Genomic DNA, 115,343 nt, shown 5'->3' with positions numbered 1-115,343 from the left:
GTTTTTGTGGAGCAATGCGAAAACTTGACATACTCACTGTCCTAAAGGAGCGGTGATTGTTGACGCGTCAAGCCGTCAGTCCATACTCTTGTTCGACATGATCTAACAATTTTGACTGCAAAGGTGAAAGGTACGGTTTGAGTTGTTTCCCCAATCCTGAACAGAGCCAATCAATGGCAATATCTCGGTTTTCAATTTGATGCAGTCTTCGCAATCTCACGCATAGCTGTCGCATGAACTGGCAGTCTTCATCTAAAAGTTCTAAGGATTTCAGATGTTCTATTGTCACTGTATACTCGGCATCCCAAGTCTCAAGCGTGCAGCTATAGTCTCCAACATGGGTAATGACACCCCAACAACCACTTTTGCCTTTCAGTTCTGGGTTGTCTTTGGGCAGTAGAATACATACTTCCCCAACATGATACGGTAGTGGTACTTTGGTTCTTTCTCGGATTTTGTCCACAATATCTTGAACTTGACGACCAGAAGGAATTTTACCACCACCTTGCTCTACTGCCTGTTGCCAAACCAGTCGTTGTTGTTCTGGATCTAAGGGAACCAAAGGTCTAACTTGGCGTTCGCTCGTTGGTAAGATTTGGGAACCAATGGTTCCCATTTCGTTTGGTATTTTAATTTGGGAACCAATGGTTCCCATTTCGTCTGGTATTTCAATTTGGGAACCATTGGTTCCCATTTCGTCTAGTATTTTAATTTGGGAACCATTGGTTCCCATCAGATTGTCAACTACTGATGAACCAGCTATCAGGTAGTTCACATGACGGTGAGTAAAGCCAAATCGGGAACGACAGTAATTTTCAAAAGTTGTGTGAGTTGAACGGTACAAACGTCTGTCCCGTAGTTCTTTCAATGCTTTAGCAGCTGCGTAAAAAGCTTTTTCAACTTGTCTCTCTAAAAATATGCGATCGCGCCACTCGTCTGTAGTCAGTTCGGAGCTAACAACTATTTCAGTATGGTTGCTTGCAGAATCGTTCTGGGTGGGTAGTAATGTCCCATCAGTAGAGATGTTTGATATCTTACTCATAATTTCTACCCCCTAGTTTCCAAGGAAAATCTCTATATATTTGATACATTATAGCCAACTGTAAATTTATGATTTATATTTAATAATAAACTGATAGTTTATATTTGAGGGTAGTTGAATGGTTGAAAAATTGATGAAAGTTAGAAGAACGATAGATATAGAAATACCCGGTTTGGGAAAGAGAATTAGACAAGCTAGAGAAGCTGATAGACGCTCTTTAGCTGAAATATGCCGTCAAATTCCCATGACAACTATGAATTGGTACAAAATAGAATCCGAAGAAACCAAAGCTTTGCCCATCGAAACTTTACAACGTATTCAAGATGTACTGAAAGTTGATTTTGGTATTAATTTTTATGAATAGCTAAGAATAAATCCTTATGTTTTACAGTTCACCGATTTGCCAAAGCTAATATTTCTACGGTTAAATTTTAAATTTCTACTTAATTTCTAATTAATCAGAGTATATATTACGGCAGTTTTCATGTATTTATAAATTGCCCAAAATAGGGCAACAAAGGAAATCAACACACAAAAAAGCGAATTTTTCTGGTACATCATTCGTCGCATTGAAATTGCAACAATACTTGAATTCGATGTCATAAAATCCGCTAAAAATCAGTTTTTTAAAGAATTATTGCCAAGTTTTACCAATAAATTAGCCACAAACTAGAACTTGTATTAAAGGTTACTTCGATAGGATAGGGTTGTGAAAAAGGACAGACATTTGATGATAACTTGTAGGAAACTTTGAAATTCTGCGTCCATTATTCTTGAAAAAACTCCACTTCTCCACTTCATAATATTTTCAGGGGGCAAAAATTTGACACGTATAATTACACTTTTTAATCAGTCTGGTGGTGTCGGTAAATCGAGTTTAGCCATGAACCTTGCCTACCATTTGCAGGAGCGTAAACATCGCGTACTGTTGATAGATATGGACCCTCAAGGGTCGCTGACAACTTTCATGGGGCTAGATACAACAGCACTAGAGCAAACTGTTTATGACTCCATTTTGCATTCTGTACCATTACCGATTCAAACTCAAGTTCATGGTATAGATTTGACTCCCGCTAATATTAATTTGAGTGCTGCCGAATTAGAATTAGTGGTAGCAGATATGCGAGATATCCGACTCAAAGAAGCTTTAGAACCAATAGTTGATCAATATGATTTTATATTGATAGATTGTCCACCTAGTTTGGGATTACTCAGTTACATCAGCTTGGTAGCGGCTACTCACGTTTTAGTTCCAATTCAAACTCAATACAAGGCATTTTGTGGAACTGAGTTATTGTTAAATACTGTTGCCAGAGTGCGATCGCGTCCTAATCGTCAACTAGCGATCGCTGGGTTTATTCCCACTATGTATGATGGTCGTAATATTCAAGATGCCCGAACTTTAGAAGCTATCCAACAGCAGTTAGCAGCAGTGGGTGTGGTCTATCCAGCTATTCCTCGTTCTACAGCTTTTGCTGACGCATCCGAAGATCATGTCCCTTTGGCAGTCTATAATTCCAAACACCCGGCTGTGCCTATTCTCAAAAAAATTGCACAAGGTTTAGAAAAGTTATGAGTAGTAGGCGAGATCGCCCATATCAACAAATGAAACCCTTGGATATTCTATTTGGGGAGTCTCAAGCTGTAGCTGAGATAGTTGCTGTTGAGTCAATTTGTCTCCCACAGCAGCAGCCAAGGCGTTACTTTGACCCACAGGCAATGCAAGAATTAGTAGAGTCCGTGCGGCAACATGGGATTCTACAACCAATGTTAGTTCGTTCCCGTGCAGATAATAAGTATGAATTGGTAGCTGGAGAAAGACGCTATCGAGCCGCAAAAGTAGTTGGTTTGACTGAAGTGCCAGTTGTAATTCGAGAACTCAGTGATCAAGAAGCCATGCAGCTTTCTTTGATTGAGAACCTTTGTCGTGAGGATTTGAACCCAGTTGAGGAAACTGAAGGTATTTTGCAACTTTTGGCATTACACTTAAATAGCGACATTATAGATGTAACTTCTCTGCTGTATAGAATGAAAAATGCAGCAGACAAGCAAGATGAAGCTAGGCATAACGTTATGCCTAACTCGGAAGCTCAAGTAGTGGAAGAAGTGTTTACGAGTTTAGGGTTAATGACGTGGGAATCTTTTATCAAAAATCGTCTGCCATTATTAAATTTATCGGACGATGTGTTAACGGCACTGCGTGAAGGAAAAATTGCTTACACAAAAGCGAAAGTGATAGCTCGAATTAAAGACGAGACTACACGCCAGGAATTACTAGCAGTGGCAATTGCTGAAAACCTGTCTCTAACTCAAATTCAGTCACGGATTAAAGCTATATTACCTACTTCAGATCCTGATGAACGCAAAGAGCGGATAGAAGGAACAATGCGGCGAGTGAAACAGGCAAAGGTTTGGGAAGACCAGCAAAAGTGGAGTCGTCTGGAAACACTCTTGGCACAAATAGAGGAATTGCTTGTTCAGAAATAATGTTTTGACATCCTCCCCACCTTACTTCGTTGAGGGAGCGGCATTCGGTGGCTTATGGTAACTGAAAAGCCGATAGCAATAAAAACATAGCAGGTATCGTCATAACACTCTTTCATCAAACTGGGTTGAAACTTAGATTTTCTGTTGATCGAAACGATTTAAAATCCTAAATTGCACCTTCTATGATCAAAGAGCGATAACTAACACTTTGTCAGTGTGAACTTAAACGACTGTTAGATCATACTTTTACAAGTTTTCCGGTATGTCTAAATGTAGCGACCTGCAATTATAAATCCCTAAACCTGCAATCATCGTTGTCTCCAGCCAGGATTAAATGCAACTATAATTTCATTTGAACCAGAATTAATTGCAACTGAGCCAGGATTAAATGCAACCAGCCTGCAATCATCCGTTTCGACCAGGATTATTTACAAATAGACTTAACGCTTTACCAGGACTGAGTTTTCAGTATTGACAGAGGTTTGTTAAAAAACTCATTTGAAAATTTGATAGATTAACTTTGAATTCTTTACCGAGTTTTTTAACTAGAAAACCAACGGTTTTAGGTTCTCTAAGCCTTACCAGTGTGGCAGTTAAGAAAACATTCGTTTCTTTTACTTTTATAGTTGCAAATAATCCTGGCTCAAACCGATGATTGCAGGTTAGTTGCATTTAATCCTGGTTTGAAAGTGTCTTGATTGCAGGTTTGAGCATTTATAATTGCAGGTTGCTACATCTAAAGGGAGCGTGTCTTTATATCTGAGATATAAGCGACTCGTGCAGTTTGGCAAGTTCACCTGGTTATGTCAAATTTGCTGACTACCGTTCAATGTAGAAAACTAATTTAAATTTCATCATGAGTACATGGTTTGATACGGCACGACTGGGGATGTTTATTCATTGGGGTCATAGTTCCCAACAGGGACGTGAATTATCTTGGCCTATGGTTGGAGGTGTATTCAGTCTTCCTTTCTGCAAAAATATTCCCGTTGAAGAATATTACCGTACAGTCGATACTTTCAATCCGCAAGATTACAATCCTCAAGAATGGGCATATTTAGCCAAAAATTTAGGAGTAGAGTATGTCGTATTCACTACTAAACATCATGATGGTTTTGCTCTATTCCATAGCCAAGAATCAGATTTTTCTATTGCATCTGCACCTTATAAAAAAGACATTGTTCGTGAATATATTGAAGCTATGCGCTCCGTAGGATTACGAGTTGGGCTTTATTTTTCACTTTCAGACTGGCATCATCCTGATTATCCGGCTTTTACAGAAGCTGATAAACCTTATCGGTTTGAGCAATTGCCTCAACCCACACAGCACCAGTGGGAGCGATATATTGAGTTTATGTTTCATCAAATCCGAGAATTATTGACCAACTACGGTCAAATTGACATCTTCTGGTTGGATGGAAGTTGGGAAAGGACTCCAGAGCAATGGCAAGCTGAAAAATTGGCAAAAATGATTCGTGATTTACAACCCGATATTCTCATTAATGACCGCTTACCAAATTGTGGAGACTTTGCAACTCCTGAGCAATTTATTCCCTCCCAACCTCCGGATCATCTTTGGGAAACCTGTCTGACTATTAATGAAAGTTGGGGATATAACCCAGATGATCATCACTTCAAATCCTCTCGGCAACTGATTCATACATTGTGCGAAGTGGCAGCTAAAGGCGGTAAACTTTTACTGAATATTAGTCCAATGGGCAATGGGCAAATTCCACCTGAGCAGTTAGAGCGTCTAGAAGATATAGCTAAATGGATGTCTCAGCATTCTGAAAGTATACTCGATACAACACCAGGATTAGAACCTTGGCAATTTTATGGTCCTTCTACCTGTAAGGGCGTTCGCGCTTCGCGTGCCGAAGGCGATGCTCCAAAGGAGCCGCCCAAAGGGCATCGCATTTATCTACACCTATTAATGAAACCTTACGAAACAATATCGGTTAGAGGTGTGCCAATCAAACGAGTGAAATCAGTATCTGTTCTTGCTGACGGTACAGCACTTACCTATACAAGTCGTTGTGCAATTATGGATTCCCTCTTCAATTCCGACCCCCTGGGGGAATTAACAATTTGTGTACCTGAATCAGTAATCAATTCTTTCGCTACAGTGATTGCTATTGATATCAATTCCTCTTTAACCTAAAAGGCAGTCCAAGAGTGTCTCAAGGATGCAGAATTTCTTTGAGCCTGCGCTCTTTCCTGGGGAATGAAAAGGTATTGTTAATAATCAGCGATCGCACTTCCATAATTTATGTGATTGGGTGGTAGAGTCCATCTTTGCTGTGACTTAAAGAAGATTTTGGATAGGTTGTCCAACTTTACCTTCCAAAAATGGATGTCCAACTTCTCCTTCTAAAAACGTCCAAAAAATAAATAGTACAAAGGAAAACTCAACTGCTCAAACCCTATGCCTATATGCAATATAACGGTTTTGGTAATAGCGATAGCAACGCTTGTGAGGAATCCGGTTCAAGGGAAAAGTCGCCCAAGACTAGTATTAAAGCGGATCTGTGTCCATTTTCTTTTTCCAAACTTATGATCGCTTGATTAATGTCTTAACGAAGTGATAAGTATTTCAGCTTACAACTTGTCCAAAATCTTCTTAAAGTCACATAATGAATCAGGTTCGCGGAGCGTCCCGATAGCTTGCGTGGCGATGTAGGAGCCATAGGGATAGGACACGTTCGTCGAAGACGTTCCGTTCGTGCAGCGTCTCCGACAGGACAAGGAAAGGAAGAAGGAATAGAAGGGTTGGACAATTAATCCTCGAATTTATGCGTTTATTTTTGGTGAAAATGCAAGGGTTTTAAACATATATTGTCAATAATCTTGCACTTGTTTGCTTATAAAACCCTGTACTTTCTATCAACGCTTTTGCTTTCTTTCAGCAAAACCTACTTATTATATGCTCATAAAATTACTAACTAAAATTCAGTTAGGGTATATAAAGGGGTTTTATAGGGGCTATGTATACCCCAATGAGAAATTTGAGAATTATGGTTATTCCCTTTAGCCCTTAAATATCACCTACATAGGGTATATATAGGTGATACTCAGGGTATCTTTTGCTGAATAAAATTAATTTGAGGTATATGTAGGAGCTATATAGGTTATATATATACCCTAACAAGAAATCAGAAAATAATTGAGATTTTAGCACCTGTATAGGGTATATATAGGTGATACTCAGGGTATCTTTTTACCACCCATTTTTTATATCCCACTTGACCCCCATGCCCAACATTCACGCCTTACAAAAAATTTTTCCAGCAGGATTCGATAACGGTTACGGCAGCTTGAAACTTTTCGTCGATGGATTTGAAGTCGTTCGTATCCCCAGCTATATTTCCACAGCCGAGATGGAAGATGTACCAGGAAGAATCGTCTTCGATGGTGCTGCTTACACCGTGGGAGAATCTGCCTTTCGTACAGGTTATCATTTTGACCGCAACACAGACCACAACGAAAACAAAATTAAAAATGCACTGTTGATGTTATTTGGTGGATTAGCACATCTGCCACATCGTAAAGCTTGGCATTTAAAATTAGTAGTCAGCTTACATGACATAGGACTAGCAGAAAATTTAAAACAAGCACTCAACGGAGAATATCAACCAATCCTGGCAGGCAAAAAATCAGATGTCACCCTAGAAATAATCAAAGTCGTGCCAGAAGGAATGGGTGCATTGTTTGGGCATCAACTTCCACCCAAGCTCACCGTCCTAGATTTTGGGAATGGAACCACACTCTATTCTCGTTACAACCAGGGAAAGCGAGAAGTTCATACCCCCTACCCCGCAGGTGTCGAAGTTCTCATCGAAGATATTGCCGAAAAAATGAAACATCTCAACGGGGGAAAAATCGGCAACGCCTCCCAAATTCGATTTTGTTTGGAAAAGGGACATACCAGATACAGTCGTGACATTGACATCAAAGATATCTACACCAGTTGTTTGAAAGATTGGTATGAAAAATTCTTAAAGAAACCCGTAAGCCTGACACTAGATGCCAAGCACCAGGGGGATGAAATTTGGGCAATTGGTGGAGGCTGCTTGTTACCTGGATTTAAGAAGCTATTGGAGAAGAACGGGTTCAAAATTCTGGACAATCCCGTAGAAGCTAATGCCTATGGATTGCTAGAGATGGCAAAAGCCATGATCAACAAGAATCTGTAGTCCTGCTGAAAAGCCCGCCCCTGGCTTGAGCTTGAAATGAAGCGCGAATTTTGAATCAACCAATTTGAATAGGAACAAAGCCAATGACCCCGGAAAAAGTTCGGATTAAAGATAGCTACCGAGAACGCATATTTGCTGAATCACAGCAACTAGATAAAAGTTACTTAGAGACGCTTTACTTTATCATTGATTGCTATTTTGCTTTCAAAAAGGGTGCATTCCCTATGCAACAACTGGTTACACAAGTTACACATACCCCGACTTTCAACCCGATTGCCACCAACCAAAGCCCACAAGACCAGCCCCTTTCAACTCCATCACCACCGGAAAATCCCAAAGATGCTGATGGCGAAACATTCACACTGGATTTTGATTTGTAACTGTTATGTCTTGGTGCGGCTTCATTTTCGCTATATTTACCTGAAACAGCAAGAAGGCTCACACTGTACCTGTACTCAGGTCAGTGTTGAGACGGCAGTCGCTACAAGTCGGGAAACCCGCCAAAAGTGCTGCCTCATGAATTGCGAGTGAGTCGAGTTGCGTAGTTTGATTGTATCTGAAGTTCACCCTTAGTTACCGCGCCAAGAGTAAAATATCCACTTGGATGATTTTGCTGAGTGTAATTCCATGCCAGGATAAATATTAGAATCTTCTGCTTGCTAGATCCGCTATCTAATAGATTACTGGCAATGGATTTAACTACAAGAATTATAGAAAATTCAGGACTGAGTATACCTATCTTTGATGGGTCGTACAACAACGGCAAGGGCAGATATCTATCTGAACCAGAAATCATCAAAAATTCTCTATTAGCACAAATATTCGAGCCATCAGAATTGCCATCTCTCCTCCTGGTAAAAATTGACAGTAAAAATCCAGACGCAAATCATCTCAAAACCAGAACATTTACAGATGGCATTCAACGTAAATTAGCCTTTAGTTCAGGCGATAATTATTACTTCGCTGATGATACACTGCGGAAAAAAATTAAACGGTTATTTGCCACAGAACCAGATACCGCTTGTCGTTATGGTTCATTATTAGTTAGTAATTGCTATAAAGGCACAGAAACATTTACAAACTTACGAGTCAAAATCGTAGACTTTACAGACCCACAATATGCAGATTACAAAACCGGAGACTGTCACGGCAAGATTTCACCGCGACTAGCCAAACAACTCGGAGGAGAAAGCAACTGTCCATTGCAATTTCGATTTGCATGGATGAAATGTTGGGCTGAAACTGATAACTCGCAATCTCCAAAAACCAGCTTTTTAACCACACAATCTCCAAAAACCAGTTTTTTAGCCAAAGGAACTTTTTTACCAGATGCCAAATTAACAGATGCTGAAGGTTACGATATTGTCATGGATCGTTCCTCGATTAAAGGCATCAAAAAATCTCAACTTCAAGATTTAATCCCTTGTGGTGAATATCAACTTCCCCAAGCAGTAATAGGTAATCGAGGTAATGCTAAAGCCACCAGTTACGATAATAGTTGGCAGTTTACCATTTGGTACTCAGAAGCAGCAGTTCAACAAGATTTAAGTCAACCAACTGAGAAAAAAGCTCAGGAATTGGCACAGTTACAAAGTAATCCCTTGACGTTGGCAAAATACATCATTCAACAATATGATAAACAACAATCACAACAAGAACAAACAGAAGAAACTGTTAATGGAATAGATGATAATACTAACAATCAAGTACAGGAATCTCGCTGGATTTCCCTACTCCGCAGCGATAAATATGGTCAATTAATTGAAACACCCAAATTTCGCAAATTTGCTACTGATTATATAGCCAATCAATGGCGTGATTTAGCCATTAAAAGTGGATACAGTCATAATTCGGGTATGGCCATGCCATGCGACACTTTACCACGAGGGACAATTTGTGTCCCCCATCTACCAGAAGGAGATGTGATTCTTACCCGTTACCCTATTGTCAACTCAGACAATATTCGTCTTTACAATAACGTCCATGATCCAGAATTAAAGAAAACTCGCAACGTAGTTTGGATTCACCCCAAAGACGCTGAGGAATATCACCAAGCTGATTTTGACGGCGACCAATTAATGGTTAGTTCTGCTAATAAACTGCCCAATATTGCCAAAGAAACACTCCGTGCAGGTGAACCAGGACATTTTAAACCAGTTAAACAACGTCCTAAATTGGCATATACGGAAATTACAGATGAAGAAGGCAATTTAAAATACCGTGATTTATCACAAATTGCCGCTGCCAGCAGTCAAAATAAAGTAGGTCTAGTAGCGACAAACATTGGGCGTGTACAGTCCTCAATGCCGCGTGAAGGTGAAAATACGGAACGATTTGTCAGACGACAAAGGAAGCTGCTAAATCGTCTTTTTCAAGCACTACAAGTAGAAGTAGATTCACCCAAAAGTGCCGAAAGATTGGAGGACATCAAAGAAATTGATGGTGTGAACTTATTAGCAGAGTCCAAAAAATGGTCAGAGTCCCATCCCAGTTACTTTTTTGATTTTAAAAAAGATGACCGGCTTTATCGTTCCTTTGCCATGCCAGCAGATGCCCCAGGTGCAATAAATGTTATTGCTAGAGAAGTAGTAAATCCCTTGTGGGAACCAACACGGATTCGCAGTAGAGATAGACATGAATTTCGTTATTTGTTTCCCAAAGAAACCTTATCTGTAGATGCCTTAGAATGGGCAGAAGAATTAAAAACTAGGTTTCAACAATCGAGAGATGAAATTAAAGAACGGGTGGGAGATGATAGGGAAGCATTTAATGAAGAATTGGGCAAACTTTACGATAGTTATCGAGCCGAAATTGATGAATTATTCACCACTTCAGAGGATAGATTTGAGGGTGCAGCAGCACTGTGGCACACCCAACATACCCGTCCAGAATTAGACCGACATCGTAAGGACTGTTTACAGTTGGCAGCACAAATGGAAATTACGTTTTCGTTTGAGCATAATTATGAAATGCCTAGTGCAGCATTACCACAAGATACTTATGTTTTGACTGTTCCGTTTGGGAAAGATGCGATTAAATGGAAGGAATCTTTAGAACAAAAGAAAATTGAATTTGATGCCACTATTCATCCGCAATTACCTGTAATTGAATTTGCTTTCAAAGATTTATCATCTAAAGTAGCGGAAAAATTAGCAGCTAAATTTGGTGACAATATTCACGATTTAGATGAATTGAATATCCCCAAAGATTTGCGAATTATTCCTCCCGCAGATCATAGTTGGGCAATATCACGTCAGGATGCGGGTGTGGGGGCTTTGGCATATAATTTATTTACAGAGGAAGTATGTCAACAGCTTCAGGATTTTCAGTTTGGAGAAATGAAAGTGTTGGGGATTAAATACAATGATTTTGCTGATGAAAATTTTGCTAGTCAGCAATGGAGAAAGCGGAGTGTGACTCTAGAAGTAGGAGTTTTTGAATTACCTGCATCACACCCAGATTTTTATCGTTATAACGGGACATCAATATTACAAATTGATGGTCAGAATTTAGGAACTTTTGCACCTGATAGTCCAAAGTTGCCTGTGGGAACTACATTTACAGCTACGTTAAAACCAGAAGGTTCTAGTATTATCCTCAAAGTGAATGCTGATTCTATACAATTGCCAGATGTGATATTACCAGAATCAGAACCAAAGTTAGATAATGCTGGGGAATTGCGAACTATTCACCGGGAATTTTGGCGGCAGGAAATGTTTGATAATTTGGTAGAAGCAATTGGTATTACTTATGAACAGCGACAAGCTAATCAATCTGAAAGTCAGGAAATTGAGCAATTTAAAATTGGTGGACAGTGGACGGCTTATGTTCAGCGTAGTGGTGATTTTATTGTACGGAATGAGAATAAGCGAACGATTTGTAGAGGGAATATTCACACGGGTGAGGAGATATTTCCGCTTTCAGAAGCAGCAGCAAGTGAGTTAGAGGAGATGATTTTAGAGAGGGAGCGATTATCAGCAAATATATCCTCTGGGAAGACGCTATACTCAACCGAGGCATCATTAAATAATAAACAGAAAATATCAAATAATAGAAACCAGAGTCAAAGTCAGAATATAGAATTGAACTGATAAAGTTAAAAAATTCTAAATTTGGGGCAGGATGTTTATTTAGATAAGAATCAAAATATTGCCTATCATATCTTTTTGGAATGTATCCAAAGGATAATTTATAGTAAAAATACTCTTTGATTTAGTTATTTAATTTACTATTTTTTCAATGTATAAAATAGTGATTGCACCCAACTCACAAAATCGCGTTGCTCCCGTACAAAACGTATTAAATTTAACGATTACAATCTTGTTAACTTTCCGTTACATAGTTATAAATTTCCCCGCCGACTTACTTATACTTTTATTTATTTAACAGTTTGTGCAGTTGGGAATGAACTATCAATCTCAGGACGAGTATTTACACGATATGCCGCTAATTTTGGCAGGGCCACTCTTACGACATACAGAACCTGAATCAGTTACGGTCTGGATTGCGCTCAAACAGGCTTATCAGGTAGAACTCAAGATTTACGACACCACAAATAACGGTACAGTGTTAGGAAATTCTCTATTCCAGGGAAGACGTTCTACCATTGCCCTTGGCAAATCGCTGCATATTGTTGCCGTAACAGCTCGTTCTTTAAATATGTACCGCCTTAGAAGCGATCGCATCTACGCTTACGATCTCCAATTCATTGACCAGACTGACCAAACTCAGCAAACTTTGCAGCAAGTCTTATGTTCCAACCGCTTTCCTCGCATTAACATCAGTTATTTTGCCCACCAAAAACCAACGTTTGTCCTACCACCCAGTAATCTGCAAGATTTGCGAATTGTGCATGGTTCCTGTCGCAAACCCCACGGGCATGGGTTTGATACACTACCCATTCTAGATTGCCTAATTGAGGAAACTGCTAACCAGCCTAGACAACGCCCCCATCAACTGTTTTTGACTGGCGACCAAATTTATGGAGATGATGTATCTGAACCACTATTGTGGGTTTCCAGTATGCTTGGTGACGCGTTATTGGGTTGGGAAGAACGGCTACCAGCCACTCAAAAAAAGCCTGGGGATGCTGCTCATTACACACCAAAGCAACTACCTCCTGGACATCGGGCTGATGTGGTAACTCACCAAGCTGGCTTCACCGCAGGATTAGACAATAAACGCGCTAAGGTCGCTAGTCATCTTCTTAGCTTGGGTGAATATTATGCATCTTTTTTATTGATTTGGTCTCCAGTGTGCTGGCCAAATACTTTTCCTCAGGGACGGGAAAAGATGAAAACTCGCAAAGCCACTCAGCAGTGGGATCAGCAAATTCAAAATCTGCGGCAATTTATCCACACTCTTTGGAAAGTCCGCCGCGCCCTGGCCAATATTCCCATGTACAGTATCTTTGATGACCATGATGTCAGTGATGACTGGAACCTCAACCAAGCTTGGTGTTTGCGGGTACTGGGGCAACCCTTGGGTCAACGAGTTGTACAAAACGCGCTGTTAGCTTATACAGTTTCTCAAGCATGGGGCAATACACCCTGGCAATTTGAAGCCAATCAATCTGGTGAAAAACTATTAATGGCAGCCCATGACTGATCTGCTTCCCAAGGAACAGATACTGCGGCCTATGAGACGATCGCTCGTTATGTAGGAATGCCAGCCAATAACCCCCACACTGGCTTACCTGAGTTTACTTTGGACGGTTCAGTCTTAGTCCTAGATCGACATCCAGAGGCACTTACTTGGCACTATACAGTACGTAGCAATTGCCATGAAGTAATAGTTTTAGATACACGTACATGGCGGGGCTACCCTACTGAACAAAAACCGACAGCACCAGCAATGCTGTTATGTCCACAAACCTTTGAGCGCCAACTCTCCCTACCTCTACAACAAACTTCTGGGATTCAAGCCACAATGGTGATTGCACCGACAAATGTGTTTAGTTTGAAAATAATTGATAGGATTCACCATTGGCAATTGCAACGTGACAAAGTGTTTGCAGCAGATGTGGGAGATTCCTGGAATGTTAACTCCCAAGCATTGGCGAAATTGCTCACAACTTTATTTGCACAACGCCCAAAATTCGTGATCTTATCTGGAGATATTCACTACAGTTCAGTTATTCGTTTATCTTTTGTAAGTACTTCTCCAGATTTTGCCAACCCATCAGTTTTAGTGCAGTTAACTTCTAGTGCAATAAAGAACGAAGAGCCTATTACTCGTATACTGCATACACGACTGAAACACTGCCTCTTGCCCGAAAAGGTACGACATTGGATAGGATGGCTCAATCCACCGGATATGGTAGAACAAAGAGCTAGACAATCCCAGCATCCGCAAAAGAAACCAGATTGGAATTGTGAAATGGAATGGATTCCTCGACAAAACTTTCAGACTCCTAACTTTGGCACTAATGTGTCATGGCTCAGGACTTCTCGACAAACAGCCAAAAACGATAGAAGGCGATGGTTACAGCAGCTAATGTTCTGGAAATCTCCTTGGTTTCAAGATGGACGAGAAGTGGTGGGAGTCAATAATTTGGCCTTAGTTCAGTTTGAATTGACAGACACCAGTAATTCTTACAAAGTTATGCAAGATTCATACTGGTTTTCTTCCTGGTATCCTACCCGAATTGTTTATAGCCGCTTCGAGAGTCAACTATAGCGGCTCCCGCTTGAGTGCAATACAGTATGGGATGATGGAGTATATTAACGTCTAAGCTGGATCTCTCACGAAAATTCTCAAAGCCTTATAAAATCTACTAAATTTCAGTTTTTCGCACCTCGCCAAATTGCTGGATATACTCCACCAACTCCTTAGTATGCCCTGGGCAAACGCATCTTATTTACTAATAAAAACTAATAAAAATTTCCAAATCATCGTTATTAATTAGTGTTGTGATGGTTGCTATTTTAGCAAATAGGAATGGAAAGCGGCTAATCTTTATTTTTTAAAAGCTGTTGATTTGCACAAATAAATCTTTGAGTTCTTCGGCCATTTCGATTGGCGGATTTCCTGATAAAGCAATTGCAATTAAATGTTCAAAAAGCGATTCTTTTGATCAGCCTAGCGATACCATTCTCTAAAGGCTACAACGGGAGCATTGACTCTGTGTGATGGTAGTCTGTCGCTGAACTAGCAACTATCAAAATTAGCCAGATGGACAAAAAATAAATAGCCAATAGGACTAGGACATCTTATACAAAGTCCTGTTAGCTTAAGTGCTAAGGCAATCAGAGTTGAGTACAAAATGGCTACAAAAACGCTGACAAAACCGAAGCGACAACAAAGCTCTCAAAATCGCACCTGGGAAAACCTGACAGACCGCCGTAAACTCCGCCATATAGAAAACACACTCGATAAAGCCATTTCTGAGTCAATTCAGAACGATTCTATTCAATCTCACGAAGACTTTAAAGCCTGTGTAGAAAATTACAGCCAAGAATCAGGTAAAGCCCCCATAACCGTAGAACTTTGCGTAGGAGGTGACGATGATGACGAAATTAGAGGCTATCGCTTCTACCTCACCAGTGACCCTGGACACAGAACCAGTGGTAAATACCTAATTAAAAACCTGGAAGGAATTACCAACAAAGACGAAAACTACTTTACCCCTTCTAACATTGCGGAAATTTGCGGTTTTGCAGAAACAGAACTTGATGATTTAGATGATGAATTAAAAGATGACCTACTCGATTTAGATGAGGAAAACGAAGAAATAGATGATATTGAAGACGAACTAGACGACCTGTTAAACGACGATTTCAACAATGAACTAGATGACCCAGACGACTTAGATGAAGAAGACGAATTACCTGTTAGTCGTGTTAGTGTAGCCTCAACTAAACCTCAAGCCAAAACTGTAACTAAACCCCAAAGTAAGTCCCAGCCGAAAACACCAACTAAAACTCAAGATAAAATCCCAACTAATAAAACTGCTACCAAAAAATCCAAATCCCAAGAACCACTAGACGAAGCTTCCCGTTTAAGTGCCACAGCAGCCACCAATGGACGAGAAGTAAACGGGGTAAATTTGGGAGGATTAGCAGGACAATTAGCAACTTTGGGAATTGCTGTTGGACAAGGAGTTTTAGAACAACTAGCAGCCGAAGCTGATGAAAAGCGGCTAGAACGCATTCTCAAACAACTACAAAAACAGAATGACCGAGTAGATAACCTCACCAGTCGCTTACAGGAAATAAAACCTGATTTATCTGAATTTCAAGACTCTATAAATTCACCAAATTCTTCAAATTTTCAAATTTCTCCAAATTCTCGGACTTCTTTAAATTCCCCAAATTCTCAAGTTGTATCTGAAGCATCCACAGCAGATAATCCAGTGGCTGTAGCGGCCATGAAAATCGGCTCTAAAGTAGACAAATTGAGTTCTCAATTAGATCCCAATAATCAGTCGCCACCTTTTGAGTTAGATCAAGATGCCAGCATTACAGAACAACTCCAGCAAATTGAAGATTACTTGCAAATTATCTCCAAGCGACTTGACCGTTTAGAAAAGGTAGTTAGTCGCTTAGAAAAGCAGATATCAGCACAACAAAACAGTTCTGTAATTGCATCAGAAACTACAGAAGAAACTATCCAATCTAACTCTACTAACCAACCAGAAAATGATGTTTTAGGACATCTGACAAAACGCCAAGCCCAACAACAACAAATTGCTTGTGCTAATGCTTTAGTTGGATTTGCTAATGTTGCCAGTGAGTTATTTGACCAAACTCCTGAAAATATTGCCATTTCCAGTAACAAAACTTTAACAGTGAAACAACAGGGTAAACAAACCGAGCAAACCGGGATATCTGCGGACGTAGCCATTGCTTTAGAAAATACCCAAGGGGAAACACTTTTCGCGGGTACTTGCACTCAGGGACAATGGGCGATAGCCCAAGATAATCTCACGGCTGATGAAAAAATTGGTATCTGCAAACTGCCACAGTCAAAAGAAGAATACGCTCTTAAAGCTACCACCCAGGCATTAATTCAAAAGTTTCAAGCACAACTGCCCCACAAATTTAACGGTGATGATAAACCAATATTTACCTGGGCTGAAAAAGGTAAAGCCAAGTACGACTTTGAAGTGGTGCAACTGCCTAATGAAAAACAGACACAGCTACTGCAAGGATTTAACCCCAATCGTCACAATGAACTAGTGCTTGATGCTGTTTTAGTACCAGGAGAACCCCCTGAAATTAGGCAATGCAGTATCCCTCTCCGAGAAATGGAAGCATTACTAGACAATCAGCAATCAACTCGTTCTCAACAAGCTGATCAAGATACCGCCAAACAACAGAAAAACAAAAGTAAAACCAAAGCTAACAAATCAGAAATGCAAATTTAGTTCAGCAGAATACATCCGTCAAAGCAGAGGACAAGGGGCAAGGTGCAGGGGGCGGAGGAGAAAATTCCATACATGAATGTAGGAGTTTGAAACAAGGGCGCATTATTTCTTGCGCTTCGAGTCTCAAAAGACAAGTTTTTATTCTGAGCGTAAAAGAATTGTTGAATCAGTTAAATTTTACCGAGAAAAGAAAGATGAATCACCCAAAATCTCCCAATTCTCAGTTTAAACTGCTGCCATCTGCCAAAGTTGCCACCAACTGGAAAAACCAGAAAATTAACCGCACCGACTTAATTTTTATTGTCATAGCTCTGGCGATGGGAATTTATTTGTTGGCGACTAAACCCATATTTATGACTATTTTGGGATGTGCCAGCATTATTTTCTTGAGTATGGAGTACGTAATCCGCACAGTACCAATTTTAGAACATTATTTAGGCAGAAAAATTCGCTTTTGGCATCTCGTTACTGCCATTATCGCTGTCACCGCTGTACTCGACACTTTTGCAACTCCAGCCCATGCCATTTTTTTAAGTGGATTAGAACAGTTTTTTGTCACTTTAGCCCAACAAAGTTCACAAGCAGGAGGTGGTACTAACACATTGGATGCCAACGTTGTTGGTTTAACATTTAACCTAATTAGAGGTGCATTCTTACTGCTGGTTGCTGCTGCTTCTTTATTTGCCTATAACCAAGCACAACAAGGTAATGATTGGCGGCCAATTGTGACTCAAGTTGGTTTAGCTTTTGCAATTGTCATTGCCATAGATGTAATCACTTTTATATTTATTGGCAATGGTACAGGAGGAGGTGTTTAAGGTACAGCAGCTAATTTTAAAAGTAAAAAGGCAGGAGTTAGGAGGCAGCCCTTCGGCTTTGCTCAGGGCAGGGGGCAGGAGGTGGAAGTATCAATAAAAACTGTCTTTTCTGGGTCTAAAGCCCAGTTTTAAAAAGGAATTATACCGAGACGCGTAGCGCCAGGTATAAAGTGTCCTTACCTCAATCCCATTCTTTTAAGGGTGGGTTCCTCCAGCAAAACTGCCTTCGTCCTCCTGCCTCCTGAAACCTGTATCTGTGTTAATTGAAAATTATCATCAGTTATGGAAAATAATCCACGTAACGAATTTATCAAAGTTAATCAGATTTTAGGTAAACAAGCCAGCATTGGTCCAATACCAGCAGAGCAACTTGTCCCTTGGATTGCCATCATCATAGTTGCTTATATCATTACTAATGGGTTACTCAGCTTAGGAATGGGTTGGTTTTTCGCCACATCATTCTGGCTCATTGTCAGTTGGTGGATTTTAACCGGCAACCAGCCCCATCAATTTCTAGATAGATGGCGTAAACCACCCGGAAATGAATGGTATAACTGCAACAATATTTACATTTCCCCATTACCAGAAAACCGTCCTCCTTGGGTACGTCGTCGCTACGGTGACTCACAAATAAACATCAGATTTAAACCCCTAATTGTACCAAATCAATATGGAGGTAAAAGTAGATTTATGCCCTTCCAAAATGAAGTCAATATCTGCTGTATTGCAGAAATCAAAAAGGATGAACGACAAGTTGCCGCCCTATTATTAGAACAAGGAAAATCGCAATATCAACTAGTATTTGGTTTTCACATTGCTGGACTGCACAACATCTTACATGAAAGTGAAGTTAGTGAATTTGCTCATGCCATTGCAGAGGGAATGAAAGACTTACCAATTGGAGAACGCATCACTTTTTGTACAGGCTGCTACAGTGATGATACCCAACGCCAAACCCAACTTAATGCTTTGGCAAATGATTGTCATCTCAAGCCCATTTCTGTTTTAATCCGTAACGAACAACTGCGAGTAGAAGAATTAAAAAACGCGGGTACACGCCAAAAGTGGCAGCAAATAGCCTTTTGTACCTGGACAAGTGATCAACAAGGTAATTCCCAGCAAAAAGATTTTGTCGGTGCTGTGATTGAAAAATGCCGCAATCTTGGCACTTGGGTAGTAGAATCAATTACAGGCAATAAACGCATATACCAAGAAACATTCTTTAAAAAGCTATTATTGCAAGGCTTTCAACAGGGATTTATTCAATGGGAAGTGTTACTAAATACCAAAATAGGCTTAGAAGTCACACCTTGTAGTGCAGCAGATTTATGGCAATGGTTGTGGAACAGATTTAACGAAGGTGCTGCACCTGCCATTCCCCAAGTTATCACCCTAGAAGAAACCGACACAGGACTACAACTCACAGAAACTGTAACCACAGACAAACATATCTGCACCTTACTAATTGAAGGTACACAAGGGCGCTCTGCAAGTCCTGAACATCGCTCAGATCATGACCGAGTTTATCTCATAGGCAAGGGTAAAGTCTGCGGTGTGATGACCATGACAGACCCGCCACTGGGTTGGACAAATACCCAAGAACAACTCAAGTGGGTGTGGAAAATACTGTCTTCCAGTTATGTCCATGATACAGAAGCATGGGTGGAAATCAGTCGTGGCAATGACTTTTTGATTCAAGACAATTTAGCCCGTCAAGCAAAGCAATCTAAAGCCGCTCGCACCGTAGCGATAACTAAAGGACAGGGACGTGATATTGGTGCAGAAATCAAACAAGAAGAATCCTTTGAAGCACAACGGCGGTTGTATGAAGGTACAAAAGCCTTACATTGTGCGCCAGTCTTTCTAGTATATCGTCATAGTGCCGAGGAATTAACTCATGCTTGCAATCTACTGGCTAACAGTTTTGAAACCGCCAAGGTACTGCGCGAACGCAATATTGCTTGGGAAATATGGTTACAAACTTTACCTATCACCTGCAAACGCTTATTACATGATGGCAATTTGAGTGAGCGCCGATTAACACTTGATACCCAGACAATTGCGGGATTGATGCCTTTGACCATTCCTAAAGATATTGACCAGCAAGGTGTAGAGTTTTTGACTAGCCGTGGTGGTAAACCGATTTACATAGATTTGTTTCATCAACAAATTGGACGGGCTTTAATTACAGGTACTTCTGGTTCAGGCAAGAGTGTTTTAGGCTGGCGATTTGCAGAAGAAGCCTTAGTGAACAATATTCCCGTAGTTGGTATGGATATTTCCGCCGGTGGTAACAGCACTTTTAAAACAGCGATTGAATTACTGGGTGAGCAAGGTGCATATTATGACATTTCTAGTGGTAGTAGTAATTTGCTAGAACCACCGGACTTACGTAGGTTTGACAAGTCAGAACGGGAACGACGGATGGAATCTTGGAAGGACTTTATTCGTAAGGCTTTGGTAGCTATTTCTATGGGTAAAGTTGAAAATCCCCACCTGTCCCAAAGAGTTGATGCAATGCTAGTCAAGGCTTTGAATGTGTTTCTTAAAGACGCAGATATGATTGCTCGCTATAACCGTGCTTTTGAGATGGGTTGGCGATCGCCAGAATGGCAGGAAATCCCCACGTTGCCGGATTTTGTCAAGTTTTGTACTAGAGAACGTTTGAATTTGAGGTCTTTTGAGGAAATTGACCGACAGGCACTGAACCAAATTCAAAATCAGGTGAGTGCATTACTAGCGTCGAGGTTAGGAAAAGCGATCGCACGTCCGAGTACATTTTCTCCTGAACCAGCGATTAAATTCTTTGCCCTGAGCGGATTAACTAACGAACAGGATGCTTACTTGATGGCGATTAATGCTCATACTGCTTGCATCCGTAACGCTTTATCCCATCCCAAAAGTTTGTTTATTGGTGATGAGCTTTCAGTATTGTTGCGTAAAGATGGTTTTGCTCAAGTGATAGGTGAAACTTGTGCTACAGGACGTAAAGAAGGTATTGCTGTACTGCTCCTATCTCAAGACCCAGACACCATCTGCGAGTGTTCAACAGGCGCTCAAATCATGCAAAACATGACTTATCGAATTACTGGACGCATTACCAGTACTGGAGTTGCTTCTTTTCAACGTTATCTGGGTTATCCTGCTCATATCATTAGCCAAAATGCCACGGAAGCATTTTTACCACGCATCAGTGACCTTTATTCCTGTTGGTTAGTAGAAACAGGTGGTAGATTTTGGCGGACTCGCTTTTACCCAGGGGAAATGATGTTGGCCAGTGTTGCCAATAACCAAGATGAACGAGAAGCAAGAACACGGGTAATGGCACAGTATCCAAATACCCCTAAAAGTAGACTGTTAGGACTTAGAGCCTTTGCGAATGCGTATATTTCAGCTTTAAAGGAAAATAAAGGTTTTCAACATATTGGACAGGATGTATCTACTGTGCAACCTAATCAATTTCATTCTCAATCTAACTCTGATGAACAGGCTGAAAATCGACCTTTAATTGCTAGTTAAAAAAGTCGTTTTCCTTCCTTGCCTCAAATTTTCGCTCTCCACAACTTGAGCTTGCTAATTTTAAACTTTGGATTGAGATCGTTGGGTACTTATACTCCAGAAGTAAGCTTACATAATCAGCAACTTATCGTTTTACTTCTGACCTGCTTTTCTCACAAGTCCCGCGAATGCATTCCCCATAATTCTTACCCAAAATATGTTTCCGGCATTTTTAACACATTATTTTTTTGATGTAGTGTGAAACGCAGAATCTATATTTTATAAGGCTTTGAGAATTGTGGTGATAAATCCCTGATGACTCCTAAATTCTTACGTTTTCACTCTACTTGTGCGTAAGTCCTCGATGAGAAATAAATGTTGTGAATCTGTTGTTTTGAAGATGAAGCAATAAGATTTTAATTCACATCCTTGAAATTTAATTGTAGCTGAAGGAAGTTTGATTATGAAATTCAAATTCTTTTCGATTCAATTCATCAGCATGATGTTATTTTTGAGTATTAGCTCAATCAATAAACCAGCTTTAGCTAATACTCAAGCTCACAATACAGCAAACAGCAATCAAGTTAACAGTAGCAATATTTTTGTAGAGAATACTGAAAATCAAATTAATGATTTTCTAGGAGATGTAAAAAACTTTGTCCAACAAGACTTGTTCAATCCCATAACCGATTTGATTAATTCGACAATTGGTGCATTCCAAATTCCCGATATTTCTAAATTGTGGAATCAGATTTTGGGAGGTTCAGCTAGTAAAAGCCCTGGCTCTATATTATCGGAAATCTTGGAAAATAAAACCAATGGTCAAAGTTCTTACGGTATTCGACAGGATATCGGCAAGGATACTACTAGAAATGTTGTTACTGAAATTGCTAATCAAGCAACTTTAGGAGATACAGCACAAACTCAAATGGCTCAAATTAAGGAAGCTAATCGACAAGACACTCAAGCAATTGTCAATTTAGGAGAAGAGTCCCAAAGCTTGGATGTTACCCAGCAAATTTTACAAAACTTGTCTCAACAAACAGCACTCAATAGTCAAATCAATGAACGAATATTTCAAGAAGCACAGCAAGCAAGAATTGACCGTGCCTTAAACAATACTTTGTTTACTCAAACTGCTAAAGAACTAGCAGCTATTAACACTGCTGACCGACGCAAAAGTATAGCTGCTGGTAATGCCATGACTCAACAAGCTGGGTTACTGATGATGCCTGGTGGTGTAACTTTGGGTGACGAAAAGTGAATTTCAATTTCTAAACTGTCATTTACTGTTGCCAAAAGTTTGCGTCATTTTTAGTTTTCAAAGCTGGTAATTAATATGATATACCTAATTGCTCAATCACTTCCAGCTACTGGCGGAGAATCTCAAGCTTTAGATATTGTCTCCAGTGCTTTAGAACTATCTCGTGCCACCGTTGAATCTTGGAATTTAGTTTGGCAAGTTACCCTAGACCCCTCATCTATTTTATGGTACGGCTTAGTTGATTTAGGTGTCACCTTGGGAGCCGCTAGTATATTGTTTGTGGCACTAACGACGGGTAAAGAAATTATTGAAAAACAATCTTGGTCAGAATTAGCAGCTATCTTTGTTTGGCCACTGGTAATTATGATGTTTCTTGGTGGTAATGGTAATTTCCTAGCTAAAACTATTTTTTTTATCCGAGGCTTTGCTTATAGCCAAGTACAAAATATCCTGGAAATTCAAGTTAGTGAATTAACATTCAAGGCTGCGATTACTAATGTTACTATTAGCAGTATTGCTAGACAACAATTAGAAAATCTTTACAGTGAATGTCAGGGACAAGTTGGAGAAGAGTTAATTGAATGCTGGGATTCAAAACGAGAACAAGCAGAAGCTATTATTACCGCAGCTGAAGAGAAAGCCGAATCTCCACTTCAACCACTTAAAGATTTTGCTCAATTCCTTTGGAATCGCACATTGCCTGGTCAAATTGGTACTACTATTCAATTTGTCAATGACCCAGGTAGTGTATTTCGAGATACAGCTATTCCCATTATTCGTTTAATTCTTTATGCCCTGCAATGGGGATTTGTCAACATTTTAGAAGCAGCATTATTACTAACTGCTTTATTTGCACCTATTGCCGTTGGTTTATCACTTTTACCATTGCAAGGTCGTCCTATTTGGGCATGGTTAACTGGGTTTATTTCTCTATTTGGTGTCCAACTGGGATACAACATTTTAGTAGGTCTAACAGCCGTTGTCTTGGTCAAATCAGGTGCAGCATTAGCATCTGATGTCGCATTCATGTTTTTCTTAAGTATCTTTGCACCAATTCTAGCAGTCTTGATAGCGGGAGGTGGAGGAATGGCGATTTATAACGGTATTTCTGCCAACGTCAAAGGCTTAGTTGATATCTTTAGTAGTGCTATTGGTACAGCAACTAGCGTTGCTTTGCTCCGCAGGGGGTGATTCTAATTAGGGACTTCCAACTAAAAAAATATCCAATCGTGTTTAAGGCAGGGGGAGGGACATTCGTTTTGAAACAGTAAAATTGGATAATTTATTTTCTGGAGTTCCCTTAATTGAAAACATCAATAATTGAGTTGAGTTCAATTATTAACAGTATTTTCATTACTTGGTCACTATGGCTACGCCATGCAAGCTATAAGAAATTCAATCTGACTGAATCTAGCTATGGAAATCAAACGAATTCAAGCGCCGCTGCTGCCAGAATCGAAAAATTTATTAGCCCTATGTTTTTTATGCTTGACAGCATTTAATGGGCTAATTCTATTATTAACATTGTTCACTGCTTTCAAAATTAATAAAATTGCTGAACGTAAAACAACCTTTGCTCAGTTGGTAAACGGTGAAACAATTTACGTTTCTGAGCAAGAGCGCAACTGGCGCTATGCAGCAGTTATTCAAAAGGTAGTTAATGACTGGACAATTCTAACATTTAACTGGGACGACAAACTTACTGGTACTAATCAATCGGATCAAGGTATTCAAGTTGGTAAAAATGGGCGTATCCCTACTAATACTTGGTTTGCTTCCCTGCTGCTAGAACCAAAATTCGCCCAAGCTTCTTTACCGAAGATTGCTGAATTAGTTCCAACCGGGGTTTTCACAGGACAGCTTCGCAGTACAACTATTATTTCCTATCTTTCAGAACCAAGAGCAGTACGACTAGGGGAATGGGAAATAGACATGGTTGCTACCCGCATTTTAGTTGACCGCACTACTGGCAGAGATGAGCGTATTTCTTTCAACCGCACATTTACCGTCCAAGCAGTGGAAATTCCCCATTCTCCATTAGGAAAAAATGCTCCACTGGTAGAGCAGAAAATTTACGAAATGCGCTCGTCTGGGTTGCAAATTATCAGAATGGTTGAGTTCAATCCTCAGCAACGACGTTAAGTGATTACTTAAACGTGGGTTCCCTTCTGCCTCCTGAATTGACCTCTTCATCAAGGAAAAAACTAAAATCATGGACAATTCCCATCAAAACCACGAATTTGACTCCTACGAAAATTCGGCTAATTATTCCTTAGAATCACATACTAATAATGGTAATCATCGTTCTACCCACACCGCTGTAGATGAGGAAAATATCAGTCCTGAAGAGGAGCAAAAGCTGGCAGGCCATAACCCTACTGCAACTGTGCTTATCTCTCAAGAATATCGCTTGAAACAAGATCAAGAAGCAGCAGTAGAGCGACCATTAGCAGAAAAACCTGGTGTCCGCCTAGTATCAGTCGTCACTTTGGTGGGAGTGGTTATTGCCTCTGGTTCAACGCTCTGGTTTGGACTTCTGCAACCGAAACCTCCTGCTAAACAAGCGGCGAAAACGAATGATCCTTCTCCCAGCAGTACCCGTAGTACCCGTAGTGAACCAGTTTTAGATGAATCTGCTGAACTCAAAAGCCGATTGGCGTTTCAAGACCAACAACAACAAATCAACGTCAAACCAGTTCCTACTATATCTCCCAGTCCAGCATCACCAGCTAAACCACAACCATCACCACAAGTTCGTGCAGTACGGCAGACTGTTGCACCGCGTGCTGTTAGAGTTGCTGAACCTGCACCCAGAGTGACGCGGTATTCTTCCCCAGCTTCTGTAAATTCGCCTGTGAGTTATACAGTTCCACGAACAATTCAACGACCAGTACAACAAGCTGAAAATGATGTTGATCCTTTACAGCAATGGAACCAATTAGCTAGTCTCGGACAGTCACAAATTAGTAACTCAACTCTGTCAACTCAGGAAAAACCGATAGCATCAACAGCAAGTAATCAACCTCTCAAAACTTTAAAACCCACTACACCTCCTCTTCAAGAGACTGAACTGCAAACAGTTTTAGTTGGTTCTAAAAGTGTTGATAGTCAAACTGAATTAACTCCAGGTATGATGGGTATCCTCAATCGTACTCCTGTAGATTTAGTCAATTCCAATGTAGGCAGCAATAAGGATGTAGCACTGGGTACATCTGTGCGGGGTAAAGTAATTATGCCAATGATATGGGACGAGGGTGGTAATAATCCTAATGACCGCTTTGCTGTGGAGTTAACCGAATCTCTCAAAGCTACAGATGGTACAGAGGCACTTCCGGCTGGTACTGTTGTTGTTGCTAAAACTATAGCCGTAGGTAAAAGAAATAATTTAGTGTCTGCTAGTGCGATCGCATTGGTTTATCCTAATTCCCAAGGTACAGTTAAACAGGAAACGATACCAGCTAATACGCTATTAATTCGGGGTGGAAACAAGCGCCCATTGATTGCTCAAAAGCTCAATGATGTGGGGTCAGAAATTGCTCAACAAGATTTATTGGTGGGATTACTCAGTAGTTTGGGAAAAGTAGGTAGCATCGTCAATCAACCCGGGACTCAATCTAGCACTGTTGTTTCTGGTGGTAGTTTTAATCAAAGTACTGTTTCTAGCACCGCTGACCCGCAAATTTGGGCGGCTGCGTTGGAAGGATTTTTCAGTCCAGTTAGCGAACGTCTGTCGAGACGGTCTGACCAAGCAGTGCAAGAATTGCGGCAACGTCCTCAGATTCAATTTCTAAGAGAAGGTACTGAAGTTTCAGTTGTTGTCAATAATTTCTTGAAAATTGAACATTGAAGGATGATAGCAATTTGGTATAAATCAAATTTTTTAATCCAAAATCTAAAATTGGTATGAAACCATTTTTTGCTTACGTCATTGCCACTAACACATTAATATTCGATGTGACAGCACCTATTGTTCAAGCACAAACTCCTGCCTATCGCTTCATTGACAGAGATATAGCTGCAAAAACGAGAATTCAGGTTCAAGTTACTCCAGGACGTGCTACACCTATCAGCTTTAATCAAACTGATGAAGCGATCGCTTATATTTTGGTAGCAGATCCTTCACGGCTGGTCTACACCACAGATACAGATTTAAAAAGCGGACAAGCTACAACCATTTTTTTGAGGGTAATCAAACCTCTGAAGTTTCCTCAAGCTACCACTACTGCTATCACTAATTTACTTGTCCAAACTGTAGATGAAGGAGGACAAAAGCGACTCTACAATTTTGATATTATTCCCCAGCGGGGAAAATCTGGGTATGTCGGTATTCAAATTGCCAATGCAATTCCTGGACAGCAAAAATTATTAATAGATGAAAATCGCCAAATTACAGTTGATGATATTGAAACTGGGCTAAAAACTGCCATTAAGCGTGGTTATGCCACCACCAATGACCCTGTTGTTCCTAAAGTCCGACAACTTTTAGCTTTGTTACGCACTAATAAAGTTACTATTTCTGAAGCAGCTAAATCTGTTGATGTGCCACTAGGAGTAATTTCGGAGTTAGGTAAAATAGCGATTAATCAACGCTATTGCCAAAAGCTTATTCCTGGTTGTTAACTTTAATGGCTATATACAACATCCAGAGAATATTACTTAAGTGATAACTTCATTGATTTTCATCTCCTGAAGCAAAGTTTTTAATTGTACAAATTGCTCGACAATCTCTGCTTGGTTGAAATTTATTTCGTTTGTATTGGTAATCAAATTGACAATATTCGTTAATTCAGCTTGTTGCTTGTGGTTAACAGCTTTGAGTTGTGCAACTTCTTGTTCTCTACTTAAAACCACTTCATTTAATCGCTCGACCTCTGACATCAATGGCGCAATTGTGGCTTCTAACTCTGAATTAACTACCGTTGCTGCTTGTCTAGAAAATGTGTTCTGCCAACTGTTTTGACCTGCTTGTTCTAATGCTTTCTCTAATTGAGCTATCCGTTGTTCTAATTGCTGGTTTTTAATAGAGAGATTCTGCACTCTGGCTAACTGTCTGTCTTTTTCAATTAACTGCCCAATTAATTTCTCCTTGTCTTGCGCCATTTTTTGCGAGTGTTCCTGAGCAGCTTTTAACTCAACTGCGGCAGCTTGAAGAGCAGTATCACGAATTTCAGTAAATTTCCTCAGTTCGGCTTCTGCTTGTTCTCTTTCTCGTTCTGCTAAAGCCTCAGCAATCTTTTGTTCTACCTGTTGTGCAGTGAAAGTCTCTTGCAAACTGCTTCTACCACGAATCTGATTTGCTGGCTGTTCCGCTTGAATTTGTTCTGGTTTAAACAATGTTTTGGTGAAAGACCCCTGGGCAACCACATGGTCTAATAGCACCCACCAAGATTCATTGCCATTTGCCTCCCATTTAGCGGTAATAATGCCTTTGTAACCCTTCCAATCTCCATTAACCACAACAACTATCCGCATACCAGGAGCCAACTCTGGTGCATCTATTTTTTCGTTACTGGCAGTAGCAACAACGGTGGAATTAGTTTTTTTGGCACTGGTTGCAGTTTTCGCTGCTGCTGTCTTCTTGCCAGAATCTACAAGTTCTTTAACGAGGTGATGAGCTACTTTAGTCAATTGGCTCAGGGCTGCAACGCTCCAATTTTGGACTTTTTCTCGTACCAAGCGTTGGATTCGCTCTGGTAGTTGGTCAAACCAAGCGGAAATTTTCATGGCTGAGGAGGCAATATAGCGAGATGCGCCAAAATCGTTACTTTCAAGCCAAGTGTGAAAAACTTGTTTACCGTTTGGGCAAAAAGCAAGGCATTCGTAGTACAAATCCTGTAACGCTTTACCACTAGCTAATAATCCATCAAAAGTCTGACGGACAAAGCCGATAAAGTTAGCTAGGGTGGTTTTGGCTTTGTTTTGCAGTGCGGTTTCTGCAAATTGGTTGTAATCAAAGCTGTAATTGAGCGTAAATGGGGCAATGGTATCAGCTTGTTTATCAATGTATTGCTCTAATTCTTGCTGTGCATTTGCTTGGATATCAGCTAGAGCTACCCTAAAACCTTGATCTTGTGTCATCATAATCTTGACCTCAAATGTTAGGTCTGGTTTTTAAAAGGCGATCGCGATCTTTGGACGGAAGGCGATCGCCTTTGTTTTGCATAACTATATTATACAAGCTATAGCTTAACTTTTACAAAAAATGGTTGTATTAATACAATAAAATTACAAATAATTATAAGCCAAGCTTTTAATTATTTATACCTGACAGGAAATAGTAAAGTTAAGATGTTGAGTTTATGATTAAAACTTTGATTCGCTGGAAATTGAACGAGATTATGGCTAGACACCGAGTCAAGGGTAAAGACCTGGCTAACTACTTGGGTATCAGTGCTAATGCAGTATCTGCGCTACGAAAAGCTGAGATTGTGCCAGAAATTGGAGGTAGCAGATGGGAACTCATCTGTCTGGGTATCAACGAATTATCTAAAATTGATGAAACTATCAGCCCATTGGACTTAATTGAATACGTTCCTGACTAAGTTGATTTTCTCTTTCGCCAAGTATCCTTTAAGAATTTCTAATGATATTGGCGATAGTTTCTCTTTTCTTATGTCATCTTATTTTTGATATTATTCTGAAATTTTACCATTTCAATAACTGCTATAACTATTCTATTTTTTATGCCAAAACTTCAATAAATTAAGGTAATGATACAGGAGTAAATTTAATTGATAGAGATTATTCGTGGTCGTGCCACACCAGAGCAAATTGAACAGATGTTACAAGAGTTAAAGTTTTATATAAAGGTAGCCGTAGACCTTGAACGTCGGGTTTTAGCTGGTGGTGGTGAAATGCACTTTTACTGTGAACAAGCACTATTAGAAGATGGTAGTCTACAACAGGATATCTGGGCAGCTAGTTTTAGACCAGAGAACAAACAAATAATTTATGAATCTATGGTGAATCTACGTCCAAGACAAAACCGTTCAATGGAAATTCAGGACGCTAAAATTAGAAAACAAGTTGCTGCAATTATTATGGAGTTCCTGGGATGACTAAGTTCACTACTTTACAAGCCACATTTATCAAGGATGATGTTGCGATCAGGTTAAATAATTTAAATAATCACTTAAAACAGATTCAAGCATTATCACAAGACTCTGCTAATAATGAAGTGGTCAAAGCTTTGATTAGAGAGACAATGTATTTTATAGAATGGATAGCCCCTGATATAGAATTTGACCATGCTTTTGAGTTGGCTAATTTAGGAAGATTTTTAACACGCTGGTTGTTTAATGCAGAAGCCTGGAGTCACACAGAAAGCGAAAATCAATTTACTCAGGAATTAGGGAATTGGAATAACAGAATATTACAAATATCACAATTATTAGGTGCATAAATTATGACTCAACCACCATTACCACAACCAAAATTAGAACCCAGTGGAATTACTTTTGACCAATATGTAGAGTTTACGCCCCAAAAACTAGAATTGAGTAACGGATACATGGGTTACGGTGGACAAGATCAGCTTGGCTTTCATTTAGCAGTGCTTACCAATATGGGGTTATTAAAAGCAGCCCAACATACCAATTTAGCATTGTGGGTAGAAGCCCTGGACAATGTGATGAGAGAAAAACTAGCAAAAATTAATGCTAATGCTGAACTAGAAGTGGCAGAAGCAATGTTAAATAGATTCAATCAGGCAATGTTAGACCTAGAAGCTGTGGTAGATTATTTGGGTGAATAGCCTAGTTTTTAGATTTTCCTCTAAGAAAATTTCGACAGTAGCAGAATGGAACAACTTAGTTTATTTGGAAACACCGAATATAAAACATTAAGAACCACAAAACCAGTGATGGATGCTGAATTTTTACAACAGTGGAAATCACGGGTATTTAACTATCAAAAAAGTATTAGAAACAGTGAACCACCACAACAAACATCGCTATTTGAGTTAACACCATCATATTGTAAACCTGATACTATTGATCCGTTTAAACTACAATTACAATCAATGGCGTTTTATCGGATGCCGGATTATTACGGTCAAGCAGCCCTGTATTTTATCATTGATTCTGCTAGTGAATTATTGTTATACATTGGTGAAACAAAACACAGTAATAAAAGATGGAAGGGTACACACGATTGTAAAAATTATATTACCAGTTACCAAGAGTTACATCACCGTTATGATATGAAAACAGCAGTGAATATTGCTTTTTGGTGGGATGCCCCAACTGAGAGGAAAGCACGTCAAGATTTGGAACAGGCATTAATTCAACGGTGGCGATCGCCTTTCAACAAAGAAATGTGGGATTTATGGGGTCAACCATTCGGAAGTTTTTGAAAAATAATTAATTGGGGTCATCTCTACCGATACCCAACTGACGCAACTTAGCTTTGACATCTACCCAATCAGAACCACAATAGTAATATTGTTTATCTCGAATATTTGCAATATAATAACCGTTTTTACCACCGGTGACTCTAAATAATTCAATCAATACCTTGGCTTTGGTTAATCCATTCCTTTGCAAAGTTGAATCTAAATCTGTGGGGAATTCATGAGCATTATAAAACACCTTGCCTGGATAAAAAGACCAGCTAGTGCCTTGGCGGTGGTAAATTTGCAGGTACAAAGGAGAATAAATTGATTGAGTCATGAAAACATTGTAAACAATCAAAATCAGGGGATTCCCAAAATCAGAAACTCCCTGAAATTAACATGATAATAAATTAATGACAGTGATACCCACCGGTTCTGGAATCATGATGACATCCTGCTCGATTAGTTCTGCCAGAATGGGCAAATGCTGGACTGATTGCTGATAAGAACACTATCGCTGCCAACGGCAATACTATTAACTTTTTCATCTTTAATACTGTGTAAATAAATGTAACTACTGCACAATAACATCAATAAAAGTGTTAAACACAAAGAACACCAAAACTTTAAAAACAACAAAATTCTATATCCTTATCTGGAATAAACTTTTCCTATAAAAATTACAGGGTCATTGGGCGATCGCTTTGCTAACTGTTATTGAATGCAATACCCAAGTCGAGATATGTGGAATTTCCTGCAAGATGGTTTGGGAACCCTTGTTATATCTGCATTTCAGCCTTAGCGTGCAATTTACCCTTTTTGGTTTGTAGCGATTATTGTTTAGGAGTTTCCTCTAAGAATTTTTTAGTTATTATGTACTATAAAAATTTCCTGCAAGAATAAATTATAAGGCAGTCACCACAACTGCCCAAATAGTTAGTTAAAATCATCAAGTCGTCGCAAGTCCCAAGGCAGGGAACGTCTGCTTTGTCGCAAAATTGACTCATAACCTTCAGGAGAAAGCCAAGAACCGTCTTCTAACTGTACATAATCTGGTGGTACTTGTTCCGCTGGTGTAGATGCAGGTAATGTCCAGGGACGTTTAGGTTTGACACCGGGGACTAATTGCAACTGCTCTTGAATCTCACTGAGTTGTTGGGTGATGGGAGTCAGGGATTTTTCTAAGACTGCGGTGATCATTTTTGATAAATCTTCTTTGCTGATTATTCCCTGAGAGCTTGGATTAATGGGGGCATACCCAGTTTGTGACCAGATAAAGACCCTTAACCCAGCTTTGGCAATCATGCGATAATTAGTAATTGCTATTTGTTTGCCTTTATACTTCCTTGCCTCCAGTGCGTAATATTCCAGGACTGTATGACAAACTTCGTCAATAATGAAAACCCTGCCAGAAGGGTCATTCGTGATGAGTCTCCAGTCACTACCAGCAAAGGGTTTTAGAGAATTTTGAAGCTCATTCGTGATGGGGTCAGAATCCCTAAGACGGTTCAATATTTGGGTAATAGTATGTTGTTCTACCCCGCAAAATTTAGATAAAGATACTACACTCATGCCACTAACACCATCGCTAGAACGGGTGCAGTAACTTTGGTCTTCGTTGGTTTTCTCTATTTGTGTCATCATGAAATTACCTTTGAATATGAGGTATAAGGCGATCGCTCTCCCGCCAAGAAGTTGCGATCGCCTTTGTTATAACTATTATCTCTAATTTTATGTTTTTTGTACAGATAAAATACATAAAAAACTGTAGAATAAAAAATAGCTGATGTATTTTGCTTTAATAAAGGCGTAAATATGACAATAGCTATTGTGGGAAGACCAAGAAGAAACCGATTAACCGACCGTGTTAATTACAAACTTGATAGGGAAATCAGAGCAATTTTGTCACGGATAGCCGAGCGTCAAGGTAGAACAGAGGGCGCACAGGTCGAGCAAATGATTTTGTTCTATGAAGCCTGTCAACGTCTGAATAATGAAGGTGAATCCATCACAATGGATGCCATTAACGCCAAAGTTAACCAAATATGGGATGAATTAACAATCAATGAGTAAACTTTATCACTGCTGCACTTAGCATATATTGAGCGAACAATGTCCACTTTACCAAACTCTGCTCCACAACAAATTAATGCTTCTGTTCCCCAAGAAACTATTACGGGAGTAGTAGAACGGCTCACTTTTTACTCGGGTGAGTCTGGCTACACAGTGGCACGCTTAACTCGATCCAGTATCAAAGATTTAACAACCATTGTCGGCAGCTTTGCCAATATTCAGCCAGGGCAGACACTACAACTAACGGGTTTTTGGCGTGAACATCCCCAATATGGACCCCAATTCCAAGTTATCAACTATAAAGAAACCAAACCAGCTACACTTACGGGTATTGAAAAGTATTTGGGCAGTGGATTAATTAAAGGTGTTGGTCCAGTGACAGCAAAAAGGATTGTTGCCCATTTTGGAGTAGAAACCCTAGAAATCATTGAAAATCAGATTGACCGTTTAATTGAAGTGAATGGCATAGCCAAAAAACGAATCAAGTTGATAAAAAACGCCTGGGAAACCCAAAAAGCTATTAAAGAAGTGATGGTGTTTTTGCAAGGACATGGCGTTTCTACTATCTATGCAGTCAAGATTTATAAACAGTATGGGGATAAAGCGATCGCTATTGTCACCAACAACCCCTACCAACTAGCGACTGATATCTATGGTATCGGGTTTCTCACTGCTGACAAAATAGCCCGTAATTTAGGAGTTCCTGCTGATTCCCAGTTTAGATATTGTGCTGGACTTGTTCATGCTTTAAGTGAAGCCGCCGAAGATGGTCATTGTTACTTACCACAGCCAGAACTAATTGAGTCAGTAATTAAACTGCTGACTACTGAATCTCATCAGCCCACAGAACAGGCAATGACTCAAACTATCACAGACATGATGTTGAAAGATGAGTTAATCAGAGAAAAGGATGGTGATACATTACTTTGCTACAAGCCTACTTATTTTCATACTGAACAAAATCTAGCAGAATTGATAAATCAACGTCTGAGTCAGCCTGTTACTACTGACATTCCCCGTGTTCGTGCTTGGCTAGAAAGATTTACACAAACTCAAAAAATTGAACTTTCCCAACAGCAACAGGAATCTGTAGAAATGGCTGCTTATTCCCCGATCATGATTCTTACAGGGGGTCCAGGAGTTGGTAAAACGTTCACTACCCATACCATAGTTAGTTTATGGAAGGCGATGGGTAAATCCATTGCGTTAGCTGCACCAACGGGAAGGGCAGCACAACGTTTGGCGGAAATGACTGGTTTAGAAGCAAAAACCATACATCGTTTATTGGAATTTGACCCCAGGACAAGGGGTTTTAAATCTGACAACGATAATCCGTTACCTCAGACAGCAATTATTGTTGATGAAGCCAGTATGTTAGATTTATTTTTAGCATACGCCTTAGTCAAAGCAGTTTCCGCCGGCGCACAACTTTTATTGGTAGGAGATATTGACCAGTTACCGTCAGTGGGACCAGGTAGTATCCTTGCTGATTTGATTAATTCTGGCAGAGTGCCAGTAATGCGACTAACTCAGGTATTTCGTCAGGCTCAACAGAGTGCAATTATTACTGCTGCTCATCAAATTAATCGGGGGCAGTATCCTACAATTGAAGCAATTAATAATTCTCCTGTCTCTGATTGTTTGTGGCATAGTGGGGGATTTGAAGCAGAACACGGGGTACAGACGATTTGTGAATTAATTACAGACTTGATCCCAAAATTAGGATTTAACCCCGCTACGGATGTACAAGTGCTTTGTCCGATGTCAAGGGGATTAGTGGGTACTCGTAATCTGAATACGGTATTGCAGGAATTAATTAATCCTAAAAGTCCCGATAAGGTAGAGATTAATAGGGGTGGAATAACATTGCGGGTAGGTGATAGGGTGATTCAGCAGACTAACGATTATCAACGGGAGGTTTTTAACGGTGATTTGGGAATTATCACGGATATTGACACTGTTGAACAAGAAATAAATGTGCAGTATGGCGAACGTTCTGTAGTTTATGATTATGCCGACCTCAATGAAATTACTTTAGCTTGGAGTGTTTCTATACATAAATCCCAAGGTTCTGAATATCCGGTGGTGATTTTACCTTTGTATATGCAACATTACATGATGCTTAGTCGTAATCTACTTTATACAGGTTTAACTCGTGCTAAAAAGTTAGCAATTGTGATTGGGGCAAAAAAAGCTATATCGTTGGCTGTGCGTTCTACTAATGATATGCGACGATATACACAGTTACAACAAAGGTTGGTATCATTTCATGAACCTTGCTAAATACTAAATATCTGCATTCGGGGATAAGCAAGAACTGTTTTCTAACTACACATAGATGTAATACAATTCTTTATAAGCCTTTTTTCTAAATGTTTTGGCATTCGTTATCAATATTATTTGAATCAGGAATATAAAATCATGCAATTTACTGGAACTTGGCATATTTATGAAATGTCGAATTGGGATGAAGAATACTTCAATATGGAAGTCCAAGCTTATATCGAAATTGATAAACAAGGAAATGGCGAGTTTCAATTTGGCTTAGTTACTGGATATATTGATGGTGATATTGTTAAAGATGGTAACGGTCAAAAATTAGAATTTACTTGGGATGGTAATGACGAAAATGATGAAGCTTCTGGTAGTGGTTGGTTAAAATTGAAAGACGAAAATGAACTGGAAGGAAAAATTAAATTTCATTATGGTGATAGTTCTACATTGTTAGCCAATCGTGCTTAATTATCTAAATCACAGTAAATTATGAGTGAATTTGACAAAGAAGTAGCCAAAATCGAAAAGTATAATCAACCAGTTATGGAGGGATTTAAAGTATGGTTAGAGAAAGCTAATCTTTCAACTAAAACGATAAAAAACCACATTACCAATATTGAGTTTTTTGCCGAATATCTTGTTTATTATGAACCGTTACAACAACTTGATGAAGCAGATGAGCAAGATGTTTCTTCTTTTCTATTAGATTATTTCCCCCGTAAAGCAATGTGGGCATCTGAAAGTAGCACTAAATCTTACATGACTTCTTTCAAAAAGTTTTTCTTGTACATGGTTGAAACTAATAAAATTAGTCCTGATATAGAAACTGAGGTTAAAGATACTCTCAAAGAAGGTAAACAGGACTTTCTTGATGCTGTTAGTGAGTAATTACCAAAATGCCAAATAATTTTGAAGAGCAATATCCTTATCTTAATCGGTTTGTAGAAGAACAAGGTTGGATAGAAATTGGAGATAGTGAATATATTGATTCCTTTGTCAGAGCTTATGATTTAGGTGGAACTGTTTATCATGGCAAAAGCAGTTATCCTACTATGGAAGCTGCATTTCAAGATTTGGATAAACATATTAAAGCCTATTTTGAAGACTTGGGAATCTAAATGCAATACGCACTTTTAACTAAAATCGGTGGGGAACTCATAGAGGCATCTAAGGCTGATTATCAAGATTATTATGGTTTCTTGAAATGCCCCATTTGCAATGAACCTGTATTCTTGCGTAAATCACATTTACGAGATGGTAGGGAAATCAAAGCCAGTTTTGTACATCATAAAGCAGTACCAGAAATTAGCACTTGTGAACTAAGAATAGGAAAATACAGTCAGGAAGATATTGAAGCTTTTGCATCTAAAGCCAAAAAGCAACGACTTCAAAAACTTAATATTAGTATGTGGAAGTATGTAAAAACTAATATGGCTGTAATTTTCAAAGATTATGATAAATTGAAAGTCCAGACTAAAAATGTTAAAAGTTATCAAGGTTTATTAGTTCATGCTGATAATTGTCTTACCAATAACATTGAGTTTATTGTTGAAAACTTGATACCACAAATTGGTAAAGTTATTAACAATAAAAATGCTGATGTCGGCGAAATTATGGGATTACTAGAGAAATTCAATAGTTTTGTTAATAATTTAAAATCAGATTGGTTACTACATGAGAAAATAGCTAAAGAAGCCACAGAGTTATTTTTATCGCCGCAGATGACTGAAATTAGATACAGGGCATTGATGGTTTTATGCTACTCTAAGAATGTAATTTTAATAAATAGAGATTTGGTTACATTAGATATGGACACTGAGGAATGGCAAAAATTATTTACAAACTATCTCACACTACAAATAGCGTTGATTTTCATTAGTATTAATTGGATAAAATTGTTAGCTTAGGGATAAGCGATCGCTTTGGATAATAAATAGAGATATCTGTAAAATCTGTGATTATATCTGAAAATTGATCAGCTATTTGTTGATATTTGTAGCCTTGGTTTCTGCTATTAGCCAATTCAGGTAATCCCGATTTCCTTGTTCAATTGGTAAAGCTACTACACAAGCTACTTCATAAGAATGCACTGATTTTACCTTTTCCGTTAGTTCCTCAAATAAATCACGGCGCGATTTCATAATTAAAATAGCTTCTTTTTCTACTTGTAATTCACCGTTCCACCAATAAATACTGTCCATTCCATCAATGATATTTGCACAGGCAGCAAGACGGGCTTCTACTACGGCTTTACCTACACTAAGAGCTTCAGCACGGTCTTTACAAGTGACGTAAACAAAAATAAATTCCATGTTTTGACTATTAATATTATGTCCGTCTAAACAGTTATTATATCTTTTTGGTGTGGTAATTGATAATTTGTGAACCTAGATATATCTATCATCAGTGATTAGCTAGACATGATATCACTTGTTTCCCTCAATAATTTGGTCGGTTGCGATCACCAAAAATTTATTCTCTTTCATTTTCTAACACCTTGCAACTTTTGATAATGCTGACTCAATACGATTGGTAAATTCTGAGGAACGGTGACAAGTAATAATCAATTGTTCCATTGCCCTTGTCATCGCCACATACATTAACCGCGCTTCTTCTGCTAAAACTTGGTTTTCATTGGGCATATACCCAATACCAGGAATACACACTATTGGAAACTCTAACCCCTTACTGGAGTGCATTGTTATAAGTTTTATGCTTTGTTCAACAGGGTTATAGTTACGACTATCATTATTGGCATTCACCCACTCGACGGGAATCTGCATTTGTCTAAAATCGTTATAGATGCGATCGCCCATGAATTTACTACGATAGATAATAGCGATTTCGTTCCAAGGTGTACCCCGGTCATGTAATTGTTGTAGCCGTTGGGCTAGGTAATCTACCTCATGTTTGAAACTGGGAAGTTTAATTAAATCTGGCATTGTCCCCTGTCGTCCGGCACTGGTAGGTTGTACTAATACCACTTGATCATCATCCCCGGTGGTGGGTGTCATCACTTCTTTTGCAAATTCGTAGGCTACCCCTAACACCTGTTCTGTATTGCGGTAATTGAGTTTCAAAATAGTGGTGCGCCCCTGTGCCTGGATGCCTACGCTCTTAAAGCTAAATTTCTTACTGCGTTTTTCACCGTAAAGGTTTTGAGCATCATCATAGAGGACAAGTAAAGAATTGGTTTCCGGGTTTACCATCTTGGCGATTAACTTTAGCCACTCTGGTTTAAAGTCGTGACCCTCATCTAACATCACAGCGTCATAAGTTCCGGCGGGTATTTTGCCAGCATCAACCGCAAAGATTACACGGTTTACCAGTTCTTCTATGTAAGCTTCCCCTTGATATTCTGTGGAGTCAGGTTTAGGAATGTTGTATTTTTTTAATAGATCCATACACCATCCATGAAAATGTCGGACTTTGACACGACTGATTTTGTTGGGTTCTTGAATCATTTGCCGGAGTTTGGCAGCAAGAGAAACATTAAAGCACAACACTAAAATTGGTTTATTATTGACTTGTGTAAGATGCTGACAACGGTAGCCTAAAATCATAGTTTTCCCAGAACCCGCTACACCGTGAATTACCCGATGTCCATTACCCAAACTGCGGGCTAATTGTTCCTGCTGCAAGTCCATGATTTGCAGAATGTCTGGGATTTGCAGTTGCGTTGTTTCTTCGGTTTCAACATCAAATAAAGATAACTGAGTAAGCCGTAATTCTGGGAATATATGCCACCGGATTCTATCAATTTGATTGTTAGTTAGGGTTTTATTAAAGTTATATGGTGATAAATCCCAAAGTCGTTGTTGAATTTCCCCCGCATCAGTACTCGGTAATATTTCATCTTTGCATATAATTAAATGTTCTTCAAAAACTGCGGTGAGTTCGCTATTATTAAAGTCTTTACGGTTGATGTTAGTTAAAACCACACCATAACCATAGGGTATAATTAATTTACCTTGATAATCTCCTTGTTGAACTAAAGTAAAATCTTTTTCTAGTAATTTGTTGACTGCCAGGGCATAATCTCTGGCTTGTTGTAATGGGTGCTTGACTTCCTTAATTCCATTATCGGTAATTATGGTAAATGTGGAAGGATTAACAGTTTGAATAGTGTCAAGTTTCCAGTCTTTGACCTCCAGAATGAATAAACCCCGATTAGGATGTAAAACTATGAAATCGGGGTGTAGTTGTTTGTTACCGATGGGTACGTCATACCATAACAGGTAATCATTATCTAGCTTTTCCTCCATGCGCTGCGCTAACCTCCTTTCACCAGAGGTCATTCGGGAACTGCAACTACTAAATGAAGGAATCAGTGTGGCCATAATTGTTTGGGGTTTCCTCTAAGAATTTGGTGAGGTGGGGATGGCGATCGCATCTGTAGAGGACTAAAGGTTTTAGTCCCCTTGCGGGGATTAGTTATATCGAAACCTATAATGCCTCATTGATTAGCGGAGTTTTGAAGGCTTGTTTCAGTCCCCTTGCGGGGATTAGTTATATCGAAACCCAGATAGCGGTTAAACCCGCACCCAAAAAACTAGAAAGTTTCAGTCCCCTTGCGGGGATTAGTTATATCGAAACTTAGAGCATGGTTACAATCTCTAGACTATGAGATCATGTTTCAGTCCCCTTGCGGGGATTAGTTATATCGAAACAAAACAATTCATGTAGCTTTACAAGGTGATGCTACAAAGTGTTTCAGTCCCCTTGCGGGGATTAGTTATATCGAAACATCAAGACTTCTGGAACTGTACTAGAAACGGTGATTATGGTTTCAGTCCCCTTGCGGGGATTAGTTATATCGAAACAGAAGAATAATAAGTAGTAGTAGAAATACCAGTTTCAGTCCCCTTGCGGGGATTAGTTATATCGAAACAATCAACTGTTTTAAAATACGTCTAAATTATAATTGTTTCAGTCCCCTTGCGGGGATTAGTTATATCGAAACAACGATTCGGAAATTCTAACACCGTGGGATAGTTACGTTTCAGTCCCCTTGCGGGGATTAGTTATATCGAAACGGTAAGGTGAAAACAATTCCAGGATTGCCAGTTATAGTTTCAGTCCCCTTGCGGGGATTAGTTATATCGAAACCATAATCCTGGAGAGTGTAGCTAGAGCGCACCCACAGTTTCAGTCCCCTTGCGGGGATTAGTTATATCGAAACGAGGACGGTTGGCTAGTTAAATTAATCGAGTTCAGAAGTTTCGAGTTTCAGTCCCCTTGCGGGGATTAGTTATATCGAAACTTACACAAAAGAAACCTTCAATCAACTGACGGGAGCAGGTTTCAGTCCCCTTGCGGGGATTAGTTATATCGAAACTTGCCGCGCCCCATTACCTTGAGGTAAGTCCCCTATTCGGTTTCAGTCCCCTTGCGGGGATTAGTTATATCGAAACCGGCGTAAAAAGGCAGAAAATCAATAGTCAAGCGAGTTTCAGTCCCCTTGCGGGGATTAGTTATATCGAAACGCAATATATTCTGATGCCCTGAGTTTAGATTACTGTGTTTCAGTCCCCTTGCGGGGATTAGTTATATCGAAACGAGATGGTATTGCATCATTGACGGTATGCCACTAGCGAAGTTTCAGTCCCCTTGCGGGGATTAGTTATATCGAAACCGAAGTGATTAACTAGATCGATAGGTTCACACTTTAAGTTTCAGTCCCCTTGCGGGGATTAGTTATATCGAAACTATTAGGTAGTAAGTCACGATTAAAGTTGATGTACAAACGTTTCAGTCCCCTTGCGGGGATTAGTTATATCGAAACTGCGCTGGCATTATACAGTTTGCTAACGCTGTTAAGATGAGTTTCAGTCCCCTTGCGGGGATTAGTTATATCGAAACAACGCCCAATTGAGCAATATATTCAAAGCATGACCAGCATGTTTCAGTCCCCTTGCGGGGATTAGTTATATCGAAACTAGTAGATGAAGATGTAATTGAAGAGAAAAATATATGTTTCAGTCCCCTTGCGGGGATTAGTTATATCGAAACTATGCCTATTAATGCAACAAGAGATTATATGCGTGTTTCAGTCCCCTTGCGGGGATTAGTTATATCGAAACCAGTGAACCACAAACATTAGCTGCTAACGAACGTACATGTTTCAGTCCCCTTGCGGGGATTAGTTATATCGAAACGTGACTTGGCAATCCGTACACTGGTAATCTTTTGTTTCAGTCCCCTTGCGGGGATTAGTTATATCGAAACAATTAAAGTTTTAGGGTTACGTCCATATCTTTTAACGTTTCAGTCCCCTTGCGGGGATTAGTTATATCGAAACGGTTGATGACAGAAGGTGATAGTGTGACTGACTTAAGTTTCAGTCCCCTTGCGGGGATTAGTTATATCGAAACATTTAACGACTCTTACGTCAAGAACTTCGTTGTTCCAGTTTCAGTCCCCTTGCGGGGATTAGTTATATCGAAACACTGGAGAAACATTGTTGCATATTTAAGCACTTTCCAGTGTTTCAGTCCCCTTGCGGGGATTAGTTATATCGAAACTAGATCAAGCAATAGTTCTAAATGTGTTATGTGGTCGTTTCAGTCCCCTTGCGGGGATTAGTTATATCGAAACTATCCGACTTTAACGCGATATCGGATTTATTTAAAATGTTTCAGTCCCCTTGCGGGGATTAGTTATATCGAAACTTATTTGACTTACACAAACCTAGAACTAGCGATAGTTTCAGTCCCCTTGCGGGGATTAGTTATATCGAAACTGTATGGATAATAAAGAACAGATAAAAGCTAAAATAGTTTCAGTCCCCTTGCGGGGATTAGTTATATCGAAACCATCTGTTAACTAAAGATTATCGCAAACTACCTAAATCAAGTTTCAGTCCCCTTGCGGGGATTAGTTATATCGAAACTTGCGCCTGAAGAAAGTCGTATTTTCCAAGACTTGCTCAAAGTTTCAGTCCCCTTGCGGGGATTAGTTATATCGAAACACGCGAAGAAACCGATAGCAGCGAAAGCCAATACACCTAGTACTCGTTTCAGTCCCCTTGCGGGGATTAGTTATATCGAAACACCAACGGATAATAATATTTACGAACACGAAAAAGAGTTTCAGTCCCCTTGCGGGGATTAGTTATATCGAAACTAAAACAGTTAAGCGTGATACTATTGAATCGCTAAGTTTCAGTCCCCTTGCGGGGATTAGTTATATCGAAACGAATATTTGAGGTAAGTCAGTGCAGGAAATACTTTGGTGTTTCAGTCCCCTTGCGGGGATTAGTTATATCGAAACCAATTCAGTTTGCACCGGAAGCGATCGCTAGGTCAAAGTTTCAGTCCCCTTGCGGGGATTAGTTATATCGAAACTCCAGAATCAGGTTCAAAGTTGCTTGATGGTGTTATGTTTCAGTCCCCTTGCGGGGATTAGTTATATCGAAACCATCCTTGAGCGCCTGTTTTCTCTGAGTCTCACTAGTCCGTTTCAGTCCCCTTGCGGGGATTAGTTATATCGAAACAAAGAACTCAGAAATTTTAGTACGTACTCTCAAACGTTTCAGTCCCCTTGCGGGGATTAGTTATATCGAAACTACGAAACACAGAAGTTACAGATGGTGGTGGAGACGTTTCAGTCCCCTTGCGGGGATTAGTTATATCGAAACCAGCAGCGAGGTCTAACAATCTTTCTAGTTCTACAAGTTTCAGTCCCCTTGCGGGGATTAGTTATATCGAAACTTAGCAGCGTAACGTAATCGTGCGAGATTGAATTCAGTTTCAGTCCCCTTGCGGGGATTAGTTATATCGAAACCCACCACCTAATGTTCCTAGATAATAAAACAATCCATTTGTATGTTTCAGTCCCCTTGCGGGGATTAGTTATATCGAAACCGTAAAGGGGGATTACCAAATTCAGGCTACACCAGATGTTTCAGTCCCCTTGCGGGGATTAGTTATATCGAAACCCCGCCATCTGAAACACAGTCTAGGAGCAGACTGTAGGGGGGATTTTGGCAGACCTCAAAAAAAACCTCATTTCCGGCTTTGGGTCAACTGCCAACTGAAACTAATGAAACGCTGAAAGTATTTATTTGTCAAGGTTCTGGCGATTTGGCGAATCCCTGGGGTTTTTGACCCCGCTCTAGGTCTGCCAAAATTTAGCTGATGTATTCATCATATAATTATTGCTTGTTCTTGTCTAGGTACTTCCGAACCATAGGTGATAGTTCTTTTCACACTACCAGCATCTAGTACATACATCCTAATAGAATCTTCATCAGGCTTAATCAGTTTTTCTATCTTTGTTTGTAGTGTAGCAAACTGTACCGCACTCAAAAAACATTCAAACACACTATATTGAGTCCACTTACCATAACCACTCAGCATTTTATGTAAGCGAGTACGCCGCTTATTTGCAGCTTTATTATCAGGTAAGTCGTAAATAATCAGATAAAACAGTGTAGTCATCTTAGTGATAAAGGTTTGTAGGGAATACCTTCTTGTAAATGACGACTTAGTAACCGTGCTTGTAATTCTATCGCTCGTCGGTAGGTGCAACGATAATCAAACACAGGATGTTTAAATTCATCATTCATTTTTTTATCAAATGCTTGCAAAAAAGTTTTTCTCGCATTGTCCTTCAACCGATAAGCACCCAAACTTTCATTAAAATCTTCGTGTTTAATTTCGTGTTTATGCAATAACGACAGCACCAAATTATCAGCAATTAAAGCTCGAAACTCTTCCATTAAATCTAGCACCATTGCCGGTTGACCATGATGAACTTCATGCAAATAACCAATATAGGGGTCTAAACCAGCAATATGTACACCGGCCATGACTTGACCTTGCAATAAAGCATAAGCAAAACTGAGTAAAGAATTGACAGGATCAGTTGGTGGACGACGATTTCTGCCATTAAAAGTCCATTGTTTACCTACCATACGCTGCCAACAAGCAAAATATTCCCTAGCAGCTAAACCCTCAACGCCCCGCACCTGATCTAGAGTTTGTTGAGTTTTTACTAAGTTTTTACGTTCTTTGAGAGGATTATCTTTTTCATTATGTCGGTACAACACATTATACTGATTATGAATTTTGGCGCTAACAATTGCCTTCACTAATTCCAAACGACGCACAGAATCGTGATAAACTGCATACTGTGCTAATCTCAGTTGACCATTACGAGAAGACTTAGGTAAAGCCGAACCCAAGTATTTACCAAAACTAGAAAGATAATGAACTGGCATTCCTAATTCTAAAGCGTAAACAAAAGCATCGCCGGTAACTTGGGGATTACCCATCAAAATAACTTCGTTTACAGTTTGAGCAGCAACCTTTCGTTTTTTCCAAGAACCATCTTCCTGTCTCAAAGCAACTTGAAAAGCTTCATAGTCTTTGCTTAAAACAGCATCAGGCTGGATCACATAAAGAGTAGTCATAATTTAATAATCTTGATTTTGTAATTGTTTGACTTCAAAAGGTAAGCAAATACCTTGCAAACTGCATGATTCACATTTTTTGGTATGATCAATAGGTGCTGGCATTTTGTTTTGACTAGCAACATGAGCTAGAGCGATCGCTTGTTCTGTCATTTGCCGCAGTTGTGGTGTAAATGCTACAGTCTGTCTTCTGCGGTTGGCATGATAAAATATATCGCCATAGGTAATAGTGCGTCCCGTGCGTTCTTCTAGACATAAAGCCGCCGCACAAAGTTGAAAATGATCGTTTAGGTGCTGTGCCATTTTTCCCTTCTTGTATTCCACAGGCACAAGTTGACCATCGTATTCTTCTACAGCATCAATGATACCGGAAACCTGCAAGCGATCGCTCCACACCCATTGTTGTTGATGAATCAGCGTTTCCCCATCCTGAAAAGTGCCTTCTTCATTGATATTGCGGTGGACATGACGACCTAAGATAATATGTTCATTGTCTTCCATTTCACCTAACACATATTCGAGGTAAAATCGACGTGGACAATATTCCCAAGCATTCAAGTAAGCTAGAGGTAAATAATCTTCATTCATTGCTAGTTATTGGTTTTTTAAAGCAGTTTGTCCCATACCCATAGCTGTTTTGCGTCCCACTCCAGAAAAGACAGCAAAGTTAGCTAAGATAGTGGCAATTCTGGCTTGTTCGGGGTCTGAAAACCGATATTTAACCCAGCCGACTGTACCAATTTCTGCACCAGCTTCCATCTTTAAAGCATGGGTTTTTAGTTCAAAAGCAGAAACTAAACCTTGCCATTCAATTTGAGGAAATTGCAGTTCTGCTGGTGCAAATCTGTTCCAACGACGTAAAAGATTACCAAATACTAACTCTGGCAGTGGAAAAGGTTGAATATTCTGATTCTTTTTGAAACTTGTAGGAGAAATAAACTGTAATTCAATTGTATTTTGTAATGGTATTTCTGCCAATTTTTCAAAACTGCGAGACTGTATAATATTTATCCATTTACCTAATTGACAAGGGACTCCACCTAAAGTAATTTCACCACCCAAATTACTACTTAATCCCCAAAGTAGCGGTGCTAAAAGTTCTGGTTTTAACAGCGTAATTCTCAACTGCATTCTTTGCCGTGAACTGTATTGCATTGAAACAGTCATTGGCAGAATATTGTGTTGATGTAAATATTCAGCTAAAGCAGCGTCAGCATGAGCAACCCATTGAAAAAATTGAGCATGAATAGCCCTTCCTAATGTTGCTGGTAATGGTGCATTAGCGGAAATTGAAACCAGAATTATATGCAGGGCGTTAGAATCGACTTCCACACCTGTCGGTTGATATGGCTTGTTTTGCCACTCTAAAGACGGGGGGACTCTGCCCCTACATATATGTAGACAGATTGATTCCATTAATTGCGGATATAATTTTGAGTCTGGCAGCACAGGCATGATTTTAGTAATGCCATTATCAATCTGTAAAGGAATCCAAATTGGGACAAGTTGAGTATCTGATAACCAAGATTCTAAAGTAACAGAATTGATTAATTTTGCATCTTGTCTCAGGATTAAACTCATGCCAGCAAACGTAGTTTCAATATCTTTGGTAAATGTCATAACGGGCGCTGGTAGCGACGAGTTTTAATGGTAAAAAACCTGATTTAATTACTCGGTCTTTATCGAGTTGAGCTTTATCAGTGGAAAAAGGATTAATGCGATTAAAGGTAGTTTTTTCACCTAAATCATCCATTGCTTGGATTGTAAAACCAGTTGCAAAATTTGGTTGAAATAATGGTTCTGAAGTTTCTTGCTTGAAATCAGGTAAATATTGAAAAAAACAACCCTTTTTACCAAAATAATTAATTTGAGCAAATAACTGTTCTAGTTCCGATACGTGACTTCCTGCACTACAACAAATTTGCAAATGTCCTTGTAAAAATACCCATTCTCGAAATACAAAACCATCTTGCATAGGCACTGTCGGACGAGTTTTATCCGCTTTATCTGCGGTTTGGTCGTAATAGCGTAGTTTGTAACCGTTGCGATTTACTACCAATTTTTCTGGAGGCCAGATATAAATTGTTAAATCTCGAATCCAGGTAAATTCGGTTTTAATCCATTGGTCAAAGTCTCTTTGATGATATCTTCCCTGACTTTCTAACAACACTTTCAACAATGCCATTTTGATAGCATAGGGAGTAGGTACTAAATTAGACCTTGCGGCCATGCTGGTAGCATCAGAACGTTTGAGAGAAAATAGGCTAACAGGTTGATATGTGACAGTTAGCCATGTAGTTACGGTTTCTGATATTGGGGAAGATTTTGATTTAGGCGATTGCTTCGGCATTTTCACTATCCCAAGGTAGAGTTTGAGCAATCAAAATTTCAATTTGGTCAGCAAATTCAGCTATATTTTCAAACTTAAAACAACGGATGGTATCAGCACCGTTGATGTTATTTAACGTAGCTGCTAAACTGTCAATTTGGGTTTGATAACTTCCTTCTAGAGAACTAATCATTGGTGCAGGACAGCGCCGACTACTAACAGTAATTACACCTTCAAAATTATCAGGATGGGGTAAATGTGTATTGCGTTTTGCACCATTAGGTTGTAAATAAGTATAAAGCACACTTTTGAGCAAAGCGTCAAGACGTTTTTTACGTTCAGAAACATCAATGCTGTAATTAAAAGTATGAGGATTATAACCAATCCGAAAAGCCTCAATATTTAAGACGGTGGCATATAAACCGGAACTGACTTGCACGTTATAAGGAGTAGGATTATCTACACCGTATTTAGCATGGAAGTAACTTTGAGTTTTGACCAAATTCGGTAAACCCACAACTGCCCCAAATTCAATTACAGAATCACGTTTTAGGGTTTGTCCACCTTTAACAGTCACCATGAAACCTTCTAAATCGCTGATGGTGCAGAGTTGAAGAACCTTGCCAGTTTTGGCAGCTAAATCAGTGTCTTTGTCTGTAAAAACTGAGAGATTTTTTTCTAGATCATAACCAATTCTATCTGGATTAAATTGTTTACCACCCTCAGATAAACTTAGTCCAGATTCTAAAGCAACACGGTGTAGATGTTCAGATTGAATATGTTTGAACATATCCCCAGAAATTCCATTCACATACTCAGGTTCATCCATGCCATCCTGAATAATATAATAACGCCGAGTTAGAGATTGATTACCCTCGTTACCTTCGTTATTTAAAGCATGAAGCTGTAAAGATAGTAATCCACTAATTGAAATTGAGTAAACGGGAAATTTTGCCTTAGTCATTTTCGGATTCTCCTTCTTCAATATTATCTACTTCTGTTTCTGATTCATTAGTCAAATTGGTTTTATCTGCTTCTTTAGATTTACCCCAACCTTTAGCATAACCATAGGCAATTAATAAGTTAGCAACTAAACTAGAACCATGATTTTCGATGAGATTAATTACCCTATCTAAATCATCTTTGGTAGTCCAAATTCTTCGGGGTTTACCTTTCTTTTTGAGTTCTTCATCAATGCGGAGATTTTCATTTTCGTAACTGGCAATAAAGGCTGATAATTCAATGATAAAATCCTTTTTAGAACCTGCTTGACTGCTCAAACGTTGTGCTAAACCATAGATTCTATCCCAACCATGTTCATCTTTTCCTGCATAGACAGTGGCACTATTAATAGCCTTAGCAATGCGTAAAAATCCAGGGTCTTCAGTGATGTCCGTTAAATTTAATTCTTGGTCATTTTGACGATGCTTAAAATTCTTCACCATGAGGTTTAATCCATTTATAGAAAATAAACGCGCTGGTCTAGCTTTGGAATCTGCTAAACGTTTCACAACATAATCGGCATAACTAACTTGAAAGCGAAAGAAATTTATGAGATTTGTACCAGTGATAAAATCCCGATAAGCTGCTAATAATTCACTGTGTCCTTCTTCCGCAGATAAGGTAGTGATAACTGATAAATGTTCGTTTAAAACATTGTGATAATCTGTGAGTTCTTGAGAGTCTTTAGGACTAATCCAACCTGGTAAACCTAAACTAAAAACTTCTTTGACACCATAAACTTGACCCTTTGAACCAAAGTGAGTACCAATAAAGTTACTAACAAAGTGATTAACTGGTTGCCAAATATCAAATTCATCAGCTTCTATGTCTGTTTGGACTTGATGATGATTAAGTAACTCTCGACAGAACAGCAATATTAATTCAGAGTCAAATCTAGCAATGCCATGACCTCCAGAAGGTGGGTTAAATTTACGAAGTTGATTCAACACCTCACGATATTTATTTAACGGAATATCTTGTGGTTCAAGGGCAACAACACGCCAATCATAAACTCGTTCTGCTATTTTTACCCGTTCCGCTATACCAAAGGTAAATAAACCCCCAGCAATCAACCATAAACTTAACCAATCTGCTTTTTGAGAATCTACTTTATTACTATCTGCTTTAATTCGATTCACCCCTTGAACAGATGTAGGTAAATAAATTTTGACGGCACTGGCTGTTTCTGGTAATTTCTGTCCAGTAGTTTGAGTAAATAACTCATTTACTAAGCTATTAACATCCTCTATTTCTTGGCTAAAAGCTGTAAATAAAGCAACCAACAAAGCCCCATAATGGTCTTTAATTTGCCATCCTAAATACCACAATTCGTTATGATTGCGGTCATGACGCATGGAAGTAAGAATTACGCCATTTTGGGTACTAGGATGAGGTGGTTTTGGTGCATCTTCATTAAATTCAACTTTACCCCGTTGTTCAAATACATAGTTGCGGTAAAGTTTTCGTCTTTCGCTTTCCTCCACTGTGTTAAAAGTATCTGTTTCCTGCGGTATTTTGCTAATGTCGGTTTTTTGACCTTTGACTGGTGGGAAAGAATTGGTATAATTGAGTTTAGCTACCAGTTCTAAATTTATAGGTTGTTTTAACTGAAGGCAGTAGCGTGTTCCTTGATCTAAAAGTTGAATTGCACTTTTTTGGTGAGTGGCTTTCAGTGCATACTCTGCAAGCTGTACCAGACCTAGCATCAGGAAAGTGTCAGCATAAGTGCCGAATTTTTTGGTAACAAATAGCTGCTTTATCATCTGGTCTTCAACCCATAGGAGTTGTCTACTTCCAAACAGTATATACCTACCAGGAAGAGGGGTTTTCCAATCAGGAAAGTACCTCTTCAGTAGGAATAAAGGTGTAGAGAAAAACCTGAGCAATTCAATTATTTACTCAGAAACTGGGAATAAACTCACTGGGGAAAAAATTACATCCCATCTCCAGCATCTACCTGATTTACCCTTGTGTGATGGAACTATCCGCAGCACTCCGTAGGAATAGACAAACTCAAGTTTACCGTTTTTCGCTTTCTCGCGGATATCTGCGGTTGAAACTTGCTTATTTGCCAGCATTTTGACCAGTTCTCCGACTTTCTCTGTTAATAGTCCGTCAGCAAGAACAGATTCCAATTGATTGACATTCAAACTGGGGTGTTGGTCTTGTTTTGTGTTACTATGTCTAAACATGAGTTTTACCTTCAATGGGTATAACAATATAGGCGGCTTAATGTGAGAGTTCAGCCGCTTTGTAAATTTGCGAAATTGACCAGCGTCTCTGATACCAGTTCAGGGACGCTTTCAGTATAAGAAGAATCTAGCATACTTTTTCCAGATTTTTACAAACCATAAGAATATACTTTTATTTTTTATCCCTAATGTTGTATTCTAGTTAATGGCAGATAGATGATACAAAGCTGACTGGATAGTAAAGAATCCTGGTCATGGAATCATCATGACAACGGGACTGAAACTATTCTTATGGTTTGTAGTTCTCCATTCAGTTCATCTATCTGCTACCAGATAAAACGCTATATTGTATTAATAAACTTTTAAAAACAACTGTGAGTGAAGTAAAAGCCGATTATGATGGTGCTTGGAAGGAAGGGGTAGAAAAATACTTTGAGGCGTTTTTAACATTCTTCTTTCCTCAGATTTACAGTGAAATTGACTGGACGCGAGGTTATGAGTTTCTTGACCAAGAACTCCAGCAATTGATGAGAGAATCAGAAGTTGGTAAGCAATTTGTTGATAAGCTGATTAAAGTTTGGCTAAATGATGGTAAAGAAACCTGGTTACTAATCCATTTAGAAATCCAAAGTCAAGTAGATACTGGTTTTCCTAAGCGGATGTTTTCCTATCATTACAGGATTTTTAATCGTTATGGTCAAGAAGTTGTTAGCTTGGCTATTTTGGGAGATAATCAAGTTAGTTGGCGACCTCAAGAATACAGTTATAGCCGCTGGGGATGTCGGTTAAGTCTTCAATTTCCAATCGTGAAATTACTGGATTATCAACCTCGTTGGTCAGAATTAGAACAAAGTGATAATCCTTTTGCTGTATTGGTGATGGCGCACCTACGTACACAAGCCACAACTAAAAATTTAACAGGACGGTTGCAGTGGAAATTAAGTTTAATTAAGCGGATGTATGAGTTAGGATATAGTAGGGAGAAAATTCTTCAGCTATTCGATTTGATTGATAGACTGATGACTTTACCACCGGATTTAGACTTGAATTTCAAAACTGAATTGCAGCGTTTCGAGGGTGAAAAGGAAATGAGATATGTGTCAAGTATCGAACGTATAGGAATAGCTGAGGGTATTCAGAAATCTATTGTTAAAATCATCAAAACTAGATTTCAAGATGCTCCTTCTGAATTAGTGGAACAAATCAATCAAATTTATGATCATGACCGACTCAACCAGCTATTAGAACAGGCAATTACTATAGGTTCTGTTCCTGATTTTCAAGAACTATTAACTCAGGAAAATACAGGTGGTACAGATAGTTAATAATGATTAATGTAGAGATGTTGTGGATAACTCTCTACATAAAAATTAAACATGAAAATTCAGTTGTACTGAACGCTGGTCACACAGTCTTAATGCTCTGACTACCAACAGATACAAATGAAAATACTCAAACTCGTCAGCAGTGTTTAACTGATTCAAGTCAAACTCTTTAATCAGGTAATTGCTTCTACTTAAATTTGCTGGTGTTAATGGTAAACTCTGACTTAGGAAGCGTGTCATACCTTGCCAACTTTGAGTAATCGCCTTTTGTGCCTCTGGATGTAATTCTATAGTTTTTATTTTAGCTATATCTGCTCCATTCCAACCACCAGCCCAAGCAGAATGGTGACGACCAGCAGCCATAAGGACTGTATAACAAATATATTGAATTTGTTCATTATCAGCTGCAAGATCATCACGTAATAAAGGAACTAAAGATTGTTTGAGAATCTCCCGTGCTAAATATGCACTTTCAACAGCGTGGTTAGGACGTTTGTGTTTCTTTTCGTATTCTTTGAGTGCTGTTTTTTGCTGACTGTCTTCTGGGTTATAATCAGTGTGTGCCAGTAAATGTTGTTTGGGGTTTTGACCTTGAAATGAAGAATGAGCGATCGCTTGCCAACCCCGCATTACTTGTTGCCACTTAATTTGTAGTTTACCCAGGTCATGGGTAAAGATAGCGAAAAATACCAATATTTCAAATAACGCTGCTGCTTCTGACTCTTGGATATGTGGAAAAATCTTGTTTTTAATTAATTTTGTACCTGCTGGTAATAGTTCATTCCTGATACTATTATAAATCGTTGGTTCAGCTTCACCGTTTTTCAAACGCAAGGTTTTAAATGGTTTATGCCAACAAGTCCACATACAACCCAAATGCCCAATATATGTATCCATATTATAACGGTATTCACTGGCGATTGTGCGCTGTGGTTTTGGTGGTGAAATAAAACCATTACCAAATTCATTAATGCCAATCAATAATCCAATATTTTCATCATAATAAATAAAGCGGGGATTAACTAAAATCCTGATGCTGTTAATTAATGAATCACGGGATTTGATTTCTGTACAGACAGGTTGACTATAGGTTTCTGCTTTGTCTTTGGGTGCTTCAATTCGTTTAAAAATCCAATCTGTGCCAAATTCTAAGTTTTTGGAATCTCGCCAAACTTTACACAGTGTAGAGACAGGAACTGAAAAAGCCATTAATTTTCGGGGGTCAATGGGTTCTTCCTCAAAGTCAATAAATCCGGTTTCTTCCCAGACAAATAAACTCCGACTATCAACTGACCGAATTAACTCACTTGCAAAAGATTGATCACCCCTAAAAAATGCTGATTCAAAATTATTTTCAAACAGCATTTGATTATTTTGTCGGCGTTGTTGTTGGAGTAAATCCTCTGTAGTATGAACCTGATTTATCCAATTTTCTTCTGTGCGAAATCCGACATTTTCATTTACCTGATTTGATTCAATATGTGTTTGTAATACTTGCCATGTTAATTCACAGGTTTCTCTAGGATATGGCAGAAAACTTTGCTTTTTATCGGTAGATTCTTCTGTTTCTGGTTCTATATCTGCTTCTGCAAGGGTAGAATAAGCTTGGTTAACTTCTATGGTGCGATAAACCAAAACTTGACCCTCTTCATCTTGGAATCTTGCACAACGTCCTGCCCTTTGTAATAATGAGTTCATAGGACAAAGTTGACTGTGCATAACTTGGCAGGTAATATTAATTCCTGCTTCAATTACTTGAGTAGATATTAGAACATAACAAGTACCGTCATCTTGCCAATTTTCAGCAAAGGTTTCTTTTAAAAATGTTTCTTTTTGGGCGCGATGTTCTGGTAAAAATCTGGAGTGCAGCAGGGTAAGATTTAGGGTTTCATCATGATTCAATTCTCGTAAATCTCTATATAAACCCTGCGCTTGAGAAACGGTATTACAAATAATTATAACTCGTTTTCGTTGATTGGTGTGTATATCTGCGATAATTTCTAAGGCATTAAGAGGATGAGATTTTGCTTGAAATATCCGACGACGTTTACCTTCAATCGCTTGTAAATCAGTATCTTCAATTTGAATTATTTCCATTGTCTATTAAACCTTGAATTTGCGTAGCCAGTTCATTGGTTAATGTGGCGGTCATTAACAGAAATGGGGAAATACCTTTGACTTGTTGTAAAACCTTGAGAACGGTGGTAAAAGAACGGTCTGGATCAAGTAAATGCAGTTCATCAAATACTAGATAAGATGCGAATATTGCCCCAGAGTTGACGTTAGCTGAACCCCGACCAACTGAGTAGGGAATATTCAAGAAACTGCTTAACATTTGGTCAATGGTGCAGAAGACTATATCACCTTCAAAGCGGGGGTCTTCTGGGTTTTCTCCTGTTTGTAGGGTGACGACTGGACAAGGGATATTTTGAGTTTGTGACCAGCGTTGAACGAGTGTTTCTGTTCTTTGTCGCAGACTGTTGGCTAAGGTGCGTAGGGGGACGACGTAGATTAACTTATTGGGGAAGTCGAGGTTGAGGGTTTTTGCAAAGAGGAAGGGTGCGATCGCTGTTTCGGTTTTTCCTGACCCTGTGGGTGCGCGGAGAAGGATGTCTTGACGGTGGAGGAGTTTAGTAATGGCTTCTCGTTGAAAGTTGCGTGGGGGAAAGGTGGTTAGGGTTTGGAAGTATTCATCTATCATAAAGTTTTACACTTTTAATATTACCGTCTTCTTTTAAAGCAGTAATTTTAACTTTCACAGTCTCTTCTTCTTGAAGAAAAGCAGCTTTTTTTGGTTCTTTTTCTGTTAGCCTCTGCATTGTTGTAGTAATTTCATAAGTGACTCTACTACCATTAATTTTTGTCACCCGTGCATCTACAATTTGTCCCACTTGAAATTTTTCGGATTTTTTATCTTGACGTAATTTTATAATGACTATATCTTTATTTTGACATCTGCGATTATCTGATATATCCATTATTTGTAATGGAGTTGGCAAAATAGGCCTGTTTTTATATTCATTAGCCTCGATAGTCATAGTCATATATCGAGTATTCTCAGCTAATGGTGGATTATCACATCGCAACATAGCTAAAAGCATCTGGATACGAGGTATTTCTTCTAATTTTGTCGCTTTGCACCCTTGTGGATTGTCATCATCATGAATATTATCCAGGATGTACTTTTCAAAGGCTTTTATGCAATCAGAATGTTTTGAAGCAGTATTACTTTGGTCTTGTTCTCCAGTCAACCACTGTTTTTCATGGAATAATGAAGAGTAGCGAGAAGTGCGATCGCTCAGATGTAACTGGTGAGAAATTTTCACTGCACCCATACCCAAAGGTTTACCCATACCTAACGAAAGACAATATTCTGGTTCTGCTGCAACCTTCAATACCCACAGTATAGTACCCAGTTCTACATTGCTCAGGTTCTCAAAGTGGATATTGAACTTAAACAAAATACCTGCTTTGATGGGTTTAATCTTAGTTATTTGAGTTCCTGTAGCATTTTGACCATCTGGATGTTCAATATCAGGATTACTTCCTTTATGCCAGTAAAGTTTATGTCCGCGAATAACGGTTTCCCCAGTTTCGTTATTAGTAGCTGGTTTGTTAGCATAATGTTTAAGCTGATTCTTTTCCGCACTTTTTTGAACTAAATAATGTTGAAATGTTGTTGGTTTAGGACTAGAAAGAATTTTTGGTGTAATTGTTTCATCAAAATTACCAGTTAGCCAGATATCATCGCTAACTGTTTTTTCACAAATAGCATCTTCGATAGACACTCTACTAGCGAGAGCTTCTACTCTTTTTGATTTAGAGTTTTTATATGTATCTTTATCTCTATCTCTACCTCTAACAAAGCCAAATATTGCATCAGCTAAGTCAATTATGTCAGATTTAGCAATATTTTCAGGAATAAAATTCACTGCTGAAGCTGCTACGCCGTCTCGATTTGGTGAATAGGGAATACGAAAGTTTGGACAGTGACCAAATAATGTTACTTCTATTTGTCCATTTTGAGTTTCACAGTAAAAAATGGGTCTTCCTTGTTCTAAAACTCCAAAGTCTTTATCAAAAGGTTTTTGTTTTTGAAACTCAGTGAGTGAACTGCGGTAGTATTGAATAGCATCATCATTAATTTTTAGTGCATCTACATCATTATTAATTTCTGCGACAATACAATGATTTCTACGATGAAGATTTTCAGAATTATTGGAAGATTCTAGCATATTCCCACTAGTAATAAGAATCCCTTTATGTGGATATAAACTTTGGTTTGCACTAACTTGTGTCGTAAACCTTCTTGGACTTTTAAATAACGTGTCTCCAAAACTAACATTTATGTACTGTGGATGATAATTTTGTTGATTCATTTTGATTAAAGAATGTATTCTTGATAAGTCTCGCTCTTTAACCCAAATAAATGGTGAATTATTTATACTTTTAGCAGGTTTAATATGCCAATTAACTCCTTCACGTACTAAGTAACCAGCTTTTACCTCTTTCAAGAGATTTTTATACTCTCTTCCTAATGGGTCATCTTTTTGAGCAGCAACCGCACGAAAAAAGAAGTGTTTTTGGTCAGATACACGGTCAATTTTACTAAAACTAACAATTTCAACTAAATTCCGCAGCATTCCACGTAAACTGCTACCAGGAATTACAGGTTTTGTCGATTTTTCTAAAGGATTGGTGTAAAAGAAATCTGGTAAATCTTTTGATTCTGCACCACATTCAAATTCTTCCTTTGTTAATCCACAGCGAATATAAAGCGGTGATTCAGTAGTTAAAGTACACTCAATTCTGCCAGTATAGCGATTTTCGCAATAGCGGTTTTTTTGTTGTAGAGAGTCTGGTGATACTTCTACAACTTTTTCTGGTAATTCTACAAAATTATAAGGTGCGATCGCTTTACGCTCATCTGGAACTTTAGAAATATGCTTAGGATTCATTTTTTAATCTCCTTAAAGGTAGTTAAGTTAGCTAGACGACTTAGATCAATTCGAGCTACACCCGAATCATCGTAATCAATATAGTGATGAACAGTTAAACACAAAGGATGTTCATTATCCTTGAAGGGAATCCCAGTCAAAGGAACAGCGTGTTTTAAACCTTGTTGACCATCTGACACTAAAGTAAAATAACCACAAATTTTATCTGCTTTTGTTCCCCAAAGAATCTGGTTTTCGGGGATAAATTCTGTATCCTTTTTATCTTGAATTAAACGAGCTTTAAAACCCTTATCAGTCTGCCAAAGCATCACTTCCGATGTTTCACCAAAAGCCCGACATTGTTGCAAAGTAAAAAAACGTAATTTAGGCAAAAAATCAAATGCACTATCTGCGGTTAATAATTTACCATCTTTAAATTTTCCCCAAATCACACCATCTTCTGCGTGAGCTAACAGAAACTTTAATTGATATTCTTCAGCTTGTTGTTCTAACCATTTATTTATATCTAAATTGGTTGAAATATCTAAAAACTTACGTATTGGTTTATTCAAGCAGCTACCTCCTCATTTAACGCATCAACAAATTTTTCTAAATCTTCAGAATTATCTATTATCAAAGGTTCATTTTCTGAAGCTTGGGTAATATTCCAACTTTTATTTTCTAAAGCTAAAGTAATTGTTGCTGTTTTTCCCTGCAATCTTCCCCTTCCGATACTGCTTGTACCACCAACAGGTAAATCTCCAGTCCACAAGTCTTTAATTAACAGTAGTAACAAACCAATTTCATGAGGTTTCGGTTGACGTAACTCCAATTCCAGTTTCAACTCTGTTTTATCGCTCCCAAAAATTGGTTGCTCATTAAATAATGCACCATGTAAAGCACCACCTGTAAAACGGTCAATAGCTATGCGATTTTGTACCAAATCATTACTTTTTTTAATGACACTCTCATGAACAATCAAACGACTTACTTTTGCTTTCTTAGTTTTATCCTTGCTGAAATCGACACCAAATATTTCATCAATAATGCTTGTATTTTTCTGGAGAGTATTAACAATTCGTTCTGCACGATGACGTAATACCCCCGCTAAACTTGTACCAGATAAAACTGGTTGAAACTCTCCATTCCGTCGGGATTTGAGGTGTACGACATCGGGTGCTTTATCACTGGAAGCTTGGCCAGAACGAATTAATAGGGGACTAGCGAGGGTAAATGTGGAGTGAATGGTTAGGCGATCGCGTTTATCTTCTTTTTCATCTAAGAACAAACCTAAAGCCTCTTCAATTGATTTATGGATTGGATAACTGGAGAATAAACCAAGTTTCCAATGTTCAAAATTTAACCAATCTAGTCGTTCATCAGATTTCTGCAAATCAAATTTCCAAACTTGCCATTCTTCTACGTGACAACGACCAAAACCCCGTTGTTTCTTCATTCCAATAGGGATTTTACCGCTTTCTAATCCTTGAAGAACAATTACTAACTCTCTAATTAATTTTTCTCGATTATTTTCAATTATTAATTCAAAAGAAATGTCAAATTTTGTTCCAGCTTCCAGCAACTCCAAGTCATATTTTTGTCCATCTTCAGCAGTTCTAGTAATGCTGTTAATTTTGACTCCATCTCGTAATTCTACATGAGGGATAGTGTTGCTAATGGCATCATTAATAATTAAAGGACTTTGTTCACCTTCTTCCTCACTACGTTGTCCACCAAATAATACACATATTTCTTCTGCGTTATAACCATATTCATAATCCCGTAAATAATTCCGTAACGCTCCAGCAATGGAAGAACCCATTAGTAATGCTTTATCTTCTACACTGTCTCGTAAAATAACTAAATCAGTGTCACCCTCAACATCACCGCTTCCTAAACAAGTTGGGGTATCTAAAACTAATGTTCCCTTGATTATTATCCGTTCAATAACATGACGATGATTGCGGATGCTTAGACGCTCACAATTCATTGTTTATGCTCCTTTATTGCTTTTTTGGCTACTGCCATAATTAAACGTAGGGTATACTTTTCAGCAAGTTTATTTTCTCTAGCAAATTCATCTGTGATACTTCTTTCTACATCAGCTACTCGTACTGTTAAATTTTGGGAATCACTAATCCAATAACCTGGATTTTGTAACCATTCATCAAGCTTTTGCTTAAGAGATGTATCACTTATTTTGGCTCTTTCAAATTGACCACTAGCATTAAAATGGAGATTATTCAAAAGAGATATAACTAAATTACAGTCACCTGTATTAAGTGCTTGTCTAGCTACTAATTGTAAGCGAGAAAGTTGACTATTGCTAATAGTTCCTTTGATGCTTAAACGTCCAACTTGATTTTGTAAAGTTTGTTCTAGTTTTTGTTGTAATAGTCTTTCTGCCATTTGTTCTGCTAAAATGCGTGACGTTTCTTTTTTTAAAATTGGTTCGTGGCTTGAGTCTGATTTAGGTAGTCTTGCTTCAAATATTTTTCGTTCTTCTAACTCTTCTAACCAATTTACGACTACTCGACCAAAACCTTCAATTCTTCGTTCTCCAATACCTTGACACTCTAGTTGTTGAATTTGCTCTGAAGTAATTGAGATATTATTAAAAACAAATACACTCCCTGCTGCAAATGCTGGAACTTGAGGTAGAGGTAATCCCCATTTACGATTAAATCCACCTATAAAAGTGCTATTAGCGAAGCTCATTTGTGGCTGAAGATTTATATTTATACCTAATATTTTTCCCAACTCCTTTGTCAGTGGAACGGGTATTTTATCTTGTGCAGATGGTGGAATAACACCATATTGACCCCAATCATCACGTAAAATTAAATCACTTAAAAGGGTGATTGTTAAATTTTCTCTGTCAATGCGTTTAGTAGGAGGAATACTTACTTCATCCCAATTCTCTTGAGAATTTACATGATCAATTTTCGTGTGTCCATAACCAGCACTTTGAGAACCACCCAACCAGAGGTTTTGTGATATTTGTAATAACTCTGTCAGTAATGTAGTTTCTGCTTCATTGCTACACAAAATCACAGCTTGAAAAGTTTGTCCAGCATCGATAGCTTCGTAACGGAAGATTTCTCCCTCACCTTTGAGTTGCTGAGTTTTAGGATCGAGCTTAATTTGAGTGGAGCGTCCTTTTGTGCGATCGCGTTTGTTGTGGATGTTAATCCGTCGAGATATAGAGTGAAAGACAATAAGACGCTCCTTAACTGTGCAAAACTGCTGCTCTATTCTCTTTAGTTCAATTTCTTCTGGTAGTTCACGCTCCTGAGTGCGTTCATAAACACGCATCAATTTATATGTTTCTGGATTTGGTAAGTCATCATCTTTATGCTTAAACAAAGAGCAAGATACAGGTAAGGTGCGTTTTCCTTCCTGATTCTGCAAATAAGCATTTAGATAACAGGTAGTATTAGCACTAAAAAATAATCTTTTAACTTCATCATTATCCAAATCTAGCTCTGATAAACCATTTCGTTTCATATATCTTCCAATAATCGCACCTCGAATCATGCTACCGGGAATGTAAGAATATGAAACATCACTATTTGGATCACCTTGCAATGAAGTTGCAAGTAGTGGTTGTTGAGTTTGTAATGAAAAAGTAATTACTTTCATACAATTTTCTCCTGATTTTTTCCAAACATATTTATATATTGATATGTAATTTCCTTTCCTGAGCTACTATGGAGCGTACATCGAATATGTCCTCGACCTCGATTGCGTCCACTTCCTATTCTTCGTAATGCTAATGTACCTATTGATAAAAGGGAGAGAATTTCATCACTTGGTTGAGTTTCAAAAGATAAATCAGCTTTGAATTCAATTTGACGGATAATTACACGAAAAGAACGTAAACTTCCTTTATCTGCGGTGCTAGTCACAGAATTAATTGATGTTTGACGACGAATCGTAGTTAAAGAATCGAGAACTTCTTTATCAGTTAGGGTTTCATTTTTAATTTGCCAAGCAACAACTTCTCGCAAGTCTTCTGGTAAACAAGCATCTCCCACACGCATTGCGGCAATTGTTCCCAGAGTACTACCCGGTTGACCAAATAAAGTGCAAGCAATATTTTCCCAAATAAAGCGAATATTATCTGGTAAAACAGAAATCAAGTTATCACATTCTTCACTTAATAAACCTTTCAATGTACGTCCTCGTAAATAAGGAAAACCATAGACATCATGTTCAACTTCCTGGTCAATTAAACCAGCTACACCATCACCTCTCCCAAAGGTAGTGTCACTTAACAAATTAATTTTTAGTTGATAGATGGTCACTTAATCCTCCAATCCAATATAAAACTCTAAAGCTTCGATAGCATCAAAATAACCACAGACTCCATCTTTCCACCCCTGATTTTTCAACTGTTCATTCTGACCAGATGATTCTGGAAATAAGGGTAAATGCGGTAATTTGTAAGCGAGTAAAAATTCTTCAATATAACCTTTTCGTAAAACTTCTCTTAAAGCCATAATTTTGTTATGTCGATCTTTCCAATCTTTGCCTTCCTGAAATTCTTTAACGACCTGTGTAAAACCTTCCCAAGTACGCCAATCACTGCTATTATTATCTAACCGTACAGGACGCATTGCTAAATTCCAATTTTTTTTATCAACAGTAATTTGATATTCACGCTTACGAATTTCAGAGATAGAACCAATTAAACCACTTGCGGCTAAATGCCAATCAATTGCCGAAAATCCATTTGGCTCAAATTGCTTCTTCTCTTTAACAAACTTTTTAGCCTCCTTACATAATTCCTCACTAATTTGATAAGCTCGAACAAAAGGATAGTGGGTTTTCACTACACAAATACCTGCACAAGCTGTTATTTTTTTACCATCAGCTACAGTTTGTTCTTCAAATTTATTCAGAAATAATGCAGCTAATTCTAATCCTAATCTCCCTTCACAAATAAAGGTAATATCATCACCACCATAAACTAAGGGACGGAAAGGAAGATAGTATTTAGCTTTGAGTTTAAATTCTCCCTGTTTACCTATTACTTTCCCTTCTTTAATTGATTTAATGAGAGTTTTTGCAACAGCTTTTAATGCATTTCTGCCAGCTAAATCAACGCTTTCAGAAAACTTTCGCATTCTGTTAACATAATCTCGATTATTTTTGGCATCTTCACCATATTTTTGAAATCGCTTACCCATACGATTACCATCAGCATGAACAATTGCTGCATAGCTAGATTCACCTTCAGAACGACCTAAATGGTCAGTGCGGTAAGGAAACTGAAAAATATTTTCGTCAACCTCTTCAGCAAATATATCTTGAAGTTTTCTATTTGCTCTAGAAACTGCTTCTAGTTTTTGCTTAGTCTCCCTAGAAATCAGATAACTATCAGCTTCTTTTTCATCACCATAGTTAACAAATTCATCACTTCTACCGACAGCCGGTAATTGAGTTGAATTACAAACTGCTGTTACACCTAAACCGAGTAAAGGAACAGAAGTAATTCGCTCATATTTTCGGCGTTCAACTTCTCCTTGCATCAAGTCTTTAACTACTTGATAGAGATTATTATCTTGATCCCAATCAAAGTCAGCATGAGCAACTACTAGATTAATCCCTGGAGCATCTTTCAAAACTCGCTTGCTGAGAATTTGAATAAACTCAACAGCAATTTTGCGAGATTTAAATATTAGTAGTGTATTTCCACCACCGGCATATACCAATTCAGCATTTAGTCCACTTATTTCAATTGCTTCTTTTTGCCGACACTTAGGAATATCAAATTCTTTATCCAAAGTTTCTTTTACCCAATCAAGTGTTACTTCAGAAACTAAATGAGATGCTCCAATATTTTCTCGTAAACGATTGCTATTAAAAACATAGTTCTGAATTCCAGATGTATCTATTACAGTTACAGTAAACTTAGTCATTTTTTTGCCTCTTGGTCATTTTTAATAATCCATTGCTCAATTTCTTTAGCCAACTTTGTTAGGTGTTCACGTCCAAATACAGCAATCTTTTTACTAGACAGTGTATCTGCCATTTCAGATTTCAAGGAGTCAGGTTCATCCGAGCAACAAATTAAAGCAACTCTCGCTTCATCTCCACCCATTTGCTTTGCCCTTAAATATGCTTCAAAAAGCTTTACCTTACATAGTTTTCTGTCACGACTCGTTGTACAAGAAATGGCAAAAAGCTGATAACCCCGCGTAAATGCAACATCAAACTCGAATCCATCCTTAGTACCTGTTAGAGGAATTTCAAAATTCAATCCATAGTCTTGTATTGATTGACTGTTAGCAAGATTTGCAATTTTCTGTAACACATAATGCTCTAACCACAAACCATCTAGCCATTTACAAAAATATTCAATTTCTGTAAAAGCGCCCGTTGACTTTATTGCTGATAAGGCAAACTGATCATCAGATGTCAGAAAATTTTGTTCTCTAAACACGTCCACAATTTCTAATGGCAACGTATTTACAGTAATTGATAAACCAGCCAAATCAGTCTTACTTTTCCAATTCCCCCAAGCATTTCCTTTCTTCTTCCTTGTAGCTTCACAAAATACCTGATAGTACCAATCGAACCACAGCTTAGTTTTATTTTCATCTTGAAAGATTTTGGCAAGTTCTTCCGCTAATTGCGGTAATTGTACTTTTTGTGTAGGATTTGTTTTCAACTCTAAGCCATGTAGCTCAAAAATTTTAACAAGTTTTACTGGCAACGTATCTGGTTTAATTTTTATGCGAATTCGCTCGTTGTCTTCCCTATCTATGCACATCTCCAACCGACGTGGATCGAGATAGCTAAAAATAATATCTGTTCGCTGTCTATAAGTTTTATCTTTAGTTTCTTGGTAAAACAACGTCCGATAAGTGTGTGCAGACATTGCTTTTGTACCACCAGTATAGTTTAGTCCGATTTTTCCGCTTTTAATACCATCCAGCTTTTCCCTAATTTCTTTTTGGATGTAATAAGCATCAGACTCATAATCATTCAGCGATCGCAATTCTATACCTTTAAAGCTATTTAATGCACTTTCACTTCTAAGTATATTTTCTAAGCGTTTTGCTTCATCTAATGTATCTGTTGTATGTACTAAATACACAATTCCTCCCTTGTTTAGTAACAGATTAGCTGCAACGTAATTAGGTAAAGGATTTTCACCTATCAGCAAAAACAGATGGTCAACTTTATACTTATCTAACTCAGATGTAGTCATAATCTCTGGTGTATCCTTTTGTCAAAATTTCCATAACCAGTATACATAGCGTTGGAAACACCCCTTTCCAATACCTGCTAAATTTAGAAAGCGCACATAATAACCTATTTATCGTCCGTGAATATACTTTCTAATACCACCCCATCACCCAACATCTTACAGCAGTTAGCCAATGGATCTCTGGATCAAGGTCACAACCTCACTCGTGCTATTAGGCTGTGGGTATTGTTACATTGGTTATATAGTGATCAAGGACAAGCTGCTATTGGTGACACCTTTACTTACACTGACTGGCGACAAGCTTTCTTTACCAAAACCCACAAGGATGAAAAACAAACCGATATCATTAACCATCAAGACCCTGACTGTGCTTGTCTCAAAACCACCCGACAATGGTTAGTAGAATTGGAAGTATCTATAGATGAATGGCAAAATTCTTTACAACAACATATACCAGTATATAATTCTGATTTAGAAAAACTTGTAGAAGAAATCCTCAAGGAACGCTTATTTGCTCAAGTTCGCAAATCACTTCAAAGCGACTTAGATTTATTAGTCAGTAAAAACTGCTTGCAACGAGTAGATAATGTTCCTGGTAGAAGCAAATATTACCGTCGAGTAGATGTATTACCACTTTCTACTACATCAGACAATCGTGGGTATGAAACAAGTTTAAGTAATAAAAAACAAGCCTATTTAGCTGGAACGTTGGGTATGTTTAGTTTTCTTGACCCTAGTTTACCATTACTAGCAGAAGAAATCTCTGAAGGGGAAATAGATGAAGACAATCATCGAGTTTTCTTATATGCTGATTATGTAGTACCTGAATCAAGTCCAATACAAGATGCAGTGGATGAAATTCAAAGTGATTTACAGGATATTTGGGATTCAGTAAAAATACAACCTTTACTTTTAACTTATCACAGCGCCCATCAAAATCAAATTTATGAATGTGTTGTTTATCCAGTTTGCATTTACTTTATGGAACGCGCTAAATATCTATGTGCTTATGGTAAAACTCCTAAAGGTGATATCAACTGGTACAAATATCGTTTAGATAGAATAATTTCCCAGCGATTAGAAATTTTAGATTGGGAAGACAATCGTATTCCCCAACTATTAAGAGACCAATATAAAGAGAATCAACTACCAACTCCTAAAACAGTAAATATGAAATTAAAAGATGCTTGGGGGTGTGATTTTTATAAAGAAAAAACATTGATGATATTGCGCTTTGAAAAAAACTTCCATCAAAATTACATCCAAGGAATCAACATCCACCAAACATTTAGAGCTATTAACTATGAAAAGGCAAAAACACTAATTAGACAAAACACACCCAATTCACTACATCAGCATATTTTACCAATTCTTGATTCTCGCTCAAATCATGATGCTTATTACCAGGTTTATTATCGAAATACCGATTATTATGTAATTAGATGGTTACGAGCTTTAGGATCAAAAGTTGAAGTCTTACTACCTTGGGAATTAAGACAAGAAATGCTGCTAGAACTCCAAAATACTTGGAATTTGTATAAATAGGTAATTTAGAGTCATATTTGGCGAAACTGATAAACACTTCAATCAATCAAGTCTCCCAGTTTATACGCTGGATTGTGCGTGATAGAAATCACATATTTACCTAGTTTTGGATCAAAAAAACCAATTGCTCCGTAAATATGGGCTAATTTATGCGCCAACACAAAAGCCACAGCAATAGAAATCGGTCCATTAATCTTCAACAATTGACCCCCTGCTAATTCCCCTGACTGTGCCATTTGCTCTAATTTTGCAGCAGCATCTTTCACAATTTGGTCATTTTGGGCAGGTTCACCAAAACTCAACCGCAAAATATCGTCTTTTAACTCAATGTTGTAAGTAGTCATTGCCTTTACTTAGTGAGCAACTATCACATCATACATGGCATTGGAAGCAGCCTATTCCAGATTGGTTTATGCTGGACTGATACCCAAAGTCCTAGATAAGTGTCTGAGCAAATTTTTTCTGATGTTCCCCAAGCAGAACTGTTGCAATGGTTAGCACGCGGTTCTCTCAAACAAAACCTACTGCGTGCAGTTCGTTTGTGGGTGTGGTTACGTTCTTTATACGGTGAAGGTCAAGACCATGTATTCTTAGAGGATGGTTTTACCTTGGCAGACTGGAAAAACGCTTTTTTCAGTTCCACACACCCCAAAGGAGAAGCGATTCCTCAATTCCATGACCCTAACTGTCATTGTGCCAAAACTACTGCTGACTGGTTGTTTGACTCTCATACTGGATTAGACCAGGAAATTTGGAAGCGATCGCTATTATCCCACATTAATATCTCTAATTTAGATGAAATTCTACACAAGCGATTATTTGGCGTAACTCGTCGTTCCTTACAAGCAGATTTACAAATTTTAGAAGAATTAGGTTGGCTAGAAATTCGAGAGCAAAAATATCATCGAGTCAAATATTTACCTTCTCGTCCCATAACCACCAAACATAATAGTAACGAATTACATTTTCTCAATCAAGAAGATTTAGCAGAAATTGCTCAGAATCTCTCTCAAAAAATCGGTGGTGTACAACGTTTCTTTTTTAAACTAGACTATGTTGTAGCTGCCATAGACGAAGTTGAAAATTGGCAGGATGAACTCCGCAAACTCTGGTCACAAACCCCAGTTTTACCAATCAGTTTAATTTATAACAGTGCCAGATTAAAATACTCTGTAGAATGTTTAGTTTATCCAGTCTGTATTTACTATGTGCAACGTGCAGTTTATTTGTGCGCTTTTGGCGAAAGTCCTGATAAAAAAACAGATTGGTATAACTTTCGTTTAGATAGAATTGAAGATATTACACCAATTGAATGGACAAATCCCGCCATTCCTAAGACACTGCAACAGCGTTATCAACAGCATAATTTACCCAATCCAGAAGAAATTGAAGTGCAAATGGATAAAGCATTAGGGTTTGATTTTTATTTAGAATCTCGACTGATGCTGCTACGATTTGAACGAGATTATCATGACCGCTACATTCAGGATACCTCTCGGCATGAAACATTTAACTTGATTAGCTACGAAAAAGCTAAAAGCTTGATTAAAAACTCTGAAGTTAATTCAGAACAAAAGGCAGAATTATTAAAGGTTATGGCAAATCGTTCCCCAAAAGATGCTTATTACAGCCTTCAATATCGACATGGGGATAATAACGTAACTATGCGCTTACGAGCTTGGCGACCAAAAGTAGAAATTTTGTTACCTTATGATTTAAGACAGAAAGTTAAAGCCGATATTATCAAGGAAATAGGGCTTTATTCAGATATAATTGACTAAATTGGTCAATCTAACACTTAAATATTTGTAATACAGTAAATCTTGACAAGTAACTTGCTAAATTTTACACTTAATATAAGGATAAATTTGGCAGACCTAGAGCGGGGTCAAAAACCCCAGGGATTCGCCAAATCGCCAGAACCTTGATAATTGAATAGTTGTAGCGTTTCATTAGTTTCAGTTGGCAGTTTACCCAAAGCCGGAAATGAGGTTTTTTTTGAGGTCTGCCAAAATCCCCCCTACAGTCTGCTCCTAGACTGTGTTTCAGATGGCGGGATTGACTAATGTAGTTTCGATATAACTAATCCCCGCAAGTCCACCTCCTCTTTTTGGCTAATAGCTACTAATCCAATTGACTAATGTAGTTTCGATATAACTAATCCCCGCAAGGGGACTGAAACTTACAAAGAGGCTGCAAATTAAGTAAAACATAACTGTGGTTTCGATATAACTAATCCCCGCAAGGGGACTGAAACAAACTATCGCTTGATTTATTTCTAAAACTGCTGCGTCAAGTTTCGATATAACTAATCCCCGCAAGGGGACTGAAACATCTCATCCTCTGTTAAAGATGGGTAATCTTGTGAAGGCTGGTTTCGATATAACTAATCCCCGCAAGGGGACTGAAACTCAGAACCGAAATATACCCAACCCCAAAAGAATATTCAAAGTTTCGATATAACTAATCCCCGCAAGGGGACTGAAACACATTGGATGGTACTTGATTTGTATTATATGAAAATGGTTTCGATATAACTAATCCCCGCAAGGGGACTGAAACTTGAAACTGATGCGATAAAGACCTGAACAGTTGCACCAGAGTTTCGATATAACTAATCCCCGCAAGGGGACTGAAACTTTTATAGCTATTCTGTTGCGGTAGAAAATATTTTAGTTTCGATATAACTAATCCCCGCAAGGGGACTGAAACATTCCATTAGAATAACGCAAACATATTTTTGTGATGTTTCGATATAACTAATCCCCGCAAGGGGACTGAAACTTATCCCCAGCAGCAGGAGTCCACGCGGCTACTAAGGTTTCGATATAACTAATCCCCGCAAGGGGACTGAAACAATCCAACGTCACCACCCGCAAAGTTTTCATTTTCTGGTTTCGATATAACTAATCCCCGCAAGGGGACTGAAACATCTTTCCTGTATAGGGGTTAAAAATATATTCACCCGCAGTTTCGATATAACTAATCCCCGCAAGGGGACTGAAACGTTAAAAGAAGGAACAAAGTCGAGTATTTCCTTTATTAGTTTCGATATAACTAATCCCCGCAAGGGGACTGAAACAAATTGTCCAATCTGGCTTCAAACTCTGACAAGCCACAGGTTTCGATATAACTAATCCCCGCAAGGGGACTGAAACGTCGTCTAGCAGCGTCCCATCTTTACTTGGATAGCAGGGCAGTTTCGATATAACTAATCCCCGCAAGGGGACTGAAACCGAGTAAAATACTGAGCATAAGATCATGTAGCATCAAAAAAAAATGCCAAGAGCAGCTACATCTAGCAAACGCAAAACCTCATCAAAAAACACCTCTCTGGTATGGGCTGATGATACTGAATTAGTTGGTTTAGTCTTTGACCTAGAAGTAACCAATTCCACATCGCTATACTCGCAATATACCATTGGACTTCATGCTTGGTTTCTAGACCAGGTGCGGCAAATTAACCTAGACCTTTCAGCATATCTGCATGATGGCGAATCAGAAAAACCCTTTAACATTTCTGCCCTCGAAGGTCAACTACTTCCCACTGGTAAACAACTGCAACTACAAGCAAATCACACTTATCGTTGGCAGATTAACGCCATTTCTCAACCAGTAGTTCAGTTCTTGAGTCAGTGGTTAAACCAACCTCCAACTATTCTGACATTAAGAGATGCTTCCTTACAAGTAAAACAGATAAGTATTGTCCATCCACCAACTACTTACTCTCAACTACTACAATCATCTATAGAAAACCACAGAAACATTAATCTGAGTTTTATTTCTCCTACCAGTTTCCGTCGCAAAGGGCATCATTTCCCCCTTCCTGTTCCCGTCAATCTTTTTCATAGTTACCTCAGACGCTGGAACGATTTTTCAGGAATGTCCATAGAACAAGACGCTTTTTTAAACTGGATAGATGAAAACGTCATCATTCATCAACACCGCTTAGAATCAGTCAAAGTCGCAGCTGGTAAACGTGGTTCGGTGACTGGTTTTACAGGGGCAATTTCCTTGGGTTTAAGTAAAAGTGCTTTAGCCAATATTGAATTTACCCAATTATTTTATGCCTTGATTCAACTTGCTCCCTACTGTGGAACAGGTCATAAAACTACTTTTGGACTCGGACAAACCTGCTTGGATTGGGTAGAACCAGAATCAAATACATCTTCTGGAATGTTAACAAACTTGCTCCCAGAACGCATTGAGGAATTAACAACAATATTCACAGCGCAACGCAAACGCACAGGAGGAGAACGCACCGAAAAAATCGCTACAACATGGGCAACAATTTTAGCACGGCGGGAAATGGGAGAATCTTTACAGGTAATAGCCCAAGACTTAGAAATACCTTACACTACAGCAAAAACCTACGTCAAATTAGCTCGTCGGACGCTGAAAGATACCTAATCAATACCCAAATCGGCGATCGCTATCCCCTAATAATGCACTACCAAAAATCAATAACCCTGATAAACCCATTCACGCCCTGCCTTCTCTGCGGCTTCTGGGGTGTAGTAAAGTTTGCGTTCACCAAATACCTCACAACCAGCACTGATTAACCGGAACTGCCAACAATCGGATTCAGAGTAGAATACCAATAGGATAAGATCATTTATACTAATAAGTAAATGAACTTTGGTAGTAGACATATTGCATAGTTTTAGCTGTCTACTTTAATCAAAGCATACTTATATAAAAATTGATATTATGCCCAAAATTTCAGAGTGCGATTGCTTCGCAGCGCTTGCGCTATGGCTGCTTGCTCTATGCTCATAACCCCTACATTATTTGTGCTGTTCATCCATCGGGAGTAGAGAGTGATAGTTGCATTGACTTTAAGGAAGACCCCAGCGCAGAGGAATTATGGCAACCAGATGGGGCAAGTTATTACAATGGTGAATTAATTTTACAACCGTCCCAACTAACAACAGACCAGCAATTAGAAGCATTAAGTACTCACCCAATGTTTACAGGTTCTTGTCCTCAATGCGGTGCTTTTTTCAATAGAGATTATATCTTACGGGTGCATTGGGATTGCCACCAATGCGGTTGGAAAGATGATAGTATCTAAATTCTTAAGGGAAACTTAAATAAGTTAAATAAGCGATCGCCTACGGCACTGCAAAGCAATCGCTTCGCAGATCACAGACATCATTGAATTTCCTCTAAGAAAAACTACACTTAGAAAGATGAGACTATGTGATTTTTGGGGAAAAATGGAGAATGACTACCTACGTAAGCGAGCGTTAAAATGACTAACACTATTATTGACCGATTAAAAGAGGCTACAGACGGATTATTGATGATGAGCGAATCGGAGTATCCGTTTGAAGTTATTTTCTGGGAAGAAAAAGAACCTTTAACAACTCAAAAAATCTTCCAATTAACGAATCATCCTCAAGATGCACCAGTAGAAGAAACTGAGCTAGAATATTTCTTGAGAAATTGTGCCTTTGAGAAAGAGTGGCATAATGAAATCCAAAAGGAAGAAGTTAAGAAATTTCAAGTTCTTTTCCAAACCCTTAAAGATAACTTAATTGAAATCAAGGTTTATAGAGTAGGCAGTATCAGCATTGATGTTTATATCATTGGTAAAACTTTAGATAACAATCTAGCAGGGGTTTCAACAAAGATTATCGAAACTTAGGGTAAATTAATAAATTACCATAAACACAAAGCCTATCCCTAATTAGGGGAAGCTTTGTAGTTTTGTTTCTTAAATTTTATAAAACATCTATTTACGCCATCTAAGATTAGCAGCACCTTGAGGAGTTAAACAAATTATATCTGCACCCTGGTCTTGACCTCTGCAAATATTGCCTTTTAATTCATAGGGTTTTCCTAACGAAGGGCGGGGTATAGTTTGAGTATTTACTGATGGTTTTTCAATTACTTTAATTCGTTGCTCAGTTTTTTCTTCAAAATCACAAAACATACTTACAGACTTCACACCTTCAGTTGTTATTACCATTGCCCTAGATTCTACATTTTCACAATCAAGCTGCTCTGGTTGAATTATCTGCGCTTGAGATGGAGTTGACAAAAACCAGTTACTCAAAAATAACAATAGTAAACTCTTTTTAAATTTTACATCTTTTAAGTTGGGCATATTCTATCTAATGGTAGTGTTATTTAGACTAATTTGTAAACCTGTCCACATATGCAGACAGGCTTTATCATTTTTGAAGTTATCTATTGAAACTTACAAATTATCAACTTGTGCTTCAACTACAGACTGAGTAGATGTTGAGACTTGTGAGAGAAAATCGTAGCCAGTTAAAGATTCAATACTGTCTACAGAAACTCTGTAATTTCTCCAGTCCGCAGTCCGAACTCCTTGATCATTGGGAATGTTGACAGCGATCACTCTTGTAGATGTTGTTACACCAGAGACTCCAGAACCAGATGTATCTAAGACAACTATAATTTTCCAAGTGCGATCAGGAACTGTAACCTTACCACCAGCAATAGTGTTGAATGTTCCATTACTGCCAGTACCACCGATTCCATATCCACCGGAAATTATATAGAGTTCTTTCCCTTGACTTACTAAGGTTCTGGCATAATTCTCTAGGTTTGCCCAAATACCCTGATTATTATCAGGTGCTTGAGGGATCATGTTTGTCATTAGGAAGGTTGCGGAATTATCTGTTACTGTCTTTGTCCGATCCGCAGAGGGTGTCATGTGTCCCCTGTCAAAGCCACTACCACTAAAATCAGTAGATTGAACCTGATAACATCCTGTTGGTAAGGTAGTGTCAGCACGAAAATCATCCTGTCTGGGAGTTGAACCTAACCAACTACTGTTTAATTGCCAAGATACCCAATTAGGACGACCCAACGCACAATTGTACCCAACTGCATACTGCGCTTTATCAAGCAAATAATTATTCAAATTGGAAGTCGCAGCAGCACTGGGATTACCCATTGTTAAATGAACACTTCCACTACCACCGCCACCACCTGAAGTACCAGAATCAGTGATATTAATATCATCAATGTTGGTTCTATTAGTAGTGCCATCAGTCTTACGGACTTCGCAGCGCACTGTACCAGAGATATTAGGCGTGAAAATTGCAGTCTGTAAAGTTGTTGAACTGGTTGTGACTGTTGAACCTATTTGTGTATAAGAAGAACCACTATTAGTAGAACACCACAACTGCCAAGTTGTACTAGCATCAGAACCATACTTGCCATGCTTAATGGTTATTGTCCCAGCCCCGGTGGTGCGGTCAAATTTCATCGTTGCCTTGCCGCTGTTGCGAATGCGGGTAGATTGGGTTCCGCTTTTAGCATCACCGGCTAAATTCCCAATCAAGGCATCATTTAAATTCCAAACCCCTGTACCAAGGGTAACATCAGCGGCGGCATAACTGCCTTTTGAGCCAGATTCAAAACCCTCAACAGTCGTTGCACCTTTGGCACTAAATAGGGTGTTGAAGGGAATTAAAACTATTACGACTCCTGTCAACCAACCATTACGGTAAAATTTGGATAGAAAATTTGCTAACATGGGTTTGATTTAATCTGCGTGTGTCGAATAGCTTCAGTAAAAAGTTGTTGATTTACTGAATTTGATTCTGATATAACTACAGGATGATAGCTAATGCACTTGCTTACGCAGGTTAAATTTTTATTAGTCTTAGATTATGGTGAATTTCTAAGCAATGCCCGTGGCGTTTTGTCGGAGCAATCGCTTGATCAAATGAATTACTCTGTTGCCATTGAAACACTTAAACAAGATTCTATTTTAGCAGAGGTAGTATTAGAGGTAGGGGAATGCAAACTAAATTAGGTGCAACATGGTTTAGCTGATATCCCCAATAAAAAAACCATAGAACAAATTGCCCAACCCTGGCAACCTTACTGCACTGTCGCTTGTTGGTATCTTTGGCAAAGTCTCCAAAATTATTAGGGGAAATTTACAAGTAGGCGATCGCTATATTTCACGCCAAGCTTATTACAGTACCGTTACCATTCCAGCTACAATATTCGATATCAACCACAGATATCATGACTGCCAACAAGACCCCACCCAGTGAAATGATTCGCGTGCCTACTGTACTAATTCCTGTAGTACGCCACTTAGCCAAAATCCACCGCGACGGTCACACAACAGCGTTACTGCAAGGATTACAGGAATTGATAACAAGGTTTGATAGCACCGTAGAACTGGAAGCAACCAGCGAATTACAGCAAGTTGACGAAAAACTGGGGCAATTGGAAACGCATCTTTCCCAGCAAGATCAACTGGTGGACACTAAACTAGAAGTCCTTAGTAAACAGTTGGAGAAAATTGAGAGAGCGATTGCTTCTGGTAAATACAATGGTGGTAATTCTAGATCCCGGCGTTCATCATACTCCTATCAGTATCAACAACCACCAGTAGAAATACAATCTTTTGCCAATGAAAATTTAGCGCAGAGATTGGGGGTGACTGCTCAAAGTTTAATTAGTGAACGGGAAAGCAAGAGCGAGAAGGAATTTCTGAGTTGGTCGAGGAATCGAGATCCAAGTGGGTTAGGGTGGAAATTTCAGTCTCAAGACGGATTATATTACCCAGTTAGACAGTAGAAGAATAAAAAGTGACAACTATTTTCAGCAAATTTTGAAGCCCCGTGAAACGATTACCTTTGGTTGAGCGATGTAGACCTGCTACCATGATCAACTATCGGGGTAAACAGCCAATGTGAAAATTGACAGACACGGCAAAGCCAAAGTTCTTACACAAGAAGAAATCCAGCGATTATTCAAAGAAGGCTTGACCACTGATCGAGATCGCACCCTTTGTGCTGTCATGCTCTACACAGGTTGCCGTGTCAATGAAGCTGTCACCCTGAAGATACGGGATGTCTACGACAAAAAAGGCAGAATTCGGCCAGAACTCATCCTCCGCAAAGGTAACACCAAAGGGAAACTAGCTACCCGCACCATTCCCGTCCTAGATGACTTAAGGCACTTCCTAGAACAGTATAATCCTCCAACTACCAGTGAGGGATTTTTGTTTCCCGGTCGCTGGGGGCGGGGACATCTGCACTCGGACTCTGCCAGTATTATCTTCCGAGAAGGTTGTCAACAAGTTGATATCGAAGGAGCGAGTACCCACAGCTTCCGCCGCACTGCCCTGACATTAATGAGCAACGCTGGTATCCCCCTGCGGGTAATTCAAGAAATTTCCGGTCATCGCAATTTGGAGCAATTGCAAAACTACCTTGAGGTAGAAACGTCACAGGTACGCGGAGCGATCGCCTCCTTATCTATGCTCACCCCAGTTGCAGCAGAGAGTCATACCACCCTAGACATAAGTAGCACCAGTGACAGGGTGAAAACTGACGTATAGAGCGACTCCTAGATCGGGAAATAGGGATTTAACGATCTATAAAGAAGTCCAGACCATTCAACAGTTTCAAGTGTCAAGAGAGTTTTCATGCTGTTGAGCTAAAAGGGCATCTCCCTCATCCTTACTAGAATGCAAAGTATACAGTTACAGATCCCAAATTTGAAAGGCTACTTCCATGCCCAAATGCCTCATATCAAAATTTGTGAAGTTATCTGCACACTCAAAGGCAGCATCCTTATGATTTTTTACACCTCTAAAAAATGCAATGCTGGCAGTTTCGGTTGATCAGCATTACGGGGGTATTTTTGGGGAACAGAGAATTTATTACACTTTCGACGCGGCGTTAAAGGAAGGGCGTGAATGGTTGAGGGATGAAAATTGATACCTGTAGTTGGATTGGATACTCCCACCTGAAGTAAACGAAATGGCACTTTCGTGCAATGCTTTAAGCGGTTGTCGCGCTCAAGGCTAAAAACTTAGTCCTGGTAAACAATACCTTCGCCAATTTGCAAAATATAGGGCTGAAAGCCAATAAAATCGTTACGAGATAAATAGGGTTTCAGGATTTTGGCACAGGTATTGCCAGAACGAATCGCACTCGTAAGGATCTCGACTTAATACCTATAATGCCCAATTAGCATAGCTTTTATCTCTTTCACTACTTCCGGATCACTACCCCTTTTTAATAGGATCTGTGTCCTTTTTAACAGCAGGTGTGGGGAATTTGCATTTTACAGATATTTCCATACTGCCTTCTGCGGAGCCTTCAGTAAAAATGATGCCAGTTTTGCCACCAAGTTTGATGCCGAATTTGAGGGTGATTTCTTCGACTTCGGCGGAACCGAGATGTTGAAATGCGCCGATCGCAAAATTGGCATAGGTTTGAATTTTGGCTTGAACTTCAGACATTTTGAGTAAAACTTCATCGGTTGCGCCTTTTTCTCCAGGGCGTTTACCTGTGTTGGTAAGATTAGGAATTGCAGAAACAGTTGGAGCTTCAACAAATATCTCAACGGTTTTACCATTTTCTTCGATTAAGAGACGTTGGAGTTCAGACATTGTGACACCGTGTAATGTTTGAAATTTAAGAGAAAATAGCAGTTTTTAGGAAATAGCCATAATTATTATACTCAGCTAATCTTTGTAGATATACTTATTTTAAGTAGGTTAGTTTTTCTTTTTATAGTTGGGATAGTATGACCAGATACGCACTTGTGATTGGCATCCAAAAATATGGTGGATCGGGGTTTGGTAGTTTAGAGAAGCCCGTCGAAGATGCAGAGGCGATCGCGCAAATATTAGAAGCACATGGGGACTTTGCTGAGGTTACTCGTCTACCATCTCAGTGGAATGCCGAAAAACAACGCTATGAGATGGTAGAGGCTGCTCTCAAAGGAGAGGATTTAGGGAATGCAATTGTTGATTTTTTTACCAAGGTAGGGAGTAATGAGGCTCTAATTTATTTCAGTGGTCATGGCGCTCAAGTGACTAAGTTGGGGCAGAAGAAAGGCTATCTGGTTACGTCGGATTGTACGTCTGAGAATGTGGCATCAGCTGGAATTGCCCTAGAGGATTTGAATGGCTTAATTTTTGATGCGGATTTTAGCAGCTTGGTGGTTTTGCTTGATTGTTGTCATGGTGGAAGCTTGTTAGAGCAAAGTCAAATTTCTAGCGCTCTTGGTACTTTTCGGTCTGGCGGTCGCAACTACTTTTTAGCAACGGCTTGCCGCAGTCACGAGAAAGCCTATGAGGGTGAGGATTACAGTTTATTTACTGCTGCGGTGATTAAGGCTTTGAAATCGCCCAGTGCTGATGGTAGGGTGCGGACAGCGCAACTAAATCAGGTAATTGATGAAGAACTAAGAGGATCGGGACAAGAGCCTGTTGTTTTAAAGTCAGGTGGTGAGATTACGTTAGTAACTTATCCATCGCCAGGGGAGATTGAGGTGGATTGCTCGGAACTCCAGTTGGATTGGAGTGATGCACCATCTTTAGATAATTTCTATGGTAGAAGGCAACAATTAGCAGACTTAAAATCTTGGATTGTTCAAAAGCGTTATCGTTTAATCTCGATTTTGGGGATGAGAGGTGTTGGAAAAACATCTTTAGCAATAAAACTAGGAAAAATATTTCAGAATGAGGAGTACCAAGATAATTTTCAATATCTGATTTTTCGTAGTCTTGTCAATGCTCCTTCCCTCAAAGATATCCTACAAGATATTATCAAATTTTTATCTAATCAAAAAGAAACAACTTTACCATCTGAATTAAACGAGCAAATACAAAGATTAATCTTTTATTTAGAACAAAATTGCTGTTTATTGATTTTAGATAACATAGAAAGTATTCTCTGTGATAATGATAACAGTTATAACCAATTATTGAAAATACTAGGAAACAGTAACCATAAAAGTTGTATTATTCTAACCAGTCGGGTACAACCTCCAAGTCTCATAGGTTTACAAGGGGATAATAGACCTGTTAAATTTTATGAACTACCAGGCTTAGAAATATCCGAAGTCAAACAAATATTTAGTAGTATTTCCCCTCAATTTGAAACTACACCAAATTCAGATTGGCAAAAGCTTGTTGTTCTTTATAATGGTAATCCTCTTGCTTTACAGTTAACTGCTCCTGTTATTCAAAGTTTGTACGGAAGCAATATAGCTCAATTTATCAAAGCAGGAGTAATTAGCCATGATGACATTAATAAAATATTAGATTGGTACTTTGATTCTAGTAAGCCTTTTGCAGTTAATCAAAAAGAAAAAACTATTATGTACTGGTTAGCAATTAATCGTGAACCAGTTTCAAGAGTAACTCTCCAAGAAAATATTTTAGAAAGAATCGACATAAATTCTTTAGATACTACTATCCTATCTCTCAAGAAACGCTTTTTAATTACTCAAATAAAACAAGATATAGAAGAATATTCTGTTAAATTTACACTTCAGCCAGTTTTAATAGAATATCTAACTAATAAATTAATTGAGGAAATTTTTGAACTAGAAATAAATAGTGAGCCTCAAGAACTAAATTTATTTAATCAATACGCCTTAATGCAAGCAACCAGTAAAGATTTTGTGAGAGATACACAAATAAAATTAATTGTCACACCAATATTAACTAAAATCCAACACCAACCTAATCCCCAACAAATTTTATTAAGAATCTTAGCCAATATCCAAAATAACCCTTCATTGCAACAAGGATATGCAGCAGGTAATCTTCTAAACTTCCTATCTATTTTTCATCAACATCAATTACATAATTATAACTTTTCTGGTTTAACCATCAGACAAGCTTACTTACCTGAAACCACACTGCATGATGTTAACTTTTCCAACTGTACTTTTGACAAAACAGTAGTTTTTACTGAATCTTTTGGCGGTATCCATTCCGTTGCTTTTAGTCCAGATGGGAAATTTTTAGTAATAGGAGATACACAAGGAAAAATTCAGATTATTAACGTTGAAAATAATCAATATCAATATTGCTTAAACAAACAAGCTCATTTCCCTGGAATGTGGATTACAAGCATCGCTTTTCCTTTTCGACAAGATATTGCTAATAGTTATCAATTTATTACAGGAAGCCTTGACAAAACCGTAAAACTCTGGGATTTAAAAACATTGCTAGAAGAGCATGATAATCAACAAACTTTTACTGGTCATACTAGGCTAATTTGGATTGTTGCTTTTAGTCCAGATGGCAAAAAAATTGCTAGTGGTTGTGATGATAATATAATTCGAGTTTGGGACTTAGAATCAGGTCAAAATTATGAATTACAAGGCCATCAATCTTGGATTTGGGGTTTAGCATTTAGTCCTGATAGTAAAATTTTAGCTAGTGGTAGCTTCGACAAAACTATCAAGCTTTGGAATATGGAAAATGGTGATTGTATTCAAACTTTAGAATCTCATCAAGGGTGGGTTGTTTCCTTAGCATTTAGTCCCAATAGTCAAATCTTAGCTAGTGGTAGCTTCGATAAAACTATCAAGCTTTGGAAATTTAATAATGATTCTAATAATTATGAATATTGGGAAACCTTAAAAGGACATAAAAATGGCGTTAGAGTTATTACTTTTAGTCCTGATGGTGAAATTCTGGCAAGTGGTGGTGTTGATCAAGAAATTCGGATTTGGAATCTTGAAACGTTAGAATGTGTCAGGACTTTAACCGGACATAGTGCTTGGATTCGTTCTCTTTCTTTTCATGCAGATAATAAAACTTTAGCTAGTGGCAGTGATGACCAAACGGTGAGAATTTGGAATGTGAAAACTGGACAATCTTTAAGAGTATTTAAAGGATATTTAAACTGGATTTGGTCTGTAGCTATTAGCTCTGATAGAAAGCAAATTGCTACAGGAAGCTTTGATAAAACAATTAAAATATGGAATCTTAATCAAGAGGAATCTGTCGTAACTTTAAATAAACATAAACAGTGGATCTGGTGTGTCGCTTTTCATCCTTATCTTCCTCTTTTAGCAAGTTGTAGTGATGACCAAACAATTATAATTTGGAATTTAAACAATCATCAAGATTTGTCGAATAAAATTGCTAGTGATTTTGGTGGTATTTGGTCTGTCACCTGGAGTTCAGATGGTCACTATCTAGCTTGTGGTGGACAAGATGGAACTGTTCGTATTGTTAAATATCAAGTTGATGATGGTATTTCTTATTTTGATCCTAAGGATGAATATATCTTAAATCCCAGGCATGAAGGTTGGGTTTGGTCAGTTGCCTTTAGTCCTGATAACGAAATTTTAGCCAGTGCTAGTCATGATCAAAAGATTATCTTATGGCGTAAAAATCACGAAAATCAAAGATTTGAATTATGGCAAGAGTTACTAGAAGAATCTGGAATATCATCTGTTTCTTTTCGCCCTGATAGCCGAAATTCCTCACAAATAATTTTAGCTAGTGGTCATGAAGATTGCAAAATAAGATTGCGGACGATTAATTGTGTTGATAATGCCATACCCATAGAATCCAAAACTCTGACAGCAGATCAAGGACATCAAGGTTGGGTATTTACTGTAGCTTTTAATCCTCAAAATTATGATATTTTGGCTAGTGGTGGTGGAGATTGTAAGGTTAAGCTTTGGGATTTAGCTACAAACTCTGTATTATGGACACAACAACATCAAGGTTGGGTTAAATCAGTTACTTTTAGCGATGATGGTGAATGGGTAGTAAGTGCTAGTACAGATGGTACTACTAAAATTTGGAATATAGAAGGAAAGTTAATCCGTGAATTATTTACCCCAAGACCATACGAAGGGTTAAATATTACTAATACTCAAGGTTTGAATCCTGCTCAAATGCTCAGTTTACGGAATTTGGGTGCAGTGCCATAAAATTATGGCATTGAGCCGAGAGCGATTTTTTTCGCGGGAGATGGGTCAGATAATTGGGGACAATAAGGTATTGAGCCGAGATAGAAGTAAAAACCTGCAAGATGGTCTGGAAAGTTCTGTCCTGTATAGGTTTCAGCAATTTTCAAGCAAAATTGACAGGAGAGTGCTTTTCTTGAGTATATATCGCTACAGAAACCGAAGTATTTATTAACTTTGTTTACAGTTTTTATAATTCTCTTGGGTAGGTGAAAAGCAATTAGGAGGTCAAAATGCCACTGCATTTATGCAGAAGTTCTAGTTCGATATCAAAAAGGCTATAACGTATATATAGCAACGGTTTCCAGACCATCTTGCAGGTTTTTACTTCTATCTCGGCTCAATACCAATTACCTCCAGATGTAAAAAAGGTGGTTGTAAATAACTCAAATTTAAAGCAACCGTTTCACAATCAACAGAGATAATATTCCCATCCTTAAAACGATATCCTGTTACCTTTTTACTCTCTGGTGCATTATCTTTCCAAGGCGTTTTTGGTATCCAAATAACTTTTACCTTCCTAAACCACATTCCATACTCAAACCAAGTATCACCAGGATTATCTATTATTTCAACTACATGAGTTGCCCGATGTCCATATAAAGCATTGTTTTGACATAATAAAATCCTCTCTCCTTTAACTGCTTTTTTGGCATTAGTTCCTTTTAGTTTAGCAGGACTTACACGATAATTTTCTGATTTATTAATCGGGTTACTTGGCCATGCTAAATCAAATTCTTCTGGCTTATCACAATCATAAGACCATTCACCCATTTCTCTATCTTCAATCTGGCTTACTAATTTGATATACTTAACATTTAACTGGTGAGGATCTTGGATGATAGGCATAGTTTACAATCGCCTTTTCAAGAACTTGATTTACTAATAAATTATAGCATATTTAGCTTTAAAATGATGTCTACACTGATTTATCACCAGAAGTGTTGAATGTTAAGAAAGCTAAGTAAAAACTGAGCAGCCTATAGAGTTAGTCCACGGCTGGAGCGCAAACGCACAATTTTTAAGCCAGCCAATATAAGCCAATATACGCAAAGCTTGGCAGAGATTAGAACAGCAGAATTGGTTGGGTGCAAAATAAAAATATAAGGGGCAATCTGATGTAGGTTGCCCCTTACTGGTTTATATAAAAGTAAATATATTTATAGTTTTGCCTGACTAACTGAGTTTCTTGAATGGGGTAAATACTTAAAAAATCTAAAGCTTTAATTAAGTATCAAAAGCTGAAAGAGATTATTTAAATTAGACTTATTACATGGTGCTGCAACATCTTTAAATCTGTATAGCTTTTGTATAGACTGGGGTATGGAAATAAGTAGAGAAGTAAAACAAACTTACTATTATAACCATAACTTATCAAAAATCCCAAAACCCTGATTCTGTCGTGTGGGGAATGATAAGTTGAAGAAAGAAGCCGCCCTCTGTTGTGGAAATCATCACGGAAACACAACCTTTCGACCGTGGAGTCAACGAAATCCGCAAAACATATATGACCAGAGTAGAAGGAGAAAATACACGTTTACGTCATTATCTCGCACGTCTACATAGAAAAATATTATGTTATTATAAATCAGTAGATATGCTTAGATACTCGGTTAGATTGTTACTCCGCTATTTAAGGTATAGAGAAATACCTAATATTTAATTAATTCATCCCTCATTTATGCAACGCCCCAACTACTCCCCCTCGACCTAACTCAATACCATCATCATATCAATAATTCATTGATTACTTTCATTGACTTTACGCCAGTCAGTGTTACTACTGAGTGTCTTTCTCTAGCTTTTTAGTTTAAAGTCCAGTTATAATCAGTTTAGTGTTCAATTTTTTACTCCTGAGTAGAATTCTTCTAACTCTCACAAAAATGGGCAAATCAGGAGTAATTACTTCGGTTAGATTGAATACGACTACTTCAGTTACTGACACTTTAACACCAAGGTAAAATATGACAAATATCAGATGCACCCGCCGCACCCTCGTGGTTATTGATGCGGATGTGGATAATTACGAGTTTTTGATTAAGGGCATTTTGTCTGATGCTGATGTGATCCTGTTGGATCAACATCGCAATGGTATTGCTCAAATTGCTGAAGTGCTGCAATCTGGTGTTTTTAGTGCATTGCAGATTGTTGCTCATGGATCTGAAGGAGAGTTACGGCTAGGTAATATTCGCCTCAATTTGAGTAATTTGCTCAACTATGCAACGGCTTTGCAGTCATGGCAAGTTGATGAAATTTCCCTCTATGCCTGTGAGGTTGCGTCAGGTGCAACGGGTCAAGATTTTGTTAAGCAGTTGGCTGTGGTAACAGGGGCGAGAGTGGCGGCGGCGACTACTAAGGTCGGGAATAGAGATTTGGGTGGTACTTGGAGTTTAGCAGTGCAAACTGGGGCAGTCACTACGCCTTTGATGATTGAAAATGATGTTTTAGTGAGTTATGCGGGTGTTTTCGGTACAGTACAACCGGAAACTATTACCATTACGGCAAATGGAGTAAACACTGATGTTACTTCTGATTCTAATGGTACGACGACGACCTATACCAATACTGGCAATGGTTTACAGGTTGAGAATGGTTTAGGTGGAGCTACCTTTAATGTCGATGGTGTTGGTAGTGGCTTTATTAGTGAAGATTTGATCCTCAATGGCAGTGGCTATACCAATGGTGATGTAGTCAACCTCAATGGCAGTCTCAACACTAATGACTTCACGATTTCCAATGTGCAGACTATTAATGTGAATAATAGTGCGGCGCTAAGTATTTTTGATACGCCCGATCGCGGTGATGTCAATTGGACGGTGGGGCAGAGCATTTTCTTCAATAGTGGCTCTAGTTTAACTACGACTACAGGAGATGCCACTGGGAATATTGACCTCACTGCTCTTGGTCTATCGGCTTCGGTTGACTCTAGAGGTATTGACGTTGATGGCGCTAGCATTACCTCCACTGACGGCATGATTACCTTGAATGGTAAGGGTAGTGGTACTAATACAGGATCTAACAATTATGGGATTATAGTTCATGGTACTAACAGTACGGTTAGCTCGGTAACTGGCGCGATCGCTGTTACAGGTATTGGTGGTGCTGGTCCAAATAATTCTAATCATGGTGTTTTTGTAACAGGAAGTACCGCCACCATTAGCTCCCAGAGCGGCGATATTGCTGTAACAGGAACTGGTGGAGGAACAGGGTCGGATAACATTGGCGTAAGGGTTGACAATTATGGTTCTATCAAGACCCAAGGCACTGGCACAATTACCGTTACTGCCACAGGAGGAGGAAATCCGAGCGTAGGCAACGTTGGTAATCGAGGGCTATTACTAGAAACTAACGGTAAGATCACTTCAGCAGATGGCAATATCACCATAAATGCCACTGGAGTAAGTTCAGGCAATGGGAACGACGGCATTGGTGCAGGTATCGATATCCGAAGCAATGCTCTAATCTCTTCAGCCAATGGAAATATCTCAGTTACGGGGACTGGCGGTTCTAGGACGAATGGTGACAACATAGGTGTTTATCTCCTGAATGGTGCTATTACAACAACAGCAATAGGGGATATTGAAGTTATAGGCACAGGTGGTGGCACATCAGCTGATGGCATCAAACTAGAAGGCGCAGGATCAAAGATTGAAAGCAATATTGGAGCGATCGCTCTCACAGGCACAGGAACTACCACAGGATTCGGTATTAACTTGCTCGATGGTACAGCAATTACTAGCACCACAGGCAATATTACCCTTAAAGCCGATAGGATGAATTTGGCAGCAGGAGACAATACCATTTCCAGTAATGGAAGCCTGACTATTCTGCAAAAAACGGATGGAACTACGATTGGGCTAGGTTCTGGCACAGGCACATTAAACCTCACCGCCTCCCAAATTCTTAGCTTTAAAGATGGGTTTGCTGCCATTAACATTGGTGATACCAACAGTGGCACGGTAGACATCAATAACGTTACATTCACCGATCCATTAAAAGTTATTAGTGGCGATGGTATTACCGTTAGTAATGACACCTACATTTCACTCGACACTGGCTCCAGCCTTACCGCCATTGGGAATATTACCCTCAAAGCCGATACGATGAATTTGGTAGGAGGAAACAATACAATATCCAGTAATGGAAGCCTGACTATTCTGCAAAAAACGAATGGAACTACGATTGCGCTAGGTTATTTCATAGTTAGCCAAGGCCAATTAGGCCTCACCGCCGCCGAAATTCTCAGCTTTAAAGATGGGTTTACTTCCATTAATATTGGTGATGTCAACAGTGGCGCGGTAAGCATCAATAACGTTACATTCACTGATGCGTTAAACGTTGCTAGTGGCAGTGATATTAATGTTATTAACACACTAGCCGTCACAGGTGCAGGGGCATCGCTCGATAGTAAAACTAACATTCTTTTCAACAATAGCTCTAGCCTTACCGCCAGTGGGAATATTAACCTCCTTGCTCAGGGTGGATTGACTACGGTTAACTCCAGAGGTATTGACGTTAATGGCGCTAGTATTACCTCTGCTGACGGCATGATTACCTTGAATGGTAAGGGTAGTGGTACTAGTACAGGGAATAATAATTATGGGGTTATAGTTCAAGGCACTAACAGCACAATTAGCTCGGTAACTGGCGCGATCGCTGTTATAGGTACTGGTGGTGCTGGCTCAGGTAATTCTAATCATGGTGTTTTTGTAACAGGAAGTACCGCCACCATTAGCTCCCAGAGCGGCGATATTGCTGTAACAGGAACTGGTGGAGGAACAGGGTCGGATAACATTGGCGTAAGGGTTGACAATTATGGTTCTATCAAAACCCAAGGCACTGGCACAATTACCGTTACTGCCACAGGAGGAGGAAATCCGAGCGTAGGCAACGTTGGCAATCGAGGGCTATTACTAGAAACTAGCGGTAAGATCACTTCAGCAGATGGCAATATCACCATAAATGCCACTGGAGTAAGTTCAGGCAATGGGAATGACGGCATTGGTGCTGGTATCGAACTCCGAGACTCTAATACTCTAATCTCTTCAGCCAATGGCAATATCTCAGTTACGGGGACTGGCGGTACGAGGACGAATGGTGACAACAGAGGTATTTATCTCCTGAATGGTGCTGCTATTACAACAACAGCAACAGGGAATATTGATGTTATAGGCACAGGTGGTGGCACATTCGCTGATGGCATCAAACTAGAAGGCGCAGGATCAAAGATTCAAAGCAATATTGGAGCGATCGCTCTCACAGGCACAGGAACTACCACAGGTGTCGGTATTAACTTGCTCGGTGGTACAGCAGTTACTAGCACTTCAGGCAATATTACCCTTAAAGCCGATAGCATGAATTTGGCAGGAGGAAATAATACCATCTCCAGTAATGGAAGCCTGACTATTCTGCAAAAAACGAATGGAACTACGATTGGGCTAGGGACTGGCGCAGGCACATTAAGCCTCACCGCCGCCGAAATTAGCAGCTTTAAAGATGGGTTTGCTGCCATTAACATTGGTGATGTCAACAGTGGCGCGGTAAACATCAATGCGCCAACATTCAATGATTCACTAAATGTTACTAGTGGTATTAGTATTGATGTTAATAGCTCATTAGCCGTCGCAGGGAATATTAATCTCCTTGCTCAGGGTGGACTGACTACGACTAACTCGATAGGTATTAACGTTAATAACACTAGTGTTACCTCTACTACTGACGGCACGATTACCTTGAGTGGTAAGGGTAGTGGTACTGCCATAGGGAGTGGTAATTATGGGGTTATAGTTCAAGGCTTTTGGGGTAGGGTTAGCTCAGTAAATGGAGCGATCGCGGTTACTGGTACTGGTGGTTCTGGCACGAATTTTAACTATGGTGTTTATTTAAACAATTACGGTATTATTTCCTCAACAGGAACGGCCACTATTACTGTCACAGGTCAAGGCTCTAACACTGCCACAGGGACAAATAATCATGGCGTTATTTTTGAAGAAGAGTGCGGCATTAGCTCGGTAAATGGCGCGATCGCGGTTACAGGTACTGGTGGTTCTGGCACGAATTTTAACTATGGTGTTATCGTTTCCAATTTCTCAGGGATCGGCTCAACAGGTACAGCCGCCATTACTGTCACAGGTCAAGCCTCTACTACTGCCACAGGGACAAATAATCATGGCGTTTTCGTTGATACTTTCGGTCTGGTTCGTTCGGTAAGTGGCGCGATCGCGGTTACAGGTACTGGTGGAGGCACATCAGGCGATGGTATCAGAGCCGGTGGTGCAATTCAAAGCAATAGTGGCGCGATTTCTCTCACAGGCACAGGAAGCGGCACAGGATTTGGTATTAACCTGATTAATGGTGGAGCGATATCTAGCACCACAGGGAATATTAATCTACTGTCAAGCACCATCAACTTAGCCAACACCGCCAGCATCACCACCGCAGGCAACATATTTATCAACCAAGACAACGATGTTCCCGTTGGCGCAACCACCCTCGGCGCAACCGTCAACGTCACCGCAGGTAATCTATACCTCAACGACACCATCAAAGTTGACTACAACAGTGGACTCAGTCGCTTTGACACAGTTAACCTTACAGGTGCAGTAGACCTAGTTGGCTCAACCCTAAACCTTGATTTGACAGGCTATACCGCTCCTACAACAAACAGCTTCTTTACCCTAATCAACAACGATGGAACCGATGCAGTCACTGGCACATTTACAGGACTGGCAGAAGGAGCGCAAGTCGGAGTAGTTGGCGGCTACAACATCTTCATTACCTACCAAGGCGGCTCAGGTAACGATGTACAACTGTATGCTACCGCTAATAATACGCCCACAAACTTGAGCATCAGTGCCAATAGCATCAATGAGAATGTTGCCACAAATAGCCTGATTGGCACATTTAGCACCACCGATCCCGATGCAGGTAATACTTTTATCTATAGCTTTGTCAATGGCACAAATGATAACAGCGCCTTCACAATCAGTGGCAATCAGCTACTGATCAACGCCTCTCCCAACTTTGAAGCCAAATCAAGCTATAGCATTTTAGTCAGGACAACCGATGGAGGTGGACTGAGCTACGACAAAGCACTGACAATCAACATCAATGATGTCAACGAAGCCCCCACCGCCGTTAGTTTAAATAATCAGGTAACAGCGATCGCTGAAAACACCAGCACCGTGACGAGGATCAAAGTCGCTGATATCGCCATCACCGATGACGCATTGGGAACCAACAACCTGAGCTTAAGCGGAACCGATGCTAGTTTCTTTGAAGTAGATGGAAACGCTCTTTATCTCAACGCCAACACGGCTCTCAATTTTGAAGCCAAAACCAGCTATAGCGTGACCGTTAATGTCGATGACAGCACCGTAGGATCTACACCTGATGCGACAGCCAACTTCACCCTAAACATCACCGATGTTAACGAAGCACCTACTGCTGTTAATTTAAATAATCAGGTAATAGCGATCGCACAAAACACCAGCACTGCAACTCGCATCAAGGTAGCCGATATTGCGATCGCCGATGACGCATTGGGAACTAACAACCTGAGCGTTAGCGGAACCGATGCCAGCTTCTTTGAAGTTGATGCAATGGGGCTATACCTGAAAGCAGGAACAGCGATCAACTACGAAGCCAAACCCAGCTACAACGTCACCGTTAATGTTGATGACAACACATTAGGTTCTACACCTGATGCGACAACCAACTTCACCCTAAACATCACCGATGTCAACGAAGCGCCTACTGCTGTTAATTTGAATAATCAGGTGACAGCGATCGCTGAAAACACCAGCACCACCACTCGCATCAAAGTCGCCGATATTGCCATTACCGATGACGCATTAGGAACCAACAGCCTCAGCGTCAGTGGAACCGATGCAAGCTTCTTTGAAGTTGACAGCACAGGCTTATATCTCAAAGCGAATACAGCCCTAAACTTTGAAGCCAAAACCAGTTACAGCGTCACCGTCAATGTCGATGACACCACCGTTGGCAGTAACCCTGACGCAACAACCAACTTCACCCTGACTGTAACTGATGTCAACGAAGCCCCAACTGCTGTTAGTTTAACGAATCAGTTGACAGTGATCGCTGAAAACACCAGCACCGCTACGAGGATCAAAGTCGCCGATGTCACCATTACCGATGACGCATTGGGAATCAATAACCTCAGCTTGAGTGGAACTGATGCTAGTTTCTTTGAAGTTGATGTAACAGGTTTGTACATCAAAGCCAATACAGTTCTCAACTACGAAGCCAAAACCAGTTACAGCGTCACCATCAATGTCGATGACATTACAGTAGGTTCTACACCTGATGCGACAACCAACTTCACCCTGAACGCCACCAACGTTAACGAAGCGCCCACCGCCTTGAGCCTAAGTGCCACCAGCATTAACGAAAATGTTGCCATCAATAGCACTGTTGGCACATTCAGTAGCTCCGACCCTGATAGCAACGAGACCTTTACCTATAGCCTCGTGACTGGAGCAGGCAGTACAAACAACAGTAGCTTCACCATAGTTAACAATCAGCTGCGGCTGAAGATTTCGCCAAACTTTGAGAGCAAAGCGTCCTACCTTGTCCGTGTTCGTAGTACCGATACAGGAGGACTATTCACCGAATCACCCTTCACCATTACGATCAACAACCTTCCTACCAATACCATCACTGGCACTATAGCCAATGAAACCTTCACAGCTACCAACGAACTTGATATCATTGACGGAGATGGCGGCAACGACAAAATCACCGCAACGGTTGTCAACCTGCAATCTGGAGAAAGCTTTGATGGCAATACTGGTATTGATACCTTCACTCTTAGCCAAGGGAATCTTACCGATGTTGTCAACTTAGACCTCAGTCTCACCAACCAACTCATTAGCCTTACAGGAGTCAGTGGCGTTACCCTACGCAACTTTGAGAACATTAATATTACAGGTTTCAAGGGAAGAGGAACGATCGCAGGTAGTAATGTAGCCAATAACCTGACGGGTGGAGTTTATGACGATACCATCAATGGTGGCGATGGTAACGATGTCCTCAATGGTGGTGGTGGGAATGATACCCTAACGGGTGGTGGAGGTAATGATGCACTCAATGGAGAGACAGGTGCAGACTCTCTGACAGGTGGTACAGGCAACGATGTCTACTACATTGACAATGCAGGTGACTTCATCACCGAATTGTCAGGAGAAGGAACCGACACTGTTTTCAGCACCCTTAACTATAGTCTGGTTGGAACCTACCTGGAAAACCTGACATTGCAAGGCACGGCTATCAATGGCACAGGTAACGCATTTGATAACAGAATCATTGGCAACGCTAGTAACAACTTCCTGATTGGTGGTGATGGCAACGATATTCTCAATGGAGAGACAGGTGTAGACTCCCTGATAGGTGGTAGAGGAAACGATATCTACTACATTGACAATGCAGGTGACACCATTACCGAATTACAGGATCAAGGAAACGACACTGTTTTCAGCACCGTTGACTTTAGTCTGGTTGTAGCCTACCTAGAAAACCTGACATTGCAAGGCACGGCGATCAACGGCACAGGTAACGGAGCTAATAACGGTATCACTGGCAACGCTAGTAATAACATCCTGATTGGTTATGCAGGTAAGGATGTCCTCAATGGTGGTGCAGGGAATGATGTCCTCGATGGTGGTACAGGGGAGGATGTCCTCAATGGAGGGACAGGTGCAGACTCCATGATAGGTGGTACAGGCGACGATCTCTACTTCATTGACAATACAGGTGACACCATCACCGAATTATCAGGACAAGGAACCGACAGTGTTTCCAGCAGTATTGACTATAGTCTGGTTGGAACCTACCTCGAAAACCTGACATTGCAAGGCACGGCTATCAACGGCACAGGTAACGCATTTGATAACAACATCTTTGCCAATGCTAGTAATAACTTCCTGATTGGTGGTGATGGTAAGGATCTCCTCCTTGGTCGTGCAGGGAATGATATCCTAATGGGTGGTGATGGTGACGATATCCTGAATGGTGATGAAGGGAATGATATCCTAACGGGTGGTGCAGGCAACGATGTTCTCAATGGAGGGGCAGGTGCAGACTCCCTGACAGGTGGTACAGGCGACGATCGCTACTCCATTGACAATGCAGGTGACACCATCACCGAATTATCAGGACAAGGAACCGACAGTGTTTCCAGCAGTATTGACTATAGTCTGGTTGGAACCTACCTCGAAAACCTGACATTACAAGGCACGGCTATCAACGGCACAGGTAACGAATTCGATAACAGAATCAGTGGCAACGATAATAATAACTTCCTGATAGGTGGTAATGGTAACGATGACCTGCGTGGTAATGGTGGTAACGATATCCTGATAGGTGGTGATGGTAACGATGTCCTTTATGGAGGTTCAGGTTCAAACACCCTGACAGGTGGTAGGGGAAACGATTCCATTAACTTAATCAATGGCTTTGATGATGATCTTGTTCTCTATACTTTTGGAGATGGCACAGATACTATTAGGTACTTCAACAAACAAAATGATCAACTTGCCTTCACAGGAATTGGCTTTATTGATGTCAAAGTATCAGGTTCCAATACCGAATTGCGACTTAGCGATGGCATTCAAGGTAATCCAAACTTCGGAACAGGAACTCTACTGGAAACCATTCTTGGTGTCACAGGATTAAATGGAACAGTTTTAGCTCCTTCTAATACGGCTACCTTCTTATTTGGTTAAGCTTGTTGCTTATTACCCACATTCCGCAGATACTAAAGCAAATTTAGGAATTAAAAATTTAGAGAAATAAAAGCCTGAAAAGATTACCTAGTAAAGATTTCAGGCTTTTTTTGTTAAAATAACAAGCGTCAAATAGAGAAGGGAAAAGCCATGAAAGAGTCAAAAGAAGCCATGCAAATCCTAAATATATGTTGCGGCTCGCAAACATAAACGCTCCGGCTTGCAAACAAGACAATTTGTGGCTCACATTAATTGCAAATAAGATTGCAGTTCGGCTCACATTAATTGCAAACAGACTCAAAATAATTGCAACCAGCTTGCAATCATCCAGTTCGGCTCACATTAATTGCAAATAAGCAGGATGCCTATAAGCAAAAGGTTTTAGAGTCATCTCAGTAGTAAAAGAACTTGGGGTAACATGGCGAAAAGAGGATTTAGCCCTTGAGCAAGACAAGCTTGTCTTTCACTTGCTGTCACTCCTGCACTTGGAGGGATGGAATTGCACCATCACGAAAAATTGAGTTGTCAAGGTTCTGTCGGAATTTCTCCCAAATATTTCCCTTGCCTGTCATCCCCGAATATTTCTATTCGTTTCGACAGAACGAATCACACTAGCAACCTGCAATACTAATCGCTCAAACCTGCAATCAAGGGATTTTCAAACCAGGATTATTTGCAACTATAATTTCATTTGAGCCAGGATTAACTGCAACTGAACCAGGATTATTTGCAACCAACCTGCAATCATCGGTTTGAGCCAGAATTATCTGCAACTATAAAAGTAAAAGAAACGAATGTTTTCTTAACTCCTTCACTGGTAAAGCTTAGAGAACCTTAAACCGTTGGTTTTCGAGTAAAAAAACTCGGTAAAGAATTCAAAGTTTATTTATTAAATTCTGTAATGAGTTTCAAGACCTACTCTTGTCAACACTGAAAACTCAGTCCTAGTGCAGTGTTTAGCTTATTTGCAAATAATCCTGGTCGAAACGGATGATTGCAGGTTGGTTGCAAATAATCCTGGCTCAGTTGCAGTTAATCCTGGCTCAAATGAAATTATAGTTGCAAATAATCCTGGTTTGAAAATGTCTTGATTGCAGGTTTGGGCATTTATAATTGCAGGCTCTTACATGTACACAGATGAAATACTATCACAAGCAAAGGAAGCTCTTAAAAACATGGTGCTAGTTACTCCTTGGCATCCAGATGCTTTTGCAAATAATCCTTTTCCCCTGAAAGCAGAACAGATGTGGAAGAGAAAAGTCAATTGGCGAAGTGCTATGGCTTATGATGCTACCAAAATTATTATCGAAGGACTGAAGCGAAATACAAATCGTAAAGAATTAGGAAAAGAACTACACAAAAACATACCAATATGTGGAGCCACTGGTGAAATTAGTTTTCAATCAGGTGAACGACGGCAACAGCAAGCTTTTATCATCAAAGTTGTTGAGGATAATGATACTGGCTATGACTTTATCTTAGATTCAACAGCAGAAAACAATTCTGGAAAAAGTTGCAACAACCAATAGTAAAGAGAAGTGAAGAAAGTTTAAAACTTAAATTTTTTAATATATTGTCTGAAAGGGGTTCAGCCGGGGGGTGCAGTTTAGAACAAATAAACACAATTTTTGTGCTACCGAATGTCTGTAATTAATGCGATTTACTGCCCCGGAAAATAAAAGCGTAATAAGTACACTTTTATTTTTACCCACTAAGTCGAGTTACCCTAAAGGCGGTAATTTGGTGCAGTTCTGCACAAATGCGGTGCAATTTCAGCACAATCTCAGCACAATCTGATTACACTATTTTAGTGTTGGTTGGCAGGTTCGTTATCTTGTTTGGTGCAGAATTTGGGGAATTTATGTGCCAACTGGTGCTAAAGTCACTCAATTTATTGAGTTTACTGGTTGATGTTTAAGCTTGCTGTGATCAATAACGAGATTTAAATGGTAGATGTGATTGGCGATTGCCAATGCCTTCTTGGGGTAAATATAGCGGTCGCTATTAATAGGGGTAAGGTTTTCAGATCATCTTACCCCGCAAAGATTACCCCAAATACAAACTACTACAGTCCGATGGTTTAGCGTGTAAATATCTACTGGTAGTAGCAACTGAAGCATGACCTAAACTTTGACTAACTAAATGAATAGGTGCGCCCCTATCAAGACTATGGCTTGCGTGTCCATGACGTAACCAGTGGGGACTAGGTGCGGGTAAACCTATTCTCAGTGAAGCTTTTTTAACAATCTCCCAAATCATAGCACGGGTTAAAAACCCCTTACCTTGTCTACTTCTAAACACCGGCTCGGCTTTACCAGCATCACCCCTTAACTGTTTCAATTCCTTATACAAGTTACTGGGAATAATCACTACACGGGTTTTACTACCCTTACCATATATAGTGGCCTGACCATTTCCATCACCCCGTTCTGACAAATCACCCCAAGTTAACCCGCTTAACTCAGTAGCACGTAACCCGCAGTAGTAAAGCATTTTTAAAATTAGCTTATTCCTGGTATTGTTCTCACTGTGTATCAGTATAGTTATCTCCTGTTCAGTTAGTATCCGTTCTGTTAAAGCGTCTTTAGGTTTGGGAGTCTTCACCACCTTACCAACGTTATACTGTGTAATTCCTAACTGATGAGTAAAGGTAAGCAGTGACTTAACTATATTAATATAAGTTTTTCTAGTGTTATCGTTGGCAGATGGTAAGCTATCTACCCACTGCTGTAAATCATCTAAACCTACATTAACAAGTGGTTTATTTACAAAAGTTAAAAACTTGATAGCAGTACGCTTGTAACTGTCTTGAGTAGACTTAGTTTTGCTATGTAGCCACATATTAAGCAATATATCAATAGATTTATTTGCGTATTGGTTAATTTCATTTGGTTGTGCAATTGTTAAAGCGTTCATCTTGTTAGTACTTTTATACTATTTTAGTTGATTTCCAGTTTGACATAATTGGCGTTATGTCAAACTGGTGATTTTTCAGCATAATCTTTTTTCTAGCGTCTTGTCTAGTATTGACAAATATTATAAATATCTAATTATGTATATATTTTACTAAGCAGAAAAATATATGTAGCTATAGAGTAAATTCTTGATTAAACTGTTCTAATTCTAACAGCCTAGCTCTGTATCATATAAGATTGTCATATAACGCTATATAGCATCATATAAAATATATATAATCTTATTAATCTTGATACAGCACATTTAATTTTGACAATATTTACGTAATTGTAATTTTACCCTTCCACAGATGATCAGAGTCAGCAAGAGCAGTCAGGGGTTAGCAAACGTCACACGATTCTATCATCGCTAAAATTGGGAAATATCAAACAACGTCAACTGCCCCACAGAAACATTACCCTTACCACCTCTATGGTAACTAAGGTGACACCCAGTACAGACGGGTATAAGGTTTTCAAGCCTGTTATCCGTAGGGTTCATATTGAAATGGTGGACTTGGAGGTTATAGGCACGGGGTTTAATGTTGTCAGGAGGTTTTTCACCCGGACGCAAACAAACACGCCCACATTTTTGACAACACCAATCTGCTTTTTCTTTGATAGATTTAGCTAATTCTTTCCAGTGTTTTGGATATCCCATGATCACTGTCGAATCTTAATATCTGCATTTTACTATCAATAAACTATAGCATTTTTACTGTAATACTTTGGTAAGTATTCAGCTAATGCCTATAGCTTGCGTGATGACGTAGGAGTCATACGGCAGCGCAGCTATGCCCCCAGGGCTTTACAGTAATCAGTAAATGGCTACGCCCAGCTACGCTAACAGCTTGAATCAGATTTCACCAGTAGGTAGACGGATTGGTAATAAAATCAGAATTTTGCCAAATTCCACAGGTGTTGACCAGAAAAATTTTTGAGCATAAGTGTTCAGTCGGACATGATATCACTCGGTTTCAAGCAAAGTTGAAGCAACAGAATTAACAATCAATTATAACTCAAATTAATGACTTCATTACCAAGTAATTTGGGTACACCAGCCAATAATTCTAACTTTTGTAATTTTACAGTTAACCAAGGCTGACCTAAATGTAAAGAAGCAAAAGGGCTGTGTTGGGGAATTTCTAAATTAGCTTTTAATAAGCTAATTTGAGACTTAAAATTATTTTGAAAATATAGCAACTCAGAACCTAAACCGCCAAAAGCATTACCTTTAAATTCTTGTTGCCACCATGTAGATAAGCTCAACAAGTCTTTTTTATAAGACAGTTGGTATAACTCTCTTTGATTTTGTTTGACACTAACCTTACCGTGATTATCCCCACTAAATTCAGCTATTTCTTTGGGTAATCCCCAAATTTCTCTACCTCCAGCTACGGAATCTTCATTATCTACATAAATATGGGAAATCCAAACACCAATATATCCTTGATAGCGTACAAAAGCTGGAAATACAATTAATTCATTGTATTCCAATAAAGAACCAGCTTCATAGGAAGATACATAAGTTCCCGCCAGAGTTTTACCGGGTAAAAGGGAAACAATTTCTAATTCGGAGGGAACAAAAGGAACAGCTTGCTTGATATCAACTAAGTGCAAGGTTTGAATCGCATAGCCTTCAAGTTTCCAAGGAGCAGTTGGATATGTCATCTTTCTGGAAAATGCTTACGTCTTTTATTTTAATGTCTGATGCCACTTCATCTCTATTTCCCAGGTATCACTCCCCCAATCGTTTCAGAAAGAAAGAAGAAAACCATCAATAATAGGCTGTAAATTTCTCTCATTAACACTGGTGTAATTTGACAAAACTCTGCATACTTGTTATTAACTCAGTCTCTCTCTCGATAATAGCTGTTAGCGTAGCCATTTACTGATAGCTGAATACTTACGAAAAACTTACCAAAAGAAATGGGTCAAAAGTCTCCCCTTTTAAAGGTAAAAACAAAAAAACTTATTCCCTTTTCAATCTTCTTGATTTATCAAGAGGTAATACTTTTGAATTGTGAACGCTTACCGCTCTTATAGCCCTAATAAATATTTGATACTAAAAAGAGTGTTATTTTGTAATAAACCAAACAGCTAACGCTGCATTGAGTGGATCAATTAATGGAATTAACGAAGCGACTATGCTCCAAACTCTTCCTACTTTACTGACCACAAATTCTTTTCCATTTCAATTTACTCAACAGCAGCAAAAAGCTTTGGATAAAATGTGGACTTTTGTCCAACCAACTGTCAGTGCTGCTTTATTTCTACTAGTAGGATATGCCGGCACCGGTAAATCAACAATAGTTTTCCAACTCGTTAAAGTTCTCGTGGCTATAGGTAAACGAGTTGTCTTAACTGCACCTACGAATAAAGCTGTAGGTGTACTGCGGCGAATGGCAGCAGAAAACGGTGTAACTGGCGTAGAGTTCTTTACTATTCACCAATTGCTAGGACTAGGAATGGTGACTAGAGGTAAAAAGAAAGTACTTGAGCAGACAGGAGCATCTTACATCAATCTATTTGATGTTGTTTTTATTGATGAATGTTCCATGATTGGTAAACAACTGTGGCACTGGATTGAAAATGTTGCTAATCAATCATCCACCTGGACAAAAATCAAAATTATCCTGATGGGCGACCCTGCCCAATTAAATCCAGTTAATGAAAGAAAATCTCTCAGTTTTCAAGTAGCAAATAAAGCAGTATTAACTCAAGTTGTCCGCCAAGGAATTGATAGTCCTTTATTAGAGTTTGTTACTGCTGCTCGCTATGCAGTTACTCAAAGTAAACTACCATTTAATCCCTTTGCTAAATATTTACCTGATAAAAGTAACGGTTCGCTCATGGTAAAACGTCAAACTTTACTGCGGTATGCGTGCAAAAAGATGTCTAAAGAGTTTGTGCATAATCCAGATTGTTTCCGTATTTTATCATGGACTAATGCCCAAGTTGACTTTTATAATCAACAGATTCGGACATATTTGTATGGTAAGAATGCCAGCAGATTTATTCCTGGAGAACGATTAATTACTAGAGATCCGGTGATAGCTCCTGATGGGAAAACTGCCATTCTTTCTACATCTACAGAATTTAATGTTGTAGATGTGTTGGCAGAACGTTATAACAATTATGATGCTTGGAAATTGAAAGTAGAAACAGATGAAGGAATTGTGCGTCAAATTTACGTTCTACATGAAGATGAAGAGAAACGATTTAAACAAGAAACTCAACGGTTGCTCAGAAGTGCCAAGCGAAATCCTTTTCTGTGGAAGCAATACTATAAACATTTAGAGCAGTTTGCCAATATCAGAAATTGCTTTGCATTAACTGTGCATAATAGTCAAGGTAGCACTTTCTTAGAAGCAGGTATTGATGGACAAGATTTGAGTAAGCGATTGAATCCAGAACGGGGAGATGATAATAAATCAATTCTAGCTAAAATTAGGGAGTTTAATCGCTTGTATTATGTTGCTAGTTCACGAGCTAGACAGCGTATTTTGGTAATTCGGTAATCTGATACCATTTTATCTGAAGCTGCATAGAATGAGGAATTCATTAATTTAAAGGGTATATTCTGTCAATTGTTTTTAAAATCTTATTCTATGCAACTTCATATTAATTTTGTATTAGTGAATTTAAACAAATAAATTATTATCCAATTTTTCAAATTTAAACCATTGTTTATCCCTCCATAAATAGCTATCTATGAAAGTAAGGGAATATTTTTTATTTGTAAGTTCCTAACTGTCTGCTACCGCAGTCTTATAGTAATGATGCAATCAGAAATAAAAGATCATGACTCAAACAACACCAAAACAAAATGTGAAGACTGCAAAGCAGACAAAACAACTCAATGCTGCTACTCCTCAAACAGAAAAGGCAAAACAAACAAATGCTGTTACTTCTCAAATAGAAAAGACCAAACCCAAAAATGCTGCTACTACTGAAATAGAAGATGGAGTATCAACAAATAGCACAAAAATATCTGTGCGGAAAAAGAAAAAAACTACCTCTATTAATCCTGATACTTCAGATAAAACAACTCAACAGCAGAAGAATAATATCAACTCTGAAACTTCAGATGAAACAATTCAAAAGCAGCGAACTAAGAAAAAATCACCCAAAAAAGAATCAACTCCTCGACCAATTATAGAATCAGGGATGGAAGTGATCTGTGAACAAACTAAATTTTACAATGCACTTTTTTTAGTTCATTGCGCTACCCCAGCTAAACCTAGTCATCCTATTCTTGCCAATGTCCTGATTATTGCAGATGTTGAAACACAACAAATACATCTAACTGTCACAGATTTAGCATTAACAATTCAAGCAAGTTTTGCAGCGCAGGTGTTATTAAGTGGTGAAATTACTGTACCAGTAGCAATGTTATTTGAGATAGTCAAGCATTGTCCTCATGGTAATATTTCTCTGAATAGTAAAACTCAAATTACACAGCTTACAGAAACAGAAGAGGATAAGGAAACAAAAATATATTCTCTCGGTATATCTGATGCCGATGGTAAATATGAAATTAGAGGTATTAGTGCTGAAGAGTTTCCACCTACTAATATCATTGATACAACTCCTGTTTCTCTGCCAACAATAGTTTTCAAAGATGGGTTAAAAAGCGTGCTTTATGCAGTTAGCACTGATGAAAATAAATATATTGTGACTGGAGTTCATGTCCAACTTACACAGGAGAAATTAAAGTTGATAGGTACTGATGGACATCGAGTTGCTATTACTGAAGTTTCAACTCAAGGAATCGGTAGAAAACCACGTCAACAAGTTACATCATCAGAAATGATTAAATTTACTCTGCCTGGTCGTGTGGTGAGAGAAATAGCACGAAATTTAGGTGATGATGTAGAATCAATAAATATGCTGTATGATGCCCAAAGTAATCGTTTGGGTTTGGCTTGGCAAGATATCATTCTTAGCTGTCCAGTTCTGGAAGGAATTTATCCTGATTGTGAACAATTGTTAGCTCGATTTAGTTTTGAAAAAGAAGTGATTGTAGAAAAAGCACCGTTGGTTAAAGCACTGGAACGGTTAGCTGTATTAACGGATAAGAAAGCACAAGGAATTTATTTGCAGTTTGATGGCAGTTTGCAGCAATTACGGTTATCTATTGAACGGGAATTTGGTAAAGGGGATCTGGTGATTGTTGCTAATTTACCCACAGAAATGATGTTGAATATCCAGTTTAATCTCAAGTATTTAATAGAAGCTGCTAAAGCTATTCCTAGTACCAGTATCAAAATGCACTTACAGCAATCGGATCATCCGGCTATGTTAGTTCCTTATGGAGATAGACCAAATCCAGAGGTGGAAATATCTATGCGTCATTTCTTGCTACCGTTGTATACTCCAAATGGTTAATCACTGTTAATTTGTAGCTTAAATTTAGCAAATTAGCTGAGGTTGAAAGAGAGAAATAATGATAGCGGTTGCCTCTAAGTCACGCAAACGTTTAGTAGTGGTAGAGGCGATCGCACAAAATACTAATTTTTGATAAAAATTACTTAGAGGGTGTTTGAAAAGGGTCGGCTCAAATGCGACTCAGGGGGGTGAGATCAAATCCCAAAACCCCAATTCTCCCGTAGTGGATTCTCGGTAGCCAGGGTTGTGAAACACGCGCTGAAAGACTTTTCAAACATCCTCTTAGATATAATCAGGACTTACGCAAGTGTCACACCTAAAATCTGTTTTAGGGTGCGTCAGATATCAAAAATCTGTTTATTTGCAGGATTTATGCTGTCTGATGCACCCTGCCAATGTGCCAGTTGCGTAAGTCCTAATAATGTGAGGGTAGATTTTCTTTGTGTAGCCACGTATCGCTAAAACCCGTAGTCTACTCCTGTTTTCTGAGAACGCTTAGAGATATTATCTTACCTCAATTTATAAATTTCACCTCTATTAACTAACATCTCTCCTGTTAATAAGTCTTTGACTGTTGCTAACAAAATTCGACGAGAATCAACTTCAAATAATACTGATATTCTATCAAATCCTGCTGATCCAGGAGGGTTAAGTTTTGCTACACATACCTGTTGATGTTGGGTATCTAAGGAACGATAACTTTCTTGATGTTGGAGAGTGCTAGAAGTCATTCTACCTGAAGCATCAAAAGCTATTTCTGTTTGTGTTATATCACCTAGTTCACCAATATCTAAACGAATCTCTGTTTGTCCATTATTTGCAGTTTGTAAGGTTAACCATTGGGAACTTTGACAAGGATATTTTGTACCTTTGGTAAATATAGGATGATAAATATAACTTTTGCTGAAATTATCCCATAAACGAATCGCGTAACTATGACGCAAAAAATCATCTATTTCTGTAATTTGGGTAATTGCTAACGCACCATGACATACAGCATCAAAGGGTTTATTTAATTTTACCTTGTTTTTACCAAAATAAGAAATGATTAATTGTTGAACTGCGGGAATTAAACAACTTCCTCCTACTAATAAAACTTGTTCAATATCATTTTTAGCAATACCTTTTCTGAGTGCAAAGGTTAAAACCTCATCTAACGCATCGCGTAACTGTTGTAAAAATTGCCGATATTCTAAAATTTCTTCTAATTTTTCACGGGGGATTTTTAACTCATAAGACATAAAAGATTCATCATCAAACCAACTTTCGGAAGCAGTTTGATTTTTAGAAAGTTGAATTTTTAAACGTTCAGCAATTTCTAGGAGGTTTTGATAACTAATTTTACCAACTTGTTCAGGTGTGAGATTTTGAGAACGCAAATAATCATCAACTATCCAAACATCAATATCTTCACCACCTACATAAGCTTCTGATTTTGCTAAAACCTCAGCGCGTAAGTTATAATTATCATGAGAATTATTAACAGTTCTCACTAAACTTAAATCGAGAGTTCCCCCACCGAAATCAACCACTAAAATTAATTTATTAGGAGATTTTACAGCATAACCTAAAGCTGCTGCGGTAGATTCATCTATAATAGAAACTTGGGGAACATTTAACTTATTACCCAACTCTCGAAACCAGTCTAAATAACGTTCAAAAGCACCAACGGGAACAGTAAAAATTAACTGACTGGGTTGGATATTTTGCTGTTGAAGTTTCTGCCAAATAGTTTGAATAAACAATTCAGAAACAGTAACAGAATTATAACTAATTCCATCAATTTGACGTGGTGGTGGTTGATAATCTTCAGCTAAATCACGTTTAAATTTTTTAAATAATCTTTCTGGGGGATAATTTTGAGAAAGTCCTAAACGTTGACTTCTTACACCTTCACCTAATATAATATGATCTGGTGATTTAATAAATAATAAACTAGGAATAACGGGAAATTCTAATCTTTCACCTTGAGAAGTTACACCCACAAAGACACGGGATAAATTAGGAAATCGTAAACTTTTAGGTTGTTGGGTATCAGCTTCTAAAATACTAATTACAGTATTACTTGTACCAAAATCAATAGCGATAGTAGTCATAGTTTAGGAGTCAGGAGTCAGAATAATAAATAAATCTCTTTAACTTTTTTGCGTCTACCCTGCGGTATATCCTACGGGAGATTGCGTCTTTGTACGAAATAAATTATTGCGAGTGTTGGGTTGCGTTTCCCTTAACCCAATCTACAAGATTGATATAATATTATATTTGGGCGATGAGGATACCCACCCCACAAGATTGTATAATTTAATTATTATTGAATCCTCCCGGTAAAGTGCGACTAACTTTTGCAGGATAGAGAACTTGTTCACCATTTTGATAACCAATAAATCTAATATAAACTAAATCACCTTCTTGAATATCATCACTATCAGGTTGATGTAATTGGGGATTATAATTTACCTGTTCCCAAATTTCACCTATTACAGTATAACCCCAACTATCCATTAAATTATCTAAAGATGTAAATAGGGAAACCAGATTTTTAGCAGGTAAGTCAGGTTTAGCTAAAGCCATTTTTTTAACTGTGGGATAGTTGGTTAATAATGTTTGTAATTGGGTAAAGGTTTCAGTTTGAAAATCGGTTTGTAGTTGTTGAGATTGTTGTTTTAATTCTTCCCGCAGTCGTTGACATTGTAATTCTAAATCTTTAATTTTTTGTTGTGTATCTGTTGAGGTGATAGGTTGATGATTAGTTGGTGTATTTTCCTGGGTTTCGGGAAATAAGAAACGCAGAATAATATAGATGATGATAGCGAGAATTACAGCGAAACCGATATTATTAATTTGTTCTAGCATATTATTTATTGATGTTGATGTAGTTAGTTTATTATTCTCGTTTCTCCTTCCCAGTCTCCAGACTGGGAATGCCATTTTAGAGGTTATACCTCTATTTTATAATAAGGCAGAGCCTCTTTGTGCATTCCTTGTCAGAGACAAGGAACGAGTAATGATAGTTTATTGTTGTTGTAAGGTTTGATTTTCGGAAGTTGTAATAATCTCATCATCTTGATAATATTCTGGTAATAATTCCTGAGATTCTATTTCACCTAAAGATTGTTCTAAACTTTTTGTAGTTTCCACACAACTAGAACCTGTCGCATTTAAAACCCGTGCTACAATTTTACCATCTTTACCAATGCGATATTCAATTTTTTGATATTCTGCCATGATATTTTCTTCTTTTTGATAACATTGATTAAAAATACAACGGCGAATATAATTCACACCTACACAACCAAAGTCCACCTGCGTGGACTAAAAAAATAAGGATTTCTAACCCGTACAGGCGGGTTTCGTCTGTGTAGATGCGATTTCTAATCGCCATTTATTTAAACATCTTTTACACCCATTTACCAACAACAACCCGCACAGTACCATCTGCTAAAACTTCCTCTTCCTCCACATTAAACCCCTCAGTTTGTATAGTCTCCATCAAAGTTTTATGGGCGTATTTTTGACTAATTTTATTAATAAAATCTTGTTGATTAATTTTTGCACCCCAAAAATCTGCAACTAATTCATAAATTCCCCCCTGTTGACGAAAACCTAAATCATAACCATTAGCTTGTTTAATCACATATTCAGCACTTGTAGTATTACCCCTATAACCACGAACCTGAGAATTTAACTCAACTTGATAACCTAACTCTTGCAATATTTGATGGAGAACATCACCATTTTTAATTTGTACCTTAATAGTTGTAAAATGAGACATAAAAAATCAACTCCTTATGTATTTTTGACCCCTCTCCAAACCTCTCCCCTAATAGGAGAGAGACTTATAGTAAATTAGTAGGGTGCATCAGAGAGAATAGACCTCTTGCAGAAAAGTTTTGTGGTAAGTTAGAGGGTTAAACAAATTGTCAAAAAGTTAACTAGCATGGCTGAATGTCATAGTTACAGCACTTCCCGCTGTTATGAGGTACAGTAACAGCAATTAGTAAACCAGTTTTTTAAATGTTTAGGATTCATTAAGTCGAGTGCAACTGAGATAATTGTATCAACCATTTGTGTTGTAGTTGGAGAGAAAGTGCGTAAAAAAGATTTGAGTTGTGACCACCATAACTCAATTGGATTAAAATCGGGAGAGTATGGTGATAGACAAATAACTTTTGCACCCACCGCTTCAATCATTGGTTCAATTGATGATAGTTTATATGCAGGTAAGTTATCCATAACTACTACTGCACCTGACCACAATTGAGGCACCAAAAACTTCTCAATAAAGACATCAAATGCCTTGCTATCCATTGAGTCATTCATAGTCATTAATGCCACCACTTTTTTAATACTAATTGCTCCAATTACTGTAACTTTTGCACCTCGATAAAATGGTTTCATTTCGTATACTCTTGTTCCCTTCTCTGAACGCGCATGAGTTCTTGTCAAACCAAGTAAAACCCCTGTTTTATCTATGAATACCAGGTTATCTGGATCTATATCTTTTATCTTTTCCCAATATTCTGTTCTTAATTTTTGAACTCTTTCTGTTGCTGCTTGACTACTCCGCAATGTTTTTTTTTACGATTTAATTCTAGTTTTTGTAAGCAGCGTCCCATTGCCGTCCGACTCACCCAATTTCCCGTCTTATCGGCGAATAATTCGCATAATTCGATTAAAGTTGCATCATAATTCTCGACAATCAGTTCTCTTAACTCTACTTCAGTATTTGCGAGATGACTAAACTGCGGCTTCCCTCGCTTCTTAGGTTGTAAATTCCCATCAGTTTCTTGTTGCTTTACCAGTTTTTGGACTAGACTTTTACTAACAGAAAATATGGTTGCTACTTGACGAATTGATATTTTCTGCTGAATATGTGCTGTAACTATTTTTTCTCGAAGATCAATTGAATATGCTTTCATAAAAAAATCATCTTTTTATTATTACTAACTGTACCTCATAACAGCGGGAAGTGCTGTATAAATGCCCGCAATTAAATGACAACGCAATTCAAAACGTTTTCTGCGATTGCGGTATCGCTGGCTAAAAATCCGAAAGATTTTGAATCGGCGGTTAACGTGTTCAACAGCAACTCGGCGGCGTGCTAAATCACGATTAAACTGTTTATCTTCCTTGGTCAATTTACCTTTTCTTGGTTTCTTTCTTGGTAAATGGCTATTGGCATGAAATTTAGCAATTCCTTGGTAGCCACTATCTTCTAGACTCTCAGTATCGGGATGAAAACGGACTTTGCTGTGAATAAACAGCTTGAAATCATGTCTACGACCGGAACCATTAACAACACAAATGACTTGTAACGTTTCCAGGTCAATTACAAATTGAGACTTGAGTGTATGTCGTTTTTGTTTACCGCTAAAAAAACGTTTTTGACCATATTTAGGACGTTCTATCGGACTTTCAGTCACATCCATTGCTACTGTTTTTGGTTTTTGTGTTGGTGTCAATAATGACTTTTTTCCTCCCAGCCGAAACCTCCCGGAAGTGACTAAAACATTTTCTACCCAATGAACAGTACGACAAATCGTTGATTCTGACACTTGCCAATCGCTGGCAATATGGAAATAAGTTCGATATTCACGCCAGTACGTTAAACAAACCAATGCCTGGTCTTCCAAACACAGCTTTTTAGAACAACCTCGTGTTTTTCTTTGACTTGCAGCATCTCGCAATACATTGACTATTTCATCAAATGTGCGTCGTTGTACCCCAACCAGACGTTTAAATTCTCGATTGGACAGTCGCTTTGTTTGTTCGTATTCCATTGGCGGAGCAAATTTAGGTCAAAACTTTTTATCCTAGCATAAAAGAATTTTGCAAGAGGTCTAATAAATAACATAAAAAAACAAATTTTTGATATCTGACACACCCTACAGTTAAAATCTTTCTCTGCGTCCTCTGCGTCTCTGCGGTTCGTTAAAAAATATTGAATTTAATCCACCTCCAAAGGACCCAAACCTTGCTGCTGAGAATAAACCTTTAACTCCTCAATTAAGAGTGTATCAATAGAAGCCGTTCTTGCGCCAGCTTCCGCAGCCCAGCGTTTTAAACTGGTAATTTGTTCCTTAGCAATAGCCGCTAAAGGAACTGTTTCCGATACCGCAGCTAAAATATCTTCTGTGTTAAAATCCCGCCTATTACCATCTATTAAACTACCAAAAGCGCGGTGCATTCCATCAATAATTACTTGTTGAATTTCTGCACCGCTAAAGTTTTCGCTATTTTTGGCGAGTTTCTGTAAATCAAATTCTCGCAGTCGGGAAGGACGGATTTTTTGCAAGTGGACTTTAAAAATATCATGGCGTTCTTTTTCTGTGGGTAAATTTAAAAAGAATATTTCATCAAATCTCCCTTTTCTTAATAACTCGGCTGGTAATATTTGCACATTATTAGCAGTAGCTACCATAAACACAGGACTGGTTTTTTCTTGCATCCAGGTAATGAGTGTACCAAATACCCGGCGCGATGTTCCAGAGTCACCATCTACACCACTATTAATATTACCAAATGCCTTATCTATTTCATCCATCCATAATACACAGGGTGATATTGCTTCTGCTAATTGTATCATTTGGCGAATGCGATTTTCACTTTCTCCGACTATGCCTCCAAATAATCTCCCCACGTCTAAACGTAACAATGGTAAACGCCATTCATGGGCGATAGTTTTGGCTGATAATGATTTTCCTGTTCCTTGGATTCCTACTAATAAAACGCCTTTGGGGTTGGGTATTCCATAACGTCGTGCTTCTTCGGTAAAAGCATCTTGACGCATTCGCACCCACTGTTTGAGATTTTCTAATCCACCGACATTTTTTAATGATTCATTGGCGGTGTAAAATTCTAAGATTCCGGTTTGGCGAACTGCTTGTTTTTTCTCTTCTAATACTCTATCAATATCTGATTCATTGACTTGTCCTTTTGCTGCTAAAGCTGCGGCTAAAACTCTTCTAATTCTGGCGTGACTTAATCCTTGACAGGCTTTGATTAATTGTTCTTTTCCTAGTCCATTTAAGTTAAGTTTTTCGGGGACTATTAATTGATGAATTAAATAATCTATTTCTTGGATGTTGGGTAAGGGAAAATCAATAACTGTAATTTCTTCTTGTAGTTCTGGAGGAATGGTTAATGTATGACTGGTGAGGATGAGGGTTTGGCGTGTGCGTTTGAGTTGACGGGTGAGGTTTTTGATAGCACGAATAACGGGAACATTTTTTTCTGTATCGGGGTTTTTGAGGATAAAATGTATGTCTCGCAATACAAATATTGTGGTTGTATTTTCTGGGGTTTTGGTAATTCTTGATAATGCACCCATGACTGAACCTTTATCAGTTCCGTTGTCATCCCAACCGGTGACGATATCCCATAATAATAGTTGTCGTGGTGTCTGGGATATTTGGGTGAGTTGTTGGAGGACTTGTTCTATTGGTTCTTCTTCGACTCCGACTATATATAGTAGGGGATAGCGGGCGCGAAGCATGAGGTCTATTTGTTGGAGTAGTTGTTGATGGGGGTTATTCATTATGTATAAATAGGGGGGATAGTTGTTAGTTTATTGGGTTTTTATTTCGCGCAAAGACGCAAAGAATAATAAATGTCTGAATCAGGTGGTTATCGAGCGAAGTCGAGATAATGTCCAGGATTTGAGGATGTACAGGATGTGATTGTTTGATTATTAGTTAGTTGTTAATAATTAATATAGAGAAAAGTGAATATTTATGAAGTGGGATGGAAGAATAAATATATGAATCTCATCTATTAACCATCAAATTACAATCCTGTAAATCCTTTAATCCTGGTTATCCTCATTCAGACAAAAAAAATTTTTCACTACGCGAGATATGTAAGACAAGAAAAGAGCAAGAGGGCAAAATCGCATAGTGCTACTAAGTCCTCGCCGCACCACTGCAAACAACGCGAAAACCATGATCGTTGTAGGCGGAGTAGCTGAGGCCGCGACTAGCAGAACGGCAATAAACAGGATAGAGTTGCCACGAACCACCGCGCTGCACGATACTTTTTTTTTCAACATCTAGCCATGCGCTTCCATCTGTAGGCGCAAATTCATAATTAATATGCCAAGTATCTTGACACCATTCCCGTACATTACCGTGCATATCGTATAATCCAAAGTTATTGGCTACTCCAAAACTCCCTACTTCTCTTGTTTCTTCTCTATAAATTCCTTTGGGTCCTTGACCATAAGAACCTGACCATTTATATTTTCCATTATCTGTTTCATAATCTGTACCCCGATAATTTGCCAAATCCGTTGTTATCGTCTCTCCAAAGTGAAATGGTGTGGTAGTTCCTGCTCTACAAGCATATTCCCATTCGGCTTCACTTGGCAGTCTGTAGGTTTTTCCAGTTTTTTGGCTTAACTTTTCACAGAATGCCACTGCATGATACCGAGCAACCTTTTCAACAGGGCGATTACTACCTTTGAAACAAGAAGGGTTAGTTCCCATCATAGCTTGATATTGTGCCTGTGTTACCGGATATTTTCCCATAAAGAAACTAGAAACAATAACTTCATGTTGAGGACATTCTTCATCCCATCTACCTTCTTTATTTTCTGGCGAACCCATCAGAAAAGTACCACCAGGAATTGCAGCCATTTCTAACTTTACACCATTATCCAAATCTTCTATAAAATATCTAGCTACACGGGGCTGTCGCTGAATAATTTCCCCAAATTTGTTGACTGTTACTACCTCAATTTTTTCTAGTTTTAAGCATTTAAGATTAGAATTTAAGGCTTGTTTAACTTTTGTTTCTGTTCTATCACTTAATATGAAATAAGATGTATTTTGAACTTCCCAAGATTCATCTTTTAAACCTGCAATCACTAAATCTAAACCCTGTTCTCCATAATTCAATGCTTGCTCAAGTGCAGCAATTCTCACCTTTGAATCTGAATTTTGCAACCGCAATTTTACCCCTTCAATACCACCTAAAACGGCTGCACCTTCTAGTGATGGACTATTACCACCAAGCACAGCATCGTATTTTCCTGGTTGTTGTGGATTATTCATGATTGGTTAATAGTTGGTTTATGCTGTATCTAAAATAGCATATTTGAGTAATTTTTCTAGAAGGAGTTTATTTTCTTAATTAATATCGGTACGTTATATGCTAAGTATTGATTGCGTGATCACTGAACTAAAGATTGCCATAATGAATTACATAAAACCGTAAATTTACGGTTTATTTTAATTGTCACAACATCCTAATATAATAATAATTATAGAACATTATAGACAAGTAAAAACTAAACATTAAAGATAGACTTATTTGATTATTGGGAGAGTCGAAAATCAATGGATAAGATACAGAAAGACACAATTAAGGAACACTATGTTCCGCGATTTTACTTGGAGAAATTTGCCTATTTATCTATAAATGGAAAATATAAAATTTGGGTCTTTGACAAACAAACTCGGAAAATATTTCCTCCTGACATAACAGATACAGGTACAGGTAATTACTTTTACGATTTTCCGACTGACATAATAGAAGAAAAAGATAAAAAAGTAGTGGATCAATATTTACAGACCGTAGAAAATGAAATAGCACCTTTTATATCAAAATTTGAACATAAGATTCACCATATTTTAACTAATCTAGAAGAATCATACTGGTATCATAAAAAGGTAATTAGCAAAAGAAAACAAATTTATTGGGCTAATATTTTTTCTTTGCAAATTTTAAGAACTCCCAGGTTCAGACAAGAATTAATTAAAAGAAAAGATATAGTTGTTAAAGATGCGACTATTCAAGTTGAGAATAAGCTTGAACAATATTTACAAGATTTATCACATCAAGGTGTTGGGTTGAATATTAACCAAGAAGAGTGGCTAGACTCTTATAAAGACTATATCAATAATATAATAGTTGAACTATGTGATGAATTCCATAATAATAAAAATATTCCTCTTATACATGGTGGATTCATAACAGCAAAGTATATTTCAGATTTGTCTCAAGTTCTAGTAAAATATATATGGTTAGTGGGCATCAATCAAACATCAATTCCTTTATATACATCTGATCACCCATTCGCAGTTATACCTCATCTGAATGGATCAAGCTACTTGTCTAAAGGAATAGAGATTATATTTCCAATAAATCCAAAATTAGTATTTATACTTAGAGAAAGGACTTATTTTAAAAATGATAATAATAAAAATTGTAAGCTGGTTAAACTAACAAAAGACGATATTGAAAAATATAATGAGGCTCAGTTCTATTCCTGTAAACGTTTTATATATTCTAAATATGATGACTTTAGATTATTTGAAAATTTGTCTTAAATATTTTGATGAAATCAATTTTTGTGCAAAAATGTATTGCTCATTGTAACATTTACCTATCATCTTTTGTTAACTGTTACTACTTCAATTTGTTCTAGTTTTAAACCTTCTTGATGAGGCTTTTGTAATATTTGCTTAATTTTTGTTTCTGATCTAGAATTTAAGATTAAATAAACCGCATTTTGAATATCCCAAGATTCATCATTTAAACCTGTAATTACTAAATCTAACCCCTGTTCTCCATAATTCAATGCTTGCTCAAGTGCAGCAATTCTCACTTTTGAATCTGGATTTTTCAACCGTAATTTTACCCCTTCAATACCACCTAAAACGGCTGCACCTTCTAGTGATGGACTATTACCACCAAGCACAGCATCGTATTCTCGCGGTTGTTGTGGATTATTCATGATTGGTTAATGGTTGGTTTGATGTATGCTGTATTTAAAATAGCATATTTGGGTAATTTTGCTAGTTGTTTAGATAAATTTAATATTGTCTGAATCAAAATGTTCAAGATTTGAGGATGTACAGGATGTGATTGTTTGATTATTGGTTAGGTGTTGATGATTAGTATGGAGAAAAGTGAATATTTATGAAGTGAGATGGAAGAATAAATATATGAATCTCATCTATCAACCATCAAATTACAATCCTGTAAATCCTATCATCCTGGTTATCCTGATATGGCTTACACCACGCTACGCTATCAGACAAAAAAATTGAGCGCCTGACGGCGAGGGGAAAGGGAAAAGAGTAAGAAGTGCCAAGGGTAAGAGGGTAAAAGCGCCAAGGGCTACAAAGTCCTGGAACAGAACACGACCCGAAAACCGCAGATATGGGCGCGATCATCACGCGAAACCCTATCGCGATTCGCAGACCGGCAGTCCCCAGCACTGTAGAACCAAGAACCGCCACGCAAGAGCTTTCTATCACTTGAGATTGTCACAGCACTACCATCTGTAGGCGCGTTATTATAGTAATCTACCCAATCATCCAAACACCATTCCCAAACATTGCCGTGCATATCATACAAACCAAAGGCGTTAGGGGGAAAAGAGCCTACATCTGTGGTTGTGGTTTGTTGACGATGCTCACATCTAGGAGCAGAAGCATAAGGGTAATGACCACGATAGTTTACCAGATCCAGGGTAATACTTTCACCAAAATAAAAAGGTGTGGTAGTTCCGGCTCTACAAGCATACTCCCATTGTGCTTCGCTGGGTAAGGTGTAGTTTTTTCCTGTTTTTTGGCTTAACCGTTGACAGAAAGTAACTGCATCATTCCAACTAACGTTCTCAACAGGGCGGTTTTCACCTTTAAAGTCAGAAGGGTTATTTCCCATGACAGCTTGATATTGTTTTTGTGTCAATTGATATTTCCCCATGAAGAAACTGGGAACAGTTACCTCATGTTGGGGACTTTCCCATGACCGTCTACCCTCTTCGCTTTCTGGTGAACCCATGAGGAATGTTCCCCCTGGTATTTGTGCCATTTCTAGGATGACACCATTTCCTAAGTTTTCGATGAAGTATCTAACTAGGCGTTGCTGACGCTGAATAATTTGACCATATTTGTTAGTTGTTACTACTTCAATTTTTTGTAGTTTTAACCCTTGGATATTAGAGATTAAGGCTTGTTTTACTTTTGGTTCTGTTCTGTCACTTAATATTAAATAAGCTGCATTTTTTACATCCCAAGATTGATCATTTAAGCTGGCAATTATTACATCTAATCCTTGTTCTCCATAGTTCAATGCTTGCTCCAGTGCAGCAATTCTCACCTTTGCATCTGGATTTTTCAACCGCAACTTTACCCCTTCAATACCTCCTAAAACCGCAGCACCTTCTAGGGATGGACTATTACCACCAAGCACAGCATCGTATTTTCCCGGTTGTTGTGGATTATTCATAATTAGTTAATAGTTGGTTTATCCTGTATCTAAAATAGCATAAATTGTTCACGAACTTAAAATAAAATTTCACCCCCTTAACAGGGGCAAGGGCGACGAATTAAGATGAATAAATTCTATGTCTACAGTCGCTCTACATCAAAAATATCGTCCCCAAACTTTAGCAGAATTGGTTGGACAACCCTACATTAAAACTGCTCTAACTAATGCTATCAAACACCTGCAAATTGCTCCAGCTTATTTATTAACAGGTTCTAGAGGTACAGGTAAAACTTCCACTGCACGCATATTTGCTAAATCTCTTAATTGCCTTAATAGCAAAAAACCAACTGATAAACCTTGTGGAATTTGTCAATCTTGCCGTTCAATTGAAAGTAGCAATAGTTTAGATGTGAGTGAAATTGATGCTGCTTCAAATAATGGTGTAGATGATGCCCGTGCTTTAATTGAACGCTGTACTTTAGCACCAATAGCAGGACGTTATCGAATTTTTATTCTTGATGAATGTCACTGCCTAACCGGTAATGCCTTCAATGCTTTACTCAAGTGTATTGAAGAACCACCACCTCATGTTGTCTTCATTCTCTGCACCACAGAACAGCACAAGGTTTTACCTACTATTGTCAGTCGTTGTCAGGTGTTTAATTTCCGTACTTTATCTATTCAAACAATTGTGCAGCATCTCCGTATTATAGCAGATGCGGAATCTATTTCTATTAATGAAGAGGCACTGACAGCGATCGCTCGACTGAGTGACGGTGGTTTACGGGATGCGCTGCAATTACTCGGTCAAGCCAGTCTTTTAGATGTAGATATCACTGCCCATCATGTCATGGAAATCGTTGGTGGTGTCACAGAAACAGAGCTAATCGCTATTTTACAGGCTATCTCTACCAACAACACTTTTAATTTGCTGCAAGTCGCTAGAGTTTTGGTAGACTCTGGGAAAACGCCTAAATTGATTATCTCAAATTTACTGCAAACATACCGAGATTTGTTGATTATCAAGTCTGCACCGCAGGAACAAGCTTTGCTGACTGGTTGTGTCAGTTATAACCAACTCAAAACTTTTGCCAAACACTGGAATTTTGAGACTCTGAATTTGTCTTTAGCAGAGTTACAAAAAGCTGAAAATTACCTCCGGTATACGGTAAATGCGGGCGTGTGGCTGGAGGTTTGTTTACTCAATTTGCTGCCTGGTTTATTGCCTGTGGAGACAACGAAAACCAATGTTAAACCAGGGCATGATAACAGATTGTTACCAACATTCGGTACGTATACCGTTAATAAGGTGAATGATAAATCTGTGGATGGGGGTGAGGATAGCTTGTTACCAACAGTTGCAACTAATACCGCTAATACTGCTAATTTAGCGCAAATTTGGCAGCAGGTGATGGATAAGGCTAAACCCAATCATCAAAAGCTGTTGGCTCATGGTCATTTGGTGAAATTGCAAGGGTCTAAGGCAATTTTAGAGGTGACACCAGCTTATCAGAAAAAGTTTGAGAATGGTAAAGAGGCGATCGCTAAAATGCTGCAACGAGCTACCCAAAGTCCAAAACCTCTAACTGTGTTGATTAAGACAAGCAATCACAGTCATAATGGGAGGGTGAAAGTATGATTGTTTTGCTCACTGGTGATGACGAATACGCGATTCAGTCACAGCTAAACCAGTACAAAGCAGAAATTGACTCTCAATGGCTGAGTTTATGTTATCACCGATTTTCAGATAATCAGCTTGATAAAGCTTTGAGTGTGGCTCGTACTCGTTCCCTGACTGATGGTAAAAAACTGGTAATTGTGGAAAATTGCCACCTCAAGCAGTGGGGTGATACGGAGTTGGAAACCTTGCAACAGTTGGTGCAAGTGCCTGATTCAACTATTTTGGTGTTTGTGGCTAATAATGTAGATAAGCGGCTGAAGGTCTACAAACATCTGGTCAAATATGGGAAGTTGTTGGAGTTTTCGTTGATACCACCTTGGCGGTATGATTTGATTGAACAGGCGATCGCTTCGCTGGCTGCAAAACTCTACACGAACACTACAGATAATGCTGTTACAGCCAAGAAAATTAAACTGCTGTTGTCAGAGGAGGCGGTGACATATTTAGCACAAGCTATTGGTAATGATATGACTCGTGCTGCTTCTGAGTTACGCAAACTGTCTATTTATGCTCAGGGTAGAACATTGGAGCTTGGGGAGGTACAGGAGTTAGTACCATGTCAAACTCAGAATAGCCTACAATTGGCTGCGGCTATGCGTGAAGGAAAAAGCCATCAAGTTTTGCAATTGTTGGATGATTTACTGTCTCGTTCTCAACCTTTAATGGTGATTGTCAGCACTATTTTAACGCAGTTTAGAACTTGGTTATGGGTGAAGTCTGCAATTGTTTCTGGGGTGAAGAAGGATGGTGAATTAGCTCAAGTTTGTAATATCAGTAATCCTCGTCGGGTTTATTATTTGCGTCAGGAGGTAGCGAATACAAGTATCAATGCTTTGGCTCAGGCGGTGACTATGATTTTGGATTTGGAGATGTCTATTAAGAGGGGTGCTGATGGTGGGGATTTATTGGTGGTGATTCTTGGTGTTTGTAGGTTGTTTCAGGTAGTTTAATTAGGGGGAAGTTGAGGGAGAATTTTGGATTTTAGGTTGAATATTTGATTTCTGTCTAAAATCCAAAATTTAGTCATACTAATATTATTAGTATTTTTAACTTCCAAAATCAGGACTGAGATTAAGTAATTCTCGATATTCCAAATTTCCACGTTTACCCAAATATTGAATAATATCTACAGCAGTTTGTCTAGCTTGACCACTGTTGCTTTTAATGACTTTACTCAGGATACTCCTAGTTTCATTACGCCAACCGTATTTATCCCAACTAGAATTGTCTTTTTTAATCATCAAATCAAGGCACTCAACAACTGACTCAGGCATCGTATCAGCAAGTATAGTCAGACGTTTTAACACAAGAAAATCAGTATCTATTTTACCAATTAGCTCAAGGATTTGTTTGATCTGTAAAATCGCCCAAGAGTCCTCAAACTTTGCTGAACCAAACCACCAACCAAAAGCAGCAAGTTCGGTAGCGTAGGAATTAGGTTCACTGGAATTACACGCGGTTTCCAAACGTTTTTTCCATAGTAGCTGAAGACTATTGAGAATTTCTGGTTCTATATCATTTTCTGTATTTTTAAGGCTTCGTCCTAAAAATTCGAGAGCATAGCCACGTAATTCATTGGAAGCTAACTCAAAAAATCGTGTTAGTAATTCTCCTTCATCCAAATTTAGTTTTCCTCGCCAGTAGAAAGTCATTAAATGATTGGCAAGACCTTCATTAGTACGTGTCAGTTTTTCTTGTTCAATTGAAATGATATTAATGTATTCAACTGCATAGCAGTATTCCTCATGTAGTAAATCAAAGATATCGTCATAGGCACCAGAAAAACTAATGTATGTTTCCCAAGCTGCACATCGCAGATTGTTGAAAGTTTCATCCCGTGGAAATATTTTTCCTATACTTTGATTTGCCCATTGTCTATCTAGTAAACCCAGCCAAGGAAACCACTTACCATAAACTGAACGAATTGCTAAAGATGGCTCTATCTCTAGGTTGAGATGCTCATCTAGCACTTCCCGTACTTCTGGCATTTCATCAAAACCTCGCTGCAATTGCCCTGCACTTTCAGGTATTTGTTCAAAGTGGCGACGAATCCAGAGGGCATAACGCACAACTGTTTCCATTGCTTCGCCTCGAACACTATTGATTGCGATAGTATAACTATTATTGGAGTTATAGTAGCTACTTTCTTTTTTTTGTGTGGGATCTGGATGTTGAGTTAAAAGTCTGATGATATTCCAAACCTGATTGCGAAAATTAAATGGGATTCCCATTTTATCAATGTTCAGTCCGACTCCAAGCAAGTCTACTACTGTTCGGCAAGGTTCAAGCCAATTTCTTTGGG

The 115,343-nt window shown here is 38.7% G+C and carries 91 protein-coding genes, 1 pseudogene and 2 CRISPR repeat arrays; of the genes and pseudogenes, 46 read left to right on the top strand and 46 right to left on the bottom strand.

Annotated features, from left to right (window positions below; translation table 11 throughout):
• Positions 1 to 67 precede the first annotated feature (67 nt).
• Positions 68 to 1,042: a hypothetical protein gene (locus ACSQ6I_RS27670; protein WP_438893362.1), complete on the bottom strand. Its 975-nt coding sequence runs from the start codon at positions 1,040 to 1,042 to the stop codon at positions 68 to 70.
• A gap of 118 nt (positions 1,043 to 1,160) precedes the next feature.
• Between ACSQ6I_RS27670 and ACSQ6I_RS27665 the strand changes: the two genes are divergently transcribed.
• From ACSQ6I_RS27665 to ACSQ6I_RS27585, 17 genes are all read left to right on the top strand, one after another.
• Positions 1,161 to 1,406, top strand: coding sequence for a helix-turn-helix domain-containing protein (locus ACSQ6I_RS27665; protein ID WP_438893361.1), 246 nt, complete (start codon positions 1,161 to 1,163; stop codon positions 1,404 to 1,406).
• Between the two features lie 459 nt (positions 1,407 to 1,865).
• Complete coding sequence (locus ACSQ6I_RS27660; RefSeq protein WP_438893360.1) at positions 1,866 to 2,618, top strand: ParA family protein; 753 nt, start codon at positions 1,866 to 1,868, stop codon at positions 2,616 to 2,618.
• Positions 2,615 to 3,529: a ParB/RepB/Spo0J family partition protein gene (locus ACSQ6I_RS27655; RefSeq protein ID WP_438893359.1), complete on the top strand. Its 915-nt coding sequence runs from the start codon at positions 2,615 to 2,617 to the stop codon at positions 3,527 to 3,529. The genes ACSQ6I_RS27660 and ACSQ6I_RS27655 overlap by 4 nt, the downstream gene beginning before the upstream one ends.
• A gap of 856 nt (positions 3,530 to 4,385) precedes the next feature.
• Positions 4,386 to 5,690: an alpha-L-fucosidase gene (locus ACSQ6I_RS27650; protein ID WP_438893358.1), complete on the top strand. Its 1,305-nt coding sequence runs from the start codon at positions 4,386 to 4,388 to the stop codon at positions 5,688 to 5,690.
• Positions 5,691 to 6,780: 1,090 nt separating this feature from the next.
• Entirely contained in the window at positions 6,781 to 7,722 is a 942-nt protein-coding gene (locus tag ACSQ6I_RS27645; protein WP_438893357.1) for a ParM/StbA family protein, read from the top strand.
• A gap of 83 nt (positions 7,723 to 7,805) precedes the next feature.
• Positions 7,806 to 8,102 carry a hypothetical protein gene (locus tag ACSQ6I_RS27640; RefSeq protein WP_438893356.1) on the top strand — a complete coding sequence of 99 codons (297 nt, stop codon included), beginning with the start codon at positions 7,806 to 7,808 and terminating at the stop codon, positions 8,100 to 8,102.
• 309 nt (positions 8,103 to 8,411) lie between these two features.
• On the top strand, positions 8,412 to 11,813 hold the full coding sequence (locus tag ACSQ6I_RS27635; RefSeq protein WP_438893355.1) for an RNA dependent RNA polymerase: 3,402 nt from the start codon (positions 8,412 to 8,414) through the stop codon (positions 11,811 to 11,813).
• A gap of 313 nt (positions 11,814 to 12,126) precedes the next feature.
• Positions 12,127 to 13,329 (top strand): hypothetical protein, encoded by a 1,203-nt coding sequence (locus ACSQ6I_RS27630; protein ID WP_438893354.1) that lies wholly within the window; start codon positions 12,127 to 12,129, stop codon positions 13,327 to 13,329.
• 57 nt (positions 13,330 to 13,386) lie between these two features.
• Positions 13,387 to 14,400: a hypothetical protein gene (locus ACSQ6I_RS27625; RefSeq protein WP_438893353.1), complete on the top strand. Its 1,014-nt coding sequence runs from the start codon at positions 13,387 to 13,389 to the stop codon at positions 14,398 to 14,400.
• Positions 14,401 to 14,986: 586 nt separating this feature from the next.
• Positions 14,987 to 17,089: a hypothetical protein gene (locus ACSQ6I_RS27620; RefSeq protein WP_438893352.1), complete on the top strand. Its 2,103-nt coding sequence runs from the start codon at positions 14,987 to 14,989 to the stop codon at positions 17,087 to 17,089.
• Positions 17,090 to 17,283: 194 nt separating this feature from the next.
• Positions 17,284 to 17,907, top strand: a complete 624-nt coding sequence (locus ACSQ6I_RS27615; RefSeq protein WP_015217603.1) for a hypothetical protein — start codon at positions 17,284 to 17,286, stop codon at positions 17,905 to 17,907.
• Positions 17,908 to 18,189: 282 nt separating this feature from the next.
• The gene (locus tag ACSQ6I_RS27610) at positions 18,190 to 21,426 is read left to right on the top strand and encodes a hypothetical protein (RefSeq protein WP_438893351.1); all 3,237 of its coding nucleotides are present in this window, start codon (positions 18,190 to 18,192) and stop codon (positions 21,424 to 21,426) included.
• A 442-nt stretch (positions 21,427 to 21,868) separates the two neighbouring features.
• Positions 21,869 to 22,669 (top strand): hypothetical protein, encoded by an 801-nt coding sequence (locus ACSQ6I_RS27605; RefSeq protein ID WP_438893350.1) that lies wholly within the window; start codon positions 21,869 to 21,871, stop codon positions 22,667 to 22,669.
• Between the two features lie 75 nt (positions 22,670 to 22,744).
• On the top strand, positions 22,745 to 23,860 hold the full coding sequence (locus ACSQ6I_RS27600) for a hypothetical protein (RefSeq protein ID WP_438893349.1): 1,116 nt from the start codon (positions 22,745 to 22,747) through the stop codon (positions 23,858 to 23,860).
• A gap of 225 nt (positions 23,861 to 24,085) precedes the next feature.
• Positions 24,086 to 24,811 carry a hypothetical protein gene (locus ACSQ6I_RS27595; protein WP_438893348.1) on the top strand — a complete coding sequence of 242 codons (726 nt, stop codon included), beginning with the start codon at positions 24,086 to 24,088 and terminating at the stop codon, positions 24,809 to 24,811.
• Positions 24,812 to 24,881: 70 nt separating this feature from the next.
• Positions 24,882 to 26,516 (top strand): hypothetical protein, encoded by a 1,635-nt coding sequence (locus ACSQ6I_RS27590; protein ID WP_438893347.1) that lies wholly within the window; start codon positions 24,882 to 24,884, stop codon positions 26,514 to 26,516.
• Between the two features lie 56 nt (positions 26,517 to 26,572).
• A complete protein-coding gene (locus ACSQ6I_RS27585; RefSeq protein WP_438893346.1) occupies positions 26,573 to 27,289 on the top strand; it encodes a hypothetical protein in 717 nt (238 codons plus the stop codon).
• A 36-nt stretch (positions 27,290 to 27,325) separates the two neighbouring features.
• Here the strand turns inward: ACSQ6I_RS27585 and ACSQ6I_RS27580 are convergent, their stop codons facing one another.
• Positions 27,326 to 28,750 (bottom strand): hypothetical protein, encoded by a 1,425-nt coding sequence (locus ACSQ6I_RS27580; protein WP_438893345.1) that lies wholly within the window; start codon positions 28,748 to 28,750, stop codon positions 27,326 to 27,328.
• Positions 28,751 to 28,968: 218 nt separating this feature from the next.
• Between ACSQ6I_RS27580 and ACSQ6I_RS27575 the strand changes: the two genes are divergently transcribed.
• The 5 genes from ACSQ6I_RS27575 (at position 28,969) to ACSQ6I_RS27555 (ending at position 31,022) form a co-directional block, all read left to right on the top strand.
• Entirely contained in the window at positions 28,969 to 29,211 is a 243-nt protein-coding gene (locus ACSQ6I_RS27575; RefSeq protein ID WP_015217595.1) for a helix-turn-helix domain-containing protein, read from the top strand.
• Positions 29,212 to 29,400: 189 nt separating this feature from the next.
• On the top strand, positions 29,401 to 29,727 hold the full coding sequence (locus ACSQ6I_RS27570; protein WP_438893344.1) for a DUF5674 family protein: 327 nt from the start codon (positions 29,401 to 29,403) through the stop codon (positions 29,725 to 29,727).
• Positions 29,724 to 30,071: a hypothetical protein gene (locus ACSQ6I_RS27565; protein ID WP_438893343.1), complete on the top strand. Its 348-nt coding sequence runs from the start codon at positions 29,724 to 29,726 to the stop codon at positions 30,069 to 30,071. Before ACSQ6I_RS27570 ends, ACSQ6I_RS27565 begins: the two co-directional genes overlap by 4 nt.
• A gap of 3 nt (positions 30,072 to 30,074) precedes the next feature.
• Positions 30,075 to 30,422 carry a hypothetical protein gene (locus tag ACSQ6I_RS27560; RefSeq protein ID WP_438893342.1) on the top strand — a complete coding sequence of 116 codons (348 nt, stop codon included), beginning with the start codon at positions 30,075 to 30,077 and terminating at the stop codon, positions 30,420 to 30,422.
• A 45-nt stretch (positions 30,423 to 30,467) separates the two neighbouring features.
• Complete coding sequence (locus ACSQ6I_RS27555; RefSeq protein WP_438893341.1) at positions 30,468 to 31,022, top strand: GIY-YIG nuclease family protein; 555 nt, start codon at positions 30,468 to 30,470, stop codon at positions 31,020 to 31,022.
• A 7-nt stretch (positions 31,023 to 31,029) separates the two neighbouring features.
• Here ACSQ6I_RS27555 and ACSQ6I_RS27550 read toward each other — a convergent pair whose 3' ends face one another.
• From ACSQ6I_RS27550 to ACSQ6I_RS27540, 3 genes are all read right to left on the bottom strand, one after another.
• A complete protein-coding gene (locus ACSQ6I_RS27550) occupies positions 31,030 to 31,338 on the bottom strand; it encodes a hypothetical protein (RefSeq protein WP_438893340.1) in 309 nt (102 codons plus the stop codon).
• Positions 31,339 to 31,411: 73 nt separating this feature from the next.
• Positions 31,412 to 31,549: a YHYH domain-containing protein gene (locus ACSQ6I_RS27545; RefSeq protein ID WP_438893339.1), complete on the bottom strand. Its 138-nt coding sequence runs from the start codon at positions 31,547 to 31,549 to the stop codon at positions 31,412 to 31,414.
• A 388-nt stretch (positions 31,550 to 31,937) separates the two neighbouring features.
• Complete coding sequence (locus tag ACSQ6I_RS27540) at positions 31,938 to 32,645, bottom strand: hypothetical protein (RefSeq protein ID WP_438893338.1); 708 nt, start codon at positions 32,643 to 32,645, stop codon at positions 31,938 to 31,940.
• A 171-nt stretch (positions 32,646 to 32,816) separates the two neighbouring features.
• Here ACSQ6I_RS27540 and ACSQ6I_RS27535 point away from each other — a divergent pair, with 171 nt between their 5' ends.
• The 6 genes from ACSQ6I_RS27535 (at position 32,817) to ACSQ6I_RS27510 (ending at position 37,255) form a co-directional block, all read left to right on the top strand.
• A complete protein-coding gene (locus ACSQ6I_RS27535; protein ID WP_438893337.1) occupies positions 32,817 to 33,074 on the top strand; it encodes a hypothetical protein in 258 nt (85 codons plus the stop codon).
• A gap of 39 nt (positions 33,075 to 33,113) precedes the next feature.
• Positions 33,114 to 35,357, top strand: coding sequence for an SF1B family DNA helicase RecD2 (recD2, locus tag ACSQ6I_RS27530; RefSeq protein WP_438893336.1), 2,244 nt, complete (start codon positions 33,114 to 33,116; stop codon positions 35,355 to 35,357).
• A gap of 138 nt (positions 35,358 to 35,495) precedes the next feature.
• Positions 35,496 to 35,816, top strand: a complete 321-nt coding sequence (locus ACSQ6I_RS27525; protein ID WP_438893335.1) for a hypothetical protein — start codon at positions 35,496 to 35,498, stop codon at positions 35,814 to 35,816.
• A gap of 21 nt (positions 35,817 to 35,837) precedes the next feature.
• Positions 35,838 to 36,236 carry a site-specific integrase gene (locus ACSQ6I_RS27520; protein WP_438893334.1) on the top strand — a complete coding sequence of 133 codons (399 nt, stop codon included), beginning with the start codon at positions 35,838 to 35,840 and terminating at the stop codon, positions 36,234 to 36,236.
• An 8-nt stretch (positions 36,237 to 36,244) separates the two neighbouring features.
• On the top strand, positions 36,245 to 36,466 hold the full coding sequence (locus ACSQ6I_RS27515) for a hypothetical protein (RefSeq protein WP_438893333.1): 222 nt from the start codon (positions 36,245 to 36,247) through the stop codon (positions 36,464 to 36,466).
• Positions 36,467 to 37,255: a hypothetical protein gene (locus tag ACSQ6I_RS27510; protein WP_438893332.1), complete on the top strand. Its 789-nt coding sequence runs from the start codon at positions 36,467 to 36,469 to the stop codon at positions 37,253 to 37,255.
• A 72-nt stretch (positions 37,256 to 37,327) separates the two neighbouring features.
• Here ACSQ6I_RS27510 and cutA read toward each other — a convergent pair whose 3' ends face one another.
• From cutA to ACSQ6I_RS27455, 11 genes are all read right to left on the bottom strand, one after another.
• Complete coding sequence (gene cutA / locus ACSQ6I_RS27505; protein WP_438893331.1) at positions 37,328 to 37,660, bottom strand: divalent-cation tolerance protein CutA; 333 nt, start codon at positions 37,658 to 37,660, stop codon at positions 37,328 to 37,330.
• A gap of 177 nt (positions 37,661 to 37,837) precedes the next feature.
• Positions 37,838 to 39,688, bottom strand: a complete 1,851-nt coding sequence (locus ACSQ6I_RS27500; RefSeq protein ID WP_438893330.1) for a DEAD/DEAH box helicase — start codon at positions 39,686 to 39,688, stop codon at positions 37,838 to 37,840.
• 69 nt (positions 39,689 to 39,757) lie between these two features.
• Positions 39,758 to 43,287: direct repeats of the CRISPR family, unit length 37 nt; unit sequence GTTTCAGTCCCCTTGCGGGGATTAGTTATATCGAAAC.
• A 208-nt stretch (positions 43,288 to 43,495) separates the two neighbouring features.
• On the bottom strand, positions 43,496 to 43,789 hold the full coding sequence (cas2, locus tag ACSQ6I_RS27495) for a CRISPR-associated endonuclease Cas2 (RefSeq protein WP_015217589.1): 294 nt from the start codon (positions 43,787 to 43,789) through the stop codon (positions 43,496 to 43,498).
• Entirely contained in the window at positions 43,786 to 44,763 is a 978-nt protein-coding gene (gene cas1d, locus ACSQ6I_RS27490) for a type I-D CRISPR-associated endonuclease Cas1d (protein WP_438893329.1), read from the bottom strand. Before cas1d ends, cas2 begins: the two co-directional genes overlap by 4 nt.
• A 3-nt stretch (positions 44,764 to 44,766) precedes the next feature.
• Complete coding sequence (gene cas4 / locus ACSQ6I_RS27485) at positions 44,767 to 45,351, bottom strand: CRISPR-associated protein Cas4 (RefSeq protein WP_438893327.1); 585 nt, start codon at positions 45,349 to 45,351, stop codon at positions 44,767 to 44,769.
• A 6-nt stretch (positions 45,352 to 45,357) separates the two neighbouring features.
• Positions 45,358 to 46,383, bottom strand: coding sequence for a CRISPR system precrRNA processing endoribonuclease RAMP protein Cas6 (gene cas6 / locus ACSQ6I_RS27480; RefSeq protein WP_438893325.1), 1,026 nt, complete (start codon positions 46,381 to 46,383; stop codon positions 45,358 to 45,360).
• Entirely contained in the window at positions 46,361 to 47,113 is a 753-nt protein-coding gene (locus ACSQ6I_RS27475) for a hypothetical protein (protein ID WP_438893323.1), read from the bottom strand. Before ACSQ6I_RS27475 ends, cas6 (ACSQ6I_RS27480) begins: the two co-directional genes overlap by 23 nt.
• Positions 47,094 to 48,056, bottom strand: a complete 963-nt coding sequence (locus tag ACSQ6I_RS27470) for a DevR family CRISPR-associated autoregulator (RefSeq protein ID WP_438893322.1) — start codon at positions 48,054 to 48,056, stop codon at positions 47,094 to 47,096. The genes ACSQ6I_RS27475 and ACSQ6I_RS27470 overlap by 20 nt, the downstream gene beginning before the upstream one ends.
• Positions 48,049 to 49,857: a hypothetical protein gene (locus ACSQ6I_RS27465; RefSeq protein WP_438893321.1), complete on the bottom strand. Its 1,809-nt coding sequence runs from the start codon at positions 49,855 to 49,857 to the stop codon at positions 48,049 to 48,051. The genes ACSQ6I_RS27470 and ACSQ6I_RS27465 overlap by 8 nt, the downstream gene beginning before the upstream one ends.
• Positions 49,858 to 49,989: 132 nt before the next feature.
• Positions 49,990 to 50,286 (bottom strand): hypothetical protein, encoded by a 297-nt coding sequence (locus tag ACSQ6I_RS27460; RefSeq protein WP_438893320.1) that lies wholly within the window; start codon positions 50,284 to 50,286, stop codon positions 49,990 to 49,992.
• Positions 50,287 to 50,323: 37 nt separating this feature from the next.
• Positions 50,324 to 50,389, bottom strand: a complete 66-nt coding sequence (locus ACSQ6I_RS27455; RefSeq protein ID WP_438893414.1) for a hypothetical protein — start codon at positions 50,387 to 50,389, stop codon at positions 50,324 to 50,326.
• Positions 50,390 to 50,660: 271 nt separating this feature from the next.
• Here ACSQ6I_RS27455 and ACSQ6I_RS27450 point away from each other — a divergent pair, with 271 nt between their 5' ends.
• Complete coding sequence (locus ACSQ6I_RS27450; RefSeq protein ID WP_438893319.1) at positions 50,661 to 51,611, top strand: transposase; 951 nt, start codon at positions 50,661 to 50,663, stop codon at positions 51,609 to 51,611.
• Positions 51,612 to 51,656: 45 nt separating this feature from the next.
• Here the strand turns inward: ACSQ6I_RS27450 and cas3 are convergent, their stop codons facing one another.
• The 9 genes from cas3 to ACSQ6I_RS27405 are packed head-to-tail and all read right to left on the bottom strand — an operon-like array spanning position 51,657 to position 63,767.
• On the bottom strand, positions 51,657 to 53,708 hold the full coding sequence (cas3, locus tag ACSQ6I_RS27445) for a CRISPR-associated helicase Cas3' (RefSeq protein WP_438893318.1): 2,052 nt from the start codon (positions 53,706 to 53,708) through the stop codon (positions 51,657 to 51,659).
• Complete coding sequence (locus ACSQ6I_RS27440; protein WP_438893317.1) at positions 53,689 to 54,312, bottom strand: DEAD/DEAH box helicase; 624 nt, start codon at positions 54,310 to 54,312, stop codon at positions 53,689 to 53,691. The genes cas3 and ACSQ6I_RS27440 overlap by 20 nt, the downstream gene beginning before the upstream one ends.
• Positions 54,302 to 56,569 carry a TIGR03986 family type III CRISPR-associated RAMP protein gene (locus ACSQ6I_RS27435; RefSeq protein WP_438893315.1) on the bottom strand — a complete coding sequence of 756 codons (2,268 nt, stop codon included), beginning with the start codon at positions 56,567 to 56,569 and terminating at the stop codon, positions 54,302 to 54,304. The genes ACSQ6I_RS27440 and ACSQ6I_RS27435 overlap by 11 nt, the downstream gene beginning before the upstream one ends.
• Entirely contained in the window at positions 56,566 to 57,120 is a 555-nt protein-coding gene (gene csx19, locus ACSQ6I_RS27430) for a type III-D CRISPR-associated protein Csx19 (protein WP_438893314.1), read from the bottom strand. The genes ACSQ6I_RS27435 and csx19 overlap by 4 nt, the downstream gene beginning before the upstream one ends.
• Positions 57,117 to 58,538 carry an RAMP superfamily CRISPR-associated protein gene (locus ACSQ6I_RS27425; protein WP_438893313.1) on the bottom strand — a complete coding sequence of 474 codons (1,422 nt, stop codon included), beginning with the start codon at positions 58,536 to 58,538 and terminating at the stop codon, positions 57,117 to 57,119. The genes csx19 and ACSQ6I_RS27425 overlap by 4 nt, the downstream gene beginning before the upstream one ends.
• Complete coding sequence (locus tag ACSQ6I_RS27420; RefSeq protein ID WP_438893312.1) at positions 58,535 to 60,190, bottom strand: RAMP superfamily CRISPR-associated protein; 1,656 nt, start codon at positions 60,188 to 60,190, stop codon at positions 58,535 to 58,537. The genes ACSQ6I_RS27425 and ACSQ6I_RS27420 overlap by 4 nt, the downstream gene beginning before the upstream one ends.
• Complete coding sequence (locus tag ACSQ6I_RS27415) at positions 60,187 to 60,855, bottom strand: RAMP superfamily CRISPR-associated protein (RefSeq protein ID WP_438893311.1); 669 nt, start codon at positions 60,853 to 60,855, stop codon at positions 60,187 to 60,189. Before ACSQ6I_RS27415 ends, ACSQ6I_RS27420 begins: the two co-directional genes overlap by 4 nt.
• Positions 60,856 to 62,472, bottom strand: a complete 1,617-nt coding sequence (locus ACSQ6I_RS27410; RefSeq protein WP_438893310.1) for a Cas10/Cmr2 second palm domain-containing protein — start codon at positions 62,470 to 62,472, stop codon at positions 60,856 to 60,858.
• Complete coding sequence (locus ACSQ6I_RS27405; protein ID WP_438893309.1) at positions 62,469 to 63,767, bottom strand: Card1-like endonuclease domain-containing protein; 1,299 nt, start codon at positions 63,765 to 63,767, stop codon at positions 62,469 to 62,471. Before ACSQ6I_RS27405 ends, ACSQ6I_RS27410 begins: the two co-directional genes overlap by 4 nt.
• A 117-nt stretch (positions 63,768 to 63,884) precedes the next feature.
• Between ACSQ6I_RS27405 and ACSQ6I_RS27400 the strand changes: the two genes are divergently transcribed.
• Complete coding sequence (locus ACSQ6I_RS27400; RefSeq protein ID WP_438893308.1) at positions 63,885 to 65,312, top strand: TIGR03985 family CRISPR-associated protein; 1,428 nt, start codon at positions 63,885 to 63,887, stop codon at positions 65,310 to 65,312.
• A gap of 38 nt (positions 65,313 to 65,350) precedes the next feature.
• On the opposite strand, the gene ACSQ6I_RS27395 is transcribed toward ACSQ6I_RS27400, so the two are convergent.
• Entirely contained in the window at positions 65,351 to 65,656 is a 306-nt protein-coding gene (locus ACSQ6I_RS27395) for a CRISPR-associated protein Csx3 (protein WP_438893307.1), read from the bottom strand.
• A gap of 99 nt (positions 65,657 to 65,755) precedes the next feature.
• Between ACSQ6I_RS27395 and ACSQ6I_RS27390 the strand changes: the two genes are divergently transcribed.
• Both ACSQ6I_RS27390 and cas6 (ACSQ6I_RS27385) read left to right on the top strand, forming a co-directional pair.
• Positions 65,756 to 67,093 (top strand): TIGR03985 family CRISPR-associated protein, encoded by a 1,338-nt coding sequence (locus ACSQ6I_RS27390; RefSeq protein ID WP_438893306.1) that lies wholly within the window; start codon positions 65,756 to 65,758, stop codon positions 67,091 to 67,093.
• Between the two features lie 364 nt (positions 67,094 to 67,457).
• A CRISPR array of direct repeats spans positions 67,458 to 68,548; the repeat unit is 37 nt; unit sequence GTTTCGATATAACTAATCCCCGCAAGGGGACTGAAAC.
• Positions 68,549 to 68,591: 43 nt separating this feature from the next.
• The gene (gene cas6, locus ACSQ6I_RS27385) at positions 68,592 to 69,722 is read left to right on the top strand and encodes a CRISPR-associated endoribonuclease Cas6 (protein WP_438893305.1); all 1,131 of its coding nucleotides are present in this window, start codon (positions 68,592 to 68,594) and stop codon (positions 69,720 to 69,722) included.
• Positions 69,723 to 69,772: 50 nt separating this feature from the next.
• Here the strand turns inward: cas6 (ACSQ6I_RS27385) and ACSQ6I_RS27380 are convergent, their stop codons facing one another.
• Positions 69,773 to 69,964, bottom strand: coding sequence for a hypothetical protein (locus tag ACSQ6I_RS27380; RefSeq protein WP_438893304.1), 192 nt, complete (start codon positions 69,962 to 69,964; stop codon positions 69,773 to 69,775).
• A 110-nt stretch (positions 69,965 to 70,074) separates the two neighbouring features.
• Between ACSQ6I_RS27380 and ACSQ6I_RS27375 the strand changes: the two genes are divergently transcribed.
• Together ACSQ6I_RS27375 and ACSQ6I_RS27370 are read left to right on the top strand one after the other, a co-directional pair.
• Positions 70,075 to 70,386, top strand: coding sequence for a hypothetical protein (locus tag ACSQ6I_RS27375; RefSeq protein ID WP_438893303.1), 312 nt, complete (start codon positions 70,075 to 70,077; stop codon positions 70,384 to 70,386).
• Between the two features lie 180 nt (positions 70,387 to 70,566).
• Positions 70,567 to 70,962, top strand: a complete 396-nt coding sequence (locus tag ACSQ6I_RS27370; RefSeq protein WP_438893302.1) for a nuclease A inhibitor family protein — start codon at positions 70,567 to 70,569, stop codon at positions 70,960 to 70,962.
• Between the two features lie 87 nt (positions 70,963 to 71,049).
• On the opposite strand, the gene ACSQ6I_RS27365 is transcribed toward ACSQ6I_RS27370, so the two are convergent.
• On the bottom strand, positions 71,050 to 71,424 hold the full coding sequence (locus ACSQ6I_RS27365) for a hypothetical protein (protein WP_438893301.1): 375 nt from the start codon (positions 71,422 to 71,424) through the stop codon (positions 71,050 to 71,052).
• Between the two features lie 93 nt (positions 71,425 to 71,517).
• Positions 71,518 to 72,828, bottom strand: coding sequence for a DNA/RNA non-specific endonuclease (locus tag ACSQ6I_RS27360; protein ID WP_438893300.1), 1,311 nt, complete (start codon positions 72,826 to 72,828; stop codon positions 71,518 to 71,520).
• Between the two features lie 331 nt (positions 72,829 to 73,159).
• On the opposite strand from ACSQ6I_RS27360, the gene ACSQ6I_RS27355 reads away from it, so the two are divergent.
• The 3 genes from ACSQ6I_RS27355 to ACSQ6I_RS27345 all read left to right on the top strand — a co-directional run bounded on the left by ACSQ6I_RS27355 (position 73,160) and on the right by ACSQ6I_RS27345 (position 74,655).
• Positions 73,160 to 73,357 carry a hypothetical protein gene (locus tag ACSQ6I_RS27355; RefSeq protein WP_438893299.1) on the top strand — a complete coding sequence of 66 codons (198 nt, stop codon included), beginning with the start codon at positions 73,160 to 73,162 and terminating at the stop codon, positions 73,355 to 73,357.
• A complete protein-coding gene (locus tag ACSQ6I_RS27350) occupies positions 73,329 to 73,889 on the top strand; it encodes a hypothetical protein (protein ID WP_438893298.1) in 561 nt (186 codons plus the stop codon). Before ACSQ6I_RS27355 ends, ACSQ6I_RS27350 begins: the two co-directional genes overlap by 29 nt.
• Before the next feature lie 115 nt (positions 73,890 to 74,004).
• Positions 74,005 to 74,655, top strand: coding sequence for a tyrosine-type recombinase/integrase (locus ACSQ6I_RS27345; RefSeq protein WP_438893297.1), 651 nt, complete (start codon positions 74,005 to 74,007; stop codon positions 74,653 to 74,655).
• 672 nt (positions 74,656 to 75,327) lie between these two features.
• On the opposite strand, the gene ACSQ6I_RS27340 is transcribed toward ACSQ6I_RS27345, so the two are convergent.
• Complete coding sequence (locus tag ACSQ6I_RS27340; protein WP_438893296.1) at positions 75,328 to 75,714, bottom strand: CU044_2847 family protein; 387 nt, start codon at positions 75,712 to 75,714, stop codon at positions 75,328 to 75,330.
• 137 nt (positions 75,715 to 75,851) lie between these two features.
• On the opposite strand from ACSQ6I_RS27340, the gene ACSQ6I_RS27335 reads away from it, so the two are divergent.
• Entirely contained in the window at positions 75,852 to 80,015 is a 4,164-nt protein-coding gene (locus tag ACSQ6I_RS27335; protein ID WP_438893295.1) for a caspase family protein, read from the top strand.
• A gap of 366 nt (positions 80,016 to 80,381) precedes the next feature.
• Here ACSQ6I_RS27335 and ACSQ6I_RS27330 read toward each other — a convergent pair whose 3' ends face one another.
• Positions 80,382 to 80,900, bottom strand: coding sequence for a hypothetical protein (locus ACSQ6I_RS27330; RefSeq protein ID WP_438893294.1), 519 nt, complete (start codon positions 80,898 to 80,900; stop codon positions 80,382 to 80,384).
• Between the two features lie 643 nt (positions 80,901 to 81,543).
• On the opposite strand from ACSQ6I_RS27330, the pseudogene ACSQ6I_RS27325 reads away from it, so the two are divergent.
• The 3 genes and pseudogenes from ACSQ6I_RS27325 to ACSQ6I_RS27315 all read left to right on the top strand — a co-directional run.
• Positions 81,544 to 81,714: pseudogene (locus ACSQ6I_RS27325) on the top strand (IS1 family transposase); the annotation flags it as partial.
• Between the two features lie 301 nt (positions 81,715 to 82,015).
• The gene (locus ACSQ6I_RS27320; protein ID WP_438893293.1) at positions 82,016 to 90,796 is read left to right on the top strand and encodes a DUF4347 domain-containing protein; all 8,781 of its coding nucleotides are present in this window, start codon (positions 82,016 to 82,018) and stop codon (positions 90,794 to 90,796) included.
• Positions 90,797 to 91,923: 1,127 nt separating this feature from the next.
• Complete coding sequence (locus tag ACSQ6I_RS27315) at positions 91,924 to 92,325, top strand: ABC transporter substrate-binding protein (protein ID WP_438893292.1); 402 nt, start codon at positions 91,924 to 91,926, stop codon at positions 92,323 to 92,325.
• 517 nt (positions 92,326 to 92,842) lie between these two features.
• On the opposite strand, the gene ACSQ6I_RS27310 is transcribed toward ACSQ6I_RS27315, so the two are convergent.
• The 3 genes from ACSQ6I_RS27310 to ACSQ6I_RS27300 form a co-directional block, all read right to left on the bottom strand.
• The gene (locus ACSQ6I_RS27310; RefSeq protein ID WP_438893291.1) at positions 92,843 to 93,712 is read right to left on the bottom strand and encodes a tyrosine-type recombinase/integrase; all 870 of its coding nucleotides are present in this window, start codon (positions 93,710 to 93,712) and stop codon (positions 92,843 to 92,845) included.
• A 408-nt stretch (positions 93,713 to 94,120) separates the two neighbouring features.
• The gene (locus ACSQ6I_RS27305) at positions 94,121 to 94,411 is read right to left on the bottom strand and encodes an HNH endonuclease (RefSeq protein ID WP_438893290.1); all 291 of its coding nucleotides are present in this window, start codon (positions 94,409 to 94,411) and stop codon (positions 94,121 to 94,123) included.
• Positions 94,412 to 94,758: 347 nt separating this feature from the next.
• The gene (locus ACSQ6I_RS27300) at positions 94,759 to 95,421 is read right to left on the bottom strand and encodes an acetoacetate decarboxylase family protein (RefSeq protein ID WP_438893289.1); all 663 of its coding nucleotides are present in this window, start codon (positions 95,419 to 95,421) and stop codon (positions 94,759 to 94,761) included.
• Between the two features lie 476 nt (positions 95,422 to 95,897).
• Here ACSQ6I_RS27300 and ACSQ6I_RS27295 point away from each other — a divergent pair, with 476 nt between their 5' ends.
• Entirely contained in the window at positions 95,898 to 97,271 is a 1,374-nt protein-coding gene (locus tag ACSQ6I_RS27295) for an ATP-dependent DNA helicase (protein WP_438893288.1), read from the top strand.
• A 283-nt stretch (positions 97,272 to 97,554) separates the two neighbouring features.
• Positions 97,555 to 99,141, top strand: coding sequence for a DNA polymerase III subunit beta (gene dnaN, locus ACSQ6I_RS27290; RefSeq protein ID WP_438893287.1), 1,587 nt, complete (start codon positions 97,555 to 97,557; stop codon positions 99,139 to 99,141).
• Positions 99,142 to 99,650: 509 nt separating this feature from the next.
• Here the strand turns inward: dnaN and ACSQ6I_RS27285 are convergent.
• From ACSQ6I_RS27285 to ACSQ6I_RS27245, 9 genes are all read right to left on the bottom strand, one after another.
• Entirely contained in the window at positions 99,651 to 101,237 is a 1,587-nt protein-coding gene (locus ACSQ6I_RS27285; RefSeq protein WP_438893286.1) for an Hsp70 family protein, read from the bottom strand.
• A gap of 205 nt (positions 101,238 to 101,442) precedes the next feature.
• Positions 101,443 to 101,994 (bottom strand): nucleotide exchange factor GrpE, encoded by a 552-nt coding sequence (locus ACSQ6I_RS27280; RefSeq protein WP_438893285.1) that lies wholly within the window; start codon positions 101,992 to 101,994, stop codon positions 101,443 to 101,445.
• A 159-nt stretch (positions 101,995 to 102,153) separates the two neighbouring features.
• Positions 102,154 to 102,423 (bottom strand): DUF2997 domain-containing protein, encoded by a 270-nt coding sequence (locus ACSQ6I_RS27275; protein WP_438893284.1) that lies wholly within the window; start codon positions 102,421 to 102,423, stop codon positions 102,154 to 102,156.
• Positions 102,424 to 102,538: 115 nt separating this feature from the next.
• Positions 102,539 to 102,913 (bottom strand): DUF1257 domain-containing protein, encoded by a 375-nt coding sequence (locus tag ACSQ6I_RS27270; protein ID WP_438893283.1) that lies wholly within the window; start codon positions 102,911 to 102,913, stop codon positions 102,539 to 102,541.
• Positions 102,914 to 103,113: 200 nt separating this feature from the next.
• Positions 103,114 to 103,710, bottom strand: a complete 597-nt coding sequence (locus ACSQ6I_RS27265; RefSeq protein WP_438893282.1) for a transposase — start codon at positions 103,708 to 103,710, stop codon at positions 103,114 to 103,116.
• Positions 103,668 to 104,060, bottom strand: coding sequence for a helix-turn-helix domain-containing protein (locus tag ACSQ6I_RS27260; protein ID WP_438893281.1), 393 nt, complete (start codon positions 104,058 to 104,060; stop codon positions 103,668 to 103,670). Before ACSQ6I_RS27260 ends, ACSQ6I_RS27265 begins: the two co-directional genes overlap by 43 nt.
• Positions 104,061 to 104,084: 24 nt before the next feature.
• Positions 104,085 to 104,921 carry an IS5 family transposase gene (locus ACSQ6I_RS27255; RefSeq protein WP_438893280.1) on the bottom strand — a complete coding sequence of 279 codons (837 nt, stop codon included), beginning with the start codon at positions 104,919 to 104,921 and terminating at the stop codon, positions 104,085 to 104,087.
• A gap of 167 nt (positions 104,922 to 105,088) precedes the next feature.
• Positions 105,089 to 106,678, bottom strand: coding sequence for an AAA family ATPase (locus ACSQ6I_RS27250; protein WP_438893279.1), 1,590 nt, complete (start codon positions 106,676 to 106,678; stop codon positions 105,089 to 105,091).
• Positions 106,679 to 107,042: 364 nt separating this feature from the next.
• Positions 107,043 to 108,191 carry a formylglycine-generating enzyme family protein gene (locus ACSQ6I_RS27245; protein ID WP_438893278.1) on the bottom strand — a complete coding sequence of 383 codons (1,149 nt, stop codon included), beginning with the start codon at positions 108,189 to 108,191 and terminating at the stop codon, positions 107,043 to 107,045.
• Positions 108,192 to 108,476: 285 nt separating this feature from the next.
• On the opposite strand from ACSQ6I_RS27245, the gene ACSQ6I_RS27240 reads away from it, so the two are divergent.
• On the top strand, positions 108,477 to 109,469 hold the full coding sequence (locus ACSQ6I_RS27240; protein ID WP_438893277.1) for a DUF4238 domain-containing protein: 993 nt from the start codon (positions 108,477 to 108,479) through the stop codon (positions 109,467 to 109,469).
• A 59-nt stretch (positions 109,470 to 109,528) separates the two neighbouring features.
• On the opposite strand, the gene ACSQ6I_RS27235 is transcribed toward ACSQ6I_RS27240, so the two are convergent.
• Both ACSQ6I_RS27235 and ACSQ6I_RS27230 read right to left on the bottom strand, forming a co-directional pair.
• Positions 109,529 to 109,876, bottom strand: coding sequence for a HEAT repeat domain-containing protein (locus tag ACSQ6I_RS27235; protein WP_438893276.1), 348 nt, complete (start codon positions 109,874 to 109,876; stop codon positions 109,529 to 109,531).
• A gap of 386 nt (positions 109,877 to 110,262) precedes the next feature.
• Positions 110,263 to 111,378 (bottom strand): SUMF1/EgtB/PvdO family nonheme iron enzyme, encoded by a 1,116-nt coding sequence (locus ACSQ6I_RS27230; protein WP_438893275.1) that lies wholly within the window; start codon positions 111,376 to 111,378, stop codon positions 110,263 to 110,265.
• A gap of 118 nt (positions 111,379 to 111,496) precedes the next feature.
• On the opposite strand from ACSQ6I_RS27230, the gene dnaX reads away from it, so the two are divergent.
• Positions 111,497 to 112,999, top strand: coding sequence for a DNA polymerase III subunit gamma/tau (dnaX, locus tag ACSQ6I_RS27225; RefSeq protein ID WP_438893274.1), 1,503 nt, complete (start codon positions 111,497 to 111,499; stop codon positions 112,997 to 112,999).
• Entirely contained in the window at positions 112,996 to 113,991 is a 996-nt protein-coding gene (holA, locus tag ACSQ6I_RS27220; protein WP_438893273.1) for a DNA polymerase III subunit delta, read from the top strand. Before dnaX ends, holA begins: the two co-directional genes overlap by 4 nt.
• A gap of 96 nt (positions 113,992 to 114,087) precedes the next feature.
• Here the strand turns inward: holA and ACSQ6I_RS27215 are convergent.
• A partial coding sequence (locus ACSQ6I_RS27215; RefSeq protein WP_438893272.1) for a hypothetical protein occupies positions 114,088 to 115,343 on the bottom strand: 1,256 nt, incomplete at its 5' end.

This window comes from Anabaena sp. WFMT, from assembly GCF_051781005.1.
Lineage (GTDB): Bacteria > Cyanobacteriota > Cyanobacteriia > Cyanobacteriales > Nostocaceae > Anabaena.
The sequence above is the reverse complement of the archived record's forward strand: the minus strand, read 5'-3'. Positions and strand labels throughout refer to the sequence as shown.

What these genes read in the sequence shown, in the direction of transcription:
- holA (WP_438893273.1), top strand. Translation starts at nt 112,996, where the DNA reads ATGATTGTTTTGCTCACTGGTGATGACGAATACGCGATTCAGTCACAG.
- dnaN (WP_438893287.1), top strand. Translation starts at nt 97,555, where the DNA reads ATGACTCAAACAACACCAAAACAAAATGTGAAGACTGCAAAGCAGACA.
- ACSQ6I_RS27615 (WP_015217603.1), top strand. Translation starts at nt 17,284, where the DNA reads ATGAATCACCCAAAATCTCCCAATTCTCAGTTTAAACTGCTGCCATCT.
- ACSQ6I_RS27475 (WP_438893323.1), bottom strand. Translation starts at nt 47,113, where the DNA reads ATGCCGAAGCAATCGCCTAAATCAAAATCTTCCCCAATATCAGAAACC.
- ACSQ6I_RS27420 (WP_438893312.1), bottom strand. Translation starts at nt 60,190, where the DNA reads ATGAAAGTAATTACTTTTTCATTACAAACTCAACAACCACTACTTGCA.
- ACSQ6I_RS27365 (WP_438893301.1), bottom strand. Translation starts at nt 71,424, where the DNA reads ATGCCCAACTTAAAAGATGTAAAATTTAAAAAGAGTTTACTATTGTTA.
- ACSQ6I_RS27410 (WP_438893310.1), bottom strand. Translation starts at nt 62,472, where the DNA reads ATGACTAAGTTTACTGTAACTGTAATAGATACATCTGGAATTCAGAAC.
- ACSQ6I_RS27370 (WP_438893302.1), top strand. Translation starts at nt 70,567, where the DNA reads ATGACTAACACTATTATTGACCGATTAAAAGAGGCTACAGACGGATTA.
- ACSQ6I_RS27335 (WP_438893295.1), top strand. Translation starts at nt 75,852, where the DNA reads ATGACCAGATACGCACTTGTGATTGGCATCCAAAAATATGGTGGATCG.
- ACSQ6I_RS27235 (WP_438893276.1), bottom strand. Translation starts at nt 109,876, where the DNA reads ATGAATAATCCACAACAACCGCGAGAATACGATGCTGTGCTTGGTGGT.
- ACSQ6I_RS27580 (WP_438893345.1), bottom strand. Translation starts at nt 28,750, where the DNA reads ATGATGACACAAGATCAAGGTTTTAGGGTAGCTCTAGCTGATATCCAA.
- ACSQ6I_RS27305 (WP_438893290.1), bottom strand. Translation starts at nt 94,411, where the DNA reads ATGGGATATCCAAAACACTGGAAAGAATTAGCTAAATCTATCAAAGAA.
- recD2 (WP_438893336.1), top strand. Translation starts at nt 33,114, where the DNA reads ATGTCCACTTTACCAAACTCTGCTCCACAACAAATTAATGCTTCTGTT.
- ACSQ6I_RS27285 (WP_438893286.1), bottom strand. Translation starts at nt 101,237, where the DNA reads ATGACTACTATCGCTATTGATTTTGGTACAAGTAATACTGTAATTAGT.
- cas6 (WP_438893325.1), bottom strand. Translation starts at nt 46,383, where the DNA reads ATGACATTTACCAAAGATATTGAAACTACGTTTGCTGGCATGAGTTTA.
- ACSQ6I_RS27655 (WP_438893359.1), top strand. Translation starts at nt 2,615, where the DNA reads ATGAGTAGTAGGCGAGATCGCCCATATCAACAAATGAAACCCTTGGAT.
- ACSQ6I_RS27255 (WP_438893280.1), bottom strand. Translation starts at nt 104,921, where the DNA reads ATGGAATACGAACAAACAAAGCGACTGTCCAATCGAGAATTTAAACGT.
- ACSQ6I_RS27645 (WP_438893357.1), top strand. Translation starts at nt 6,781, where the DNA reads ATGCCCAACATTCACGCCTTACAAAAAATTTTTCCAGCAGGATTCGAT.
- ACSQ6I_RS27510 (WP_438893332.1), top strand. Translation starts at nt 36,467, where the DNA reads ATGCAATACGCACTTTTAACTAAAATCGGTGGGGAACTCATAGAGGCA.
- ACSQ6I_RS27545 (WP_438893339.1), bottom strand. Translation starts at nt 31,549, where the DNA reads ATGAAAAAGTTAATAGTATTGCCGTTGGCAGCGATAGTGTTCTTATCA.
- ACSQ6I_RS27585 (WP_438893346.1), top strand. Translation starts at nt 26,573, where the DNA reads ATGAAACCATTTTTTGCTTACGTCATTGCCACTAACACATTAATATTC.
- ACSQ6I_RS27575 (WP_015217595.1), top strand. Translation starts at nt 28,969, where the DNA reads ATGATTAAAACTTTGATTCGCTGGAAATTGAACGAGATTATGGCTAGA.
- ACSQ6I_RS27340 (WP_438893296.1), bottom strand. Translation starts at nt 75,714, where the DNA reads ATGTCTGAACTCCAACGTCTCTTAATCGAAGAAAATGGTAAAACCGTT.
- ACSQ6I_RS27315 (WP_438893292.1), top strand. Translation starts at nt 91,924, where the DNA reads ATGTACACAGATGAAATACTATCACAAGCAAAGGAAGCTCTTAAAAAC.
- ACSQ6I_RS27635 (WP_438893355.1), top strand. Translation starts at nt 8,412, where the DNA reads ATGGATTTAACTACAAGAATTATAGAAAATTCAGGACTGAGTATACCT.
- ACSQ6I_RS27310 (WP_438893291.1), bottom strand. Translation starts at nt 93,712, where the DNA reads ATGAACGCTTTAACAATTGCACAACCAAATGAAATTAACCAATACGCA.
- ACSQ6I_RS27595 (WP_438893348.1), top strand. Translation starts at nt 24,086, where the DNA reads ATGGAAATCAAACGAATTCAAGCGCCGCTGCTGCCAGAATCGAAAAAT.
- ACSQ6I_RS27380 (WP_438893304.1), bottom strand. Translation starts at nt 69,964, where the DNA reads ATGTCTACTACCAAAGTTCATTTACTTATTAGTATAAATGATCTTATC.
- ACSQ6I_RS27260 (WP_438893281.1), bottom strand. Translation starts at nt 104,060, where the DNA reads ATGAAAGCATATTCAATTGATCTTCGAGAAAAAATAGTTACAGCACAT.
- cutA (WP_438893331.1), bottom strand. Translation starts at nt 37,660, where the DNA reads ATGGAATTTATTTTTGTTTACGTCACTTGTAAAGACCGTGCTGAAGCT.
- ACSQ6I_RS27465 (WP_438893321.1), bottom strand. Translation starts at nt 49,857, where the DNA reads ATGATAAAGCAGCTATTTGTTACCAAAAAATTCGGCACTTATGCTGAC.
- ACSQ6I_RS27605 (WP_438893350.1), top strand. Translation starts at nt 21,869, where the DNA reads ATGAAATTCAAATTCTTTTCGATTCAATTCATCAGCATGATGTTATTT.
- ACSQ6I_RS27440 (WP_438893317.1), bottom strand. Translation starts at nt 54,312, where the DNA reads ATGATAGATGAATACTTCCAAACCCTAACCACCTTTCCCCCACGCAAC.
- ACSQ6I_RS27230 (WP_438893275.1), bottom strand. Translation starts at nt 111,378, where the DNA reads ATGAATAATCCACAACAACCGGGAAAATACGATGCTGTGCTTGGTGGT.
- ACSQ6I_RS27270 (WP_438893283.1), bottom strand. Translation starts at nt 102,913, where the DNA reads ATGTCTCATTTTACAACTATTAAGGTACAAATTAAAAATGGTGATGTT.
- ACSQ6I_RS27650 (WP_438893358.1), top strand. Translation starts at nt 4,386, where the DNA reads ATGAGTACATGGTTTGATACGGCACGACTGGGGATGTTTATTCATTGG.
- ACSQ6I_RS27590 (WP_438893347.1), top strand. Translation starts at nt 24,882, where the DNA reads ATGGACAATTCCCATCAAAACCACGAATTTGACTCCTACGAAAATTCG.
- cas3 (WP_438893318.1), bottom strand. Translation starts at nt 53,708, where the DNA reads ATGGAAATAATTCAAATTGAAGATACTGATTTACAAGCGATTGAAGGT.
- ACSQ6I_RS27300 (WP_438893289.1), bottom strand. Translation starts at nt 95,421, where the DNA reads ATGACATATCCAACTGCTCCTTGGAAACTTGAAGGCTATGCGATTCAA.
- ACSQ6I_RS27245 (WP_438893278.1), bottom strand. Translation starts at nt 108,191, where the DNA reads ATGAATAATCCACAACAACCAGGAAAATACGATGCTGTGCTTGGTGGT.
- ACSQ6I_RS27525 (WP_438893335.1), top strand. Translation starts at nt 35,496, where the DNA reads ATGCAATTTACTGGAACTTGGCATATTTATGAAATGTCGAATTGGGAT.
- cas2 (WP_015217589.1), bottom strand. Translation starts at nt 43,789, where the DNA reads ATGACTACACTGTTTTATCTGATTATTTACGACTTACCTGATAATAAA.
- ACSQ6I_RS27540 (WP_438893338.1), bottom strand. Translation starts at nt 32,645, where the DNA reads ATGATGACACAAATAGAGAAAACCAACGAAGACCAAAGTTACTGCACC.
- ACSQ6I_RS27610 (WP_438893351.1), top strand. Translation starts at nt 18,190, where the DNA reads ATGGAAAATAATCCACGTAACGAATTTATCAAAGTTAATCAGATTTTA.
- ACSQ6I_RS27560 (WP_438893342.1), top strand. Translation starts at nt 30,075, where the DNA reads ATGACTCAACCACCATTACCACAACCAAAATTAGAACCCAGTGGAATT.
- ACSQ6I_RS27350 (WP_438893298.1), top strand. Translation starts at nt 73,329, where the DNA reads ATGACTGCCAACAAGACCCCACCCAGTGAAATGATTCGCGTGCCTACT.
- ACSQ6I_RS27520 (WP_438893334.1), top strand. Translation starts at nt 35,838, where the DNA reads ATGAGTGAATTTGACAAAGAAGTAGCCAAAATCGAAAAGTATAATCAA.
- ACSQ6I_RS27320 (WP_438893293.1), top strand. Translation starts at nt 82,016, where the DNA reads ATGACAAATATCAGATGCACCCGCCGCACCCTCGTGGTTATTGATGCG.
- ACSQ6I_RS27470 (WP_438893322.1), bottom strand. Translation starts at nt 48,056, where the DNA reads ATGACTAAGGCAAAATTTCCCGTTTACTCAATTTCAATTAGTGGATTA.
- ACSQ6I_RS27435 (WP_438893315.1), bottom strand. Translation starts at nt 56,569, where the DNA reads ATGAATCCTAAGCATATTTCTAAAGTTCCAGATGAGCGTAAAGCGATC.
- ACSQ6I_RS27550 (WP_438893340.1), bottom strand. Translation starts at nt 31,338, where the DNA reads ATGACTCAATCAATTTATTCTCCTTTGTACCTGCAAATTTACCACCGC.
- ACSQ6I_RS27515 (WP_438893333.1), top strand. Translation starts at nt 36,245, where the DNA reads ATGCCAAATAATTTTGAAGAGCAATATCCTTATCTTAATCGGTTTGTA.
- ACSQ6I_RS27640 (WP_438893356.1), top strand. Translation starts at nt 7,806, where the DNA reads ATGACCCCGGAAAAAGTTCGGATTAAAGATAGCTACCGAGAACGCATA.
- ACSQ6I_RS27600 (WP_438893349.1), top strand. Translation starts at nt 22,745, where the DNA reads ATGATATACCTAATTGCTCAATCACTTCCAGCTACTGGCGGAGAATCT.
- ACSQ6I_RS27240 (WP_438893277.1), top strand. Translation starts at nt 108,477, where the DNA reads ATGGATAAGATACAGAAAGACACAATTAAGGAACACTATGTTCCGCGA.
- ACSQ6I_RS27250 (WP_438893279.1), bottom strand. Translation starts at nt 106,678, where the DNA reads ATGAATAACCCCCATCAACAACTACTCCAACAAATAGACCTCATGCTT.
- cas4 (WP_438893327.1), bottom strand. Translation starts at nt 45,351, where the DNA reads ATGAATGAAGATTATTTACCTCTAGCTTACTTGAATGCTTGGGAATAT.
- ACSQ6I_RS27535 (WP_438893337.1), top strand. Translation starts at nt 32,817, where the DNA reads ATGACAATAGCTATTGTGGGAAGACCAAGAAGAAACCGATTAACCGAC.
- ACSQ6I_RS27460 (WP_438893320.1), bottom strand. Translation starts at nt 50,286, where the DNA reads ATGTTTAGACATAGTAACACAAAACAAGACCAACACCCCAGTTTGAAT.
- ACSQ6I_RS27565 (WP_438893343.1), top strand. Translation starts at nt 29,724, where the DNA reads ATGACTAAGTTCACTACTTTACAAGCCACATTTATCAAGGATGATGTT.
- ACSQ6I_RS27665 (WP_438893361.1), top strand. Translation starts at nt 1,161, where the DNA reads ATGGTTGAAAAATTGATGAAAGTTAGAAGAACGATAGATATAGAAATA.
- ACSQ6I_RS27500 (WP_438893330.1), bottom strand. Translation starts at nt 39,688, where the DNA reads ATGGCCACACTGATTCCTTCATTTAGTAGTTGCAGTTCCCGAATGACC.
- dnaX (WP_438893274.1), top strand. Translation starts at nt 111,497, where the DNA reads ATGTCTACAGTCGCTCTACATCAAAAATATCGTCCCCAAACTTTAGCA.
- cas1d (WP_438893329.1), bottom strand. Translation starts at nt 44,763, where the DNA reads ATGACTACTCTTTATGTGATCCAGCCTGATGCTGTTTTAAGCAAAGAC.
- ACSQ6I_RS27630 (WP_438893354.1), top strand. Translation starts at nt 12,127, where the DNA reads ATGAACTATCAATCTCAGGACGAGTATTTACACGATATGCCGCTAATT.
- ACSQ6I_RS27670 (WP_438893362.1), bottom strand. Translation starts at nt 1,042, where the DNA reads ATGAGTAAGATATCAAACATCTCTACTGATGGGACATTACTACCCACC.
- ACSQ6I_RS27425 (WP_438893313.1), bottom strand. Translation starts at nt 58,538, where the DNA reads ATGAATTGTGAGCGTCTAAGCATCCGCAATCATCGTCATGTTATTGAA.
- ACSQ6I_RS27625 (WP_438893353.1), top strand. Translation starts at nt 13,387, where the DNA reads ATGCCAGCCAATAACCCCCACACTGGCTTACCTGAGTTTACTTTGGAC.
- ACSQ6I_RS27395 (WP_438893307.1), bottom strand. Translation starts at nt 65,656, where the DNA reads ATGACTACTTACAACATTGAGTTAAAAGACGATATTTTGCGGTTGAGT.
- ACSQ6I_RS27405 (WP_438893309.1), bottom strand. Translation starts at nt 63,767, where the DNA reads ATGACTACATCTGAGTTAGATAAGTATAAAGTTGACCATCTGTTTTTG.
- ACSQ6I_RS27330 (WP_438893294.1), bottom strand. Translation starts at nt 80,900, where the DNA reads ATGCCTATCATCCAAGATCCTCACCAGTTAAATGTTAAGTATATCAAA.
- ACSQ6I_RS27620 (WP_438893352.1), top strand. Translation starts at nt 14,987, where the DNA reads ATGGCTACAAAAACGCTGACAAAACCGAAGCGACAACAAAGCTCTCAA.
- ACSQ6I_RS27280 (WP_438893285.1), bottom strand. Translation starts at nt 101,994, where the DNA reads ATGCTAGAACAAATTAATAATATCGGTTTCGCTGTAATTCTCGCTATC.
- ACSQ6I_RS27555 (WP_438893341.1), top strand. Translation starts at nt 30,468, where the DNA reads ATGGAACAACTTAGTTTATTTGGAAACACCGAATATAAAACATTAAGA.
- ACSQ6I_RS27295 (WP_438893288.1), top strand. Translation starts at nt 95,898, where the DNA reads ATGCTCCAAACTCTTCCTACTTTACTGACCACAAATTCTTTTCCATTT.
- cas6 (WP_438893305.1), top strand. Translation starts at nt 68,592, where the DNA reads ATGCCAAGAGCAGCTACATCTAGCAAACGCAAAACCTCATCAAAAAAC.
- ACSQ6I_RS27360 (WP_438893300.1), bottom strand. Translation starts at nt 72,828, where the DNA reads ATGTTAGCAAATTTTCTATCCAAATTTTACCGTAATGGTTGGTTGACA.